Origin of the sequence: Actinomadura sp. J1-007 (assembly GCF_009793335.1) — a bacterium.
GTDB classification, from domain to species: domain Bacteria; phylum Actinomycetota; class Actinomycetes; order Streptosporangiales; family Streptosporangiaceae; genus Spirillospora; species Spirillospora yumaensis.
The window spans coordinates 5,003,707-5,116,752 of record NZ_WING01000001.1 but is presented as its reverse complement, the minus strand read 5'-3'; the positions used below and the strand labels follow the sequence as shown (position 1 = coordinate 5,116,752).

The 113,046-nt window shown below is 73.9% G+C and carries 101 protein-coding genes and 8 pseudogenes (2 of these 109 cut by a window edge); 39 read left to right on the top strand and 70 right to left on the bottom strand.

Annotated features, from left to right (window positions below; genetic code table 11):
• A protein-coding gene (locus tag GEV43_RS23295) for a beta-ketoacyl synthase (protein ID WP_160822503.1) crosses the window boundary here: on the bottom strand, positions 1-1,039 show its 5' portion. It extends 266 nt beyond the left edge of the window; 1,039 of the gene's 1,305 nt are visible here — the first part of the coding sequence; the start codon lies at positions 1,037-1,039; its stop codon lies off the left edge, out of view.
• A gap of 198 nt (positions 1,040-1,237) precedes the next feature.
• Positions 1,238-1,342, bottom strand: a pseudogene (locus GEV43_RS50820) (cupin domain-containing protein); the annotation flags it as partial.
• Positions 1,343-1,668: 326 nt separating this feature from the next.
• Here GEV43_RS50820 and GEV43_RS23285 point away from each other — a divergent pair.
• Genes GEV43_RS23285 through GEV43_RS23270 form a run of 4 tightly spaced genes read left to right on the top strand, consistent with a single transcriptional unit; the run spans position 1,669 to position 3,382 of the window.
• The gene (locus GEV43_RS23285; protein ID WP_160822502.1) at positions 1,669-2,211 is read left to right on the top strand and encodes a flavin reductase family protein; all 543 of its coding nucleotides are present in this window, start codon (positions 1,669-1,671) and stop codon (positions 2,209-2,211) included.
• A 42-nt stretch (positions 2,212-2,253) separates the two neighbouring features.
• Positions 2,254-2,421 carry a hypothetical protein gene (locus GEV43_RS23280; RefSeq protein ID WP_160822501.1) on the top strand — a complete coding sequence of 56 codons (168 nt, stop codon included), beginning with the start codon at positions 2,254-2,256 and terminating at the stop codon, positions 2,419-2,421.
• Complete coding sequence (locus tag GEV43_RS23275; RefSeq protein WP_160822500.1) at positions 2,358-2,822, top strand: methyltransferase dimerization domain-containing protein; 465 nt, start codon at positions 2,358-2,360, stop codon at positions 2,820-2,822. The genes GEV43_RS23280 and GEV43_RS23275 overlap by 64 nt, the downstream gene beginning before the upstream one ends.
• Complete coding sequence (locus GEV43_RS23270) at positions 2,735-3,382, top strand: methyltransferase (protein ID WP_160822499.1); 648 nt, start codon at positions 2,735-2,737, stop codon at positions 3,380-3,382. Before GEV43_RS23275 ends, GEV43_RS23270 begins: the two co-directional genes overlap by 88 nt.
• A gap of 140 nt (positions 3,383-3,522) precedes the next feature.
• On the opposite strand, the gene GEV43_RS55045 is transcribed toward GEV43_RS23270, so the two are convergent.
• From GEV43_RS55045 to GEV43_RS56215, 3 genes and pseudogenes are all read right to left on the bottom strand, one after another.
• Positions 3,523-3,996 (bottom strand): ester cyclase, encoded by a 474-nt coding sequence (locus GEV43_RS55045; RefSeq protein ID WP_160822498.1) that lies wholly within the window; start codon positions 3,994-3,996, stop codon positions 3,523-3,525.
• Positions 3,993-4,220, bottom strand: coding sequence for a hypothetical protein (locus GEV43_RS55040; RefSeq protein WP_206681541.1), 228 nt, complete (start codon positions 4,218-4,220; stop codon positions 3,993-3,995). Before GEV43_RS55040 ends, GEV43_RS55045 begins: the two co-directional genes overlap by 4 nt.
• Before the next feature lie 20 nt (positions 4,221-4,240).
• Positions 4,241-4,420, bottom strand: a pseudogene (locus tag GEV43_RS56215) (hypothetical protein); the annotation flags it as partial.
• 221 nt (positions 4,421-4,641) lie between these two features.
• Between GEV43_RS56215 and GEV43_RS23255 the strand changes: the two are divergent.
• Positions 4,642-5,079, top strand: a complete 438-nt coding sequence (locus tag GEV43_RS23255) for an SRPBCC domain-containing protein (RefSeq protein WP_160822496.1) — start codon at positions 4,642-4,644, stop codon at positions 5,077-5,079.
• Between the two features lie 100 nt (positions 5,080-5,179).
• On the opposite strand, the gene GEV43_RS23250 is transcribed toward GEV43_RS23255, so the two are convergent.
• From GEV43_RS23250 to GEV43_RS23240, 3 genes are all read right to left on the bottom strand, one after another.
• On the bottom strand, positions 5,180-6,835 hold the full coding sequence (locus GEV43_RS23250; protein WP_160822495.1) for an NAD(P)/FAD-dependent oxidoreductase: 1,656 nt from the start codon (positions 6,833-6,835) through the stop codon (positions 5,180-5,182).
• Between the two features lie 131 nt (positions 6,836-6,966).
• Positions 6,967-7,752: an SDR family NAD(P)-dependent oxidoreductase gene (locus GEV43_RS23245; RefSeq protein ID WP_160822494.1), complete on the bottom strand. Its 786-nt coding sequence runs from the start codon at positions 7,750-7,752 to the stop codon at positions 6,967-6,969.
• Between the two features lie 11 nt (positions 7,753-7,763).
• Positions 7,764-8,708 carry an oxidoreductase gene (locus tag GEV43_RS23240; protein WP_160822493.1) on the bottom strand — a complete coding sequence of 315 codons (945 nt, stop codon included), beginning with the start codon at positions 8,706-8,708 and terminating at the stop codon, positions 7,764-7,766.
• Positions 8,709-8,889: 181 nt separating this feature from the next.
• Between GEV43_RS23240 and GEV43_RS23235 the strand changes: the two genes are divergently transcribed.
• Entirely contained in the window at positions 8,890-9,366 is a 477-nt protein-coding gene (locus GEV43_RS23235; protein WP_160822492.1) for an ester cyclase, read from the top strand.
• Positions 9,367-9,424: 58 nt separating this feature from the next.
• On the opposite strand, the gene GEV43_RS23230 is transcribed toward GEV43_RS23235, so the two are convergent.
• From GEV43_RS23230 to GEV43_RS23120, 25 genes and pseudogenes are all read right to left on the bottom strand, one after another.
• Positions 9,425-10,060: a hemerythrin domain-containing protein gene (locus tag GEV43_RS23230; RefSeq protein ID WP_160822491.1), complete on the bottom strand. Its 636-nt coding sequence runs from the start codon at positions 10,058-10,060 to the stop codon at positions 9,425-9,427.
• Positions 10,061-10,069: 9 nt separating this feature from the next.
• Positions 10,070-11,023 (bottom strand): questin oxidase family protein, encoded by a 954-nt coding sequence (locus GEV43_RS23225; protein ID WP_160822490.1) that lies wholly within the window; start codon positions 11,021-11,023, stop codon positions 10,070-10,072.
• Positions 11,020-11,856 carry a methyltransferase domain-containing protein gene (locus tag GEV43_RS23220; RefSeq protein ID WP_160822489.1) on the bottom strand — a complete coding sequence of 279 codons (837 nt, stop codon included), beginning with the start codon at positions 11,854-11,856 and terminating at the stop codon, positions 11,020-11,022. Before GEV43_RS23220 ends, GEV43_RS23225 begins: the two co-directional genes overlap by 4 nt.
• A gap of 6 nt (positions 11,857-11,862) precedes the next feature.
• Positions 11,863-13,917, bottom strand: coding sequence for an MMPL family transporter (locus GEV43_RS23215; protein ID WP_160822488.1), 2,055 nt, complete (start codon positions 13,915-13,917; stop codon positions 11,863-11,865).
• 165 nt (positions 13,918-14,082) lie between these two features.
• Positions 14,083-14,556, bottom strand: a complete 474-nt coding sequence (locus tag GEV43_RS23210; protein WP_160822487.1) for an anthrone oxygenase family protein — start codon at positions 14,554-14,556, stop codon at positions 14,083-14,085.
• Positions 14,556-15,737 carry an FAD-dependent monooxygenase gene (locus GEV43_RS23205; protein ID WP_160822486.1) on the bottom strand — a complete coding sequence of 394 codons (1,182 nt, stop codon included), beginning with the start codon at positions 15,735-15,737 and terminating at the stop codon, positions 14,556-14,558. The genes GEV43_RS23210 and GEV43_RS23205 overlap by 1 nt, the downstream gene beginning before the upstream one ends.
• A gap of 78 nt (positions 15,738-15,815) precedes the next feature.
• On the bottom strand, positions 15,816-16,115 hold the full coding sequence (locus GEV43_RS23200; RefSeq protein ID WP_160822485.1) for an antibiotic biosynthesis monooxygenase: 300 nt from the start codon (positions 16,113-16,115) through the stop codon (positions 15,816-15,818).
• A 57-nt stretch (positions 16,116-16,172) separates the two neighbouring features.
• Positions 16,173-16,457: an antibiotic biosynthesis monooxygenase family protein gene (locus GEV43_RS23195; protein ID WP_160822484.1), complete on the bottom strand. Its 285-nt coding sequence runs from the start codon at positions 16,455-16,457 to the stop codon at positions 16,173-16,175.
• Positions 16,458-16,468: 11 nt separating this feature from the next.
• Entirely contained in the window at positions 16,469-17,209 is a 741-nt protein-coding gene (locus GEV43_RS23190; RefSeq protein WP_160822483.1) for an SDR family NAD(P)-dependent oxidoreductase, read from the bottom strand.
• 101 nt (positions 17,210-17,310) lie between these two features.
• Positions 17,311-17,769, bottom strand: coding sequence for an AfsR/SARP family transcriptional regulator (locus GEV43_RS23185; protein ID WP_309239794.1), 459 nt, complete (start codon positions 17,767-17,769; stop codon positions 17,311-17,313).
• Positions 17,676-18,053 (bottom strand): annotated as a pseudogene (locus GEV43_RS56210) (BTAD domain-containing putative transcriptional regulator); the annotation flags it as partial. The pseudogene GEV43_RS56210 and the gene GEV43_RS23185, both read right to left, overlap by 94 nt.
• Positions 17,972-18,265, bottom strand: a pseudogene (locus tag GEV43_RS23180) (winged helix-turn-helix domain-containing protein); the annotation flags it as partial. The pseudogenes GEV43_RS56210 and GEV43_RS23180, both read right to left, overlap by 82 nt.
• Positions 18,266-18,410: 145 nt before the next feature.
• Entirely contained in the window at positions 18,411-18,680 is a 270-nt protein-coding gene (locus GEV43_RS23175) for a SchA/CurD-like domain-containing protein (protein ID WP_241683015.1), read from the bottom strand.
• Positions 18,681-18,903: 223 nt separating this feature from the next.
• A complete protein-coding gene (locus GEV43_RS23170; RefSeq protein ID WP_160822480.1) occupies positions 18,904-19,827 on the bottom strand; it encodes an NAD(P)-dependent oxidoreductase in 924 nt (307 codons plus the stop codon).
• A 14-nt stretch (positions 19,828-19,841) separates the two neighbouring features.
• Complete coding sequence (locus GEV43_RS23165) at positions 19,842-20,297, bottom strand: DUF1772 domain-containing protein (RefSeq protein ID WP_309239793.1); 456 nt, start codon at positions 20,295-20,297, stop codon at positions 19,842-19,844.
• A 121-nt stretch (positions 20,298-20,418) separates the two neighbouring features.
• The gene (locus GEV43_RS23160; RefSeq protein WP_160822479.1) at positions 20,419-20,928 is read right to left on the bottom strand and encodes a hypothetical protein; all 510 of its coding nucleotides are present in this window, start codon (positions 20,926-20,928) and stop codon (positions 20,419-20,421) included.
• Positions 20,929-20,948: 20 nt separating this feature from the next.
• Positions 20,949-21,383 (bottom strand): antibiotic biosynthesis monooxygenase, encoded by a 435-nt coding sequence (locus GEV43_RS23155; RefSeq protein WP_160822478.1) that lies wholly within the window; start codon positions 21,381-21,383, stop codon positions 20,949-20,951.
• A gap of 2 nt (positions 21,384-21,385) precedes the next feature.
• Positions 21,386-22,207: an SDR family oxidoreductase gene (locus GEV43_RS47640; RefSeq protein ID WP_309239792.1), complete on the bottom strand. Its 822-nt coding sequence runs from the start codon at positions 22,205-22,207 to the stop codon at positions 21,386-21,388.
• Entirely contained in the window at positions 22,204-22,578 is a 375-nt protein-coding gene (locus GEV43_RS46935) for an SRPBCC family protein (protein ID WP_164717145.1), read from the bottom strand. Before GEV43_RS46935 ends, GEV43_RS47640 begins: the two co-directional genes overlap by 4 nt.
• Before the next feature lie 146 nt (positions 22,579-22,724).
• Positions 22,725-24,155: a multicopper oxidase family protein gene (locus GEV43_RS23145; protein WP_160822477.1), complete on the bottom strand. Its 1,431-nt coding sequence runs from the start codon at positions 24,153-24,155 to the stop codon at positions 22,725-22,727.
• Positions 24,156-24,314: 159 nt separating this feature from the next.
• Positions 24,315-24,617: an antibiotic biosynthesis monooxygenase family protein gene (locus GEV43_RS50810; RefSeq protein ID WP_309239791.1), complete on the bottom strand. Its 303-nt coding sequence runs from the start codon at positions 24,615-24,617 to the stop codon at positions 24,315-24,317.
• Positions 24,618-24,753: 136 nt separating this feature from the next.
• Positions 24,754-25,008 carry an acyl carrier protein gene (locus tag GEV43_RS23135; protein ID WP_160822475.1) on the bottom strand — a complete coding sequence of 85 codons (255 nt, stop codon included), beginning with the start codon at positions 25,006-25,008 and terminating at the stop codon, positions 24,754-24,756.
• 121 nt (positions 25,009-25,129) lie between these two features.
• Positions 25,130-27,181, bottom strand: coding sequence for an AfsR/SARP family transcriptional regulator (locus GEV43_RS23130; RefSeq protein ID WP_160822474.1), 2,052 nt, complete (start codon positions 27,179-27,181; stop codon positions 25,130-25,132).
• 826 nt (positions 27,182-28,007) lie between these two features.
• A complete protein-coding gene (locus GEV43_RS23125; protein WP_160822473.1) occupies positions 28,008-28,586 on the bottom strand; it encodes a biotin/lipoyl-containing protein in 579 nt (192 codons plus the stop codon).
• A 120-nt stretch (positions 28,587-28,706) separates the two neighbouring features.
• Positions 28,707-29,129 (bottom strand): MarR family winged helix-turn-helix transcriptional regulator, encoded by a 423-nt coding sequence (locus GEV43_RS23120; protein WP_160822472.1) that lies wholly within the window; start codon positions 29,127-29,129, stop codon positions 28,707-28,709.
• Positions 29,130-29,336: 207 nt separating this feature from the next.
• On the opposite strand from GEV43_RS23120, the gene GEV43_RS23115 reads away from it, so the two are divergent.
• Together GEV43_RS23115 and GEV43_RS23110 are read left to right on the top strand one after the other, a co-directional pair.
• The gene (locus GEV43_RS23115) at positions 29,337-29,615 is read left to right on the top strand and encodes a hypothetical protein (protein WP_160822471.1); all 279 of its coding nucleotides are present in this window, start codon (positions 29,337-29,339) and stop codon (positions 29,613-29,615) included.
• Positions 29,615-30,067: a MarR family transcriptional regulator gene (locus GEV43_RS23110; RefSeq protein WP_160822470.1), complete on the top strand. Its 453-nt coding sequence runs from the start codon at positions 29,615-29,617 to the stop codon at positions 30,065-30,067. Before GEV43_RS23115 ends, GEV43_RS23110 begins: the two co-directional genes overlap by 1 nt.
• Here the strand turns inward: GEV43_RS23110 and GEV43_RS23105 are convergent.
• Positions 30,000-30,611: a DUF1707 domain-containing protein gene (locus GEV43_RS23105; protein WP_160822469.1), complete on the bottom strand. Its 612-nt coding sequence runs from the start codon at positions 30,609-30,611 to the stop codon at positions 30,000-30,002. The two genes, GEV43_RS23110 and GEV43_RS23105, sit on opposite strands and share 68 nt — an antisense overlap.
• Positions 30,612-30,696: 85 nt before the next feature.
• On the opposite strand from GEV43_RS23105, the gene GEV43_RS23100 reads away from it, so the two are divergent.
• A complete protein-coding gene (locus GEV43_RS23100; RefSeq protein ID WP_160822468.1) occupies positions 30,697-31,593 on the top strand; it encodes a TIGR03619 family F420-dependent LLM class oxidoreductase in 897 nt (298 codons plus the stop codon).
• A gap of 43 nt (positions 31,594-31,636) precedes the next feature.
• Here the strand turns inward: GEV43_RS23100 and GEV43_RS23095 are convergent, their stop codons facing one another.
• Positions 31,637-32,392, bottom strand: a complete 756-nt coding sequence (locus GEV43_RS23095) for a hypothetical protein (protein WP_309239790.1) — start codon at positions 32,390-32,392, stop codon at positions 31,637-31,639.
• A complete protein-coding gene (locus tag GEV43_RS55035) occupies positions 32,383-32,727 on the bottom strand; it encodes a helix-turn-helix domain-containing protein (protein ID WP_309239789.1) in 345 nt (114 codons plus the stop codon). The genes GEV43_RS23095 and GEV43_RS55035 overlap by 10 nt, the downstream gene beginning before the upstream one ends.
• Before the next feature lie 99 nt (positions 32,728-32,826).
• Here GEV43_RS55035 and GEV43_RS53285 point away from each other — a divergent pair.
• From GEV43_RS53285 to GEV43_RS53280, 3 genes and pseudogenes are all read left to right on the top strand, one after another.
• Positions 32,827-33,816 (top strand): annotated as a pseudogene (locus GEV43_RS53285) (cytochrome P450); the annotation flags it as partial.
• Positions 33,771-33,941: pseudogene (locus tag GEV43_RS56205) on the top strand (hypothetical protein); the annotation flags it as partial. The pseudogenes GEV43_RS53285 and GEV43_RS56205, both read left to right, overlap by 46 nt.
• A gap of 6 nt (positions 33,942-33,947) precedes the next feature.
• The gene (locus GEV43_RS53280; protein ID WP_254715869.1) at positions 33,948-34,079 is read left to right on the top strand and encodes a cytochrome P450; all 132 of its coding nucleotides are present in this window, start codon (positions 33,948-33,950) and stop codon (positions 34,077-34,079) included.
• A gap of 32 nt (positions 34,080-34,111) precedes the next feature.
• Here the strand turns inward: GEV43_RS53280 and GEV43_RS23085 are convergent, their stop codons facing one another.
• Positions 34,112-34,933, bottom strand: a complete 822-nt coding sequence (locus tag GEV43_RS23085) for a helix-turn-helix transcriptional regulator (protein WP_160822467.1) — start codon at positions 34,931-34,933, stop codon at positions 34,112-34,114.
• Between the two features lie 121 nt (positions 34,934-35,054).
• Here GEV43_RS23085 and GEV43_RS23080 point away from each other — a divergent pair, with 121 nt between their 5' ends.
• From GEV43_RS23080 to GEV43_RS23055, 6 genes are all read left to right on the top strand, one after another.
• Positions 35,055-36,044 carry an aldo/keto reductase gene (locus tag GEV43_RS23080; protein WP_309239788.1) on the top strand — a complete coding sequence of 330 codons (990 nt, stop codon included), beginning with the start codon at positions 35,055-35,057 and terminating at the stop codon, positions 36,042-36,044.
• 79 nt (positions 36,045-36,123) lie between these two features.
• Entirely contained in the window at positions 36,124-36,636 is a 513-nt protein-coding gene (locus GEV43_RS23075) for a hypothetical protein (RefSeq protein ID WP_160822466.1), read from the top strand.
• A gap of 211 nt (positions 36,637-36,847) precedes the next feature.
• The gene (locus GEV43_RS23070) at positions 36,848-38,008 is read left to right on the top strand and encodes a hypothetical protein (RefSeq protein ID WP_241683014.1); all 1,161 of its coding nucleotides are present in this window, start codon (positions 36,848-36,850) and stop codon (positions 38,006-38,008) included.
• Positions 38,005-39,339, top strand: coding sequence for a VWA domain-containing protein (locus tag GEV43_RS23065; protein WP_160822465.1), 1,335 nt, complete (start codon positions 38,005-38,007; stop codon positions 39,337-39,339). The genes GEV43_RS23070 and GEV43_RS23065 overlap by 4 nt, the downstream gene beginning before the upstream one ends.
• Before the next feature lie 12 nt (positions 39,340-39,351).
• Positions 39,352-40,470: an AAA family ATPase gene (locus GEV43_RS23060; RefSeq protein ID WP_160822464.1), complete on the top strand. Its 1,119-nt coding sequence runs from the start codon at positions 39,352-39,354 to the stop codon at positions 40,468-40,470.
• Positions 40,467-43,310, top strand: coding sequence for a DUF5682 family protein (locus tag GEV43_RS23055; RefSeq protein ID WP_160822463.1), 2,844 nt, complete (start codon positions 40,467-40,469; stop codon positions 43,308-43,310). Before GEV43_RS23060 ends, GEV43_RS23055 begins: the two co-directional genes overlap by 4 nt.
• Positions 43,311-43,351: 41 nt before the next feature.
• Here the strand turns inward: GEV43_RS23055 and GEV43_RS23050 are convergent, their stop codons facing one another.
• Positions 43,352-44,542 carry an NAD(P)/FAD-dependent oxidoreductase gene (locus tag GEV43_RS23050; protein WP_160822462.1) on the bottom strand — a complete coding sequence of 397 codons (1,191 nt, stop codon included), beginning with the start codon at positions 44,540-44,542 and terminating at the stop codon, positions 43,352-43,354.
• Positions 44,543-44,609: 67 nt separating this feature from the next.
• The gene (gene sigJ / locus GEV43_RS23045) at positions 44,610-45,473 is read right to left on the bottom strand and encodes an RNA polymerase sigma factor SigJ (RefSeq protein WP_160822461.1); all 864 of its coding nucleotides are present in this window, start codon (positions 45,471-45,473) and stop codon (positions 44,610-44,612) included.
• A gap of 366 nt (positions 45,474-45,839) precedes the next feature.
• Here sigJ and GEV43_RS23040 point away from each other — a divergent pair, with 366 nt between their 5' ends.
• The 5 genes from GEV43_RS23040 to GEV43_RS23020 all read left to right on the top strand — a co-directional run bounded on the left by GEV43_RS23040 (position 45,840) and on the right by GEV43_RS23020 (position 50,239).
• Positions 45,840-46,367: an ATP-binding protein gene (locus GEV43_RS23040; RefSeq protein ID WP_160822460.1), complete on the top strand. Its 528-nt coding sequence runs from the start codon at positions 45,840-45,842 to the stop codon at positions 46,365-46,367.
• A complete protein-coding gene (locus tag GEV43_RS23035) occupies positions 46,364-47,197 on the top strand; it encodes an SAM-dependent methyltransferase (RefSeq protein WP_160822459.1) in 834 nt (277 codons plus the stop codon). The genes GEV43_RS23040 and GEV43_RS23035 overlap by 4 nt, the downstream gene beginning before the upstream one ends.
• Positions 47,198-47,296: 99 nt before the next feature.
• Positions 47,297-48,316 (top strand): hypothetical protein, encoded by a 1,020-nt coding sequence (locus tag GEV43_RS23030; RefSeq protein WP_160822458.1) that lies wholly within the window; start codon positions 47,297-47,299, stop codon positions 48,314-48,316.
• Positions 48,317-48,346: 30 nt separating this feature from the next.
• On the top strand, positions 48,347-49,165 hold the full coding sequence (locus GEV43_RS23025) for a class I SAM-dependent methyltransferase (RefSeq protein WP_160822457.1): 819 nt from the start codon (positions 48,347-48,349) through the stop codon (positions 49,163-49,165).
• A 96-nt stretch (positions 49,166-49,261) separates the two neighbouring features.
• On the top strand, positions 49,262-50,239 hold the full coding sequence (locus tag GEV43_RS23020; protein ID WP_160822456.1) for a serine hydrolase: 978 nt from the start codon (positions 49,262-49,264) through the stop codon (positions 50,237-50,239).
• Between the two features lie 39 nt (positions 50,240-50,278).
• Here GEV43_RS23020 and GEV43_RS23015 read toward each other — a convergent pair whose 3' ends face one another.
• The 7 genes from GEV43_RS23015 to GEV43_RS22985 form a co-directional block, all read right to left on the bottom strand.
• Positions 50,279-51,262 (bottom strand): hypothetical protein, encoded by a 984-nt coding sequence (locus GEV43_RS23015; RefSeq protein ID WP_160822455.1) that lies wholly within the window; start codon positions 51,260-51,262, stop codon positions 50,279-50,281.
• A gap of 45 nt (positions 51,263-51,307) precedes the next feature.
• On the bottom strand, positions 51,308-55,516 hold the full coding sequence (gene fxsT, locus GEV43_RS23010) for an FxSxx-COOH system tetratricopeptide repeat protein (protein ID WP_160822454.1): 4,209 nt from the start codon (positions 55,514-55,516) through the stop codon (positions 51,308-51,310).
• A complete protein-coding gene (locus tag GEV43_RS23005) occupies positions 55,513-56,553 on the bottom strand; it encodes a MoxR family ATPase (protein ID WP_160822453.1) in 1,041 nt (346 codons plus the stop codon). The genes fxsT (GEV43_RS23010) and GEV43_RS23005 overlap by 4 nt, the downstream gene beginning before the upstream one ends.
• A 28-nt stretch (positions 56,554-56,581) precedes the next feature.
• Positions 56,582-58,072, bottom strand: a complete 1,491-nt coding sequence (locus GEV43_RS23000; RefSeq protein WP_160822452.1) for a hypothetical protein — start codon at positions 58,070-58,072, stop codon at positions 56,582-56,584.
• Positions 58,073-58,357: 285 nt separating this feature from the next.
• Positions 58,358-59,812 carry an MFS transporter gene (locus GEV43_RS22995; RefSeq protein WP_160822451.1) on the bottom strand — a complete coding sequence of 485 codons (1,455 nt, stop codon included), beginning with the start codon at positions 59,810-59,812 and terminating at the stop codon, positions 58,358-58,360.
• A gap of 284 nt (positions 59,813-60,096) precedes the next feature.
• Positions 60,097-62,505 carry a tetratricopeptide repeat protein gene (locus tag GEV43_RS22990; RefSeq protein ID WP_160822450.1) on the bottom strand — a complete coding sequence of 803 codons (2,409 nt, stop codon included), beginning with the start codon at positions 62,503-62,505 and terminating at the stop codon, positions 60,097-60,099.
• A gap of 138 nt (positions 62,506-62,643) precedes the next feature.
• The gene (locus tag GEV43_RS22985) at positions 62,644-62,856 is read right to left on the bottom strand and encodes a hypothetical protein (protein ID WP_160822449.1); all 213 of its coding nucleotides are present in this window, start codon (positions 62,854-62,856) and stop codon (positions 62,644-62,646) included.
• Between the two features lie 409 nt (positions 62,857-63,265).
• Between GEV43_RS22985 and fxsT (GEV43_RS22980) the strand changes: the two genes are divergently transcribed.
• Entirely contained in the window at positions 63,266-65,743 is a 2,478-nt protein-coding gene (fxsT, locus tag GEV43_RS22980) for an FxSxx-COOH system tetratricopeptide repeat protein (RefSeq protein WP_160822448.1), read from the top strand.
• 10 nt (positions 65,744-65,753) lie between these two features.
• Here the strand turns inward: fxsT (GEV43_RS22980) and GEV43_RS22975 are convergent, their stop codons facing one another.
• The 6 genes from GEV43_RS22975 to GEV43_RS22950 form a co-directional block, all read right to left on the bottom strand.
• Positions 65,754-66,995 (bottom strand): FxsB family cyclophane-forming radical SAM/SPASM peptide maturase, encoded by a 1,242-nt coding sequence (locus tag GEV43_RS22975; RefSeq protein ID WP_309239787.1) that lies wholly within the window; start codon positions 66,993-66,995, stop codon positions 65,754-65,756.
• A gap of 68 nt (positions 66,996-67,063) precedes the next feature.
• Positions 67,064-67,600 carry a GNAT family N-acetyltransferase gene (locus GEV43_RS22970; RefSeq protein ID WP_309239786.1) on the bottom strand — a complete coding sequence of 179 codons (537 nt, stop codon included), beginning with the start codon at positions 67,598-67,600 and terminating at the stop codon, positions 67,064-67,066.
• 113 nt (positions 67,601-67,713) lie between these two features.
• Positions 67,714-68,322 carry a snapalysin family zinc-dependent metalloprotease gene (locus GEV43_RS22965; RefSeq protein WP_241683012.1) on the bottom strand — a complete coding sequence of 203 codons (609 nt, stop codon included), beginning with the start codon at positions 68,320-68,322 and terminating at the stop codon, positions 67,714-67,716.
• A 9-nt stretch (positions 68,323-68,331) separates the two neighbouring features.
• A complete protein-coding gene (locus GEV43_RS22960; protein ID WP_160822447.1) occupies positions 68,332-69,087 on the bottom strand; it encodes a trypsin-like serine protease in 756 nt (251 codons plus the stop codon).
• Between the two features lie 243 nt (positions 69,088-69,330).
• Entirely contained in the window at positions 69,331-70,164 is an 834-nt protein-coding gene (locus GEV43_RS22955; protein WP_309239785.1) for an NAD-dependent protein deacetylase, read from the bottom strand.
• Positions 70,165-70,398: 234 nt separating this feature from the next.
• Positions 70,399-71,505 (bottom strand): alpha/beta hydrolase family protein, encoded by a 1,107-nt coding sequence (locus GEV43_RS22950; protein WP_160822445.1) that lies wholly within the window; start codon positions 71,503-71,505, stop codon positions 70,399-70,401.
• Between the two features lie 328 nt (positions 71,506-71,833).
• Between GEV43_RS22950 and GEV43_RS22945 the strand changes: the two genes are divergently transcribed.
• The 3 genes from GEV43_RS22945 (at position 71,834) to GEV43_RS22935 (ending at position 74,128) form a co-directional block, all read left to right on the top strand.
• Positions 71,834-72,385 carry a hypothetical protein gene (locus GEV43_RS22945; protein WP_160822444.1) on the top strand — a complete coding sequence of 184 codons (552 nt, stop codon included), beginning with the start codon at positions 71,834-71,836 and terminating at the stop codon, positions 72,383-72,385.
• 162 nt (positions 72,386-72,547) lie between these two features.
• Entirely contained in the window at positions 72,548-73,669 is a 1,122-nt protein-coding gene (locus GEV43_RS22940) for a DUF6745 domain-containing protein (protein WP_206681241.1), read from the top strand.
• Between the two features lie 9 nt (positions 73,670-73,678).
• Positions 73,679-74,128 carry a hypothetical protein gene (locus GEV43_RS22935; protein ID WP_160822443.1) on the top strand — a complete coding sequence of 150 codons (450 nt, stop codon included), beginning with the start codon at positions 73,679-73,681 and terminating at the stop codon, positions 74,126-74,128.
• A 135-nt stretch (positions 74,129-74,263) separates the two neighbouring features.
• On the opposite strand, the gene GEV43_RS22930 is transcribed toward GEV43_RS22935, so the two are convergent.
• The 6 genes from GEV43_RS22930 to GEV43_RS22905 form a co-directional block, all read right to left on the bottom strand.
• Positions 74,264-74,887, bottom strand: a complete 624-nt coding sequence (locus GEV43_RS22930; RefSeq protein ID WP_160822442.1) for an RloB family protein — start codon at positions 74,885-74,887, stop codon at positions 74,264-74,266.
• Positions 74,868-76,088, bottom strand: coding sequence for an ATP/GTP-binding protein (locus GEV43_RS22925; protein WP_241683011.1), 1,221 nt, complete (start codon positions 76,086-76,088; stop codon positions 74,868-74,870). The genes GEV43_RS22930 and GEV43_RS22925 overlap by 20 nt, the downstream gene beginning before the upstream one ends.
• A gap of 301 nt (positions 76,089-76,389) precedes the next feature.
• Positions 76,390-78,015, bottom strand: coding sequence for a TlrC/CarA/OleB/SrmB family ABC-F type ribosomal protection protein (locus tag GEV43_RS22920; RefSeq protein WP_160822440.1), 1,626 nt, complete (start codon positions 78,013-78,015; stop codon positions 76,390-76,392).
• Positions 78,016-78,284: 269 nt separating this feature from the next.
• Positions 78,285-79,067: a crotonase/enoyl-CoA hydratase family protein gene (locus tag GEV43_RS22915; protein ID WP_160822439.1), complete on the bottom strand. Its 783-nt coding sequence runs from the start codon at positions 79,065-79,067 to the stop codon at positions 78,285-78,287.
• Complete coding sequence (locus GEV43_RS22910) at positions 79,064-79,675, bottom strand: TetR/AcrR family transcriptional regulator (protein ID WP_160822438.1); 612 nt, start codon at positions 79,673-79,675, stop codon at positions 79,064-79,066. The genes GEV43_RS22915 and GEV43_RS22910 overlap by 4 nt, the downstream gene beginning before the upstream one ends.
• Positions 79,672-81,144, bottom strand: coding sequence for a cytochrome P450 (locus GEV43_RS22905; RefSeq protein ID WP_309239783.1), 1,473 nt, complete (start codon positions 81,142-81,144; stop codon positions 79,672-79,674). The genes GEV43_RS22910 and GEV43_RS22905 overlap by 4 nt, the downstream gene beginning before the upstream one ends.
• A 396-nt stretch (positions 81,145-81,540) precedes the next feature.
• Between GEV43_RS22905 and GEV43_RS22900 the strand changes: the two genes are divergently transcribed.
• From GEV43_RS22900 to GEV43_RS22880, 5 genes are read left to right on the top strand one after another with little or no spacing between them, the layout of a single operon-like run.
• A complete protein-coding gene (locus tag GEV43_RS22900; RefSeq protein WP_160822437.1) occupies positions 81,541-83,139 on the top strand; it encodes an AMP-binding protein in 1,599 nt (532 codons plus the stop codon).
• The gene (locus tag GEV43_RS22895) at positions 83,136-84,395 is read left to right on the top strand and encodes an acyl-CoA dehydrogenase family protein (RefSeq protein WP_160822436.1); all 1,260 of its coding nucleotides are present in this window, start codon (positions 83,136-83,138) and stop codon (positions 84,393-84,395) included. Before GEV43_RS22900 ends, GEV43_RS22895 begins: the two co-directional genes overlap by 4 nt.
• A gap of 23 nt (positions 84,396-84,418) precedes the next feature.
• Positions 84,419-85,186, top strand: a complete 768-nt coding sequence (locus tag GEV43_RS22890; protein ID WP_160822435.1) for an enoyl-CoA hydratase/isomerase family protein — start codon at positions 84,419-84,421, stop codon at positions 85,184-85,186.
• A gap of 44 nt (positions 85,187-85,230) precedes the next feature.
• On the top strand, positions 85,231-86,169 hold the full coding sequence (locus GEV43_RS22885) for a VOC family protein (protein ID WP_160822434.1): 939 nt from the start codon (positions 85,231-85,233) through the stop codon (positions 86,167-86,169).
• Positions 86,160-87,308: an acyl-CoA dehydrogenase family protein gene (locus GEV43_RS22880; RefSeq protein WP_160822433.1), complete on the top strand. Its 1,149-nt coding sequence runs from the start codon at positions 86,160-86,162 to the stop codon at positions 87,306-87,308. The genes GEV43_RS22885 and GEV43_RS22880 overlap by 10 nt, the downstream gene beginning before the upstream one ends.
• On the opposite strand, the gene GEV43_RS22875 is transcribed toward GEV43_RS22880, so the two are convergent.
• Positions 87,257-88,066, bottom strand: coding sequence for an SDR family oxidoreductase (locus GEV43_RS22875; RefSeq protein WP_309239782.1), 810 nt, complete (start codon positions 88,064-88,066; stop codon positions 87,257-87,259). The genes GEV43_RS22880 and GEV43_RS22875 overlap by 52 nt on opposite strands.
• A gap of 104 nt (positions 88,067-88,170) precedes the next feature.
• Between GEV43_RS22875 and GEV43_RS22870 the strand changes: the two genes are divergently transcribed.
• The 3 genes from GEV43_RS22870 to GEV43_RS22860 all read left to right on the top strand — a co-directional run bounded on the left by GEV43_RS22870 (position 88,171) and on the right by GEV43_RS22860 (position 93,444).
• The gene (locus GEV43_RS22870) at positions 88,171-88,689 is read left to right on the top strand and encodes a cupin domain-containing protein (RefSeq protein WP_160822432.1); all 519 of its coding nucleotides are present in this window, start codon (positions 88,171-88,173) and stop codon (positions 88,687-88,689) included.
• 204 nt (positions 88,690-88,893) lie between these two features.
• Positions 88,894-91,485 (top strand): M14 family zinc carboxypeptidase, encoded by a 2,592-nt coding sequence (locus tag GEV43_RS22865; protein WP_160822431.1) that lies wholly within the window; start codon positions 88,894-88,896, stop codon positions 91,483-91,485.
• Between the two features lie 195 nt (positions 91,486-91,680).
• Positions 91,681-93,444: an alpha/beta hydrolase gene (locus tag GEV43_RS22860; RefSeq protein ID WP_160822430.1), complete on the top strand. Its 1,764-nt coding sequence runs from the start codon at positions 91,681-91,683 to the stop codon at positions 93,442-93,444.
• Position 93,445: 1 nt separating this feature from the next.
• Here the strand turns inward: GEV43_RS22860 and GEV43_RS22855 are convergent, their stop codons facing one another.
• The 3 genes from GEV43_RS22855 to GEV43_RS22850 all read right to left on the bottom strand — a co-directional run bounded on the left by GEV43_RS22855 (position 93,446) and on the right by GEV43_RS22850 (position 97,871).
• Positions 93,446-93,637 carry a hypothetical protein gene (locus GEV43_RS22855; RefSeq protein ID WP_160822429.1) on the bottom strand — a complete coding sequence of 64 codons (192 nt, stop codon included), beginning with the start codon at positions 93,635-93,637 and terminating at the stop codon, positions 93,446-93,448.
• Positions 93,638-94,389: 752 nt separating this feature from the next.
• The gene (locus GEV43_RS53895) at positions 94,390-94,524 is read right to left on the bottom strand and encodes a hypothetical protein (RefSeq protein ID WP_302930939.1); all 135 of its coding nucleotides are present in this window, start codon (positions 94,522-94,524) and stop codon (positions 94,390-94,392) included.
• Positions 94,525-94,673: 149 nt separating this feature from the next.
• Positions 94,674-97,871: a tetratricopeptide repeat protein gene (locus tag GEV43_RS22850; protein WP_160822428.1), complete on the bottom strand. Its 3,198-nt coding sequence runs from the start codon at positions 97,869-97,871 to the stop codon at positions 94,674-94,676.
• Between the two features lie 315 nt (positions 97,872-98,186).
• On the opposite strand from GEV43_RS22850, the gene GEV43_RS22845 reads away from it, so the two are divergent.
• Entirely contained in the window at positions 98,187-99,368 is a 1,182-nt protein-coding gene (locus GEV43_RS22845) for a hypothetical protein (RefSeq protein WP_160822427.1), read from the top strand.
• On the top strand, positions 99,368-99,961 hold the full coding sequence (locus GEV43_RS22840; protein ID WP_160822426.1) for a hypothetical protein: 594 nt from the start codon (positions 99,368-99,370) through the stop codon (positions 99,959-99,961). Before GEV43_RS22845 ends, GEV43_RS22840 begins: the two co-directional genes overlap by 1 nt.
• Here GEV43_RS22840 and GEV43_RS22835 read toward each other — a convergent pair.
• The 8 genes and pseudogenes from GEV43_RS22835 to GEV43_RS22800 form a co-directional block, all read right to left on the bottom strand.
• Positions 99,951-102,140 (bottom strand): tetratricopeptide repeat protein, encoded by a 2,190-nt coding sequence (locus GEV43_RS22835; protein WP_160822425.1) that lies wholly within the window; start codon positions 102,138-102,140, stop codon positions 99,951-99,953. The two genes, GEV43_RS22840 and GEV43_RS22835, sit on opposite strands and share 11 nt — an antisense overlap.
• Positions 102,141-102,369: 229 nt before the next feature.
• Positions 102,370-103,533 (bottom strand): annotated as a pseudogene (locus GEV43_RS22830) (Nramp family divalent metal transporter); the annotation flags it as partial.
• A gap of 55 nt (positions 103,534-103,588) precedes the next feature.
• Positions 103,589-104,569, bottom strand: a complete 981-nt coding sequence (locus tag GEV43_RS22825; protein WP_206681239.1) for an amidohydrolase family protein — start codon at positions 104,567-104,569, stop codon at positions 103,589-103,591.
• A 13-nt stretch (positions 104,570-104,582) separates the two neighbouring features.
• Positions 104,583-105,860 (bottom strand): amidohydrolase family protein, encoded by a 1,278-nt coding sequence (locus tag GEV43_RS22820; RefSeq protein ID WP_160822424.1) that lies wholly within the window; start codon positions 105,858-105,860, stop codon positions 104,583-104,585.
• Positions 105,857-106,258, bottom strand: a complete 402-nt coding sequence (locus tag GEV43_RS22815; protein ID WP_160822423.1) for a hypothetical protein — start codon at positions 106,256-106,258, stop codon at positions 105,857-105,859. Before GEV43_RS22815 ends, GEV43_RS22820 begins: the two co-directional genes overlap by 4 nt.
• Positions 106,248-106,649 (bottom strand): Rieske (2Fe-2S) protein, encoded by a 402-nt coding sequence (locus GEV43_RS22810; protein WP_160822422.1) that lies wholly within the window; start codon positions 106,647-106,649, stop codon positions 106,248-106,250. Before GEV43_RS22810 ends, GEV43_RS22815 begins: the two co-directional genes overlap by 11 nt.
• Positions 106,650-106,878: 229 nt before the next feature.
• Positions 106,879-108,326: pseudogene (locus tag GEV43_RS22805) on the bottom strand (aldehyde dehydrogenase family protein).
• A 3-nt stretch (positions 108,327-108,329) separates the two neighbouring features.
• On the bottom strand, positions 108,330-109,964 hold the full coding sequence (locus GEV43_RS22800; protein WP_206681238.1) for a thiamine pyrophosphate-dependent enzyme: 1,635 nt from the start codon (positions 109,962-109,964) through the stop codon (positions 108,330-108,332).
• A gap of 402 nt (positions 109,965-110,366) precedes the next feature.
• Between GEV43_RS22800 and GEV43_RS22795 the strand changes: the two genes are divergently transcribed.
• Both GEV43_RS22795 and GEV43_RS22790 read left to right on the top strand, forming a co-directional pair.
• Positions 110,367-112,211: an iron ABC transporter permease gene (locus GEV43_RS22795; RefSeq protein ID WP_160822420.1), complete on the top strand. Its 1,845-nt coding sequence runs from the start codon at positions 110,367-110,369 to the stop codon at positions 112,209-112,211.
• A gap of 162 nt (positions 112,212-112,373) precedes the next feature.
• Positions 112,374-113,046: the 5' portion of an ABC transporter substrate-binding protein gene (locus GEV43_RS22790; RefSeq protein ID WP_160822419.1), read on the top strand. Its footprint extends 440 nt past the window's final position; 673 of the gene's 1,113 nt are visible here — the first part of the coding sequence; it begins with the start codon at positions 112,374-112,376; the stop codon falls past the right edge of the window.

Here is a 113,046-nt window from a genome sequence, read left to right as displayed (position 1 = left end):
CGTAGGCGCGCCCGCCGAGGCTGCGCTTGAACGCGGCGGTCTCGTGCCGGTCGTTCTGCTTGGTGCCCGAGCCGTGCGCGTTGATGTAGTCGATGTCGGACGGGTCCAGCCGCGCCTGCCGCATCGCGACGGTGATGGCCTCGGCCATCTCCCGGCCGTCCGGCTTGAGGCCGGTCATGTGGAAGGCGTTGCTGCGGCTGGCGAACCCGGCGACCTCGGCGTACACGTGCGCGTCGCGGGCGCGGGCCGCCGCCAGGTCCTCCAGGACGAACACCGCCGACCCCTCGCCGAGCACGAACCCGTCCCGGTCCCGGTCGAACGGCCGCGAGGCGTGCCCGGGGTCGGCGTTGTTCGGCGTGGTCGCCTTGATCGCGTCGAAGCAGCCCGAGGTGATCGGGGAGATCGGCGCGTCGGTGGCGCCCGCGACGACGACGTCGGCGCTGCCCTCGCGGACGAGCTGCGCGCCGTGCGCGACGGCGTCGAGCCCGGACGTGCAGCCCGTCGAGATCAGCGAGACCGGGCCCTCGGCGGCGGCCCGCCAGGCGACCTCGACCGCGAGCGTGCTCGGGGCCATGTAGCCGTAGAGCTGCGGGACGCCGTACGCGTGGTCGACCTCCCACTGCCGGCCGCCGTCGCTGAGGACGATGTACTCCTGCTCCAGCCCCATCGTGCAGCCGACCGCGCTGCCGAGGCTGACGCCGATCCGCTCGGGCGCGAGCGCGTCCCAGTCGAGGCCGCTGTCGGCGATCGCCTCGTCCGCCGCGACCGAGCCGAGCTGGGCGGCCCGGTCCATCCGGCGGACCTCCTGCGGCGTCAGGCCGTGCGCGGCCGGGTCGAAGTCGCATTCGGCGGCGACCCGGGACCGGAAGCCGGACGCGTCGAACAGCGAGATCGTGCGCGTCGCCGTCCGTCCGGCCGTCATCATCTCCCAGAACGCCTTGGCGCCGATCCCGCCGGGCGCGACGACGCCGAGCCCGGTGATCGCCACGCGGCGCGCGCCGTCCGCGCGCGCACCGCCGTTCCCGCGTTCGCGTCCCATGTCAGCCGACCTTCGGGGCGACTTCGCCGGGATGCGGCAGCGGCTCGGTGTCGACGTGCCCGAGGTCGGGCCGCGGGGCGAGCGGGCTGAGGTGGAACACGGCGAACGCCTGCTCGGCGCCGTCGTTCTCCAGCCGGTGCCGGTCGTTGATGGGACCATGAGCGAGTCGCCGGGGCCGAGCCGGACGCTCTCCCCCTCGATCCGCATGAGCACCGATCCGCGCACCACGTACAGGAACTCCTCGGAGTACGGGTGCCGGTGCTCGGAGACGAACTCGCCGGGTTCGAGCGTCAGCTCGCCCATGAACCCGGAGGTGGACTTGACGGTCTTGGGGCTCAGCAGAACGCGGATGTCCCCGCCCCGGCGGCGGTTGGGGGTGACATCCGCTGCCGTCACCTTCTGAGCACGCGATGTGGACACGTAAACGGCTCCTTCACCAGACAGCCCCGTGGCGGGCATCACCGCCCCAGGCTGCGCGCCCCCGCTTGACCGGCGATGCAGAAGCGCTGGAAGCCCCGTCCCGTCCCGGCGGGGCCCGATCGCGCCTACCGGCGTTCTCCGAGCGTTCTTCGAGCCCGCGGCGGAACCCTGGCCGGGACGGACCCCAACCGCCCGGAAACGGGAGGCCCATGCGAACCCCTGAATCGCGGACGTTGGACGCCCTCCACCCGCGCGCCCTCCGCGCGGCGCTCGGCCGCTTCGCCACCGGCGTGGCCGTCGTGACCGCCGCCGCGCCCGACGGGACGCCGATCGGGATGACGGTGAACTCGCTCACCTCCGTCTCGCTCGACCCGCCGCTCGTGCTGTTCTGCGTCGACCGCCGCTCGCGCCTGCACCCGGTGTTCACCGGGGCGGACGGCTTCGCGGTCAACATCCTGCGCGAGGGCCAGCTCTCGCTGAGCTGGCGCTTCGCCAGCCCCGGCTTCGACCGCTTCGACGCGATCGAGCCCCGGTACGGGGAGACCGGCGTGCCGCTGCTGCCGAGCGCGCTGGCCGTCCTGGAATGCGTCGAACCGCGCCCGATCCCCGCCGGCGACCACGACATCGTGCTCGGCAGGGTCGTCGCGCTGGAGACCGCGCCGGACGACCACGCCGAGCCGCTGGTGTTCTTCGGCGGCGGCTACCGCTCTCTCAACACCGACCTCCAATGGTGGTCCGCCTGGCACGAGTAGCGGACCCCCCGCCCCGTTCCGACCGGACAAGGAGTCCTCCCGATGACGACCCCCACGACGGCCCCGCCCTTCGCGCCCGCGAAGGTCTACGAGCTGAGCACCGCCTTCTGGCAGACCAAGCTGATCATGACGGCGTCCGAGCTGGGGTGTTCGCGCGGCTCGCGGACGGCCCGGCGACGCGCGCCGAGCTGGGCGAGGGCCTCGGCCTGAAGCCCCCGGCCCTGCACGACTTCCTGGACGCCCTGGTGGCCCTCGGGCTGCTGGAGCGGCGCGACGGCGGCCGGTACGCCAACACCGCCGAGTCCGACTTCTACCTCGTCCCCGGCAAGCGCTACTACATGGGCCACTACCTCACCTTCGTCGACAACTTCATGCGCCCCACCTGGGACGGGCTCGCCGAGATGCTGCGCACCGGCAAGCCGCCCGCGCCGCAGGCCCGCCGCCCGGCCCGCCCGCGCCGAACGGCGCCGGGCCGGACGCCGGGCAGAGCGCCGGGCAGGGCGCGCGGAACGGCGCGGAGGCCGTGCAGAAGGAGGGCTCGGAGTTCTTCGAGCACACCTACGCCAACGTGGACCTCCAGCGCATGTTCATGGAGGCGCAGGACTCGCTGAGCAGCGAGATCGCCTGGGAGATCAGCCGCCGCGTCGACTGGTCGCAGTGGCGGACGCTGGTCGACCTCGGCGGCGCGCGCGGCAACACCGCGGGCATCCTGCTGGAGGCGCACCCGCACCTCACCGCCACCGTGTTCGACATGCCGCCGATCGAGCCGCTGTTCCACGAGCACATGGAACGGCTCGGCGTCGCCGGCCGGGCCCGCTACCAGGGCGGCGACTGGTTCGAGAACCCGCTGCCCGAGGGCGACGTGCTGCTGTGCGGGCACGCGCTGCACAACTGGACGACCGATCAGCGCAGGACCGTCATCGCCAAGGCGTACGACGCGGTGCTGCCCGGCGGCGCGTTCCTGGTGCACGACCTGATGATCGACGCGGGCCGCGAGCGGCTGAACCCGCTGATGCTGAGCCTCGCGATGACGCTCAGCGTCGGCGGCTCCGGGTACACCGCCGAGGAGTGCACGGGCTGGCTGGCCGAGGCGGGCTTCGAGGACGTCGAGGCGATCCCGCTCCAGGACCACGACGGCCACACGGTCGTCCTGGGCCGCAAGCCGAGGTGACCGCCGGCCGGTCCCGCCGGACCGGCCCGGGACGCGGCCCGGAAGGGCCCGCAACACACCGATCCCGTTCCGCCGCAGGGGGCGGAACGGGATCGGGCATGTCGGGCGCAGGCCGGGGGCGCGGTCGCCGGCGGGCGCGGTCAGGGCGCGCGGAGCTGCTCGACCATCCCCCACTCGTCGAAGACGTTGAGGTCGGCGACGGCCCGGCCGCCGCGCACCGTCCAGATCTGCACGCCCGACGCGGTGACCGAACGGCCCGTCGGGGCGATGCCGCGGTACTCGCCGACGTGCTCGCCGCACGCGGTGAAGTGGGTCGCGACCAGGTCGCCCTCGGCGACCTGGAGGTCGATCGCGATCGTGAGCCCGGCGAACGCCGACCGGATCCGCCGCACGCTGCGCCGCGGCCCCTCCGGCCCCACCCGCTGCCCGCGCAGCGTGAAGTCGGGCGCGAACACGTCGTACGCCAGGTCGAGGTCGCCGCGGCACCAGCCGTCCGTCAGCCACCTGCGGGCGAGCGCCTTGGCCGCCTCCTCCGGGCCCGGCACCACGCCGAGGCCCGCGCCGACCGCGCCGGCCGCGCCCGCGGCGCCTCCCGCGGGCCCGCCGCCGCTCACCGGTGGACGCCGGGCGGCGGGCCGACCGGCTCCAGGCCGTGCACGTCGTGCCGCGTGGCCAGCTCGATCATCTCGGCCGGGTCCGGCGGCAGGCCCTTGGCCATGATGTCGCTCAGCCCCTCGAAGAAGCCCTCGACGCCGCCCGGCGTGGCGATGACGAGCAGCTTGCTGGGCCCGTCGGAGACGTTGCGGAACTTGTGCGGCACGCCGCGCGGCCCGTACACGAGCCGTCCGGCGGGGCCTGGTAGGTCTCGTCGCCGAGGACGATGGCGTACTCGCCCTGCACGACGTAGAACGCCTCGTCCTCGCCCTCGTGGATGTGCAGCGGGGGCCGCCGCCGGGCGAGGTGGTCACCTCGAAGAAGCTGTAGAGGCCGCCGGTGTCCTCGCTGCGCAGCAGGAACCGGCCCTCCTCTCCCATCCACTTCACCGGGTCCACGTCGTCGAGCGCCACGACTTTTCCTGGGGTGTGCGTCATGACCCCGTCCTCCATTCGGAGATTACTTATTGAAAATAATCCGATGTGCCCTGGTAAGTGTCAATGACCCAGCTTCTTCCAGTTTGTTTCCAGCCGTTCTCAAGGACGCCGGGAGACCATGAGAGCGCCCACCGCCGGAGCGGAAATCCGGACCGGAAAGAGGGAACCATGACGACCCGAGAAGTCTCCGCGGCCATCGACATCGACGCCGCACCGGAACGGGTGTGGGAGGTGCTCACCGACTTCGCCGGCTACCCCGGCTGGAACCCGTTCATCGTGCGCGCGACCGGCGCGCCGGTGCCCGGCACGAGCGTCCGGCTGCGGATCCGCTCGTCGGCGGGCTGGAGCGCCACCAACAAGGCCAAGGTGCTCGCCGCCGTGCCCGGCATCGTGCTGCGCTGGTCGGCCCGCCTGATCCCGATCCCCGGCCTCGCCGCGGGCCGCCACGAGTTCGCGCTGACGCCGACCGAGAACGGCACCCGCGTCGTCCAGTCGGAGGTCTTCTCCGGCGCGCTCGTACCGGTCATGGCGAAAATGCTCCTCAAGACCGAGCACGATTTCTACATGCTGAACGAGGCGCTCCGCAAGCAGTGCGAGAACAACTGATCCCGGCCGAGCGGAAAGCTCGCTGAAAAAGGAGAACCGGCCGTCCTCGAAAAGGACGGCCGGTTCTTTCACGCCCAGGCCCGAGCCCGAGAGGGAACGGCTAGGAGATCTTCTTGCGGCGCAGGGCGGCGCGGCCCATGGCCTCCAGCGTGCCGGACGCGAGCGCCTTCGCCGGGGGCGGACCGGAGCGGATCGCCCACGTCATGAAGCGGGCGAGGTCCAGCGTGGTCGGGTGCAGGTTGTGGTTGTCGGGGTCCTTGTAGCCGAACGCGGCGGGCGGCAGCTCGGAGTCGAGCACGTCCTTGAGGATCTTGGCGCCGGCGTCGTCCGCCGAGATCTCACCGACCTCGAACTTCTCGACGGTCTCGACCATCGCGTCCCACATCTGCTTCATCTCGGGCTCGTCCGGCCACCAGAACCCGACGTTCGGCCCGCTCTCCAGCTCCTTGTAGTGCCGCTCGTCGCCGGTGAGGTTGTAGCGGAGCTGGGCGCGGGTCAGCCGCATCGCCCCGTAGTTGGAGGAGAACGCCCAGATCCGGAACACCGGGTCCCAGAGCTGGAAGTGCGGGAACGCGATCATCGAGGAGTTGACCAGCTCGTCGTTGTAGGTGAGCAGGCCCTGCTGGAGCCGCTCGACGTACTCGTAGCGCTCCTCGGAGAAGTCGTCGTCCTTGAGCGACTGGAGCAGCCGCCACGCGACGGCGTCGATGACCTCGACGGTGTTGGACATGCCGCGCGAGAACAGCGGGTCGATGAACCCGGCCGCGTGCGACATCAGCACCCAGCGGTGCCCGACCGTCTTCTTGGACGAGTACTGCACCCGTCCCGTGGACACCCACTCGCGGACGCGCCGCGCGCCGCGGAACTGCCGCTTGACCGCCGGGAACTTGTCGACCCAGTGCTGCCACTCCTCCTCGGGCGTCATGTCGTCCGGCTTCGGGTGCCGGCGGGAGTCGAGCACGAGGCCGACGCTGCACAGCGGGTTCGTGGACGCCTTGTGGTTGTTGAACGGGATGACCCAGAACCACCCCCCGTCGAAGGTGTGGTGCACCGTGCCCTTGTACCAGGGCAGCGGCGGGCGCTGCTCCTTCGGCCAGTCCACCATGTGGTCGAACGGCGGGACGTCCACCATGTGCGTGAACAGCGAGCGGGTGTGGGTCTTGAAGCGGCACGGGTCGTCGCGCAGGTCGAGCTTGTCGGCGACCGGCGAGCGGAACCCGCTGCCGTCCACCAGGTAGCGCGCGCGGATGACCTCGCCGTTCTGGCCGGTGACGGTGACGGCGTCCTCGGCGAAGTCGATGTCGGCCACGCGCCAGTTCTGCCGCGGCTCGGCCCCGTACTTGATCGCCACGTGGAACAGGTAGGCGTCGCTGTCCTGGCGGAAGATGTGCGTCGCCTTGTAGAGCGCCTTCGGCACGCCGGCGAGGATCGTCTCGTTCGGGTCGGGCTCCTGGCCCTCGCGGTGCGAGACGAACGCGAAGTGCCGCTTCACGCCGAACGTGGTGCCGATCCGCTCCCCGACCCGCTCGATGCTCTCCAGCGTCGTGATCTCCGGGACGCGGTAGCGCGCCGCGAGGATCTGGAGCCAGACGAGGAAGTGCGGGATCGTGGACTCCCCGACGGCGAACCTCGGGTGCGTCACCCCGTCCACCAGGACGACCTTCGCGCCGTTGCGGGCCAGGATGGCGCCGAGCATGGAGCCCGCCATCCCCGACCCGACGATCAGCACATCGCAGTTGGTTTGCTTGCTCTCCATCAGCCCTCGCTTCTCTACGGATGGGCCGCCGGGTCAGGCGGCCTTGGGCGGGCGGCCCTCGGGCGGCCCTGGGCGGGCGGCCCGGCGGGGGCTGCCCGGGGCGGACGGCCCGGGGGCGGCGGGCCGTCCTCTCACGACGACGCGGTGCCGCCGTCCACGAGCAGGTAGGCGCCGGTCAGGTAGCCGGAGGTGTCGGCGGCCAGGAACGCGATCACCTCGGCGACGTCCTCGGGGACGCCGTTGCGGCGGATCGCGGCGCGCTGCGCGTTGGCCTGGAGCGCGGGCTCGGGCAGGCCGTCGGCGACGCGGGTGAGGATCAGGCCGGGTGCGACGCCGTTGACGCGCACGCCGTACTGGCCGACCTCGTGCGCCAGCGCCTTGACCGCCGCCTCCACGCCGGCCTTGGCCATCGACAGGGCCAGGAAGCCGGGCGCGGGCGTGCGCGACAGCGCGGCGCCGACCGCGACGATCGAGCCGCGCCCCCGGTCCACCATCTGCGGCAGCACGGCGTCGACCGGGTGGAGCAGCCCGCGGAGCTGGCGCTGCACGGTCCGCTCGACGGTCTCGATCGGGGTCGTGGTGAACGGGGCGAACTTGACGTCCTCGGCGTACAGCCCGGTCGCGTTCGCGACGAGCACGTCGATCGGCCCGAGTTCGGCCGCGGTCCGTTCGGCCATGGTCCGGACCTGGTCGGCGTCGGTGACGTCGGCCTGGATCGCGACGGCCCGGCCGCCGGCCGCGCGGACCGACTCGGCCAGCTCCTTGGCCGCGGCCTCGCCCCGGTGGTAGTTGACCGCGATCGCGGCGCCGCGCGAGGCGAGCGTCCACGCGGTCGCGGCGCCGATGCCGCTGCTCGCGCCGGTCACGAGCGCGACGCGGCCGTGGAACGCCTGGTAGCGCGGGAGCACCGGCAGCATGTCCACCATCGTCAGCTTCCCTTCGTCGCGGCGGCCTGCTCGTACGAGACGCCGGTGAGCTTCTCCGAGACCTCCCAGAGGCGCCGTCCGAGCTCGGGGTCCTCGGCGCTCGCGGGGGTCTTCACCTTCCCGACGGGGCCGCGGATCTGGACGCGGCCCTGCGGGGCGTAGCTCTCGCCGGGCTCGACGCCGTCGGCGCAGGCGGCGTAGAGCGACGGCCACGCGCCCTGCTCGGTCGGCTTGGCGACCAGGCGGGTGGTCAGCCGGTACCAGAGCTCCTGGGCGCGGTTGTTCTGCATGCGCGGCCCGACGTAGAGCACGTCGGTCGCCGCGTAGCCGGGGTGCGCCGCGACCCCGTGCACGCCCCGGCCGGAATAGCGCCGCGACAGTTCCTTCGCGAACACCAGGTTGGCCATCTTCGCCTGCGTGTACGCGGCGGACTTGTTGTACTTCCGCTCGCCCTGGAGGTTGTCGAACTCGATCTTGCCCCAGTAGTTCACGCCGAACGTGGTGATGCTGACGACCCGCGATCCCGGGCGTTCCAGGAGCGCGGGCATCAGCAGCCCGGTCAGCGCGAAATGGCCGAGGTAGTTGGTGGCGAACTGCGTTTCGAAACCGTCCGGGGTGAGGGTGAACGGGATGGCCATCACCCCGGCGTTGTTGATCAGCACGTCCAGCCCGCCGCGGTCGGCCGCGTAGCCGTCGGCGAACGCGCGCACGGACGCCAGGTCCGCCACGTCCAGCCGCCGCACCTCGGCGGAGGCGTCCGGCGCCCGCCGCCGGATCGCGGCGAGCGCGCGCTCCCCGCGCCCGGTGTCGCGGCAGGCCAGGGTCACCCGGGCGCCGCGGCGGGCCAGCTCCAGCGCGGTGTGGAAGCCGAGGCCGGCGTTCGCGCCGGTCACCACGGCCGTCCGGCCGGACAGATCGGGTAGGTCGTCGGGGGTCCACTTCGGCATCGTGAGGTCCTCTCCGGTCCCGCCCTGCGCCCGACGGGCCACGCGCCCAGCATGGCCGACCGGGATAAAACCGGGATTAAGCATTGGAAAGACGCTTCGAATACCGTCTTGACACCCTATTTGGACCGGATTAGCCTCACCTTGAAAGACAATTCCTTCCAGCGTGTGGAGGCAAGGGCGCATGGCCGAGAAAAGCCAGCAGGAAAGGAACAAGGAAATCCTTGTCAAATCCCTCGACGTACTGCGGGGGAAGGCCGATCCGGAAGTCGCGAACGACATTTACACGCCCGACTACGACGACCACAGCGGCGCTCCGCAGCGCGGCCCCGCCCGGGTGCTCGCGGTCCGCGAGCAGGCCCGCACGGCGTTCCCCGACCTCGACTACGACATCGAGGAGGTCATCGCCGAGGGCGACATCGTGGCGTTCCGGATGGTGATGAAGGGGACGCACAAGGGGCCGCTCCCCGGCTCCGGGCTCCCCGGCACCGGCAAGACCGTCGCGGTGCGGCAGCTCCACATGGTCCGGTTCGAGGGCGAGCGGATCGCCGAGCACTGGGCCGTGCGGGACGACCTCGGGATGATGCAGCAGCTCGGCGTCATCCCCGGGCCCGGCGGACCCGGCGGGCCCGGCGGCCCGCCGAAGCCCCCCAACGGCTGACCCGCGAAGCGGCGGCCCCGCCCGGTGGGCGGGGCCGCCGCCGCGTGCGCGGCCCGCCTCACATCCAGCGCGGCTGCTTGGCGTAGCGGGGCAGCCAGACCTTGGAGTAGAGCAGGCGGACCGGCGGCGGGACGCGGCCGAGGACCGCGGCGCGCTCGCGCGGCTCCGCCCCGCCGAGCAGCCACGGGAAGAACTCCGGCGCCGAGCGCAGCGCGGCCAGGCCGTTGCCGCGCATCTCGGCGAGGGTCTTCTCCCACTCGGCGGCGGGCATCGCGGCCCGCACCAGCGGCAGCGCGTCGCGCTCCTCGTGGGCGAGGTGGCCGCCGACCTCGTCGGAGAACGCGGCGGCGGCGCTCGCGAGGGCGTCGCCGCCGGACCGCTTGGCCAGCGCGGCGTCCACGTCCCGCACCAGCGGGTCGATCCGGTCGTGCTCCTCCTCCATCGCGTCCAGGACGAGCAGGTCGTCCGGCCGGTCCCGCAGCCCGGCGCGCATCCGGGGCCACATGTGGCGGTCCTCGCCGTCGTGGTGGCTGGTCAGCATCGTCTTCAGCGTCGACCAGCCGGCCCGGACGGCGGCGCGCCCGCGCGCGTCGTCCGGGTCGAGCTTCTCGGCGGCGTCGGCGAGGTGGCGCAGGTCGCGCCGGAGCGCGTTGTGCGTCACCTCCATCATCGTCATGTCGTAGTCGGCGGGCATGGCTCCCCCTCAGTACCTGCACTTGGTGATCAGCGTGTGCGCCGCGGCGAGGTAGCGCTCGTCGGGCCGTTCGGCGTTCTCGCGCAGGCATGCCTCCGCGAGCTTGATGCAGTGCTCCTCGCCCAGCTCGACCGCCTCGGCGGCGAGCTCCTCGCCGCTCGGCGGCCGGTAGCCCTCCTCCGCCGCCGGGCCGCGGCCGGACAGCGTCGGGACGGCCTTCCAGATCCCGGCCGCGACCTGGGAGACCGCCTCGTACGACCGGACCTTCAGCTCGTCCGGCAGCACCGGCAGCACCAGCCGCAGCGCGGACGGCGCGGTGACCGAGTGCACCTGCGGGACGGCCGGGTCGGGCGCCTGCTCGGCGTACCGCGCCGCCTGCCGGACGGTCAGCTCGCTCAGCGCGGCGGGGACCTCGTCCGGGCCCGACACGGCGGGCGCGTCGTTGGCCAGCTTCCACGGCACCGGCGTGTAGCGGGCCGCCCAGTACGCCATGCCGCGCGACAGCTCGTTCAGCTGGAGGGCGCTCGGCTCGGGGACGGTGCGCAGCGTCCGCACGGCGTGCGCGGTGCGGATCAGCCCGTGGGTGAACGCGGCGAACGCGCCCTCCAGCAGCGTCGGCCACCACTCGACCAGCACGTCGCGCCACGGCCGCTCGTCCAGCCGCCGGTCGAAGAAGCCGACCCAGTCGGAGACGCGGCGGTAGTCGCCGAGCGCGACCGCGCGCGCCTCCGCCGGGGCGTCCGGGAGCGGGTCGCCCGCCGCAGGCGGCGCGTAGTAGCGCCGCCTGCGCCGGTTGACCTCGATCCAGGACGGGACGTCGCCGGTGTAGCCCAGCGTCGCGAGGGTCTCGGCGACCATCGGCGCGTGCACGGCGAAGTCGGGGCCGAACTCGAACCCGGTCTCCCACAGGCGGTCCAAAGCGTCGTCGACGCAGTCGGTGTAGCGCCGGACGTCGGTCGTCACTCGGGCCTCCTCCCCTCGGCGAGGGCGATCGCCCCGTACATCACGAACCCGCCGTCGGCGTCCCGCCGCGCGGCCTCCTCCCGGAGGGCCCGCGCGCGCTCGGCGGGGACCACCCCGGCGTCGCCCGCGTGGCGCAGCGCGTCCATCAGGCCGGTGAGCCCGTCGGCCGCCGCGACGCCGCGCAGCACGACCGGCATGACGGTCACGTGCACGTCCCGCGCGCCCGCGGCGCGCAGCACGCCGGGCAGCCGCCGCCCGATCCACGGGTTGCGGACGTTGTCGAACCACCACGCGAGGACGGCGCGCGTCGTCTCCCTGTCGGCCAGGTCGGGCGCCCACATCCCGTGGTCGGGGTCGGCGACGAGGATCCGCCCGCCGGGCTTGGTGACGCGGAGCATCTCGCGGACGCCCGCCACCGGGTCCTCCAGGTGCTGGACCATCCGCTCGGAACGGCACGCGTCGAACGAGGCGTCCGGGAACGGCAGCGCGTAGACGCTCGCGACCTGGAACGAGACGCCGGCCCCGGCGGCGAGGCCGCGGCCGATCGCGCCGGCGACGGCCTCCTCGCTCACGTCCACGCCGACGACCTCGCCGGCGTCGCCGACGTGCCGGGCGAGCTCCAGCGCGTCGGTGCCGTTGCCGCAGCCGACGTCGAGCACCCGGTGGCCGGGCCGGACCCGCAGCCGGCGCAGGATCTCGTCCTTCACGGCGGCGAGGTGGTCCGCCGCCTCGTCGAGGTACCGGTCGGCCGGGCGGCCGATCAGCGTGGTGGTGTCCCCGGTCTCACCGGCCGGCGGGGCGCCGGCCGTTCCGTCCGAACCTGGCGTTGCCACAGTCGCTCACCTGCTCTTGTCCGGCGCGAGCTCGCGCCCGCGCTCCGCCCGCTGCCGCGTTCCGCGCGCGAGGCCGCTCGGCCACCAGACCCGGTCGCCGATGTCGTGCACGAGCGCCGGGACCAGCAGGGAGCGGACGATGAAGGTGTCGATCAGCACGCCGAGCCCGATCACGAAGCCCTGCTCGGCGAAGCTGACCACGGGCAGGGCCACCAGCACCGCGAACGTGGCGGCGAGCACGACGCCCGCCGAGGTGATCACGCCGCCGGTGGTCACCAGGCCCTTGATGACGCCCTCGCGGGTGCCGTGCCGCCTGCTCTCCTCGCGGACGCGGCTCATGAGGAAGATGTTGTAGTCGACCCCGAGCGCGACGAGGAACACGAACGCGAGCTGCGGGAGCTGCGAGTCCTGCCCGGACCAGCCGAAGCCGTACTCGAAGACGAGCGTGGACACGCCGAGCGCGGCGCCGAACGACAGCGCCACCGTCGCGATCAGCAGGACCGACAGGGTGACCGCGCGCAGCAGCAGCAACAGCACGATGAAGATGACGACCAGGACGAGCGGGATGGTGATCCACGAGTCCCGCACGTTGGTGTCGCGCTGGTCGAGCTGGATCGCCGCGGGCCCGCCGACCTTCGCCTCCGCGCCGTTCACCGCGTGCACGTCCTCGCGCAGCCTGTGGACGGCCGAGCGCTCGGCCGCGGTGACCGGTTCGGCGTTCAGCGTCGCGGCGTACTGGACCTTGCCCGCGGCCCGGCCCACCTCGGCGACCGCGCCGACCACCCCGGACCCCGTCGCCGCGGTCTTGACCTGGTCGGCCTGCGCCGCGTTCGCGACGATCGTCGCGGGGTTGCCGTTGCCGGCGGGGAAGTGCGCGGAGATCAGCGTCTGGCCGCGCTCGGAGTCGGGCGTGGTGGTGAACTGCGTCTGCTGCGGCACGTTGAACGCCAGCAGGCCGAGGACGCCGACGGCGAGGCCGAGCGAGGTCAGCGCCCACACGCGGCGCGGGCGGGCCTGGACGGTCTCGCCCATCCGGGTCCAGAAGCCGTGCGCGCGCTTGGAGTCGCCGACGTGCGGCGCGCGCGGCCAGAACAGCCAGCGGCCGAAGACGACCAGCAGCGCCGGCAGCAGCGTGAGCATCGCCAGCATGGCGGAGCCGACGGCGAGGACGCCGATCGGCGCGAGCGCGCGGGTGGCGTTGAGGTCGGCGGCGAACAGGCACAGCAGGCCGAGCGCGACCGTGCCGCCGGACGCGAGGACGGCCCCGCTGGAGCGGCGCAGCGCCTCGGCCATCGCCTCGTGCCGGTCCTCGTGTCTGGCCAGTTCCTCCCGGTAGCGGGATATCAGCAGCAGCGCGTAGTCGGTCCCGGCGCCGTAGATCAGGATGCTGAGCACGCCGGTCGACATCGAGTTGATGACCAGGTCGGTGTTCTTGATCAGCCCGTACACGAACGCGCTGCCGAGCTGGTTGGCGACCGCGACGGTGAACAGCGGCACCAGGAACAGCACGGCGCTGCGGTAGATGACCAGCAGCAGGATCGCGACCACGATGACCGGGATCAGCACGAGCTGGTACTGCATGTCGCGGAAGATCAGGAACTGGTCGGAGTCGCGCCCGGCCGGGCCCGAGACCTTGACCTCCAGACCGCCGCCGGGATCGCCGATGTGCTTGCGCATCGCGTCCACCGCGTCGAGGACGTAGTTGCCCTCCTGCTTGTCCGGCGGCGCCACGAGCGCGATCTGGTAGATCAGCGCCTTGCCGTCCTTGGAGACGGTCGGCGGAGGCGGCGGCGTCTTCGGCATGTACTTGCCCGCCATCCACCGCTGGTCGTCCGCCGCGCGCGCCCGGTCCGCGGCGGTCAGCCCGCCGTCGCGCTGGTAGACGATGATGGCGGGGTTGACCCGGCCCTGCGGGAACGCCTCCTGCTGCTCCAGCACGGCGGTCGACTCCGCGCTCTTCGGCAGGTAGCCGAGCCGGTCGTTCTCCACGGCGCCGAACAGCTTGCCGGCGAACGGCGCGGCCGCCCCAAGATGATCAGCCAGGCCACCAGCACGAGCCATTTGGCCCGCCGTCCCGCCGGGAACGCCAGCACTCTGGACATCCCTGCCTCCCAGGCTACGAAGACCGCACGATCATTGACAACATAGTTATTATCACCATGGCTACTATCCGGGGCGCAAGGGCCGCGGACCCCGCCGGGGGGGCTCCGGCGACCCGTGCGCCGCTCAGTCCCAGATCAGGGCCGTGCCGGCGATGGCGGCGGCGAAGCCGGCGACGGCGAAGAGCGTCCGCACCCGGTTCGCCGCCGCCCACCGGGTGCGGACGCCGGTCCAGCCGTCCGGTGGCGCGTCCGGCTCCCACCGGTCGATGACCCGGTTGATCCGGACGTTCCAGCCCTCGGAGACCACGGCGACCGCGACGACGCACGCCCCGGCGCACGCGATCGCGACCCGCGGCCACACCCCGCCGGCGAGCACCACCAGCAGGACGCAGATCGCGAGCGCGACCTTGTTGACGCGCGGCATCAGCGGGTCGAAGCGCCGGTCCAGCAGCCGGTGCACCTGGACGTAGCGCTCTCCCGGCAGCGCCGCGACCACCGGGACGATCGCGACCTCCACGGTGAACAGCACGCCCGCGAGCGCCCCCGACAGCAGCAGGAACACCGCGAGCAGGACGTCGCGCAGCAGGTCGGGCCCCATCAGAACCGCACGTCCATCATCTGCTGGTAGCTCTGTTTGCGGCCGACCCGGTCGAAGAACGCGCGCATGAACAGGTCGCGCCCCGCGCAGCGGAGCCGCCCGCGCCAGCGCCCCATCGCGCCGATCGTCCAGGCCGTCCCGACCATGCCCGCGACCCGCTCCAGACGCAGGTCCTCGTACGCCCGGATCGCGGCGGGCACCCGCTCGTGCTCCGACAGCAGCCGCACCAGCGCGACCGCGTCCTCGATGGCCTGCCCGGCGCCCTGGCTGAGGTTGAGGGTCATCGGATGCGCCGCGTCGCCGAGCAGCACGACCCGGCCGTGCCCCCAGCCGCCGCACCGGTCCGGCGGGCGGTCGAAGATCCCGATCGGCAGGATGGCGTCCTCGGCGGTGGACGCCAGGATGCGCGGCACCGGCTCGGGCCAGTCGCGGTACGCGTCGAGCAGCACGTCGCGCCGGCCGTTCGCCAGCATGTCGAACGACGCGCCCGCGCCGTCGGCGGTGATCGCGTCCCAGTACACCTCGTCCTCGTTGAGGCGCATGTAGAGGAAGCGCAGCCCGCCCCGGCCCCACAGGTTGAAGAACGTCCCGGTCGGCACGGTCTCCTCGCCCGGCAGGCGGGTGATCGCCTGCCAGGCGGTGTAGCCGGCGTACCGCAGCGGGAGGTCGTGGCCCTTGCGCATCCCGTCGCGGACGGTGGAGCGGATGCCGTCCGCCCCGACCAGCACGTCGGCGCGCAGCGTCTCACCGCCGTCCAGGGTGACCGTGACCCCGTCCTCGTCCTGGTCGAACGAGGCGCAGCGGGCCCCGAGGCGGACGTCCCCGGCCGCCTCCATCAGCACGGCGTTGAGCGCGGACCGGCGCAGCCCGAGGGCCGGCGCGCCGTGCCGTTCGGCCTCGGGCGCGACGTCCCAGCGGGCGAGGCGCCGGTCCCGGTCGGAGCGGAACTCGTGGTAGACGATCTCGACCCCGGCGTCCGCGACGGCCTGGTCGAGCTTCAGCTCCCGCAGGGCCAGCACGGCGTTGTGCCAGAGCATGAACCCCCCTCCGGTGAGCAGCCGGTCGGGGGTCGAGCGGCGTTCGAGCACGGTCGTCTCGACGCCGGCCCGGCGCAGCCCGATGGCGGCGGTCAGCCCGCCGATCCCGGCCCCGACGACGATCGCGTTCCGCACGGCGGGCATGGCCGCCTCCCTTCTGGTCGGGCGTGCACTCCAGCGCGCGGTCCCGCCGCGCGGCTCCGCCGGATCCGGCCGGACGCCTCAGACGCTGTCGAGCCTGGCGCGCACCTCGTAGATCCGCCGCTCGACGCCCTTCTCGCCCCAGTACGGCAGCATCGGCGCCGCCATCCGCAGGTGCGCCGGGTCGTCCTCCCAGGCGAGGAACACGCGCTCGCTCTCCCACTCGGCGAGCAGGATGTAGTCGTCGCCGTCGCGCAGCAGCTCGTCGCGCAGGTGGCCGGGCGTGCCGCGCACGGTCTCGGTCACCTGCCGGTAGGCCGCCTCGAACTTCTCCTGGTCTTCCTTCCGCGGGGTGGCCCGCACAAGGACGCGTACCGTCATGTCTCCTCCGGTCTCCCGGGCCCGCCCGCGCGGGCCCGGCTGCTCGGGTCCGGGTCTCTAGGCGCGGGCGATGATCTCCAGCACCTGCTTGCTGGCCGACTCGCGGAGCGGCTCGAACGCGGCGGACATCGCGCGCCGCCCCGGGCTCTGCTCGAACGCCTTCAGGGCGTCGCGGCTCTCCCAGTCGCCGGTGATCACGTACAGCCGCCGCTCCTTCGGGTCGCACATCATGGCCTGGCCGAGGCTGCCCGGGAGCGGCTCCTCCATGGCCGAGCGCCAGACGTCCTCGAAGCTGTTCTCACATCCCTCGCGAACGCGCATCGTGAGCACTGCGCGGAACATGGCCTTACCTCCTAGATCCCGCCGTCGACGTCGAGCACGGCCCCGGTCACGTAGCGGGCCGCGTCGCTCGCCAGGAACAGCACCACGTCGGCGATCTCGGCGGGGACGCCGAGCCGGCCGAGCGAGGTCATCTCCGCGTAGCGCCGCTCGCCGGCCTCGCCCTGCGGGCTCTTCTGCCCGGTGGCGCCGACGATCCCGCAGGTGATGGCGTTGACGCGGATCGCGTCGCGGCCGAGTTCCTTGCACAGCGCCCGGGTCAGGCCGATGACGCCCGCCTTGGACGAGACGTAGTGCGCGGCGTTCGGCATGCCGTGCTTGGCGACGGCGGACGTCACGTTGACGATGGAGGCGGGCCGGGCGAGATGGTCCAGGGAGGCGCGGGTGACCTGGTAGATCCCGGTGAGGTTGGTGCCGACGACGCGGTCCCACTCGGCGGCGGGCATCTCGCGCAGCGGCATGTGGCTGATCACCCCGGCGTTGTTGACCAGGACGTCCACCGGCCCGAACGCGTCGTGCGCGGTCTCCAGCAGCCGCCGCGCGTCGCCCTCGTCGGCGACGTCGGCGCGCAGCACGCGCGCGGCGGCCCGCCGCGCGTCGAGCTCCTCCTGGAGGCTCTCGGACTCCGGGGTCGGCGTGCGGTGGCAGGCCGTCACCGAGACCCCCTGCTCGATCAGCGCCAGGACGATGGCGCGGCCGATGCCGCGGGCACCGCCCGTGACCACGGCGTGCTTTCCCTTGAGGTCGAAATCCATGGTGCCGCCCTTTCTGTTCGGCTCCATTCTCAGGGCCCAATCATCGCCAATTCGGATAAAGGATCGACTAGTCAACGGAAAATCGCGGAACGATCATTAGGTCACCGTTCCCAGAACTCCGGGGAAGGGACCGCGGACCGGTCGGCGGACAGCAGCGACTGGTGCAGGCGCTGGAGGTCCGGGCTGGGCTCGACGCCGAGCTCGGAGACGAACGTGCCGCGCAGCTCGCGGAACGTCTGGAGCGCGTCGCCGCGCCGGCCGGCGAGGCTGAGCGCGACCATGAGCTGGTAGTGGATGCGCTCGCGCAGCGGGTACTCGGCGGCGAGCTGGCGCAGTTCGGAGATGACCTCGGAGTGGCCGCCGAGCCGGATCTCCAGCTCCAGCCGCCGCTCCAGGGCCGTGACGCGCGACTCCTCCAGCCGCAGCGCCACGCCGTCCAGCAGGAGCGAGGAGCGGACGTCGCCGAGCGCGGGCCCTTCCAGAGCGCGGTGGCCTCGCGGTAGCGGCCGAGCGCGCCGGCCAGGTCGCCCGCGTCGCGGGCGGCGCGGCCGAGCGAGCACAGCCGCTCGAACTGCCGCAGGTCGAGGGAGTCGGGCGGCAGGTCCAGCCGGTAGCCCGGATCGCGGGTCACGATGACCGGACGGAGCGCGGCGCCCGCCCCGTCGCCGCCCGCGCGGTGGGAGCCGTGGCCGCCGCCGTGGAGGGGCCGGTCCCGGCCCCGGCGGAGGAGCCGGGGCCGGTCGCGGTGACGGGAGCGCCGGGCAGCGCCGCGAGGACGCGGCGCAGCTGCGAGACGTACACCCGGAGCGCCTTCAGCGCGGTCCTCGGAGGGCGGTCGCCCCACAGCTCGGAGATCAGCGTGTCGGTCGACACCACCGTCCCCGCCCGGACCAGCAGGATCGCCAGCAGCACGCGCGGCTTGTGCGCGCGCGGCGTGCGGACGCGGTGGCCGTCCTGGATCTCCAGCGGCCCGAGCAGGACGAACCTCGCCCCGGCGGCGGGCCGCGGCTCCGGCGGCGCGGCCAGGCCGCCGGTCGTCGCAGCAGAGATTTCCATCGTTCACGGCTCCAATTCGCGGGAGCCCCTCGGACTCAGCTCCCGGCCGGATGGGTCTCGACGGTCAGTTCCGATACGCAGCGCATCAGCGCGTCGCGGAAGTTGTCGCGGAACTCCTCGGGGGTCGCGGCCGGCTTCCGGTGGGTCAGGAAGGGGCCAGCTTCTCCTCGGTGTTGTGCACGCCCTGCTGGCGCGCCATGTGCTGGGCGATCGCGACGAAGTCCCCTTCGTAGTGGATGACGCGGACCATGAACTCGTCCTTGACGAACACCGCGGTGCCGAGCAGCCGCCCGGCGCTCTCCCCGTTCTCGTCGCGCATCTCCGGCGTGTCCACGCGCTGGAAACCGGCGAAGAGCTCGGCGAGCGCGTCCTCGCTCCCCGGCTTCACCCGGTAGGTGATCGCTGCGTACGGCATCGGCCCTCCAGAGTTCGAGATGACTTCGTCCCGATATCGCACACTCGCCCGCTTGAGTATCGCTGGACTACCGGGCAGCGACCGGCCTTCGGAGCCGTTTTCCGCGCCATTATCTGTGATCAGCTATTCGCCCGCGCACATGCGCGCCGGAGCCGTTTTCCGGCGCGCGAAAGGGCGGCGGTACGGCGCGTCGCCGTACCGCCGCCCCTGCGGCTCCGCCCGGCTACGCGGCGGGCACGCCGCCGGCGTGCTCGGCGAGGACCGCGAGGTCCTTGTCGCCGTCGCCGCGCTCGACCGCCCGCGCCACGATCTCCAGGACGCGCTCGGCGAGCGGCAGCCCGGTGGCCGCCGCCTCCGCCAGCCCGAGCGCGTACCGCAGGTCCTTGGCCATCAGGCTGCTGCGGAAGGCCGCGGGCTCGTACCGGCGCTGCCGCATGATCGCCGCGCGGAAGCTCATCACCATCGAGCTGACGCCGCTCGCGCCGACGCACTCCAGCACCGCGTCGCGGTCCAGGCCGCCGCTCTCGCCGAGCGCGACCGCCTCGGCCAGCGCGGCGATCTCCGCGCCGATCAGCACGTTCAGCACGAGCTTCATCGTCGCCGCGGCGCCCGCCGGGCCGAAGTGCCGCACCTCCTGCCCGAGCGCCTCCAGCACGTCCCGCACCGCCTCGGCGTCCGCCGGGTCCCCGGCGGTCATCACGCGCAGCTCGCCCGAACGGGCCTGGAGCGGGTTGCCGAGCACGCACGCCTCGACGCGCCGCACGCCGAGGTCGGCGAGCCTGCGCGCCGCGTCCCGCGCGAACGCCGGCGTCACCGTGGAGGTGTCGATCACCGGCGTCCCGGCGGCGAGGCCGCGCACCGCGTCGCCGAACACGACCGCCTCGACCGCCGCCTCGTCGGCGAGGCTGACCACGACCGCGTCCGCGCCCTCGGCGGCCTCGGCCGCCGTCGCCGCCGCGCGCGCCCCGGCGGCCAGCAGCGGCGCCGCCTTCTCCGCCGTCCGGTTGTAGACCCGCACCCGGTGGCCGGCCTCCAGCAGCCGCGCCGCCATCCCGGCGCCCATCACCCCGAGCCCGACGAAGCCGAGCTCGCGTCCCCGCGCCGCACTCGTGTCCCGCGTCGCATTCGTGTCCTGCGTCGCACTCATCGTTCGTCCACCTTTCAGGCCACGACGGCCAGGGCGTTCACCAGCAGCGCGGAGATCGCGAGCGCGGTGCGCAGCAGATGCCAGCGGCGCCACTCCGCCCGCGGGTCGCGCCAGTCCGCGGGCAGCGGCGCGTCCGGGTCCAGGCCCTTGACCTGGCGGTTCAGCGGAACGTTCAACAGGTGGGACACGCCGGACACCGCGACCAGCAGCCCGGCGCCGAGACCGAACAGCACCCGCGCCGGCGTGCCGTCCCCGACCGCCGCGAGCACGGCGCTGGTCAGCGCGGACGTCAGCACGATCGCGGGCATCGTCGGATCCCAGTTGCGGCCGAGCAGCTGGTGGAAGCGCACGTACAGCGGCGGCGACACCGCCGCCATCGCCGGGACGACGCTGATGGCCACCGCCAGCAGCACGCCCGCGGTGAGCCCGCTCCCGGCCAGCGCCACGATCGTCAACGCGTTCCCGATCACGCTCTGTCTCCTTAGCTCGGCGTCCGGCACCGGGCCGCGGCGCGCCGCCGCCCGGGGGCGGCCCCGGTCGCGCGGGGGGCGACCCGCGCGGGCGGCACGCCGCGGACCGGCGTGCGGAGGGTCAGGCCCGGCCGATCCTCGGCGGGGCGAAGCCGAACCTGGTCCCGACCGACTTGGCCTTGTGGGTGAGGATCACGGTCCCGTCCGGGGCGACCAGCTTGGCCTCGCCGCTCTCGGTGAACGAGGTCGCCGAGGTGACGGTCCCGGTCATGGTCACGACGACCGTGCCGCCGATCGCGTCGTTCTGGACCACGTAGTGCCGGTACTCCACGGCGAACGAGGCGGGTCCCGTCGCCTTCCAGGTGCCGAAGCCGGTGACCCTGGACGCGTCCGTGCCGCTGAGGATCCCGTCCGCGTTGTAGGCGAACATCCCCTCCTCCGGCGGGCGCGTCGAGCCCTCGATCGTCGTCACCGTCGTCCACGTGCCGACCAGGGGGTGCAGCCGCAGCCCCGTACCGGCCTCCTCGGCGCTCGCCCGGCCCGGGGCCAGCGCGGTGCCCAGCAGGGCCACCGCCCCGGCCGCGGGCAGGCCCTTGCCGATCAGGTTCCGGCGGCCGATGTCACTTGTCATGGCGTCTCCTCTCGGCGTTCTCACCTGTCCGGAACAGTGATCAGCCGGACTTGAGGAACGCTCGCGCCCCGCTGGACGCCCGCCGTGCGACTACGGGCGCGCGGCGGGCTCGGGGGACGGGCCGCCGCGCCGGCCGCGCGGGCCTGGCCGTCCATCTCGACCACCACGTGCATCGTCGCCATCGTGCCCGTCTTGCGGAACGGGTGCAGCTTGGTGCGGTGCGCGAGGTGCTGGTCGCTGCGCTCGAACTCGCGGAACCCGGGCTCGTCCACCCAGTCGCTGATCACGTGGTAGACGCTGGCGTCGTCGGCGTCGCGGGCGAGCCACTGGCAGATGTTCGCCCGGTGCTCGGTGATCGCGTGCCCGACCTTGTACCAGGTCTCCTCGAAGTCCGACTCCATGCCCGGATGGATGTTCATCCGGAGCATGACCCGGAAGATGCTCTCGTCCGCCATCTTCAGATCCCTCCGTCGACGTTGATGGTCTCGCCGGTCATGAAGGCGGCGAGGTCGCTGGCCAGGAACAGCACCGGGCCGGCGATGTCCCCGGGGACGCCGAGCCGGCCGACCGCGGTGAGCCGCTCGTACCGCTCCCGCACCTCCGGCGTCACCTCCTCCTCGGTCTCCACCGGGCCCGGCGCGACGATGTTGACCCGGTAGCCCTTCGGGCCGAGCTCCTTGCAGAGCGAGCGGGTGAGGCCGACCAGCCCGGCCTTGGACGCGGTGTAGTGCGAGCGCAGCGGGATGCCGACGCTCGCGACCTTGGAGCCGATGTTGATGATCGACGCGCCGGGGGTGAGGATCGGCAGCGCCTTCTGCACGACGAGGAACGTTCCCGTCAGGTTGACGTCCAGCACCCGCCGCCACTCGTCCGCGTCCAGCTTGTCGAACGGCACGTGGCTGATGCTGCCGGCGTTGTTGACCACGACGTCGATGCCGCCGAGGTGCGCCCGGCACTCCCCGATCAGCCGCTCGATGTCGGCCTCGTTCCCGATGTCGGCCTTGACGACCTTGTGGTCGCCCGGTGTCTCGGACAGCTCCTTGACCAGGCTGTCCACGGCGGGGCCGTCGGAGCGGTGGCAGGTCACCACGTTCGCGCCCGCGCGGGCGAACGCGAGCACGATGCCGCGGCCGATGCCGCGCGTCCCGCCGGTGACCAGCACGCGGCGGCCCTGGTGGTCGAAGCGGACCCCGCCCGCGGCGCGCTCGGCGGCCTCCTCGACGATCCGCTTGATCCGCGCCATCTGGATCCCGGTGTTGCGGTTGAGCCGCGCGGTCATGCCCTCGTCGTCGATCGGGCGCTCTGCTTCATCGTGAAGTCCTGCGTCCAGCGCATCCGGACGCCGCCGTCGACCTGCTCGTACTCCCAGAACAGGTTCATGTACTCGAACACGCCGGTCTCGACGCGGCGCGACCGCACGGTGCGCGTCTCGGGGTCGGGCGTGCGCTCCGACACCCAGCTCCACACGGTGCCGGTCTCGTCCGGGTGCAGCGAGAGCCGGAACCGGACGGTCGCGCCGTCGCGCTCCAGGATCTCGGCGGCGCCGTACTCGCTGAACAGCGTGGGCCACGACTCGACGTCGTTGGTCATGTCCCAGACCAGGCCCATCGGCGCGTTGATGACGATCTCGTTCTCGGTGTGTCCCGCCATGCTGGTATCCCTCCGTGGACGTGGCCCGGTTCCGGCCGGGGCGGCCCGCTCGCGGCGGAGGCGGCGCGCTTCCGGCCGGGCGGCCCGGGTACGGCTCGAACGGTGCCGCGCCCGGCTAGAACTCCCCTGGAGCCGCGGTGGTGGCCCTACGCGACGATCTCGGCCTGCGCCATCATCCCCATCGCGGAGTGATCGAGCAGGTGGCAGTGGTAGAGGTAGCGGCCGAGGTACCGGTCGTACCTGACCTTGATCCGCACGGTGCTGCCCGCCATCACCGCGACGGTGTCCTTCGGGCCCGTCTCGTGCGGCGCGGGCGGCCGCCCGTCGCGGTCGAGCACCTCGAAGTGGGTGCCGTGCAGGTGGATGTTGTGCGGCACCGGCAGGTGCGTGCTGTCGCTCTTCACCCGCCAGATCTCGGTCTGCCCGCGCTTGATCTTGATGTCCACGCGGTTCATGTCGAACGCCCGGCCGTCCATCGTCCACTCGTTCGTCGCCGGGTTGAAGTCCATGACGACGTCGCGGGTGACGTCCGCGTCCGGCAGGGCGAGGGTGCGGCCGAGCCGGTCCGGGACGCGGCTGCGGTCCCGGACCGGGCTCCCGACGTCGAACCGCATGATCTCCCGCGTCGCGGCGTCGGTCCCGAACGCGTTGGTCAGGACGATCCGCGTGCCCGGCTCGTAGGCGCCGAAGTCGACGACCACGTCCGCGCGCTCGCCCGCCGAGAGCTGCACGCTCTTGACGGTCTGCGGCGCGGGCAGCAGCCCGCCGTCGCCGCCGATGACGGTCAGGTCGCCGCCGTTGGACAGGCTCAGGTTGAAGAACCGCATGTTGGACCCGTTCACCAGCCGCAGCCGGTACTTGCGGGCGGCGACCTCGAAGTACGGCTGCGTGCGGCCGTTCACCAGGATCGTGTTGCGGTTCTGGAAGTCGCCCATCTCCCAGACGATCTGGCCCGCGTCGTCCAGGTGGATGTCGCGCATCACGATCGGCACGTCGTACGCGCCGTTCGGCAGGCCGAGCGCCCACTCCATCGGGTCGTCGATGACGTACAGCCCCGACAGCCCGCGGAAGACCATCTCGGCCTCCATGTGGTGCACGTGGTCGTGGTACCAGAGCGTCGCCGCGGGCTGCGCGTTCGGGTAGGTGTAGTCGCGGGCGTCGCCGGGCGCGACCGGGAACGCGGGGTGCCCGTCGTCGCCGGGCGAGACGTGCCCGCCGTGCAGGTGCGTCGAGACGTCCATGTCCAGGTCGTTCGACTGCCGGACGACCACGCGGCGGCCCTTGAGCGCCCGGATCGTCGGCCCCGGGAAGCTTCCGTCGTAGGCGACGACCCGCGTCTTCACGCCCGGCAGGATCTCGGTCTCGGCCTCCCGGACCGCCATCTCGTAGTAGTCGGTCGTCATCGTCCGCCGCACCGGCCGCAGCACGCGCGGCAGCGCGAGCGGCCTGGTGAACGCCGGCGCCGCCGGCCCCGCGGCGAACGCGCGCCGCAGCGAGCGCGCGCCCAGCACGCCCGGGACCGCGATCCCCGCCGCCCCCGCCGCGCTCAGTTTGAGCGCGTCCCGTCTCCCCAGCATCCGGTCCATGTGCGCGGCCCTCCCGCAGATTCGTGATCGGAACCCGCACACAGTGCCGCCCGCCGCTCGAATCCGGCTCGACCGCCGGACGGGTCGCGGTCCGCCCGCAAACAGGGAGAGCGGAGGCGCCGGGGCGCCTCCGCTCTCTGGTCCGGGCCGTCAGTAGGCGGCGGTGATCTCGTAGACGCCGAAGGCCGAGCCCTGGCCCGCGGCGCTGTCCTGGAGGGGGCGGAGGGGCGCGGTGACGTCGCGGTGCCCGGCGCCCTCCTCCCAGGTCCGGAACGACGCGATGTCGCGCCACTCGCTCATGACCACGAACGCGGCCGGGTCGAGCAGCGAGCGCATCAGCACGTTGCCGAGCAGTCCGGGCGTCCCGTCGAGCGCCCGGCTGATCGTGTGGTAGGCCGCCTCGACCGCCGACGCGTCCGCCCCGGGCGCGCTCGCGTACACCAGCACGCGCACGCGCCCGACCGGGTCCGGTGCGGTCCCGGCCGGGGCGCCCGCACGCGCCGGATCGTCCGTCGGGGCCTGGCCGTCCGCCTGGCCGTCCGCTTGGGCGTCCGCCGGGGCGTCCGCGGCGGGCGGGGCGGGCCGCCGGCTACGCGGCGGCGATGCGGGAGTTGACATAGCCCACGACGGCATCGGGGGTGGGGAGCTCGGCCGCCATCTCGTCCGAGATCGCCACCAGGAACTCCTGCTGGATCCGGGCCGCCAGCTCCAGGACGGCCAGCGAGTCGTACCCCATCTCCTCGAAGCTGACGGCGCTGATGTCGTCGTCCAGCCTGATGGTGTCGGGCTCGCCCGCGCAGTCCCGCAGAATCCGTCTGACGTCGTCCACCGTGAATCTCGACATCTTCTCTCCCTAGCTACCGGTGGCACCACTGTCGCGGGCCGGTCTCGACCCCCGCTGGACGCGGGATGGAAACCGGACGGGACCCGGCTGGGGCCCGGGCCGCCCCCGGCCCGGGCCGTGCTCAGCCCTCCAGCGCCCTGACGAGCCCGTTCGAGTGGTGCGGACGGGCCTGCCGGTGCTCGGGATCGATGGCCCGGCACACCCGCCGGTCCACCGGTTCGAGCTCGTGGCCGTGGTCGCCCGCGTCCAGCTCGACCACCTCGGGCCCGTGCGCGCGCGCCTCGTCGGCGCGCACGTCGAGCAGCGTCCGCTCGTCGGGCATCGCCACGCTGCGGGCCTGCGCCCGCATGGGTTCCAGGAACTCCTGGTCGAGGCACTCGCGCGCGAACAGCCGCACCAGCTCGTGCATCCGGTAGCGGATCTCGCCGCCGCTCGCGTCGGCGACCGCCAGCATGTGGCAGCCCGCCAGCCGGATGAGCTGCGCCTCCACCAGGTCGGTGCCAGCGCCCACCAGGCGGGCGGCGGTGTCGGCGGTGAAGTCCGGCGGGGGCAGCAGGCTGATCAGCCGGAACATGCTGCGGTCCTGCGGGTCCAGCCGCCGGTAGCCGGCCGCGCACCGGGCCCGTACGTCCAGGTCGGCGAACGCGAGCACGTCGAGCCGGCCCGCCGGGTCGTCGAGCTGCGCGACGAGCTTGCCGATCGGCCAGTTGCGCATCGCGGCCATCCGGGACCCGAGGCTGCGCAGCGCGATCGGCAGGCGCCCGCACAGCTCGGCCGCCCGTTCCGCGGCGCGCCGCTCGGACCCGTGGTAGGGCCGCCCGCTCGCCGACTCCAGCAGTTCGACGGCCTCGTCGTCCGTCATCTCCTCCAGTTCGACGTGGCGGACCCCGGGCAGGCTGTAGAGCCCCCACCGGGTCGTGATGATCACCGAGCTGCCGGGGGACGCGGGGAGCAGCGGGGCGATCTGCGACACCGAGAGGGCGTCGTCCAGGACGACGAGCAGCCGAGCGCCCATGCTCCACGTGCGGAACAGCTTGCTGCGCTCCTGGAGGCTCTCGGGGACCTCGTGCGCGGGCACCCCGATCGCGCGGATGAAACCTTCCAGGATCTGGTGGGGGTCGGCCGGGTTCTCCGACGTCCCGCGCAGATCGGCGTAGAGCTGGCCGTCCGGGAACTCGGCGCGGTTGGCGTGGCCGGCGCGCAGCGCCAGGGTGGTCTTGCCGACGGCGGGCATCCCGGAGATGCAGACCGCGCGGCCCGCCGTCCCGTCCCCGCCCGAGTCGAGCAGCCCCCCGTGGATCCGTTCCAGCACGTCCTCCCTGCCGACGAAGTCTGGGATGTCGGGGGGGAGCTGCGCCGGCACCAGGAGGAGATCGGAGGACACGGGGGCGGAGACGGGGACGAGCGGCGCGCCGGCGCCGTTCCCGGCCGTGGTGTCGGAGTTGAGGAGGGTGAGGTGCAGGCGCTGCACCGAGGCGGACGGCTCCATGCCGAGCTCGTCCACGAGCATCCGGCGCAGCCCCTGGTAGACCTCCAGGGCCTCGTAGCGGCGGCCGGAACGGTTGAGGGCGACCATGAGGTGGGCGTAGAAGCGCTCGTTCAGAGGGTGCTCGGACACCAGCATCTTCAGCTCGCTCACGAGCTGCTGGTGGCGGCCGAGTTCGAGGTCGGCGGTGATCCGCTGCTCGAGGACGCGCAGCCGCTCCTCCTCCAGCCGGGTCACGTGGGCGGACAGGATGTCGCCGACCGCGACGTCGGCGAGCGCCGGCCCGCGCCACAGGGCGAGGGCCTCGGAGAGCCGGTCGGCGGCGAGCATCGCGTCGCCGTCGTCCAGGGCGGCGCGGCCCTCCTGGGCCAGGGAGTCGAAGCGGCGCAGGTCGCCGAGGTCGGCGGAGACGTCGAGCAGGTATCCGGAGACCCTCGTGTGGAGCTCGGCCGAGCCGCAGTGCTCCAGCACGTCCTTACGTAGTTTGTAGATGTAGGTCTGCAGTGTGGTCATCGCGCTGTTGGGCGGGCTCTCCCCCCAGAGCTCGTCGATGAGTTCTCCGACCTGAACGAGCTTTCCGCACCGCACGAGCAGGAACGCGAGCACCTGCCGCACCTTTGGGGCGGTCGGAGTTATCTCCACACCCCCGTTGGCGACCCACAGCGGGCCGAGAATCCGAAAATGCATGCTCCGTCCGTCTCCCCTGATCCTGTTCACCTTGGTGAGCGACGTTCTCCCGCGGGAACGATCAACACGCAGATTGTTAACCCGATCCTGCAAAGAGGCAACAACTCCCCCCGTCGAGGTCTGGCCACGCATAAAACCAACGGCCCCTTGAGCCCGCGTCCGGTGATCTATATAATCGCGACCCCGGCATTCCGGCGCGCCGAGCGGGGGCGCCTCCGGCCGGACCTGTTTCCCCGAGGTCACGACCTTGGCGGCCACCGGCTCGATCACCGCCACACCATGCACACCGGCGGCTCGGAGCACACTCGAAGACCGCTCGCGCCCGGACCTGCGGTCATCTCCCCGTTACCCGGCCCCGAATAGCTGGAGCCAGCTATTCATTAATGCCCCGCGAACTCCCCGAGTGCGCGGCATGACGATTAGTGACATCGTCCGGCACGCTCCCCCATGGTCATACCCCCGTCATCCCCGCATTACACGGTGGACATAATTGCTTAACGCAGCCTAAGCCAGAGCCGCGATAAGTGACAACCGAATATCGTTCGGAGTGGCGATCGACTTTTGCAGGGCCGATCTTTCCCATCCCGGTGCGGTCATCATTCGGATCACGGCTTTGTCGAATCGACTGTCAGATGAACTCTAGAATCATACGCGCAGGCACCCCGGAAACCCGATGGCCGGAACCGGCCTGTGACCGTGCAACTCTCAACGTCCGCGAGTTTTTCTTGATCTTCGCGTGATCGGAACTCCGGTCCCCGGCGCGCACAAAGCGGGGCGCCGGCGATCCGCCGGCGCCCCGCCCTCCGCGCGCGTGCCCGCACCGCGGTCAGTCGTCGGACGGGGGCGCGAGCCGCAGGATCGGCTGCCCGTACTCGACCGTGCCCGCGTCGTCCACGAGGACCTCCACGACGCGGCCGGGCCGTTCGGCCGTCACCGGGTTCATGAGCTTCATCGCCTCCACGATCGCCACCTGCTGCCCCTCCTCGACGTCGTCGCCGACCTCGACGAAGGGCCGCGCGCCGGGCGACGGCGCGCGGTACAGGGTGCCGACGAGCGGCGCGGTCACCTCGAACGTCCCCGGGTCCGCGGCGACCACCGCCGCCGCGGCCCCGTCCCCCGCGGTCGCGACCGCCGCGGCCGCGATCGCGCCGCTCTCGGCGATCGCGCCGCCGCCGGGAACGCCCGGCGGCGCCACGCCGGGAAAGGCCGCCATCGCGCCGTTCGCCACCGGAACGCCGGCGGGCGCGCTCGGCGCGGCGTCGGGCCACTCGACCTCGACGCTCATGTCCCCCGACCGGAGGCGCACGCTCTTCAACGGGCCCGCGGTCGCGCCGATCAGCTCGGCCGCCCGCCGGCACAGGTCGTCGAGGGTGCTCTCCGCACCCGTGGTCTGGTCGTCGTTCATGGGCACCTCGCGTCCTCCGAGCCTCTGTGCGCCGCACACTGGCCCGCCGGGCTCAACGGCGGCTGGAGGACCCCTGAACCTCGGGCCCGCGGCGTCCCCGCGCCGGCCCGGGACGAGGGGTCACGCCATGCCGCTGAACGCGGTGGGCGCGGGCGTGCCGCCCATCGCGTCGGCGTGCCGGAGCAGGGTCTGCAAGGCCCGCCTCAGCTCGACGTTCGCCGCGCCGCCGCTGCCGCCGAGCGGCTCCAGGTAGCGCTCCTCCAGCTCGCGCACCTCGACGACGGCGGCCTCGACGACCCGCACGCCCTCCTCGGTGAGCGACATCTGGACGGCCCGCGGGTCGGCCGGGTTGTCGGTGCGCACGATCAGCCCCGCCTTCTCCAGGACGCGCGCGAGCCTCGACACGTACATCGGCTCCAGCCCGCTGTAGTCGGCGAGCTGCCGCTGGCTCGGCCGCGCGCCGCCCCGCTCCATCGCGTAGAGGGAGGCGACCACGGCGTACTGCGCGTGGGTGAGGCCGAGAGGGGCGAGAGCGCGGTCCATCGCCACGCGCCAGCGCAGCGAGACGTGCCAGAGGAGATAGCCGGTCGGCGGGGGGCGTCAGCCTGGTTCGCCATGAAAACAGAGTACATGTTTATTAGCTGGAGGCAGATAGTCCAGGGCCAGCCGACCGGAGGTCCAGCGACTCTCGACCGGCCGGAGACCCGGCGCCGCGAGGCTCGGGCGCAGGATCCACGACCGGAGGCCCGGATGCGAGAGAACGAACCGAGGAGCGGGGCTCTGTGGCGGATGCTGCGCGGCCTCCAGCGCGGGCTGATGTACGTCGGCGCGAACGCCTGGCCGACCGCCGAGGTCTACGCCGCCCTGCGCGCGGCGTCCGCCGAGTCGGCCGCGGCGGCGGCGCGGCGGCGCGACCACCGCAGGCTCCCGCCGCCCGACGTGATCACCGCCTACGCCGACCTCGCCCCCGACGAGCGGGACCTGCTGCTGCACCTGGAGGAGCAGTTCAAGCGGGAGAACGAGAAGTAGTGCGCCCGTCCGAGGAGCTGGCCCGGCACCGCGCCCGGTGGAGCCTGCTGCTCTACCGGGCGATCGCCGCGCGGCTCGGCCTGACGCTGAACGAGGCGCTGTGCGCCACCGCGCTGGCGCTGGACGGCGCGCAGACGCCCGGCGCCCTCGCGCGCCGCCTCGGCCTCACGACGGGCGGCGCGATCACCGCGGTGATCGACCGCCTGGAGGCCGCGGGCCTCGCCCGCCGCGTCCGCGACGCGCGCGACCGGCGGCGGACCCTCGTCGAGCCGCTGCGCGGCGCGCCGTTCCCCGACTGCACCGGCCTGGCGGACCTGCCCGACGAGCGCCTGCGCGTGCTGCTCGACTGGCTGCGCGCGGAGAACGCCGCGCTCGCGGCCCTGCTCAGCGAGACCCGGCCGGACGGCGGAGCAGCCACTCCAGGAACGTCCGCCGGGGCCCCCGCACGATGACGTTGCCGTGCCGGACGGTGCCCGAGACGTTGACGCGGAGCCGGACGGTGCCGTCGCCGCCCTTCGAACGCCTCCGCTTGACGTTGCCGGCGTGCACCGAGACCTCGTCGACCTCGACGGCGACCTCGGGCGGGACGATCAGCCGGAGGTTGCCGTGGCTGACCTCGACCTCCATGTCGAGCACCGGGTGCGCGACGACGGCCTCGGTGAGGTCGATGACCGCGTTGCCCATCCGGACCTCGGCCTCCAGCCGGCGCGGGACGGCCCAGGCGCCGGTGCGCTCGACGTTGCCCATGTTGGCGTGCAGCCGGACGAGGTCCTTGGCGGCGGGCCTGTCCGTCCGGACGGCGGCGGGCAGGTCCTGGACCAGCACCTCCAGCTCGCCCTGGGTGCGGGCGGTGAGCGCGAGCTCCAGCCGCTGGTCGAGCTCCTCGGGGGCGAGCCGGCCGTCGCCCGCCGCGTCCCTGAGCCGCTCGACGACCTCGTCCCGGTCCTCGTGGGAGGCGCGCATCTTGCCGGCGTCCGGCTCCAGGCTTCCCGTCATGGCCGGAACTTTACCCCCGGACTCTCCATCCGCGAGATGGCCGCCGCCGCCAGTACTCGACCAAGCGCACGGTAGGTTGATCGGCATGCTCTCGATCACGCTGCCGAACTACGCCGCCGCGCCGGCCGGCGGATGGCGCGGTCTGGTGGACCTGGCGAAGGCCGCCGAGGACGCGGGCGTCGAACGGGTCGTCGTCGTGGACCACGTCGTGATGGGCCGCGACACCTCCGCCTACCCCACCGGGCCGTTCCCCGGGACGCCGGAGATGCCCTGGCTGGAGCCGCTGACCGTGCTCGGCGCGATCGCCGGCGCGACGTCCCGGATCCGGCTCGCCACCGGCATCGTCATCCCCGCGCTGCGCGGCGCGGCGGTGTTCGCGAAGACGGCGGCGACGCTGGACCAGATGTCGGGCGGACGGCTGGAGCTCGGCGTCGGGACGGGCTGGCAGCGCGCGGAGTACGACGCGGCGGGCCTGCCCTGGGAGGCCAGGGGCCGCATGCTGACCGACCTCATGGGCGCGTGCCGGACGCTGTGGCGGGCCTCGCCCGCGACGTACGAGTCCGAGACGGTCTCGTTCGGGGAGGTGTGGTGCGAGCCCCGGCCGGTGCGGCCCGAGGGGGTCCCGCTGCTCGTCAGCGGAACGACGCACGCGCGGAACGTGGACCGGATCGTCCGGTTCGGCGACGGCTGGATCCCGATCATGGGCGAGACGGTCGAGGGCGTCGCGCGCGGCGCCGAACTGCTGCGCGGCGCGCTCGCGGACGCCGGGCGCGACCCCGCGACGCTGCGCGTGCAGGGCTCGCTGCCGATCGTCCGGGACGCGTCGGGCCGCCCCGACCTCGCGGGCAGCCTCGCGGCGGTGCCCGCCCTGCGCGCGGCGGGCGCGACCACCGTGAACGTCAACTTCTCCGCGTTCTGCCCCGACCCGGCCGACGCGCCCGCAGTGCTGGAGCAGCTCGTAGCGGGCTACGCCGCGACCTGACCGACTGACCGACCGGCCGCGCGGGGCGGCGTCTCCCGGGTGATCAGCCGGATGCGCGGGAGGGGTCGAAGGACGCGGCGGCGTGGGCCGCGCCTCGTCCGTCCGCGCGGGCGACGACGCGTCCGCCCTCGATCCGTACGGCGGTCTCGGTGGCGTCGCCGACCGCCGGGACGCCGGCCGCCGCGGCGACCGCCCCGGTCTCGTCGTGGACGACCCGCAGCCGCGGCCGGGCCGCCGGGGCGAACGCCTCGCGCAGGCAGCCGCACAGGCCGGCGACGGCCAGCCGGGCGAGCGGCGCCAGCTCGGCGGGGTCGCCGGTGACGAGGACGGCGGTGACGGCGGCTCCGGGCGGCGCCGCGCGGACGGCCTCCTCGGCGGCCTCCAGCCGGTGCAGCCCGAGGACGGCCACGACGCCCTCGGGCGCGGGCTCCAGCGGTTCGCCGCTCACCGCGTCGGTCGCGGGCGGCGGCGTCCAGTCCGGACCGTCCACCGCGCGGGCGGGCGAGACGTGCGAGAGGTGGGGCAGCGGCCAACCGCCGCCGAGGTCGAGGCCCGCGAGCCGTTCGCAGACGGCGACGACGTCGAACGGGTCGGTGAAGCCGGGCGCGGCGGCGGCCATCTGGTCCACGCCGTGCAGGGTCGTGAGGACGGCCTCGGCGGTCCGGACCCGGCGCGCCCCTCGCCGCGAGCCCGCGGCGCCCTCCAGGGCCAGCCCGAGCAGGAGCGCGTTCAGCTTCATGAGCTGGGCGAACGCCTGCCGGGTCCGTTCGTCGGCGAGGACCTCGGGCATCAGGTCCATGGCGAGCCGTTCCGCGCCGTCCCGCTCGGTGGTGAGCGGGAGCCGCGCGATCCAGGCGCGGGCGAACGCGGCGAGCGCCTCGCCCGCCGTCGCCCCCGGCCCGGCGGGCGCGGGCGGCCGGGGGCGCTCTCCGCGAGGTCGGCCAGGACGGCGAAGTAGAGCGCGCGCTTGCCCGGGAAGTTGGAGTAGACGGCGCCGCGGGTCAGCCCGGCGCGCTCGGCGATGCCGTCGATCTTGGCGTCGCGGAAGCCCAGCTCGGCGAACTCCTCGCGGGCCGCGGCCAGCACCTTGGCGCGGTTGAGCTCCTGCGCCCGTGCCCTGGTCAGCCGCGCCATGGTCGTCCCGCCCTCCCGGTCCCGGGGCTCTCCCCCGGGCGTCCCGCACGCCGTCCCGCTTTGCCCTCCGGCCGCCGCCAAGATACCGTCGCCATTCAGATGATGAGATCATGTGTTTTTATCATCCGAATCCCCCAAGGAGAGCCCATGCGCGCCGACGGCGACCGCCCCTCGATCCCCGAGCTCGACCTCACCGACCCGACCGTGGTCCGCGCCCCGTTCACCGCGTACGGGGAGGCCAGGGAGCGCTCGCCGCTCGCCAGGCTGAACGTCCCCGGCATGCCGATGTGGGCGCTGACGCGCCACGACGCCGCGAAGGCGATGCTCGGCGACGCGCGGTTCGAGATGAACTCCGGCAGCTTCATGCCGCCCGAGGTCCCCGAGCACTGCAAGCCGTACATGCGGACGATGAGCGAGCGCGAGGCGCCCGAGCACGCCCGGCTGCGCGGGCTCGTGTCGCCCGCGTTCTCCGCGCGCCGCGCCGCCGGCTTCCGTCCCCGCGTCGAGCCCCTGGTGGACGCCCTGCTCGACCGGCTCCCCGACCATGCCGAGAACGGCACGGTCGACCTGCTCCCCCACTTCGCCCGGCCGCTGCCGATGGACGTGATCTGCGAGATGGTCGGCATCCCCGAGGCGGACCGCGAGCGGTGGCGCGCGTACGGCGCGACCGTCGCGTCCGGCGCGGGCCAGGGCTTCGCCGAGGCGATCCCCGGGATCATGGACGGCGCGCGGGCCGCGATCGCGCACCGGCGCGCCGACCCCGACGGCGGCCTGCTGTCCACGCTCATCCGCGTCCGCGCCGAGGACGGCGACCGGCTGGACGACGCCGAGCTCGTCACGCTCGTCTGGCACCTCGTCCTCGCGGGCCAGACGCCGACGAACCTCATCGCGAACGCCGTCGGCGCGCTGCTGGAGCATCCGGCCCAGCTCGCCGCGCTGCGCGCCGACCCGGGGCTGATGCCGCGCGCCGTCGAGGAGCTGATCCGCTACTGCGGGCCGGTGCTGCTGACGATCCCCCGCTACGCGCGCGAGGACGTCGAGCTGTGCGGCGTCCCCGTCGCGAAGGGCGAGGCGGTCACCGCCGCGGTCGCCGCGACCAACCGCGACCCGCGCGTCTTCGACGATCCCGAACGGCTCGACGTGACCCGCGCGCGGGCGAGGCGGCGCACCTCGGCTTCTCGTACGGGCCGCACTTCTGCCTCGGCGCGTCGTTCGCCCGCGTGCAGACCGAGGTCGCGCTGACCGCGCTGCTGGCGCGCTTCCCCGGCCTCGCGCCGACCGTTCCGCTGGAGGACCTGCGCGCCCCCGACCCGGGCACCTGGCGCCTGACCGCCCTGCCGGTCACCCTCTGACGGTCGCGGGGTCCCGACACCGGGCGCCGCGGTCAGCCGAGGCCGTCGGCGAGCTTGTCGAGGGCGTCCTGGGACGGGCTGCCCTCCGGCGCGGTCAGCGTGACGAACTGGAGGTCGCCGCCGCCCGGCAGGACCATGCCGACGTAGTCGAGCGTGACCGTTCCGACGACCGGGTGCCGGTACGTCTTGCTGCCGGAGCCGGGGCCCTTGACGTCCTGCCGCTCCCAGCACGCGCGGAACTCCGGGGACTCCGCGTCCAGCTCGGCGATCAGCGCCTCGGTGGCCGGGTCGCCCGGCTGCTGCCCGGTCGCGGTGCGGAGCTGCGCGACGCCGTGCAGGGCGATGGTCTCCCAGTCGGCGTAGAACGCGCGGGAGCGCGGGTCGAGGAAGGCGTACCGGAGCATGTTGCGGCTCGGCTCGGGCTGCTCGGCGAGGTCGCACAGCAGGGCCGCCGCCATCGCGTTCCAGGCGAGCACGTCGAGCCGCCCGTTGACCACGTACGCCGGGACGGGGGCGATGACGTCGAGCAGCCGCCGCACCCGCGCCTCGACGCGCCCGTCCTCCCCGCCCCGGTGCGCGGGCGACGGCTCGGCGAGCCGGTACAGGTGGTCGCGCTCGTCGTCGTCCAGCCCGAGGACGCGGGCGAGCGCGTCCAGCACCGACGGCGACGGGCGGCCCGCCCGGCCCTGCTCCAGCCGCATGTAGTAGTCCGGGCTGATGCCCGCGAGCAGGGCGACCTCGGCGCGCCGCAGCCCCGGCGCGCGCCTGCGCTCCCCTTCGGGCAGGCCCACCGCCCCCGGCCGCACGCGGTCGCGCCGGGAGCGCAGGAAGGCCGCCATCTCACGCGTTGCCATGCCTCCAAGTGTGCCCTCCCGTGCCTAGTCCTCCCGGGGCTAGTCAGCGGCGGGCACTGTGCGGGCGCGGCGGCGCTTGGCAGGCTCGACGGCGTAACCGAACGGCGAAGGAGAACCACCAGTGCGCTACCGCACCCTTGGCAAGCACGGCCCCCGCTCGTCCGTCGTCGGCTTCGGCGCGATGACGCTGGCGCCGGGCACGTACGGGTCCGTCACCGAGTCCGAGGCCGAGGAGACGTTCCTCGCCGCGCTCGACGCGGGGTACACGCTGATCGACACGGCCGACATCTACGGCGGCGACGGCGCGAGCGAGCGCCTCATCGGACGCGTCCTCGGCGCCCGCCGCGACGACGTCGTCCTCGCGACCAAGTTCGGCGGGAACCAGGACGAGCGGGGCGTCCTGATCCCCGGCCTCGGCCGTCCCGACCACGTCCGGCGGGCCCTCGACGCCAGCCTGAGCCGCCTGCGCACGGACCGCGTGGACCTGTACTACCTGCACCGCCTCGACCCGACGACGCCCGTCGAGGACACCGTCGGCGCGCTGGCCGAGCTGGTCGGCGCGGGCAAGATCCGCCACATCGGGCTCTCGGAGGTCTCGACGCGGACGCTCCGCCGCGCCCACGCCGTCCACCCGGTCACCGCGCTCCAGACGGAGTACTCCCCGTTCAACCGCGGCCCCGAGAAGGAGATCATCCCGGTCTGCGAGGAGCTCGGCGTCGCGTTCGTCGCCTACAGCCCGCTCGGCCGCGGCATCCTCGGCGGGACGGTCCGCGGCGACGCCGACCTCGAAGGGTCCGACTGGAGGCGCGGCAACCCGCGCTTCCAGGGCGACAACCTCGCCCGCAACGTCTCGCTGGCCGACTCCGTCGCGACGCTGGCCGCCGGGCACGGCGTCACCACGGCGCAGCTCGCCCTCGCCTGGCTGCTGCACCGCGGCACGTTCCCCATCCCCGGCACCCGGCGGGCCGCCAACGCCCGCGCGAACGCCACCGCCGCGGACCTCGACCTCGACGCCTCGGCGTTCGAGCGGCTGGAGGAGCTGGTGCCGCCCGGCGCCGCCGCCGGCGAGCAGGGCAACGCGTCGTACATGGCCAACATCGACACCGCCTGAACCCCTTCCCACCAGGGGGTTTTCGCGGGGACGCGCGTTCGCGGGCCCGTTGTCGGTGGGCTGTTGTAGCTTCCCGGACATGATCGACGGAGCGGACGACGGGGACGTTGACGGGGACGCGCTGGAGCGGCGGAGCGCGGTGCGGGTGGTGCCGCCGGCGCGGCCCCGCAAGCTGGCCAAGGTGCCGTTCGTCGAGCTGGCCGACGGGCGGTTGCAGGGCGTGGTGTCCAGCGGTTCGGACCTGCGGCGGGTGTACGTCTCGTCGTTCACCGCCGGGACGCACGACTTCAGTTGCAGCACCAACAACAACCGGCCGTGCGGCGGGCTCTACGGGCGGCCCTGCAAGCACCTGGTGGCGCTCGCCAACGAGGCCGTCGTCCAGTACGGGCTGGAGCGCGTCGCCCGCTACCTGCGGGTCGAGGTCGGCGAGGGCGACACGCTCGTGAGCAGGCTCCAGGGGCAGGCCGAGCAGGCGACGGCGGCGGCGGTGTTCAGCCGCTTCCTGCGGCACCTGGCCTACCTGGAGGTGCCCGACGCGGTCGCGCCGGTGCCCGAGATGCACTGGTTCCCGGCGTCCGGGGCGGCGGTCTGATGGCGGGCCTCGCGGAGCTGGCCACCGGAGCCCCTGCGGGCGTGGACGAGGCGCTCGGGCTGGTGGCGGAGTTCGACGACGCCCTGACGTACGGGCTCGGTCGGCTCACCGAGGGCCGCGCGGCGGCGCTCGCCTCGTTCGCCGGCGCCCTGGCGGGCACCCCGCTCGGGCGGCGGCGGGCGAGGCCGCCGCGAAGATCGCGAGCGGCGCGGTGGCCGAGGAGCACCTCGCCGCGCTGGCGGGCGGGCGCGCGGCGCTGTTCGGCGCGGTGCACGACGCGCTGCTCGCCCGGCTGGACGGCTGCGCCGGACGCGAGCGCGCCGAGTGGCGGGAGCCCGGACGCGGCGAGGACACGGCCGCCAACCTGCTCGCCGGGTGCCGGTCCTGGCTCACCGAGCTGGCCATCACCGGGTGGCGCGGCGTCGACCACGACCTGGTGTCGTCGGCCGACCCGACGCTGGAGGCGCTGCTCGCGCGGCCCGCGCTGCGGCGGCAGGCGGTCCTGCTCGACGGGCTCGCGGCGGAGCTGCGGGCGTCCTGCCCGGTCGCGACGCTGGAACGGGTCCCGGCCCGCCGCTGGGCCGACCTGTGGACGCGGGCCGTGCTGCTCGCCCGCGGCGCGGGCGAGGAGGAGCCGGCCGAGACCGTGTCCGGACGGCTGCTCGTGCTCGGCGTCGACGTCCACGAGCACGGCACGGCCGTCCAGGCGCAGGTGCACGGGGTCCTTGAGACCAGGGACGCGGCCCGGCTCGTCCGGACGAGCGTCACGGCGGCCAAGGTCGACACGATCGTCGGGCCCGCCGTGTGGCGGCTGCTCACGGGGCACCCGGTGCTGATGGGCGCGCTCGCCGGGCGGCTGACCCTGAACCTCAAGGACATGCCGCTGCTGGCGGGCGGCGACCTGCTGTGGCACGACGACCGGGCGTCGGCGGGTGAGCCCGCCGACCCGTTCGCCACCGCGCGGGTCGTGCTGCCGCGGGCGGTGGCGCCGCCCGTACCGCCGCTCGACCGGCATCCGGTCCGCATCGCCGAGCCCGTTCTGCTGGAGGGCTACAAGGCGCGCCGCGAGACGCTGGAGCTGGACGGCACGACGCTCGCGATCGACACCGGCCGGCTGCCCGCCTGCGGGCCGCTGACCCCGGCGCTGGTGGCGGCGTCCACCGAATGCGTCGGGCTGATGCGGTGGGACGGCGGCCGGTGGGCCGTCCAGCCGCTCGCCGTACGGGCCACCGTGAAGAAGAAGCCCGTCGAGGCGCACACCGGCGACTGGGCGCTCGGCCCGGCCGACCCGAAGATCGCCAAGGCCGAGGCGCGCACCGGCGACGCGGTCGCCGTGCTGCGGGAGCGGGCGGGACGGTTGCTGCGCGCATGAGCGATCCCGATGAGAACCGCCGCCAGGTCCTCTACTGGCGCCTGCTCGCACGGCTCTTCGACCCCGAGGAGCAGCCCGCGCTGGAGTCCGCGAGCGTCGCCGTGGTGGAGGACCTCGGCCTGCCGCCCGCCCTGCTCGACCCGGCCGAGTCGATCGACTCGCTCGTCCAGCGCTTCCCCGAGCTCGCCGCCGAGTTCGACGCCCTCCTCGCGACTTCCGAGCCCGAGCCCGAGGAAGCGCCCGAGGAGACGGCCCGGGACGCGGCCGACGGCACCGGGCAGGACACGGCCGAGGACCCGGGCGAGCAGGTGCGGAAGGCGGCGCTGGTGTCCAAGCTGCTGCTCAACGTCTTCGCCACCGGCACCGGCGACGTGTCCGCCACGCAGCTCGCGAGGTGGCAGCAGGACGCGGGCTGGTTCTGGCGGGCGGCCGGCGAGGAGGGCGCGGGCGAGCTGTCGGGTATCCTCGGCGAGCTCGAAGGCGACCTGGTCAAGCGGATGCGGCTGCGCGAGGTGCTCGCGGACCGCAAGCTCGCCGGCCGGCTCAGCCCGAGCATGTCGCTGATCGAGCAGCTCCTGCGCGACAAGGACAACCTCTCGGGCGTCGCGCTCGCCAACGCCAAGGCGCTGATCCGCAGGTTCGTCGACGAGGTCGCCGAGGTGCTGCGCACGCAGGTGCGGCAGACCAGCGCCGGGAAGGTCGACCGGTCGGTGCCGCCCAAGCGGGTGTTCCGCAACCTCGACGTCGAGCGGACGATCTGGAAGAACCTCACCAACTGGAGCCCGGAGGACGAGCGGCTCTACGTGGACCGGCTGTTCTACCGGCGGACCGCCAGGCGCACCACGCCCGCCCGGATGATCGTGGTCGTCGACCAGTCCGGCTCGATGGTCGACGCGATGGTCAACTGCACCATCCTGGCGTCCGTCTTCGCGGGACTGCCGAAGGTGGACGTGCACCTGATCGCGTACGACACGCGCGCGCTCGACCTGACGCCGTGGGTGCACGACCCGTTCGAGGTGCTGCTGCGCACGACGCTCGGCGGCGGCACCGACGGGACCGCCGCGATGGAGCTGGCCCGGCCCAAGATCAGCGACCCGCGCGACACGGTGCTGGTCTGGATCTCCGACTTCTACGACAACCCGTCGCTGCTCGGCGACTTCGAGGGGCTGCGGCGGTCCGGGGTGCGGTTCCTGCCCGTCGGGTCCGTCGACAGCTCCGGCCACGCGAGCGTGAACCCCTGGTTCCGCGAGCGCCTGAAGGCCCTCGGCACGCCCGTGATCTCGGGCCACATCCGCAAGCTCGTGTTCGAGCTGAAGAACTTCCTCGCTTAGGAGACCCCCAGAATGACCGACGAGATGCTGCGCGCCCCGGCCGAGGTGAAGTACGCCGAGGAGCTGGACTGGCTGGAGTCGATCGACGACGGCCCGAAGCCGTTCTCCTGGCGGCTGAGCCCGAGGATGGTCCGGCTGTTCGTGCTCGGCTCCGAGCGTTCGGACGGCCTGGACAGGGAGGTGGCGCAGAAGTGGTTCGGTGACCGCAGCTTCGTCGAGCGGAGCATCGTGACGCTCGCGTCCGACCGCGGGCTGCTGCTGATCGGCGACCCCGGCACCGGCAAGAGCTGGCTCGCCGAGCTGCTGTCGGCCGCGATCTCCCGCAACTCCACGCTCGTCGTGCAGGGCACCGCGGGCACCACCGAGGACCACGTCAAGTACTCGTGGAACGTCTCGATGGTGATCGCCCAGGGCCAGTCCCGCGCGTCGATGATCCCCTCGCCGATCATGACGGCGATGGAGCGGGGCGTGATCGGCCGGTTCGAGGAGCTGACCCGTTCGACCAGCGACGTGCAGGACGCGCTGATCTCGATCCTCTCGGAGAAGTACGTCTCGATCCCCGAGCTGGACGAGGACGGCATCGTGTTCGCCCAGCCCGGATTCTCGATCATCGCGACCGCCAACAGCCGCGACCGGGGCGTCAACGACCTGTCGTCCGCGCTGAAGCGGCGGTTCAACTTCGTGCGCGTCCCGGTCGTGACCAGCAAGCGCAGCGAGGCCGAGATCGTCCGGTTCCGCACGACCGAGCTGATGCGCCGGCACCGGATCGAGCTGGACCTCCCGCCGACGCTGCTGGACATCCTGCTCCAGAGCTTCGCCGACCTGCGCGCCGCCGCCGCGTCCGCGACCAGCGACGACGAGAGGCTGGAGTCGGCGCTGTCCACGGCCGAGCAGATCGGCGTGCTGGAGGACGCGGTCCTGCACAGCCAGTTCTTCGGCGACCGGACGCTGCGCGCGCGGACCCTCGCGAGCTCGCTGGTCGGGTCGCTCGCCCGCCGCAGCCCCGAGGACCTCGCGATCCTCAACAAGTTCTGGCACGGGGTGGTCGAGCCGCGCGGCAGGAAGGACGAGGACGGGCCGTGGCGGGAGTTCCTGGACGGCGGTCGCGAGGCGATCGCCGCGCTGTCGTGAGCGAGCCGTTCGGCGCGCTGCGCGACCAGCTCCTCGGCGCCGCCGCCGCGTTCGGGGACGGCCCGGACGCCGTCCCGGAGATCCTCGCGGGGATGGTCGAGGACGTCGACCGGGCGCTGCGCGAGGAGCTGGAGATCTTCCCGGTCTGCCACCACTCCCCCGCCTCCGCGCTGGCGATGGCGCGGCGGCTGCGCGACAAGCGGCCGAAGGTCGTCTACCTGGAGCTGTGCGAGGACCTCGCGCCGCTGCTGCCCGAGCTGCGCAACTGCTCCCTGCCGGTCGCGCTCCAGGCGTTCGCGACCGAGACCGAGGGCCTGCCCGCCGAGTGGGCGCCGCTCAGCGTCGTCGCGCCGATCACCGAGGCGTCCGCCGAGTACCAGGCCATCGCCTACGCGCTCGACACGCCGGACGTGGAGCTGGTCCTGGTCGACCGCTCGGCCGACCACGTCTTCCAGTGGACGCCCCGCGCCCCCGAGAGCGGAACGGACGGCGCGCCGGGCGCCGACGCGGACGCGGACGCGGACGCGGCGGACGCCGACGAGGCGGCGCTGCACGGCGACGCGGTCGGCATCGAGATCGGCGACCTGCGGCCCCGCTTCGCCGAGCTGGAGGCGCACCTGCTGCACCACGGCAAGGTGCGGCACTGGTCGGAGTGGTGGGACCAGTACGTCGAGCAGCCCCTCACCGGCGCCGACCACGCCACGTACCGCCAGGTCATGGTGATGATCGGCAGCCTGTTCCGGCGGCTGCGCCCGGCTCGCGGGACGGCCGGCGACCGCGACGAGGACCGCGAGCGCTACATGTGGACGCGGATGCGCGAGCACCTCGCCGCGTCCGGCGCCGACCCGGCCGACTGCCTGTACGTGTGCGGCGCGTTCCACGCCGCGAGCCGCGTCGAGCAGTTCGGGCTGCACCCGGAGCCGGGCGCCGAGCCGTTCGAGATCACTCCGCGCACGGAGACCGAGTGGCTGTACGGGCTCATCCCGTCCAGCCACTCGGCGATCGAGGCGCAGTTCGGGCTGGCGTCCGGCTCGGTGTCGATCGCCGCCGCGACGTGGGAGAAGGCCGTGCGGCGCGGCGGCGTCACGCCGTTCCGGCTGAACGGCCAGAAAGGCGCGAAGGGCGCCAAGGGCGCGAAGTCCGCCAAGCCCCGCACGACCGCGAGGAAGGCGGTCGAGGACACCGGCGGCGCGGCCGAGGTCGCCGACCGGCTCACCGGGTTCCTGTCGCGGCCTCCGGCGCTGGACGAGCTGGACGAGGCCGAGCTGCTCGGCTGGTGCGTCGACATCGTCCGGCTCGCGCGCCGCAACGGCTACCCGGCCAGCACCGCCGACGCGATCGCGGTGTTCGAGACGTCCGTCCTGCTCGCCGGGATGCGCAACCGCGCCCGCCCGACACCGTACGACTTCCAGGACGCGGCGGTCACCTGCATCGAGAAGGACACCGTGCCGGGCCGCCGCGACGTGCGGCGGCTGTGCGAGATCCTGCTCGGCGGCGACCGGATCGGGCAGGTCGGGTACGAGTCGCTGCCGCCGCTCGCCCGCGACGTCATCGACCGGCTGGAGCCGCTCGGCCTCGACCTCGGCAAGCGGACGATCCAGCGGGCGCTGCTCGACCTGGACGCGCGGCCGGAGCTCGTCCCCTGCTCGCACCTGCTGTGGATCCTGCGGCGGCTGCTGCCGGGCGGCGCGGCGCGGCCGATCATGGGGTCGCGGCGGCTCGGCGAGCGGTCCGTCCAGGAGAGCTGGGACCTGGCGATCGGCCGCGAGCAGCGGGCTCTCGTCGAGCTCGGCTACGAGGGCGTCACCGTCGAGCAGGTCCTCGAACAGCGGCTGCGCCGCGCCGTCGCCGACCCGGAGGGGACCGCCGCGACCGCGCTCGACGCCGTCGAGGACTCGATCCTCTACCTCGGCGGACGCCGGTTCACCGGCGAGCTCGGACGGCGGGCGGTCGAGCTGCTCGCCGCCGAACGGACCGTTGACGAGGCCCCCGAGGTGCTGCGCCGGATGCGGCGGCTGCTCACCCACTACCGGGCCACCGAGCCGGAGCTGCCGGAGTGGTGCGCGGCGTTCGTCACGGCGGGCTACGCGCACTACTGCACGCTGCTGCCGACGGCGTTCGTGGACGAGGGCACGGGCGTCCGGCAGGTCGCGGCCATGCTGGGCTTCCTGTTCAGCATGGAGAGCCTCGCGCTGTCGCTCGGCTGCGACCGCGCGCAACTGGAGATCGCCGTCGCGCAGTCGCATCCCGAGGAGCCCGCGAAGTCGGCGCTGCTGTGGGCGGCCCGCTTCCAGCTCGGCGCGCTGTCACTGGCCGACCTGCGCGAGCGCTGCGACGGGCTGCTCGCCAACCCGCTCGTGCTGCCCGCGTTCCCGCGCTACCTGAACGGGTTCGTCCAGGCGCTGGAGCCGGCGCCGGGGCTGACGCCGCTGGTGGTCGAGGTCATGTCCAAGGCGTTCGGACGGCTGCCCGACGCGGTCCTGCTGCCGTGGCTGCCGAAGCTGATCACGACGCTGCGCGCGCAGGCCCCCGACCTGGTGCCGCCGCTGATCCGGGAGGCGGGCCGCACGTTCCCGGCCACCCTGGCGGGGGTGGACGCGTGGGACCCGCCGTGGTCGGGACGCCCCGCGCCGGCGGAGGCGGCCGCGCCCGCCGTGAACGCGCCGGTCGCGGCCCTGCTGTCCAGCCATCCGGCCGCGTGCGACGCGGTGGCCGTCCTGCTGGGCCACGAACCGGTCTGGCAGGCCCCGGACGCGCTCGGGCCCGCCGCGTCCCCGGCGGTGGCCGCCCTCCTCGCGGCCCACCCCGCCACCGCCGAAGCGTTGGCCGCTCTCCCCTGACCCGCGCCGCAGGGCCCGCGCCGCCTGACCCGCGCCGCGCCTCAGCGGTGCGTGAGGGCGCGGCGCGGGCCCTTCGGCCACCAGTACGTTCCGGGGCGGCGGCGTTCGAGGAAGAGGGAGACGAACGCGAACCGGCACACCAGCTCCTTCACCAGCGCGGCGGGACGGCCCGAGAGGATCAGCTCGCGGGGCGCGTCGTCGAAGCGCACCGACTGGATCACCCCGTCGCGGCGGCCGAGGCTGACGCACTGGATGAAGTACCGGAACCGGAACGGCTTCGGCTCGCGCCCGTCCAGCCGCGCGTTGAGGGCGTCGGCGGCGTGCGCGGCGACCGGCATCCCGGCCGCGCACGACATCCGCGCGGTGCCCGCGCCCGGCACCTCGGCCGCCGCCGCGTCGCCGACGACGTACACCTCGGGGTGCGAGGTCGAACGGAGCGTCGCGTCCACGAGGGCGCGACCCCTCCCGTCCACGGCGAGGCCCGCCTCGGCGGCCAGCGGCGCGGGGACGAACGAGCCCGCCCACACGATCACGTCGGCGTCGATGTCGCCCTCGGCGGCGCGCAGCCGTCCCGGCTCGACGGCCTTCACGCGGGTGCCGCTGTGGACGCGGACGCCCATCCTCGCCAGCACGGCCGCGACGTGGGCGCGGCCCTTGGCCGACAGCCCCGCCCCGGGCTCGGAGCCGCTGACCAGCGACACGCGCCACGCGGGGTGCGTCTCGGCCAGCTCGGTCGCCAGCTCGATCCCGGTCAGCCCGCCGCCGACCACGGCGACCTCGCCGCCGGGGCCGTCCAGGCGGGCGCGCAGCCCGGCGATCCGCTCGGCGGTGAGCGCGTGCTCGGCGACGCCGGGGACGCGCGTGTCGGTGCCGCTGCCGAGCGCGTAGACGAGGTGGTCGTAGTGGAACGCCCGGCCGTCGCCGGTGAGCACGCGCCGCCCGTCCAGGTCCAGGCCCGTGACGCGCGCGGTGACCGCGGTGATGCCCGTCCCGCGGACCAGCTCGGCGACCGGGGTGGACACGCTCGCGCGGTCGCCGAGCAGCTCGTGCGTCCGGACCCGCTGGGTGAACGCGTCCTCCGCGTCGATCAGCGTGATCCGGTGCCGCCGGTCGAGCCGCAGCGCCGCCGTCATGCCCGCGTACCCGGCGCCGATGACCACGATGTCCGCGACGCGCCTCGCGCCGCCGCCCGCGCTCCGCGCGCCGCCCTTGTTCCCGTCCGCTCTCCGCATGACCGCCTCCTTGGTACGTCTCGCAGGGAAGACCGGACGGCGCGGCGGAATGTCTGAGTGACCCGCCTCACACCGCGACGCGGGCGAGCTTGCGCGGGTTGCGGACCACGTCCACCTCGGTGATCCGGCCGTCCGCGACGGTGAAGGCGAGCACCGAGTCGACCGCGCCGGAGGCGTCCAGCAGCACGATGCCGGGGGCGCCGTTGACGTCGGTGAACACGGCGGTCATGCCGTCGTACCAGCGCGCGACGAGCCCGGCCACGACCCGCGCGACGCGGTCCGCGCCGGTGACCGGCACCAGGGCCGCGCTCGCCTCGCCGCCGCCGTCCGCCCGCCACACCACGCCGGGGTCGAGCACGGCGACCAGCCCGGGCAGGTCGCCGCCGGTCGCCGCCGCCGCGAACGCCTTGAGGACCTCGGCGTGCGCGGCGCGGTCGGGCGTGCGGCGCGGCGCGTAGTCCTGGACGCGGCGGCGGGCGCGGGAGGCGAGCTGGCGGACGGCGCCCGGGGTGCGCCCGACGATCCCGGCGATCTCCTCGAACGGCATCGCGAACACGTCGTGCAGCACCAGCGACGTCCGCTCGGCCGGGCTGAGCCGCTCCATGACGGCGAGCAGCGCCATGCCGACCGACTCGTCCAGGACCGTGGCGTCCTCCGGGCCCGGGAGCGGGCCGCCGTCCCCGACGAGGGGCTCGGGCAGCCACTCCCCGACGTACGACTCGCGGCGCGCGCGCACGGAGGCGAGCGCGTCGTAGCAGACGCGGCTGACCGCGGTGGTCAGGTAGGCGCGGGCGTCGGCCACGTTCGCGCGGTCGGCGCGCCGCCAGCGCAGCCACGTCTCCTGCACCGCGTCGTCGGCGTCGGCGGCCGTGCCGAGGATCCGGTACGCGACGCCCCACAGGTGCCCGCGGTGCTCCTCGAACTCGTCCACCCTCCGACTGTACGGCCCGGTTCCCGCACCCCTTCGGCCGTCCGGGCGGAGGAACCCGGCCGGACCCGGACGCCGCCCGCCGCCGGTGCGTCGGCGGGGTCCGGCCGTTCGGTCGGCACGGTACCGGTCCAGAGGCCCCGCACGTCGGCGCCGGTGCGGCGGACGGCCGGTACGACGGCGTTCGCGCTGCGTGGCGGAGGGGCATTGCACGCGCGCAAGCGACGGTGACTCGGCCCCCGTCCCGGCGTCAGTGTGGGTGTCGTGCGGCCCGGGACCCGCTCCCGCGCCGCCGGTCCGATCCCCGACCAGACCACCAAGCGAATGTTCGGTTACAGCCCGACACGAATGCGTGATGCCGTCGTTGCCATGGACGTACGAGACGCGTGGTCAGGAGCGCCGGTCCTCTCTCCGGCGCCGTCGTTCGAACCGTCACTGGAGCTCGGCGAGCCCGCCGGGTGGAACGCGAGCGGCGCGCCCGACCGGCTGCTCGGAGAGATCGAGCTCGCCGCGACGCCCGCGGCGGTACGGCCCGCCCGCACCTATGTCAGGGAGCTGGTCGGCGCCTGCTTCATCGCCGTCCCGGCGGTGGTCGGCGACCTGGAGCTGCTGACGAGCGAGGCCGTGACGCGCGCCGTCTTGCACGCGGGGGCCCGCGAGAACGGCCGGATCCGGCTGTGCGCGCGGTACGCCGGGCGGTGCGTCCGGGTGGAGGTCACCGGGGGCGGCCTCCCTCGGAGCGCGCCGCCGAGGCCGGACGACCCGCTCGCCGTCGCCGAGTGGGGGCCGTACCTGATCGAGGCGCTCGCCACCGAGACCGGCACCCGCCGCCACCCCGGCGGCGGCTGGACGTTCTGGTTCGCGCTCGCCGTCGGCGACGGATGGAAGGTGCTGTGACCGTGGGAACCGTGCTGAGCATACGGCGGCGGGCCACGCTCGGCCGGCCGCCCGAGGGGTGCGCCCCCGGGCTGGAGGACACCCCGCCCAACATCGCCCGGATGCACGACTACTTCCTCGGCGGCAAGGACAACTACGCGGCCGACCGCAACCTCGCCGAGCAGGTCCTGCGGGAGGCGCCGGCCGTCGCGGGGATGGTCGCCGCGAACCGGGCGTTCCTGCGCCGCTCGGTCCGGCTGCTCGCCGAACGGGCCGGGATCCGGCAGTTCGTCGACGTCGGCTGCGGCCTGCCCGCGGGCGAGAGCGTGGACGCGCTCGCCCGCCGCCACGCCCCCGACTGCCGGGTCGCCTACGTCGACAACGACCCGCTGGTGCTCAGCCACGCGCGGGCGCTGCTCGCCGTGGACGGCGGCACCGGCGCGTTCGGGGCCGACCTGCGCGCGCCCGGCGGCGTCCTCGCGCACCCCGAGCTCGGCCGGCTGATCGACCTCGGCCGGCCCGTCGCGGTGCTGCTGATGTGCGTGCTGCACCACGTCACCGACGCCGAGGACCCGCGCGGCATCCTGGAGACGCTCGTGCGGAGCCTGCCGCCCGGCAGCCGCGTCGTGCTGTCGCACGCCGAGCGGACCCCGCAGCTCGACACGATGGCCGCGCTGTACGGGGAGGCGGGCGTGCCGTTCGTGCCGCGGACGCGGGAGGCCATCGGGGCGCTCGTCCGCGGCCTCGGCGCGGTCCGCCCGCGCCAGGCCAACCTCGCCCACTCCGTTCGCGACCCGGCGACCGGCGACCCGACGCCGCTGGTCGGCTGGGTCGGCCGCACGCCCGGCTGACCGGCCGACCGAACGGACTGATCCGACTGACCACACTTGCCCGGCTCCACCCCGCCGTTACGATCGAAGAGTCAGCGAATGCCACTCTTGGGGCGGGCCATGACAGCGGACAGCGAGCCGAAGTCCCTTTCCGAGATCACCCAGGACATGGGGCTGAACATGTCCGACGTGGCGATTTTCTCAGGGCTCGACGAGAGCACCGTGTTCCGCCTCTGGGACAACCCCGCGTGGCTCGACCGGATCAGCGGCCGGTCCCTCCAGAGCCTGATGTCGTCCGTTCCGGGAATCGCCGAGTACTCGATGGCGCACTCCCTGCTGAAACGGCGCAACGTGCTCGTCTCCGACCTCCAGTCGGAGGGCCTGACGGTCGATCTGGGGGCGCTCGAAGCGTCCTCGGTCGCGCAGCAGCACCTGCTGAACGCGCTGGAGGCGGCGCTGTGCATCGTGCGCGGCGACTCGGTCCCGAAAGTGTCGTCCTATCTGGCCCGGTTCTGGGGACGGGAACAGGACCGCGCGCTGGAGACGCTTTTCTCGACCACGCCGGGCGAGGGGCTTCTCGCCAATCCCGGCAAACTGTTCGAGTCGTCGGTCGAACTGGCCCCGCGGCTGAACCGCAAGACCTACTCGTTCCATTCGATCCTGGCGTTGAACGTGCTGACGCATCAGGTCAGCAAGGTGACCGGGTCGATGGAGGCGGACCTGTCGTTCGAGGTCCCCGGACGGCGCACCGCGTTCATGATGCGGGGCGTGGTGATGGGCTCGCTCATCAGCAACGACGACCTCGAACTCGCCGAGCGGTACCGCCGCGAGCTGGAGGCGACGCCGGTGTACGCGGCGCTGGAGGAGTGGTCGTTCCCCACCTACAGCCGCGACGGGCGGATCAGCTCCGACTTCACGCTCCCCGGCTCCCTGCTGCTGCGCAACACCGCGCGCGAGGTGCTCCGGGAGATCGGGAGCTACAACGACGCCTACCTGTACTACCTGGCGTCCACCTACATCCCGTTGGCGCTGCGCCGCGACCCCACGTTCGGGGGCGCCGGGCCGACCTCGTGCGGGCCCTGGAAGGGCGGGCGGCCGACTGCCGCGACCGGAGGGTCCGCGCGACCTGCATCGCACTGATCGGAAAACTGAAGGGCATGGCATGAGCCCATGCGGGAGAGCGGGGAGCCGGTGAACGACGCGAGCCGAGCGGTCGTGAACCTCACGCGCGAGCGGTGGGAGGCCAACGCGGAGTACTGGGTGAAGGTCATCCGCGAGCGGCGCGACCGGTACCGGACCGACCTCACCGACCGCGCCCTGCTCGACGCGATCGGGCCGGTCGAGGGCCTGCGGGTGCTGGACGCGGGCTGCGGCGAGGGCTACCTCGCCCGGACGCTCGCCTCGGCCGGCGCGGACGTGGTCGGCGTCGACTCCTGCGAGGGCCTGATCGACGCGGCCAAGAACTACGGCCCGCACGCCCCCGGCGGCCCCGGCGGCCCGGACGGCCCCGACGCGGGAACGGCCTCGTTCACCTGCGCGAGCGTGGACGCGATGCCGCTGGAGGACGCCTCGTTCGACCTGGTGGTCTGCAACCACCTGTTCAGCCACCTGCCCGACCCGACGGGGGCGATCCACGAGTTCGGCCGGGTGCTGCGCGGCGGCGGGCGGCTGGTCATCCTGACCCTGCACCCCTGCTTCTACACCGTGGACGCCGAGCACGGCGCGGCGGGCAGCGTGCCCGCCGCCCGCTACTTCGCGCCGCGCGGCGTGGACCAGCGCTTCCGGGTCGACGGCCTGGAGTCGCCCTCGATGATCACTTCGTGGCTGCGGCCTCTGGAGTACTACTCTGGAACGCTCCGAGACGCGGGTTTCGTCATCGCCGACCTGCGCGAGCCGCACCCGACGCCCGAGCAGATCCGCGACGACCCGTGGTGGCGCGAGGGCTTCCCGACCGCCCTGTTCATCCTGCTGACCGCCGAGCGCCGCTGACGCCGCGTCCGCCCCGCCGCTCCCGCCCCTCGCCACACAGGTAACGCCCGTGCACGGTAAACGCCGAGGAAACATCCGTCTCGTGAGACTCGCGCCATGGGTCTCACACGACTGCGGGCCGCGCTCGGGTCGGCCCTCTTCGCGGGCGGCTGCGCCGTCCTGGCCGCCCTCTCCTCCACCACGCTCATGCCGTGGGACGAGGCCGTCCTCGCGCCCGCGACGGCCGGGACGGCGCGCATGACCGCGCCCGCGCCCGCGCCGTCGCCGTCCGCGCCCGTCCCGCCGTCGTTCTCCAAGGCGCGGCGGGACGCGCTGACGCGCGCGCTGGACCGCTACCTGGACGGCCGCGACGGCCGCCTGTCGGTGTCGGTCCGCGAGCCGTCCAGCGGCCTCGGCTACACCTACGGCCCCGGCGTCCGGACCGCGACGGCCAGCATCGTGAAGGTCGACATCGTCGTCGCGCTGCTGCTCCAGGCGCGCGCCCGGCACCGCGACCTCACCGCCAACGAACGCCGCCTCGCCGAACGCGCCATCACGGTCAGCGACAACGACGCCGCGACGGAGCTGTGGCGCGCGATCGGCGGCGCGCACGGCCTCGCCGCCGCCAACCGGAGGCTCGGGCTGCACGACACCCATCCGGGCCTCGGCGAGGCGTGGGGCTCGACCAGGACGAGCGCCGCCGACCAGGTCCGCCTCCTCGGCGCGCTCACCCGCCGGGACGGGCCGCTCGACGCCGCCGCGCGCCGCTACGTCCTCGGCCTGATGGGGGACGTGACGGCCGAGCAGGCGTGGGGCGTCAGCGCGGCGGCCGGGCGCGACGCGTCCGTGGCGCTGAAGAACGGCTGGCTGCCCCGCGAGGCGCAGGGCGGGCGCTGGACGGTCAACAGCATCGGGCTCGTCCGCGACGGGCACGGCCGCTCGTTCCTCGTCGCCGTCATCTCCGAGCGCCACCCGACGATGGCCGCCGGTGTCGCGGCGGTCGAGCACGCGAGCGAGGCGGTCGTGGACGCGCTGTCCGGCGCGGCCGAACGCGACGGCGACCGCGGCGGAGACGGGCCCGGCGGCCAGCGCTGACCGCCAGGTGTCCGGCGGCGCGCCGGCCGCGCGGGGGCGTCAGGGCTGGAGGAGCAGGCGGGCGATGGCCTGCTCCAGCCGGTTCAGGGCCATCGAGTCGCCGACGAACCCGCGCAGCGCCGCCACGAACCCCTGGAGCCCGCCCGGGTAGTCCAGGCACGTCCGGATGATCGCGTAGGTGTCGGAGCGGGCGTCCGGCGAGCGCGGGATCACCGTCATGATCTCCAGGGGCAGCGCGCCGACGACCTGCTGGCGGCCCCGCTCGGTCGCCATCAGCGGGATCTCCAGCGTGCGGTCGACCAGCTCGAACAAGTTCGCCGTGCCGCCGGGCGGAGGCGGGGCCCAGCTCGCCTCGGGCGCCGCGCCCGCCGGCCGCACCGCCGGGGGCCGCGCCGACACCGCGACGGCGCGGGCCGCGTGCGGACGGCCCGGCAGCGTGAACCACGCGGTCGTCCTCGTCTCCTTCACCTCGACGTCGATCGGCGCGTAGTCCTCGGGGTCGACGAGGTCGAGCTCGTGCCTGACCACGTCCTCGTACACACGGTCGGACACGATCAGCGCGACGTCCGTGCCGGCCTCCTCGAACACCGCCTTGAACGACGGGGCGTCGAGCAGGCGGAACGCGCGGTTCACGGCCGTGCCGACGAGCCCGTTGCCGTCCCAGCGCACCTCCCCGACGTGCACCGCGAGCCGCAGCCGCATCCGCGCCGCCTCGCTCGACAGCCGGTTGTGCCGCCGCACCCGCGCGCGCAGCCGCTCCACCACCGAGGCGAGCAGCCGCGCGGTCGCGACGTCGGGCGGCACGACGATCATCGCCCCGTCGCCCCGGTCCTCGCCGTAGCAGCCGGCCGGCGCGATCGAGGAGTCCTCGAACGCGGTCCGCAGCGACTCGTAGAGCGCGGACCGCACGTGCGCGCGGGCGTCGTCGGTGCGTGTCTCGCTGCCGAACGAGGCGATGTCGCAGAGGAACAGCGAGCAGCTCCCCTGCGGATGCCATCCACCGCCGAACGCGGAGTCAGCCATGAGCGTCACCTTCGGGTCGGTCGTTCCATTGTGCGCTCGCGCGCCCTAGAGCGAGGTCGGTTCGATGTCGCAGTCGAGCAGGTCGTCGCGCCCGTCCGTCCGTTCGAGCTCGTGGTGGATGACGGCGTGGTTGTGGACGCAGGCGAGGGTGTACGGGTGCGCCGGCCCGTGCCGGGCGACGAACAGCTCCCGCGTACGTGACGATAGATCGTGGGCCGCTCCGGTTTCCCCCAAGAGGAAGAAGTCGTTCGCGAGCCCCGCCGCGCAGCACAGCGCGTAGTAGTGGTCGGGTCCGAGAGCGCCCTGGGAGAGGGCGTTCAGGGTGGTCTGGTCGGTCTCCAGCGCGGCCTGCGCGTCGCCCGTGGCGCGCTGGAGGACGCCGAGGTTGACGGCCGTGGCGTGCACGAACGGGTGGTCGGCGCCGAGCGCGCCCCGGTACTGCGGGATGGTCTCCTCCAGCAGCGCCCGGCCGCCCCGCGCGTCCCCCGCCGAGGCGCGCGCCATCGCCAGGCTCACCTTCGCGGCCAGGGTGTTCGGGTGCTGCTCGCCGAACCGCCGCACGTGCGCGCGCAGCGTCTCGGCGGCGAGCCGTTCCGCCTCGCCGTGCTCGCCGGCCTTGCGCAGCGTCCCGGCGTGGGACGTCCGCGCCTCCAGGACGAGCGCGTGGTCCGGGCCGAGCGCGGGGTGCGGCGCGTCGAGGGCGGCGCGCTGCCGTTCGAGCGCCTCGCCGTACCGGCCGAGGCAGTGCAGGTCGCGCGCCAGGTGGTTGGTCGCGCGGAACAGTTCGAGGTAGCCGCGCCCGGGACGGCCGCGCAGCTCCTGGAACGCGTCGTGGTCCACCTCGTAGGCGTCGTGGAACTTGCCGAGCAGCCGCATGTCGGCGCCGACGCCGTTCGCGGCGAGCAGCGTGGCGGGGTGGTCGCTGCCGAACCGCTGCCGCGCCCGCCGCCACAGGTCCACGTCCACCTCGTACGCGCGCCGGAAGTCGCCGCGCAGCCGCAGGTCGGCGCCGAACCCGTGCGCGGCCGGAAGGGCGCCGAGGTGGTCCTCGCCGAACGAGCGCCGCATCCGCGCCAGGACGTCCTCGCCCAGGCTCACGGCCGACTTGACGTCGCCGAGCTCGCGCAGCGCGTCGGCGAGGGCGCGGGTGGCGTCGAGCACGGCCGCGTCGTCCTCGCCGAACGCCTCGCGCCACCGCTCCACGGCGAGGTCGGCGAGCAGGCGGGCGCCCTCGAAGTCGCCGGCCAGCCGCAGGAAGCGCGCCTGGTCGAGCACCACCGCGCGGGCGTCCGCGCGGTCCGCGGCGACGATCCCGGACGGGACGACGTGCGGGGTGATCTCGGCGCGCGCCGGCCACGTGGCCTCGTCGTCCGGCCACCGCTCCGGCGTCGCCGCCGCGAGCATCGCGTGCACGGTCCCGCGCGGGCGCGCGGCCGCGCCGGCGGGCCCGTCCAGCAGCATCGCGCGCACGGCCGGATGCACCTGGAGGCCGCCCGTGCCGGGGTCGAACCGGCCGAGGCCGAAGCGGTCGATGTCGCGCATGGCCGCCGACCGCAGCCGCGCGTCCGCCATCAGGCCCGCGAGGTCGGCGGGCAGCCCGGCCGCGCCCCCGGCGGCGCTTCTGGCGGCGCTCCCGGCCGCGAGGAGGCGGCCGGGGACCGGCTCGGGCCCGAGGTGGGCCCAGAGCTCCAGCAGCCTGGCGGGCAGCGGCCGTTCCCGCTGGAGCCGGTCGAAGACCAGCCCGTACGCCGCGAGGAGCGTCGGCGGCGCGGCGTCCGCCGTCCCGTCCCGCGCGCCGCCCGGCTCGTTCGCGCCGGCCGAGCGGGCGGCGAGGTCACGCGTCCGCAGGTCGAGCAGCCGCAGGTACTCGGCCGCGCCGCCGCCCGCGGACCCGAGCCACACCCCGGCCTGGTCGACGGCGGGCGGCGCGTCGCCCAGCCGGTCCGCGACCCGCGCCGCGTCGGACGCCGCGAGAGCGGGCGCGCGCAGCCGCAGCAGCTCCGTGCTCTCGGCCCTCTCGAACGGCCCGACGCCGACGCCGGACGACGCGTCCGCCCACGCCCGGTCGCGCGAGGTCACGAGCACGTCGCACCGCGACCCCGGACGGGGCGGCGGCAGCAGCGGCGCGGTCTCGTCCGGGCCGCCCGCGCTGTCGTAGACGAGCAGGCAGCGCGCGTAGGGGCGGCCGGACGCGAGGGCGGCGAGCGCGGTCGCGGCGGTCACCCGGACGTCGTCGCTGAGCGGCGTGCCGAGCCGCCGCGCCAGCTCGGCGAGCGCGGCCCGCGCCGAGACCGGGTCCCCCGCCGGGACCCACCACACCGCGTCGTACTCCCCCGCGTGCCGGTGCGCATACTCCGCGGCGATCTGCGTCTTCCCCTCGCTGCCGCCCGGCTCGGCACCCGGTCCCGGAATCAGGGCGGCCGGGCCGTTCCGGAGCGCGTCGCGGACGGCGGCCAGGTGCGCGGCACGCCCGGTGAAGTACGGGTTGCGGGGTGGGACGTTCCCCCACAGCGACGACTCGGCCGTCCCGAGGCCGCCCGCGCCGCCCGTCCCCGCCGCCGCGGCGGGCCCGGCCGGGACGGCGCCGCGGGCCGTTCCCTCCAGCTCGCCGTGCTTCTCCATGATCCGCCGGGCGACCTCGCTGTACCGGCCGCCGAGCCGGACGAGCACCTGCGCCGCGACGTGCGCGAACGGCCGGTCCGGCGGCAGGTAGTCGTCGTCGCTCTGGATCGCGCCGAGCAGCGCGGGGAAGTCGAGCGAGGAGCCGAGCCGGCCGCGCACGATCGTCCACACCTCGCGGAGCACGCGCAGCGCCTCGCCCCGGAGCAGCCGCCCGAGCAGCACGTCGCGGACCCCGTCGCGGAACTCGTACGCCACCTCGTACGGGTCGCGGGAGCCGCCAGGCCCCGGCCCGGCGATCCGCATCAGGTCGCCGAGGAACACCTCGGCCAGGTGCGCGGGCGTCGACTCGGGCAGCATCGCCTGCTGGACCAGGCGCATCACCGGCAGCCGCAGCGGCGCGGCGGCGAGGTACCCCGCCAGGTCGAACGCCATCGGGGACGACGCGGCGCGGAACCGCTTGACCCGTTCGAGCGGGGACAGCTCGTCGGTCGGGCCGTCGAGGTGCGCGTCCTCGTCCACCGGGCGCCCGGTGAACAGCGCCGACCCCGCGACGTCCCGGCCGCCGTTCGCGACCATCGCCGCCCAGGTCCGCATCCAGCGCGGATCCAGCTCCATGACGGGGACGGCGACGCCGGGGGCGAACTCCGCGCCGTCCGCGCCGCTCGCGCCGCTCGCGCCGCCGAAACCGCTACCGCCGCCGAAACCGCTCGCGCCGTCCGGGGCGTCCTCGCGGGGACGGGTGACGAGGCGGGCGTTCGGGATCGCGGGCGCGGACGCGGTGAACAGCACCGGCTCCACCGCGGCGCCGCAGCGCCGCCAGAGCCGCTGCGGCAGCGGCTGAGCGACGGCGACCGGGCCGACGCGCCCCCAGCGTTCGAGCAGCGCCGCGGCCCGGCCGTCCTGCCAGGCGGCGCCGACGCAGTCGCTCACGACGAGGACGACGCGCCGGTGCGCGGGCACCACGCGGTCGACCCGGTCGCCCGCGGCCCTGCCCGTGCGCGGCAGCAGGTCGCCGTCGGTGTCCAGGTACCAGACCCGGACGCGGCGGAACGCGCCGAGCCGTTCCACCAGCGTCCGCAGCTCGGCGGCGGTGCGCCGCCACACGACCATGGACGGCGCGGTGTCCACGACGAGCGCGAGGTCGAGCCGGCGTTCCGGGCACGGGCGCGTGACCGGCTGCCAGATCCCGGTCTCGGCGACGCTCCGCGCGGTCGCCGCCTCGTCCAGCTCCATCCGGTGCGGGGACGGCACGGTGAGGCGCAGCGGGCGCAGGGCCCGCGCGAGGCCGAGCGCGTCGGGGATCGCGGGCAGCGCCGGAGCGCGCACGTGGAACGAGGGGCCGGCCGTCCCGCTCCCCGGGAGGTACAGCCCTGCCTGCGCGGCGGACGGCGCGCCCGGTCCCGCCGTGCCGCCGCCCGGCCCCGGCGCGCCGGGCGCGGCGCTCGCGCCGGGCACGTCCGGAGCGGGCGCGGGGCCGGGCGCGTCCGCCGGGACGTCCGTTTCGCGCCCGGGGGCGGGCTCGGCCGCCGGCTCGTACCGGAGCCGCCGCGCGAGCCAGAGGGTGTCCGCCAGCTCCTCCGCCGTCGGCGGCGGGTCCAGGCCGCGCAGCGCCTCGACCAGCTTGTCGATCATGCCGGGCGGGTGACGTCCAGCGGGCGCAGGATCGCCTCGACCAGCTCGGCCAGCGTGGTCTCCGGCGGACGGGAGCCCGAGGTGGCCAGGAAGATCGCGTTGAGGAGCTGGTCGGTGGCCAGGTCGCCCTGCGCGCGGCGGTCCAGGAACTCGCGGATGATCTCCTCCCCGGCGGCGCGCGCGCCCGCGCCGAGGTGCGCCTCCACGATGTCGGCGAGGCGCTCGCGGCTGGGCGGCTCGATCGCCGCCCGCACGCAGCGCCGCAGGAACGCCAGCGGGAACTCCCGCTCGCCGTTGCTGGTGATGACCACGATCGGGAACGTCGAGCAGCGCACCAGCCCGCGCCGGATCACCGCCCGGCCGTCGCCCGCCGTCATCACCTCCACCTCGTCCTGGTCGGCCGGGAGCCGGGCCAGCTCGGGGATCGCGAACCGGCCCTCCTCCAGCACGTTGAGCAGGTCGTTCGGCAGGTCGATGTCGCTCTTGTCCAGCTCGTCGATCAGCAGCACGCGGGGCCGCTCGGCGGGCAGCAGCGCGGTGCCGAGCGGACCGAGCCGGACGTAGCGCCCGATGTCCGGCACGCCGGCCGGCTCGGCGCCCCCGCCCGCCCCGGGCGCGGAGCGGCGCAGGCTGGTCTCGTGCACGCGCCCGATCGCGTCGTAGTCGTACAGACCCTGCTCCAGGGTCGTACGGCTGGACACCGGCCAGTACAGGACGGGCCCGAGGCGCAGCTCGTAGGCGATGTTGTACGCCAGCGTCGACTTGCCCGACCCCGGCTTGCCCGTCACCAGCAGCGGGCGGCGGAGCTGGAGCGCCGCGTTGACCTTGTCGACGACCTGCTCGTCCGCCCGGTACGACGCGGCGCGCTCCAGGTCGCCGAGCCGCCGCGCCCGCGCGGGGTCGCCGGGCTCGGCCGGGTCGAACCGCCGCCACGGCGGCGGGGGCGGGAGGTCCGCGATCCCGTCGTGCGGGGTGCCGTCGCCCCGGTAGACGCGCCAGTCACGGCCCTGGCCGTCGGGGGCGGATCCAGGTGTCATGCGGTCCTCCAGCGGAGCGCGGTCGTGGTCAGGAATGCGCGGGCGGTCTCAGCCTGCCGTCCGGCTCGGGCAGGCGGTCGGGGTCGTCGAACAGCAGCGCGAGCCGGAGCCCGAGGTGGTCGCCGAGCGCCGCGGGCGCGACATGGCCCTCGCCGCCGGGCTCGATGCCCGTCCCGGTGCCCGCGCCGTCCAGGACGGCCTTGCGGCGCAGGTCGCGGACGCGGCGCGGGAGCGACAGCAGGCCGTCGCCCAGCAGGTCGCGGACCTCCTCGGCGAACCGCTCGGGGTCGCGGCCGTCCCGGCACCACAGCACGATCGGCGCGCCGGCGTGCACGGCGACCCACAGCTCGTCGACCGTCTCGGGCCCGTCGCCCCAGGGCGGGAACGGCATCGCGAGCCCGACCGACGGATGCTCCGACACCATCGTGTAGAGCCGCTCGCTGTCGTACTCGCGCGGCCTCGCGACCCAGCACACGGTGGCGCTCGCGGGGTCCTGGCGGAGCCGGTCCCAGGCGCGCCGCCAGTTGTGCCGCAGCGCGCGGTGCCGCAGCCGCTCCAGGCTGCGCAGCACGACGGCGTACTCGATGCCGAGCCGCCGCTCCAGCCCGGCGATCGTGATCCGGAACTGGTCGAACGGCAGGTTGAGCAGGCTGCGCGGCAGGATCAGCTCGATCGTCAGCTCGGGGGTGTCGCGGGTGACGACGCGGCTGTCGCGGGCGAGCAGCTCCTCGATGAGGTCGGGCAGCAGCGCGATCGGCCTCGGCTCGTCCTCGCGGCGCAGCGGGATGGCCCGCTCCCCGGCGATCTGGAGCCACGCGGTGACCAGGAACCGGTCGGCCTCGGCGCCGTCCGGCCGGCACTCGATGACGAGGAACGCCTCCGGGTCCGCGCCGGGCAGCGCGGGCGGCGCGGGCTGGAGGAGCTGCTCGATCCGTTCGGGCGGCAGGCCGAGGCGCTCGCCGAAGCGGATCGCCCACTCGCGCAGCGCGGTCGCGGTCGGGCCCCGCGTCTGCCCGGCGAGGTCGGCGGCGAACGCCAGCAGCGGCGGCACGCCGTCGGAGCCGGACGCCACGTCCTCAAGCTGGTTGACCAGGTCCTGCACGCCGCGCACGTCGCGGCCCGGCGCCGGGCCGACGGGCCCGACCGCGCGGCGGTAGAGGGCGAGGTGCTCGGCGAGGTGCTCGGCGCCGAGGCCCTGGCTCTCCAGGGACGCGACGAGCTGGCGCAGCTCGCGGCGCTCGCCCGCCCCGAGCAGCGGCTCGGGCACCAGCTCCGCCACGATCGCGCGGACGGCCGCCACCGAGCGGCTGCCCTTGTGGAACCCTTCGAGGACGCGGACCAGCGCGTGCAGCGCGCCGGCGTGCGTGAGGCAGCAGTCGACCAGGTCCCAGACGTCGTGCTGGTCCTGGGCGTACTCCTTGCGGCCCAGCCGGTGCCCGAGCTCCCGCTCCAGGACCGACACGTAGAGCGCGCGGGTACGCCGTTCGCGCATGCTGTCGATGCGGAGCAGGGCTGACACGAGCCGGTCCTGATCCGCGACGTCCAGTGACCTGCTCGCCATGCAAGGGCCCCGCGGCTCCGTCTGCGCCCGTCCCGAATGAACCACCGCCACACCCGTCCCGTTATGGTAACCCCCGCCCGAATGCGGCATAGGAGCGCGAAGCCCGGCGCCGGCGGCGAGAACGCGCGCCCCCCCGCGACCCCCCGCACCCGCGCCACACCGCACCCGCGAATCGCCGCACCACCCCTGCGCACCGCCGCACCGCCGCCGCACACCGCCGAGCCGCCGCCGCGCAGCGCCGCATCACCCCGCGCACCACCGCACCACCGCCGCGCAGCGTCGGGCGCGGGCCGCGAGCGGCATCGACACGCCCAGCACGACGAGCGCCATGACCGCGACGGCCAGCCACGCGGTGAGCGCCGGGTCGAGCCCCGCGATGACGTAGCCGCCGCACAGCGCGCCGAGGGGGATCGCGCCGCCCGTCGCGAACCGCGTCAGCCCCATCACCTGCCCCTGGAGCCGCTTCGGCACGGCGGACGCCTGGTGCGCGGCGAGCGCGACGTTCACGTGCGCGCCCATGAAGCTGCAACTGCCCCACGCGACGAGCCCCACGACCGGGTCGTGCGCGACCGCCACCACCGCCAGCAGGACGAGCCAGCTCCACACGCAGGCCCGCACGATCGCCGGGGGCGAGAGCCGTTGCAGCACGCGCGGGGCGACCAGCGCGCCGAGCACGCCGCCGACCCCCGACGTCGCCAGCAGGAACCCGATCGCCGCGCTGCTCGTCCCGTGCTCCTTGGCCAGCACGACCATGAGCAGCAGCGTCGTCTGGAGCAGGAAGTTGGCGATGCCGCAGACCACGAGCACCGTGCGCAGGAACGGATCGCGCGCCACCAGCGAGACCCCGCTCCGGAACGTCGCCCCCCGCAGCCCCTCCCCTTCCCCCTCCCAGCCGTCGTCCCAGCCGTCGTCCTCCGCGCCCGGCGAGCCCATGGCGTGCGCGGCCTTGCACTGAGCGGTCTCGATCTGCGCGGTCACGGAGTGCGGGGGCGTGGCGGGCGCAGAGGAGGCGGCGGGTACGGGTTTCGCGTGCGGGACGTCCGCGCCGGGGAGCGGGGCGGGAGCGGCGAGGGCGGTGGGGGCCGCTTCGGGGACGGTTCGGCGCATCCGGAAGGGATGGAAGTCACCGGTGCGCATGCGCGCGATGGCGCGGAAAGAGACGAACGAGGAGAGCGCGTCGAAGATGTACGGGATGAGATGTCCGACGCCGAAGAGAAAGCCGCCGAGCGGGCGGCCGATGAACTGGGCGATATGCAGCCGCGCCTCGTTCTTGGCGATCGCGGACCGGCGGCTGCCGGGCGGGACGATATGCCGGACGGCCGCGCTTTCGGCGATGCTGTAGAACGTGGCGCACGCGCCGTCGGCGAGCACGGCCACGAGCAGTAACCAGGGATTTCCTAAAAGGGTGAACCCGAGCACGAACAGGGCCGTGGACAGGCACCGGGCGGCCTGGCTCGCCTGCATGATCCGGCGCCGGTCGGCGCGGTCGGCGAGCCACCCGGCGGGCACGTGGAGCAGCAGGCCCGGCACGGCGCTCGCGGCCGTCACCCACCCCGCGAAGACGGGCGATCCGGTCAGCGACAGGGCCAGCAGCGGGCTCGCGGTCGCGGCGCTGACGGTGCCGAGGTGGGAGAACGCCGAGCCGCCCCACAGCAGCCTGAAGTCACGTCGCCACCCTTGCGCATCGTCGGTAGACACGGTCACCTGTCGGAGTTTTGGGCGGGCGCGACCGGGCCCGGCGATCCGACATGCCAGCGGCGGCCCAAAAGACTTCCAGGTGAGGCCAAAATGCCCGGCAGCCGGATATTGCACCGATCGAGACAATTACGGTGCGATGTTGCCACGGTGGGCTAATGCCTCGCTGGTGGCGTTCTCGACCCGATCGGCGGATGATCCCGGCGCATCCCTTGCGAGGTCCGCACTTTACCGGAATGGGGACGGACCGGAGCGGAAGATCGTCGAACTCCCGGACGGCCGCGCGGTCACGCGCGGTCGGTGCCGAACGGCCGGTGCTCCAGCCCGCGCGCCTCGTCCCGCATCTGCGGCGGCAGCGGCGGATGCCGCGCGGCGACCGCGCGGGCCGCGATCTCGGCGGCGAACTCGGCGTCGCCGTGCAGCCGGTGGGCGCGGGCGATGCGCAGCAGCACGGGCCCGCTCTCGGCGTCGGGGACGGCGGGCAGTTCGGGCGCCCGGCGGTCGGCGGGAAGGGCGTCCGGCGTCGGCCGTCCGCGCCGCGCGCCGCTGCCCGGGTCCGGGCCGCCGTCCCCCGCGCCGCCCCCCGTGCCGTCCCCTGTGCTGTCCACCGCGTCGTGGCCCGCGTCGTGGCCCGCGCCGTCGAGCGCCGCGCGGGCCTCGCCCGCCTCGCCCGTCTGACCCGCCTGGCCGGTCGCGCCTGAACGGCCTGCCGCGCCCGCCTGCTCCGTCCGCCCCGTACCGCCGGTACCGCCAGCACCGCCCGCCGGGCTCGCCGCGCCCGCCTCACCCGCCGCACCCGTCACGTCCGCCGTGCCGGGTCCGTCGGTCTCGGCGTCCGCGGTGGAGGCGCCGCGCGCGTGCATGGTCACCGCGAGCAGCCAGGCCGCCTCGGTGGAGGAGCGCCCGCCGCGGTCGACGCGGCTGAGGTCGCGGAGCGCGGGCCCGGCCTGCCCGAGGTCGGCGAGGATCTCCCCGCGCGTGCGCAGCGCCTCCGACGCGTCGCCGTCCCGCGCGAGCACCCCGTCGAGGACGGCGAGCGCCGCGCGGATCTGCCCGGCCTGCCACAGCGCCTGCCCGAGCGCGATGTGCACGGTCAGGTCGTTCGGCAGCCGGTTGGCGGCGGTGCGCAGCTCCGAGACGGCCTCGGCCGCGTTGACGTCCATGACGAGCCGGCCGACCGCGGCGAGCAGCAGCCCGACCGCGCGGGTGTCCTGGAGCACCTCGAAGATCTGCGCCGCGCTGCGGTAGTGCCGGACCGCGGGCGCCGGGCGCCCCTGCTCGTGCGCGATGTTGCCGAGCAGCAGCTCGGCCCGTCCGAGAACGCGCAGGTCGTCCTTGCCGCAGGCGCGGATCACGCCCTCGGTGTGGTGCCGGGCGAGGTCGGCGGCGCCCTCGCACAGCGCGACCTCGGCGGCCCTCAGCCGCGCGGCGGGGCCGGGCCTGCGGACGGGGACGGGCCGTTCGCCGAGGCCGTGCAGCGTGCGCGCGAGCCGCGGGTGCATCAGCTCGTAGCGGCGCCCGCCCGCGTCACGGCGCGCCTTGATCAGGTGCAGGTCCTCCAGCGCCCGGACGACCGGCCCGCTCATCGCGCGCGGCAGCTCGTCCTCGGCGACTCCCCCGCTCCCCTGCCGTTCCGCGAACGCCTCGCGGAACCAGGCCGCCAGCTCGCCGGGGGCGACCCGGTGGTCGGCCGCGACCATGGCGAGCGACCGCGCGCAGAACCCGGCGAGCACCCGGTCGACCTCGGCGCCGAGCCGTTCGGCCGGGACGCCCGCCTCGCCGGGGAAGTCGGACCACAGCCGGGAGCACACCGTCTGGAGCAGCGCGGGCTCGACCGTGTCGACGGCCTGCGCGTGCGGCGTCCAGGGCGTGCGGAACGTGTGCAGCTCGTCGACGAGCCGCGCGACGGCGGGCGCGGGGGCGGTGTGGCCGCGCGCCTCCAGCGGCCCGCGCACCGCCTCGGCCGAGGCGTCCCGGTCGAACGGCCCGAGCCGGAACGCGGCGCGGTCGCCGTCGGCCAGGCCCGAGCGCCCCGCCGCACCGTCCACGCCGTCCGCGCCTTCCACGCCGTCCGGCCCGAAAGCGCCCTCGGCGTCGCCCAGCCCGCGGGCGAACGCGAGCGCCTCGTCGAGGTGGTCGTCGCGCACGCAGAGCAGCAGCCGCAGGCTCGGCTCGCCGAGCAGCGCCCGGCCGAGCTGGCCGAGGAACGCGCGCCGCTGCCGCTCGTGCGGGATCGAGCCGCGGAACAGCAGCTCGGCCTGGTCGATCGCGGCGAGCGTCGGGACGGGCCTGCCGAACCTGTCCTTGCGCCCGTGCTTGCGCAGGAAGCCGAGCACGGACGTCCCGGCGACGTCGGCCGGGGACTCGCTCGGGTACCACGACGACAGCAGCCCGAGGGTGAACGGGTTCTGCTCGGGGAACGCCGCCGTCGGGAACGCGTTGTGCCGCCAGACGTGGCCGAGGCCGAGCACGTGCTCGCCGCCCGCTTCGAGCCGGGGCACGACCCCGGCGGCCAGCAGCGAGGTCTTGCCCGCGCCGGCGTGCCCGTGCAGGAGGGTGAGCCGGTGGGTCCGCCAGAGCCGCGCCAGCTCGGCGGACTCGTCCGCCCGGCCGAAGAAGACCTCCTCGTCTCCGCTGCCGAAGGGCCGCCCCCCGACGTAGGGAGGCGGACCGTCGACGTGGGAACTGGTGATCATCGGACGACCTCCGCAGGCGGCCTCCGCGGACGGTGAGCCGACTTTCAAGGAGACTCTGGTCCACCCAGGGTAATACGCGCCCGACCCGTCCACAGCGGAGCCGGGAAGAGCGCGCGCAAGAGAGGAATTCTCATTCCCTCACGCCCGGGCGGCCCCGTTGCGGCGGGGCGGCCTGCCCCCGCTGTTGTCGAAGCCGGCCTGCGGGTCGCGCTCGGCGCACAACGGGTCGACGACCTCGATCAGCGCGCGTTTCAACGCCGATTCCGAAAGCGGCGCCAGGGCGAGCCCGGTCAGTCCGGTGGTGTCGATGAAGCCGAGGTCAGGGGCCTTGTCGGTGGTCTGCCGTGACATGGTCTCTCCCGTGCGTCAGGGTTGCCGTGCAGGTGGGAGCCGGCGTTCACGATCCCGGTCGGCGCTGACCGGATCGCCGCGCGATCCCCACTGTGGCGGGTACCGGCGGGCCGCGCGCCGCCGTGATTCTTTCACCGGTGACCACTTTCGTCCATCCCGGTTATGACCCGCCCGGCCCGCGATTTTGGCCCGGCCGATTTTCCCGAGCTGGGCGCCCCTTGTGTCACTCGACACATTACCGGCTTCCTTTCGAGAGATTTTCCAACCGCGCCGGATCACGGGGTTGTCCCCTTGGTAAGGAGACCCGAAAATTGCATGGGTAGCCGGGAACGGGAGACAACTCGGAGGTGGATCGCATGACCAGTCCACACTCAGGCGCACCGCGTTCCGCGGGCCGCGTCCCTGAGGTGTGGGGAAGGATCCCCCACGGAACAAGAACTTCACGGGCCGCGAGGAGCTGCTGTCCCGGCTGCGCGCGGGCATCGCCGGCCAGGTGACCGCGGTCGTGCCGCACGCGCTGCACGGGCTCGGCGGCGTCGGCAAGACGCAGATGGCCGTCGAGTACGCCTACCGCTTCCGCGCCGAGTACGAGGTCGTCTGGTGGATCCCCGCCGACCAGCCGGTGCTGGTGCGCTCCTCGCTCGCCAGCCTCGCCCCGCACCTCGGCCTCCCGCCGAGCACCGCGAGCGGCATCGAGGACGCGGCGAAGGCGGTGCTCGACGCGCTGCGCCGCGGCGAGCCGTTCTCCAGGTGGCTGCTCATCTTCGACAACGCCGACCAGCCCGAGGACCTCAACGACGTCATCCCGCAGGGCCCCGGCCACGTGCTGATCACCTCCCGCAACCACCGCTGGGACGGCGTGGTCGACACCGTCCCGGTGGACGTGTTCAGCCGCGCCGAGAGCGTGGAGTTCCTCAGCAAGCGGGTCTCCAAGGCGATCAGCGAGCAGGACGCCGACCGGCTGGCCGACGAGCTCGGCGACCTGCCGCTCGCGCTGGAGCAGGCCGGGGCGCTCCAGGCCGAGACGGGCATGTCGGTGCCGGAGTACCTCGGGCTGCTGAAGGAGCGCACCAGCCAGCTCCTCGGCGAGGGCAAGCCGACCGAGTACCCGGTGTCGATGACCGCCGCGTGGGGCCTGTCGGTGACGAGCCTGAAGGAGCGCCTGCCCGAGGCGGTCGAGCTGCTGCGCTGCTGCGCGTTCTTCGGGCCCGAGCCGATCCCCCGCGACGCGTTCAGCCAGCCCCGCGCCGGGATCGGCGCCGAGCTGTCCGGGCTGATCGCCGACCCGATCGGGCTGAGCCGGGCGATCGGCGAGCTCGGCCGGTACGCCCTCGCGCGGCTCGACATCCCCGGCCGGACGATCCAGGTCCACCGGCTGATCCAGGCGCTGCTGCGCGACGAGCTGCTCCCGGCCGAGCAGGCGCGGATGCGGCACGCGGTGCACCTGCTGCTCGCCGGGTACGCGCCGTCCGACCCCCGCGACCCGGCCAACTGGCCGCGCTACGCCAACCTGCTCGGGCACATCGCGCCCGCCGCGGTCGGCGAGAGCGGCGCCCCGGAGGCGCGGACGCTGTCGCTCAACATCGTCCGGTACCTGTTCGCCCGGGGCGACTACGCGTCGGCGCGCGGCCTGGTGGACGGCTTCCTCAAGAACTGGATCGCGGACTCGGGCGAGGACCACATCGACGTGCTGTCGCTGCGCCTGGAGCAGGTCAACATCCTGCGCGAGCTCGGCGCGTACGAGGAGGCGTCCCGGCTCAACCGCAAGTCGCTGGAGGTCGCGGAGAAGACGTTCGGCCCCGACGACGAGCTGACCCTGCGGTACCGCCGCGGCGACTGCGCGGACCTGCGCGCGAAGGGCGACTTCCAGCAGGCGCGCGAGCGCGACGAGGAGCTGCTGCGGCGCTACGAGGGCAAGTACGGCCCGACCGACCTGGACACCCTGCGCACGGTCAACAACCTCGCGCTCGACTACGGGCTGAGCAGCGACTACATCGGCTCCAAGGAGCTGCTCCAGCGCGCGTTCCGCGGCTGGCAGGCCGCCGAGGGCGCCGGCGCCGACAAGGTCAGCCTGCTCATCGCGTGGAGCGGCCTCGCGCGCGCCGTACGGCTGTGCGGCGACTACGCCGAGGCGTGCGACCTCGGCGAGGACGCCTACGCGTACGCCAAGGACGAGCTCGGCGTCGAGCACAACGCGACGCTGCGCACCGGCAAGGACCTGTCGATCGCCTGGCGGCGCGCGGGCGACTTCGACCGGGCCCTCGAACTCGCCCAGGAGGTGCACGCCAAGTACGTGCGGCTGTTCGGGCTCGACCACCCCGACACGCTCGCGACCGCGATGTGCCTGGCGAACGTCCAGCGCGGCCTCGGCGAGTCCGACGCGGCGATGCAGCTCGCCGAGGACACCGCCCGCCGGTACCCGCGGGTGTACGGCACGGCGCACCCGTACAACTACGGCTGCCGCGGCAACCTGGCGATCATGCACCGGGAGCGGGGCGACGCGCCCACCGCGCGGGAGCTGAACGAGGAGGCGCTGACGGGCCTGGAGGCCAAGCTCGGCCGCGACCACCACTACTCCCTCACGGTCGCCACCAACCTCGCGAGCGACCTGTCGGCGCTCGGGGAGGTCGACGCGGCCTGCCGGCTCGGCCAGGGCACGCTGCGCCGGCTGCGCGCGATCGTGGGCGACGACCACCCGATGGCGCTGTCGTGCGCGGCCAACCTCGCCGCCGACCTGAAGGAGGCCGGCGCGGAGGAGGAGGCCGCGGCCCTGCACGAGCGGGTCAAGGACGGCTACGCCCGCACCCTCGGCCTGGAGCACCCCGACGCGCAGGTCTTCCTGTCCGGCCGCCACCTCGACGCCGACTTCGACCCGCCGCCCATCTAGGGCCCGTCCGCTAGGGGGACGGCCGCAGGCCCGCCACGTCGGCGGCGACGACGTCGTGCACGTGGGTGATCAGGCGCGTCAGGTCGGCGCAGTAGACCGACGGGTTGAGGAAGCCGCTGCCGGACCGGTAGCGGTGCACGTAGTGGCCTCCGCCGCACACGCGGCGGAGGTGGCACGACGAGCAGCGCGGCGACAGCGCCCGGGGGCCGATCTGCCGCGCGGCGATCGGCGGCAGCATCAGCGCGGTGTCGAACGGGTCGCGCGCGACGTGCAGCACGGTGCCCGCCGCGCCCTGGAACGCCGACTTGAGCGTGTCGACCTGCTCGATCCGCCCGTTCGTCTCGACCACCACGAGCGAGACGGGGGCGAGCCCGAGCGCCTCGCCGTACGAGGGGCGGCCGAGCAGCAGCCGGATGGCCTCGCCGAACAGCCGGACGCGGGTCTCGCGCACCGGCTCGCCGTACCAGCGGTCGAACGCCTTGATCAGCCAGTCGCCGTACGGGGTGGTGCCGTCCGGCGGGCGGCCCGGGGGCGGCGCGTCCCAGTTGCCGTGCGGCAGCAGGAAGTCGATCGTCGGCGGGCCGAACGCCACCAGCGACTCGTACGTGCGGACGGGGTCGTTGTCGAGGTCGACGGTCGCGAGCAGGCCGCCGAACAGGTGCCGGTAGCGCGGGGAGGCCAGCCGCTCGATCCCCGCGGCGACCTCGCCGTAGCTGCCCTTGCCGTTCGCCCTGAGCCGGTGCCGGTCGTGGCCCTCCTCGTCGCCGTCCACGCTGACGCCGACGGTGATGTCGAGCTCGTCGAACAGGTCGAGGAAGCGCGGGTCGAGCAGCACGCCGTTGGTCTGGACCTGGAGGGTGACCGCGATGTCCGGCGGCATCGCCTCGCGGACGGCGGTCGCGACGTAGCGCAGGTGCTCGACGCCCGCGAGCAGCGGCTCGCCGCCGTGCAGCACGACGTCGACCTCGCGCAGCAGGTTGTCGCGGGCGTGCTCGGCGATCCGGCGGGCGGCGAGGTCGACGACCTGGCGGCTCATCCGGCGCGGCTGGGCGCGCCAGCCCTGGTCGGCCATCTCGTACATGTAGCAGTAGTCGCAGGCGAGGTTGCAGCGGCTGTGCACCTTCAGCACGAACTCGCGGAACGGCGTCGGACGCCAGCCCTCCTCCAGGAGGGACCGCACGTCCAGCGTGTCCGGCCACTCGGGACGGCCGCCCGCGTCGGGCCCGTGCTCGTCGTGCTGGTTGCTGGCCACGCCGACCGACCTCCACAGGGGCGAGATCTGAGCGCGGCGGTGCGCGTCATGACCTGTTTGTCGCCTTATCACTCATAGTCAAGATCACTAAACGTCGGGAGTGAAGATCCGATCATGCCGGTCGTGATCGCCCAGCGTTCGGCGTCCCGCCAGACGCCGTCGATCTCGATGAGCTCGGCGGCGAACCCCTCGCGCCGGAACCCCAGCCGCTTCAGCAGGTTCAGCGACGCCGCGTTCCCCGGCTCCACGTCGGCCTCCAGCCGGTGCAGGCCGAGCTCCCCGAACCCGCGCCGCACCGCCAGCGCGAGCCCCTCCGCCATCAGGCCCCTCCCGGCGTACGGCGCGAACGCCCCGTACCCGAGCACGCCCCGCCGGTACGACTCGCGGTGGATCTGGCGGACGTTCACGAACCCCGCGATGGCCCCGCTCTCCCGCAGGCACACGACGTAGCCGACCGCCGTCACGCCGTCGAAGCCCGCCACGTACGCGGCGAACCGTCCGGGCGTGGTCGGGCACGAGATCCACGGGCGGTGCAGCTCCAGGCTCGCGCGTGCGCGCGCGGTGAACTCGGTTCCGTCCTCCGCCGCGACCCGGCGCAGGAGCACGCGCGGGGGCGGTGCCCCGTATGACCGCTCACGCCCCAGAACATACGGAACCGCGGCGCCCCTTCATAGGCGAGGGGCGCCGCGGTTCTGGGGAGGGGAGGGATGGTCCTGGGTCAGCGGCCGGCGGGCACCGGCGCCTCGGTGAGGGTGACGCCGGGCGCGAGCGGCATGCGGCCGTTGCGGAAGTTGCGCTCCACCTCGGCGATCTCGGCGGCGTTCGGGTCGGGGTTGCGGCAGCCCGTCCCGGCGCTCGCGCCCGACATCAGGTCGGTGCACAGGCCGGTGCGGCGGTCGGGGAGCCCGAGGATGTGACCGAGCTCATGGGAGGCGATCCGGTGCGGGTAGTGGCCCTGCTGGACGGCCTGGCGGCCCATCCACACCGTGCCCCGGCCGAGTCCGGCCGGCTGCGCGCGCGGCCAGCCGTTGTCGGCGAGGACGACGACGTCGGCGGGAGAGCCGGCGACGAACTTGACGTTCTGGACGCTCTGGTTCCAGGTCTGCGCGCCCTGGTCGACGACCGCCTTGAACTCGGCGGCGCGCGACGCGTCGTACCGGATCGTGCGGACGGCGACGGGCGCCGCCTGCGCCGCCGCGTGCGCCGCGGCCGGGCCGGACGAGGCGTTCGCGGGAACGGAGGCCGCCCCGGTGACGAGCGCGAGGCCGAACAGCGTCGCGGCGAGCGCCCTCAGAAGCCTGCGGGCGCGCGTTCTCATGGCCGGCATGCCCGCCCCCTACCGGGCCGCGCCCGCGCCGCCGCCGATGATCCGCAGGATCTGGGAGCGGTACGCGGTCACGTCGGTGTAGATGGCGGGGGTGATGGCGCAGCTGCTGGCGGTGCCGCGGCTCGTCGCGCCGACGACCTGCCAGGAGCCCGGCCCGCCGGTCAGCGCGGGGCCGCCGGAGTCGCCGTAGCAGGCGCCGCGCCCGCCGCCGCCGTTGATGCACAGCTCGGTCGAGGCGCTGATGCCCGAGCAGCGCGAGTCGGCCAGGATCGTCGTGTCGAGCTGGCGCAGGCCGACGGGCGCGCCGCCGCAGCCCTGCGTCGGGCAGGTCTGGCCCCAGCCGAGCAGCCGGGTGGCCGAGCCGACCGGCGCGCTGGTCGCGATGGGAGCGGGAGCGGACGTCGCGGGGCTGGCGAGCCGCAGCAGGGCGATGTCGCCGCCGAGCGCCTGGCGGGACGCGACCCGGCGGACCTCGCCGCCGGAGGTGCGGTTGGTGGTGCCGATCCGGACCTGGTACGGCTGGCCGCAGTGCCCGGCGGTGACCACCCAGCTCGCGCCGACGAGCGTGCCGCCGCAGTTGTGGCTGCCGGCCGAGTTCTGGAGGGAGGCCATGAACGAGTAGGTCTGCGACGCGGGCACGCCGCCCACGAGTTTCGGGGAGGGGGGCGGCGTCGGATCCGCCTGGGCCACCGACGTGCCCGTGAGCGTCAGGAGCGCGACGGGCAGGGCGGCGGGCACGGCGACCAGGAGACGACGTTTGTTCATCAGCGGGTATCCCTTTCACGGGAATGCGGGGGACGCTACCGACCGCAGGGCCCTGCCGGTCAGCACCGACTATCGACCAGCCCCGCCGACGACGGCAAACGCCGAATGGCGGCAAGGGGAACCCGCGGTCACCCGCTAGAAACGCGCCGGTCCCCGACCTGCGCCGACGCCTTCGGCATTACGCCGTTCTGAACGGTCGGCCTGTTTTTTGACATGCGCGCGGGCGCCGTTGAAATAACTGAATCAGGCAGGCTGCCCGGCGGCGTCCAGCGTCGAAAGCAGATCGGTGAGCGCGGCGCCGAGAGGGGCGTCGAGCCGCAGCAGCGCGTGCCCGTCGCCGCGCGTCGCGCCGCGGTTGACGATCGCCACCGGGATCCCCGCCTCGGCGGCCCGCCGCACGAACCGCAGCCCCGACATCACCGTGAGGGACGACCCGAGGACCAGCAGCAGGTTCGCGGCCCCGGTCAGCGCGTAGCAGTGGCGGACGCGGGCGGGCGGCACGTTCTCCCCGAAGAAGACCACGTCGGGCTTGAGGACGCCGCCGCAGTCCTCGCAGCCGACGATCGCGAACGCCTCGACCCGTTCGTCCGGCAGCACCGCGTCGCCGTCGGGGTTGATCGCGTCGGTCGCGGCGTCCCAGCCGGGGTTGGCGGCGCGCAGCCGCCGGTCGAGCGCCTCGCGGGACGTGCGCCGCCCGCAGCCGAGGCACACGACGCGGTCCAGCCCGCCGTGCAGCTCCACGACGTCGCGCGCCCCGGCGGCCTGGTGCAGTCCGTCCACGTTCTGGGTGATGATCCCGGAGACCAGCCCGCGCCGCTGGAGCTCGGCCACCGCGCGGTGCCCGTCGTTCGGCGCGGCGCCCGTCACGTGCCGCCACCCGACGTGGCTGCGCGCCCAGTAGCGGCGGCGCGCCGCCTCGCTCCCGACGAACGCCTGGTAGGTCATCGGCTCGCCCCGGCGCCGGCGCCCCGTCTCGCCCCGGTAGTCGGGGATGCCCGACTCGGTGGACAGCCCGGCGCCGCTGAGCACGACCGCGCCGCCCTCGGCGACGAGGTCCGCCAGCAGCTCCTGAGTCACCACTCCATATTGCCCGTTGCGAACCCGACCGGAATCCCCCGCCTCGCGGAGCGGCGGCTCGGCGGCGGCTCGGCGGTGGGTCAGCGCCTGCGGGCTCCGATGGCGGCGGTGATCTTGGGCCAGCTCTTGGCCAGCTCGGGATCCAGTACGCCCACCGGTGGGTGCCCGCGCCGTAGAGGCTGGCGGTGATGGGGACGCCCGCCTTCTTGGCGGCGCTCACGAAGTTGCGGTTCATCATGCCCGCGAGCTGCTCTCCGACGCGCCCCGCGTCGTAGGGCGGCTTGTTGGGGTCGTCGTAGCGGCCCGGACGCCCGTCGCCGGACGAGACGTACACCCCGACGCCGCGGAGCTTGCCGACGTTGACGGTCGCGTCGTGCGCGGCCCAGTTGGCGCGGTCGGTCGCGGGGTTGCCCCAGATGTCGTTGGGGTTGATGCCGGGGAGTTGTTCATCATCATCAGCGCGGTCGGCATCCCGGGCGCGGTGATGTTGAGCGCCCCGCTGTAGGACGCGGCGTACCTGAACAGCCCCGGGTGCCGTTCGGCGTAGGTGATGGAGCCCTGGCCGCCGGACGAGAGCCCGATCGCGGCCCGGGACGTGCCGGCGTGGAAGTTGCGCTCCATGAGCTGGACGACCTCGCTGGTGTGGAACGTCTCCCACGCCGGGATGCCGCCTCTGCCGCCGTTCCACCAGTTGGTGTACGAGCCGCGCCAGCCGCCCTCGGGCATCACGACCATCACGTCGTAGGGGGCGGCGACCGACTCGATGTTGGAGTCCTTGGTCCACGAGGTGTAGGTGTTCTCGCCGCCGTGGTAGGCGTACACGACGGGCCAGCTCCGCTTGGAGCCCGCCTTCCAGCTCTTCGGGACCAGCACGCGCGTCTTCACCGTCTTGCCGAGCGCGGGCGTCGCGATCGAGACGTCGTACTGCCGCGTCCCGGTCTTCTTCACCGCCGTGATCTTGGCGCCGTCGTCGGCCTTGCGGTAGCTGTTGCGCACCGACTTCGAGCCCTTGGGCATGTGCGGCTTCTTGCCGTGCGAGCCCGGGTCGCGGTCGGGGTCGGACGGGGCGGGGGTGGCCGGCCCGCTGCCGAACGGGTAACTGCCGCCGGTCTTCGGCTTCTTCGTCGAGGACGGGTACGGCGTGTAGGGGATCGACGGCTGCGCGACGGGGTCGCCCCCGGACAGCTCCGCGCCGGCGGGCGACTCCGTCGCGCCGGGCTTGCGGTGGTGCGAGGAGGTGCCGATCCCGGTCTGCGCCAGGACGACCATGATCCCCGGCAGCAGGACCGCGCTGGCGGCCACGCCTCCAACGGCGATCATCCTGTCGGTGCGCTTCTTCATCGGTACTCCCAGCCAACGCGGCGGCCGGGCGCCCCCGGCCTGGCACTCCCCATGGTGCTCCCCATGTAAGCAAAGGACGCTACTGTCCCACCCGTCCCGTCCACAAGTATTGTCACCCAATGCAATAAGACCGGTATCGACCGGTTCTCCAGGGCCGCGTCCGCGGGTCCGGCGCACCGCCCCGACGCCCGTCGCGCGCCGCCGCCTCGTTCCGTCCCGCCGCCGGACCTCCCTGCTGAGCTGCGCGTCCATTTGTCCGGCGAAACCTGGACGTCCGCTGGACAAAGATCGCTTGGGTTCCGGGCCCGGCCGTTGCCATCGTGGCGCCATGCCGAACCACACCGACTTCACCGCGTCCATGAAGAGGCTCGCCCCCGCCGTCGCCGGCGCCGGAGCGGCGGCCATGCTCCTCACCGTCCCGGCCGCGAACGCCGCGGAGAGCGCGCCGGCGGCGCCCGCCGCGAAGGCCGCGCCCGCCTCCCCGGCGGGCACGGAGTCGTACCACTACAAGTCGTTCAAGTGCTCCAGCCCGAAGGGCCGCAACCTCAACGTCTCCTGGGACCCGGGCCTGGACTCCACGACCATCTACTTCAACAACCACTGCAAGCAGAAGCGCAAGATCAAGGCGTACCTCGCCGACCAGTTCGCCTCCAACGGGGTCCGCGCGGGCGAGTACAAGTGCCTGACGGTCAACCCCCGCACCAAGGGCAAGAAGAAGATCTGGAACTGGGTCATCAAGGTCACCTCCCCAAGAGCTGCTGACCGCCGTCCCCGCCCGGCCCGCGCCTCCGCCAGCCCGATGACGGGCTTGCGCGCGGGCCGGGACCGCCGGAAAAGGGGTTGCGGGGGGCCGCCCGTGCTGCCACGATCGGCGCCATGATCGTTGGAAAGGGTGACCCCGCCGTCCTCCGGTGAGCGGGTCGAGCGCGCTAAGCGCGCACTCCGCCAAGCGCCGTCCCCCCGGACGGCGGACCATCGAAGACCCCCGCGTCCTCCTGGACCGGGCGATCGAACTCCGCGGTGAATGGCTGGGCAAGGCCCTGTGCACGCTGCCCGCCGACCGTCCCACCGCCGAATCCGCCATCAGCGCCCTGTACGAGATGGCGGGCCAGAGCCCGCCCGTTTCGTCTGGGTCGAGTCACCGCACGCGGCGACCCTGCCGGGCCGTTCCCGCGAGCCGCTCCGGCTCAGGGCGGCGACGGCGCCCGTCCTCGGCTCCGACTGGCCGTTCGCCGCCCGGCTGGCGTCGCTCACGTCCTCGCTCCGCAGCGGCCTGGACGCCCGCACGCGCCGCCGCGGGCTCATGGCGCGGTGGCCGTTCCATCCGGCGACGCGCACGATCGGGTCGTTCCCGCCGCAGGAGTCCCTGCGCGAAGGGCTCAGCCTCGAAGAGGTGCTGCGCGCAACGGTCGAGGACTCGCTGAACGGCTCCGTTCACGAGGCGCTCGGGGGCCCGCTGCGCGCCGCGCTCGCCTCCGAGCACACGCCCGGACTCACCTGGTACGGCCAGCACGACGCGCACTGGATCGGCAACCACCAGATCCGCCGCGCGCTCGGCCGCGCCTACACCTCCCTCCAGAACGAGCAGCTCGACGTCTGGGCGGCGATCGCCGGGGCGTGCGGCTGGTGGTGGCCGCGCGAGGACGTCTGCGTCGTCTCCGAGCGCCCCGTCGCCGTCCACACCGAGCCCGTCCTCGGGAGCGTGCACGGCGAGATCCGCCCGCACTCGGGCAAGGGGCACGCGATCCGTTACGCGGACGGCTGGGGCGTGCACTCCTGGCACGGCACCCGCGTGCCCGAGTGGGTCGTCGCCGAGCCGACCGTGGACCGGATCGTCGCCGAGCCCAACGCCGAGGTCCGCCGCTGCGCGATCGAGCGCATCGGCTGGGACGTCTACATCGAACGCGCCGGGCTGGACCTGGTCTCGACCGCGCCCGACCCCGGCAACCCCGGCTGCGAGCTCCGCCTCTACGACATGCCCGCCCGCCTGTGGGGCGGCGCGACGCGCGTCCTGCTGGCCGTCAACGGCTCCGTCGAACGCGACGGGACCCGCCGCCGCTACGGCCTCAGCGTCCCCGCCGCCATCGCCGACCCCGTCTCCGCCGCCGGCTGGTCGTACGGCCTGACCGGCGCCCAGTACTCCGCACTCCAGCGACGCACCTAGGTGAAGCCCATGACGATGACCCTCGCCGAACTGACCGAACGCACCGGACTCGACGTCCTCGACCACCTCGAACGCCAGGTGGCCGTCCCGGTCGTCGACGGCCTCCAGGCCCAGGGCGACCTGATCGTCGTCCCCCTGGACCTGCTGGACGACGTCCGCGAGGCGGCCGCGGCCCGCCGCCGCCCCGTCCCGCCGGGCGGCGTCGAACTGCTCCGCGGCGCCGCGGGCGGCAACCCCCACACCCTGGTCGCCGACCCCGGCACCTGCACCTGGACCACCGACGTCATCGACGCCGAACGCCTCGCCCTCGGCATCCTGACCACCACCGCCCCCGCCTACCTCATCCACCCCGAACACGGCGGCACCGGCATCGCCCCCGGCACCTACACCATCCGCCGCCAACGCGAACGCACCCCCAACCGCCGAGGCACCCCAACCACCCACCTCATAGCCGACTGACCCACGCCCCGGCGCGGGTGCCCCACCCCGTCGACCGCGGGCGGAACGACGGCCGCGGCCGACAGGGCAGGCCCACCACTGCCCTGCTCTCACCGCGCCGCCACCAGGGGCGGAACCCCGTAGCGCCTTGACCCGCTATCTGGACGGGCGCGCGAGGATCCGTTCGACGAGGCGCCAGACGCCGGTCGAGGGGTTGCGCATGTGGTCGTCAGTGCCCGCATCCAGGCGGCGCGCTCTGTCGCACGCCTGGGAGACGCCCTTCTTGAAGTCGGAGTACCTCGTCTCCGACTCGTTCCAGTCGGGAAGCATACGGCTCAGCTTCTTCTTGGCCTCGTCCGCCGTCTGGAAGGGCCTCGCGCACCCGTCCAGGTGCAGGATCAGCCAGACCTCGAAACACGGCGTGGACAGCGCGAGCTCGACCCCGCCTTTCTCCGCATCGGCGATCAGATCGTCCGCCAGCGCCGCGTCGAGTTCGGTGTCGAGCACGCACCAGACCTCGTCGTACTCGGCGGTGCGACGGCCGATGGCCTCCTGGACGATCCCGCGGTGGTCCCGCTCGGGTACGTCGACGGCGAGCTGGGGCCCGCGCCGCGACCGCATCCCGGTGAAGTAGAGCTTCTCCGTCTTCCCCTCGCAGAGGATCAGGAAGCTCCCCCGTTCCGAACGCGAGCCGCTCGGCCTGCGGCGCAGGTCGGTCTGGGTGTCGAACGCCGGCGGCCGGGTCGGGCGCCCGCTCGGCTTAGGAGTTCTCGGCGACATCGCCGGAGTCCTCGCGGGAGGCGAGCGCGGCCACGAACAGTTCGTCGTTGACCACCGGGACGGCCCCGTACCTGCCCGCGAGGTACCGGCGTTCACGGTTCTCGTCCCGACGCGGCTTGAACTCCGACACGGGGAACAGTTCGGTGGCCCCGCAGTCGTCCTTCTCCGTGAACCAGATGTGGTCGCGCCGCAGGATCTCCTCACCCTGGATCCGGCCCAGCAGCGACACGTCGTGGCTGGTGAAGACCAGTTGCGCGCCCCGCGGGTTGGTGGCCGGGTCCCGGAAGAGCCTGATGAGCTGCGCCGTCAGGAACGGGTGCAGGCTGGAATCGATCTCGTCGACCACGAAGGGAGTGCCCCTGTCGAGCGCCACGAACGCGGGACGGGCCAGCCGGTACAGCGACTGCGTCCCCGTCGACTGCTCCTTGAGGCTCAACGCCGCCGTCCCGTCCGCGCCCCGGTGCTGGAAGTAGAGCCGCTTGCGGCGCGGCGGGTCCGCTCCCTCCATCGTTCTGCGGCGTTGGGAGCCCACGCGCGCGGAGTACTCCGCCTCGGACTCGTCGACCAGCACCGCGCCCTCGATTCCGGTGTCCGCGGCGCGCAGCAGGTCGGTGAGGCGGTCCAGGCTGATCTCCGGAGACCAGCGTTCCCTCGAAAGGAACCGGAATTCGATGTCTCTCGAAGTGCGCCACTCGATGTCTTGGAACCATGAGTACACGGGGAGCAGCACACGCTGTTTGGACCTGACCCCCACCGACAGGAACAGCACGTTGGGCTCGGTGAGTTGCTCCGCCTGGCGCATCGCCTCTGGTGAATGGTCACCGTAGGTGTATTCGTCCCCGCGCCGCTGGAAGATGATCCGGCGCCTCTTCTTCGGATAGCTGAACATCCACTCTTCGAGGATCCGGACGTCGTCCAGGGCGAACCCGTACGTGTAGCGAACGTTGTCGATCAGCACGTCCACGACGAAGGACGACGGCTCGTCCGCCATCGCGGGATCCAAGGCGAACGGGTAGCGCTCGATGCCGCCGCCGGGCTCGCTCTCACGGAACGACCTGCGGACCATGCTGGTCATGTACTCCAGCGCGTCGATCACGTTGGACTTGCCCGAGGCGTTGGCGCCGAAGATGCCCGCGACCGTCAAACCCTCCCAGGGCGGGTCGGGCGGAGCGTCCGCGGCGTAGGCGGGAGTGAGTAGCAACTGTTGCTCGGTCCGTAGCGATCGATGGTTGGCCGCCCGGAAACTCAGCAACATCGGGTCTCAGACCTCCGCTCAGATACAGCCTCACCCGCCAGTGTGCAGGAAACTCGCACAGGAGGGCACTAGTAACTTTATGTAATCACACTGAACGCAGAACGCGCGGCCATGTTCGCAAGGCATGACGCGTTTATGTGTCTTTGTGTGGCCTGTGAGACGAACGCGCGGCGACGCGCGTCCTCCCGTCCCTCAACGAGCCGGGTCCCGGCGCGCGCGTGGGAGGCGGGGACGCGCGCGCCGGGCTTCAGGCGGGTTGGAGGGCGGTCACGTGGCCCTCGCGCAGGCTCAGGTGGGCGCCGGTGAAGCGGGAGCGCGTGCGGCGGTCGTGCGTGACGATCACCACCGCGCCCTCGTACGCGGCGAGCGCCTCCTCCAGTTCCTCCACGAGCGCGGGCGACAGGTGGTTGGTGGGCTCGTCCAGCAGGAGCAGGTCCACCGGGTCGGTCACCAGGCGCGCCAGCTCGATCCGGCGGCGCTGCCCGTAGGACAGCTCGCCCACGCGCAGCCGCAGGTCGGGCGGGGAGAACAGGCCGAGCGACAGCAGCGTCTCGACATGCTCGTCCGGATGGCCCTCCCGCCCCTGCGCGAACGCCTGCGGAACGGTCAGGCCGGGTGGCCACGGCGCCTCCTCCTGCCGCAGGTGCCCGACCCGTCCGCGCACGTCCACCGAGCCCGCGTCGGGCCGCAGCTCTCCGGCGAGGACGCGCATGAGCGTGCTCTTGCCCGCCCCGTTCGGGCCGGTCACGAGCAGCCGTTCGCCCGAACGGACGCGGAGGGACGGCACGTCGAGGCGGCCCGCGACGACCACGCCCGCCAGCTCCGCGACCGCGTCCTCGACCGTGCCCGCGGTGACGGGGCGGGCGGTGAAGACCAGCGGCTCCGGCGGCGGCGGGACGGGGTCGGCGCGCAGCCGCTCGACGCGTTCCTTCGCGTTGCGGATGCGGACCATCGCCCCGTGCCCGCGCCCGCGCGACCGGAACCCGCCGTGCCCGAAGACCGCGAACGGCAGCTTGCGCGGGATCGCCTCCAGCCGCACCGCGTTGCTCTCGGCGAGGCGGCGGTTGCGGGCGAGTTCGGCGCGCCACTCCTCGTACTCGCGCAGCCGGCGTCTCCGCTCGGCGTCCTTCGCCGCGAGGTAGCCGTCGTAGCCGTCGCCGTACCGGGACGTCCTCCCTCCTTCCACCTCCAGGACCGTGCTGGTCAGCCGTTCGAGGAACACCCGGTCGTGGGTGACCGCGACGACCGTGCCGCGGTGCGCCCGCAGCCGTTCCTCCAGCCAGCCCACGGCCCGGTCGTCCAGGTCGTTGGTCGGCTCGTCCAGGAGCAGCAGTTCCGGGTCGGCCGCGAGCGTGGCGGCGAGCGCGAGCCGGGACCGCTCGCCCCCGGACAGCGTCGCGAGGGGCCGGCCGCGTTCGAGGCCCGGCAGGCCGAGCCCGTGCAGCGCGACGTCGACCCGGGCGTCGGCCCCGTAGCCCCCTCGGGCCTCGTAGCGTTCGACCAGGGCCGCGTACGCGTCGAGCCCGTCCTCGGTCAGGCGGGACTCGGCCTCCCGCATCCGGGCCTCCAGCTCGCGCAGGTCGGCGAGGGCGAGGTCGACCGCGTCCTGGACGGTCGCGCCGGGGGCCGCCTCCAGGGCCTGGGCGAGGTAGCCGACGCCGCCGGGCGCGACGACGGTGACCTCGCCGTTGTCGGGCCGTTCGCGCCCGGCGAGCAGCTTGAGCAGCGTTGACTTCCCCGAGCCGTTGTCGCCGACCACGCCGACCTTCTCGCCGGGCCTGACGGTGAACGAGACCTGGTCGAGCACGACCCGCTCGTCATAGCGCTTGGTGACGTCGTGCAGTGAGAGTTGTGACAGATGTGCGGCACGCATGGGGCGCCCCCTGTTCCGGCCGGAGCCGTGAGGAACGGATCGTTGACGCATCCGCGCACGCGACGCCCGAAGGCGAATCAGCGGAGAGAAAGAGCGCGCGGATGAACGGGACGACCGCGGAGCCAAGCTCAGACGCGGCCGCTCATCCGGCGATCACAGCGAACCCATGCCCCCACCCTAACCGCCCCGCCCGTCCGGTCAATGTGATCTCCGCCGCGCCGGACGGGCTCGACCTGGCGGCTCGTCGGCCGGTTCGTACGGCCCTCCGGTCAGCGGCTGTCGGGGGCCTGGCCGCGCCAGGCTCCGGACTCGTAGCGTTCGAGGCCGCCGACCAGTTCGCCGGCCCGGAGCGCGCTCATGCCGTGCCGGTACTCCCCCGACAGCGCGTCGGGGAGGCCCAGCGACCACTGCTCGTACGAGGAGAGCCGGTCCTCGCGCAGGGCGGCCTGGGGACGGGCGGCGATCTCGCGGGCCAGCGCGGTCGCCTCCGGCAACGCCGTGCCGGGCGGCACCAGGCGATTGGCCAGGCCCATCCGCAGGGCCTCCGCGCCGGAGACCCCGCGGCCGGTGAGGATCAGGTCCAGGGCGTGGCTGTGACCGAGCAGGCGGGCGAGCCGGATCGTGCCGCCGTCCATGAGCGGGATGCCCCAGCGGCGGCAGAAGACGCCGAGGACCGCGTCCTCGGCGACGACGCGCAGATCGCACCAGGCGGCGAGTTCCAGGCCGCCGGCGACCGCGTGGCCCTCCACGGCGGCGATCACGGGCTTGGCCGTCAGCATCCTGGACGGGCCCATCGGCCCGTCGCCGTCCGGCTCGACCCGGCTGACCCGGTGGGCGGCGGAGCGGTCGCTCATCGCCTTCAGGTCGGCGCCCGCGCAGAACTTACCGCCCGCGCCGGTCAGGACCGCGACGGCGAGATCGTCGTCGGCCTCGAACCGGCGGAAGGCTCCGGCCAGCGCCTCGGCGGTCGGCCGGTCCACCGCGTTCGCCACGTCCACCCGGTCGATGGTCACGACGACGATCGCCCCATCGGGTTCGTAACGCACCGTCACGACGTGCTCTCCTTCCCTCGGCTGCCGGCGGTGAGGCCGATGGCTCCGCGACAGAAACCGACGATCGCGGCGACGATCGCCGGTTCCGACTGCGCCCCGCCGGGCAGCGGTGACAGGGGTCCGACCAGCGCCTCGGCGATCGCGCCGACCACGGCCGCCGCGGCGACCTCGACGTCCTGCTCCGGGATCGCCCCGGTACGGACGCCCTCGCGGAGCAGATCGGCCATCCCGGCGCAGTAGCGGCGCCGGTAGGCCAGCCGCTCGGCGTCCACGAGCGGGTCGACGGGCTCGTAGACCAGCGCCCAGGCGAGGCGGCGATTGCGGAGCGCGCTCGTCGCGTACGTGCGGATGACCGCCGCGAGCCGCTCCTCGAAGCCGGAGGAGCGTTCGGCCGCTGACTCCATCGCGACCAGTTCCGCCTCCGCGACGTTCCTGAACACCTCGACGAACAGCTCGGCCTTGGACGGGAAATGCCGGTAGAGCGCGCCCGTCGCCAACCCGGCGCGCTCGGCGATGGCCGCGACCGAGGCCGTCGCGTATCCGGCTTCCTCAAGCAGTTCCGACGCGGCGCGCACCAGCCGTCCGCGCGTGGTGGCGGGCGCGGTCATCCCGGCATCCAGGTGCGGGGTGCGGACCTCGGGGTACGGGCACGGCGGCTCTTCATGACGACCCGTGCCCCCCGGGAGGGCGCGACGGTGATGAACCGCGAGCGCGGGGGCTCGGGTTCGGTCTCGGCGGGGACGAGTTCGGCACGGGTGATCACGGTTTGCAGGACGCGCCTCATCTCGAGTTGGGCGAAGCTCGCGCCCAGGCATCTGCGGACGCCTCCTCCGAACGGCAGCCATGTGGAGCCGCCCGCGGGCCGTCCGACGAAGCGCTCGGGTAGGAAGCGCAGCGGTTCCGGGTAGAGGTCCTCGCGGCGGTGGATCAGGTAGGCGCACGGGGCCAGCCACGTACCGGCGGGGAGCGGGTGACCGCCGATCTCCATCGGCCGGCCGAGGCTGCGCAGGACGAACGGGAGCACGGGACGCAGCCGGAGCGTCTCCTTGACCACGGCGTCGGCGTACTCGTCCCGGTCGGCGTCGGCCTCGTCGGCGAGCCTCGCCGGCCCGTCCGGGTGGCGCAGCAGCAGCTCGAAGGCCCAGGCCAGGGCCGTGGCGGTGGACTCGTGACCGGCGATCAGCAGCGTCATCAGCTCGTCGCGCAGCTCCCCGTCGCCCATCGCCGTGCCGTCCTCGTACTCGGCCTGGACGAGCAGGGACAGCAGGTCGCCGTGCCGGTCCAGGTCCGGGGCGGCGCGGCGGCGCGCTATCTCGGCGAGGACGACCCGGTCCACCGGCCCCACCAGGCGGCGCGCCGCCCCGGACAGCGCGCCGGTCCGGTCGTGCGCCGCGGTGGCCAGCAGGGCCTGCGCCGCGAGCCAGCGCGGGCTGGTCATCCGGTCGAGCATGGTGCGCAGCAGCCCCGTCACGTAGGCGAGCCGCCGCGGCTCCCCGATCCCGAAGACGGCGCGGACGACGACCTCCAGCGTGATCGCCTGCATGCGGGGCCAGAGGGCGAACGGCTCGCCGATCGGCCAGCGCGCCAGCTCCGCCTCGGCGACGTCCGACATCAGCTCGCCGTAGCCCATGAGGCGTTCGCCGTGCAGCGGCGGGAGCAGCAGCCTGCGCTGCTTCGCATGCTGCGGCTCGTCCGTCAGGAGGATCGAGCTCGCACCGACGAGCGGCGCCAGGAACCGGTTGGTGTCCCCTGTACGCACGGTCGCGGGGTCCGCGGTGAAGACCTGCCTGACGTGGGCCGGGTCGGCGAGGAAGACCCATCGTCCCCGGCCCCGGTCGGCCGCGGGCCCGGCGGCCGCCTTCGCGACCAGGTTCAGGGTGAACATGTCGCCGTACCGCGCACGGCACCGGTCCATGTACGAGGTGGAGCTCCGCAGCCAGCGAACGGTCTGCAAGGTGGCCCACAGCCGCGGGCCGGGCGGTAGAGGCGCCCCGGCGGGCGTGCCGCCCGAACGTGGGGGCCCGAGGTCGCTGTCCTCATCCTGCCTCCAGCGGAAGGGAGGTGAATCGGGATTCACAGGCTAGTGAATCGGGATTCACAGATCAAGGGCGGCCGAGGAGAACGCGCGAGTACCGGACGCGCGAGAACCGCACAGGCGGGCCCGGATGCGCGGCGGAGCCGGTCCACGCGTCACTGAGGCCCAGGAAGCCCCATGCATCCCTTTAGTACCTCTTTGCTCACTTTGTCGCTATTGATCCTGTTTCGGATCCGTGTTCGGATATGGACGTTAGTGTCCAGATCACTTCAGGTCGCTCCAGATCGTTCCGCGGCGGCCGCGGGCGTTCGCCCGGAGGTTCCCGATCGGCGGCCGGGAGCGGCCGCACGGCCCAGGCCGGCCGCACTCCTCGGACCCCTCACACCCCCCTTGGACCCCTTGAGACGCGTCGCCGTGCGGGCGGCAGCGGAGGTTCGGATGCGCAAGGAGACACTGGAGAGCTTCGTCCTCGGGGACGTCCTCCGGACGCAGGCACGGATCCACCGGGCGGAGCCCTTCCTGAAGTTCCGGGACGGGGAGGTCACCTACGGCGAGGTGGACTCGACGGCGGACCGGATGGCCCGCGGCCTCGCCGCCCTCGGCGTCGGCCGGGGCGACCACGTCGGGCTGATGCTGCCGAACGGCGCCGACATCGTCCACCTGGTGTTCGCGATCGCGCGGCTCGGCGCGGTCGCGGTGCCGATCAACACCGGGTACAAGGGCGAGCTGCTGCGGCACGTGCTGACCAGCTCGGACGCGCGGTGGCTGGTGGTGGACGGACCGTACGCCGAGCGGATCCCGCCGATCGCCGACCGGCTGCCGGGGCTCGGGCTGGTGATCGTGCGGGACGGCGACGGGCTGGACGCGCTCGGCAAGCCGGCGCGGCCGATGGGCGACCTGCTCGGCCGGGAGAACGGCGAGGTCTCGGTGGACGTGGGGTTCGCCGACCTCCAGGCGATCATGTACACGAGCGGGACGACGGGGCCGTCGAAGGGCGCGATGGTGCCGCACGCGCTGGCGCTGACCTGCGCGTGGGACTCGCTGGACTTCCTGGACCGGTGGGGGAAGACGATCTACTGCCCGCTGCCGCTGTTCCACGCGGCGGCGCTGTGGGACGGGATGATGTCGGCGCTGCTCGGCGGCGGGTCGATCGCGATCGTGGAGCGGTTCAGCGCGTCGCGGTTCTGGGACGACGTGCGGCGGTTCGACGCGCGGGTGACGATGAGCGTCTTCTCGATGATCCCGATCCTGCTGAACCAGCCGCCGTCGGCGCGCGACAAGGACCATCCGCTGGAGACGTTCTACATGGGCAAGTCCAATCTGGACGAGCCGCTGCGCGAGCGGTTCGGGGTGCGGTCGGTGGAGACCTACACCAGCACCGAGGCGGGCATCGCCACCGGCAGCCCGTACGGCGAGTGGCGGGAGGGCTCGTGCGGCCAGGCCCACGACGAGCGGTTCGAGGTCGCGGTGGTGGACGAGCACGACCGCGAGGTCGGCTCCGGCGAGCCCGGCGAGCTGGTGCTGCGGCCGCGGCAGCCGTTCGTGATCACGACCGGCTACTACGGCGACTGGGAGGCGACCACGCGGTGCTTCCGCAACATGTGGTTCCACACCGGGGACCGCGTGTGGCGGGACGACGACGGCTACTTCTACTTCCTGGACCGGATGAAGGACGCGATCCGGCGGCGCGGCGAGAACATCTCCGCGTTCGACCTCGAATGCGAGATCAACCTGCATCCGGCGGTGCTGGAGAGCGCGGCGATCGGCGTCCCGTCCGAGCTGGAGGACGAGGACATCAAGGTCAGCGTGGTCGTCCAGCCGGACACCGCGCTCGCGCCCGAGGAGCTGGTCGCCTACTGCGAGGAGCGGCTCCCGAGGTCGATGGTCCCCCGCTACGTCGAGTTCGTGGACGCGCTGCCGCGCACGCCGACCGACAAGGTCGCCAAGTACCGGCTGCGCGCGCAGGGCGAGGGCGGGCTGACCCCGGCGACCTGGGACCGCGAACGGCCGGACGGCGGGGCGGAGGCGGGCCGGTGAACTGGGACGACACACCTGAGCAGGCCGCGTTCCGGGACGAGGTGCGGGCGTTCGTGCGGGAGCGGTTCCCCGCGTCGTACCGGCCGGACGGCGAGGCGGAGCAGAGCCTTGAGCCGGAGGACGTCCGCGGTTACAACTGGCCCGTGGACCGGATGAGCGACGACCCCGTCCGCCGGGACGGCGCGCGGGCGTGGGCGGCGGCGCTCGCCGAGCGCGGGTGGATCGCGCCGCACTGGCCGCGCGAGTACGGCGGCGCGGGCCTGTCCGCGATGGAGGAGTTCGTCCTCCAGGAGGAGATGATGCGGGCGCGCGTGCCGACGGTGAACGGGATCGGCGCGTTCCTCCTCGGGCCGACGCTGCTCGTGCACGGCACCGAGCGGCAGAAGGCCGCGCACCTGCCGGGGATCGCGCGCGGCGAGGTCACGTGGGCGCAGGGGTTCTCCGAGCCGGGCTCGGGCTCGGACCTGGCGTCGCTGCGCACGCGCGCGGTGCGCGACGGCGACGCGTACGTGCTGAACGGGCAGAAGGTGTGGACGTCGCTCGGGCAGTACGCCGACTGGCTGTTCGTCCTCGCGCGCACGGACGCCGAGGCCGTGCCGAAGCACCGCGGCATCACGTTCCTGCTCGTCGACGCGCGCGCCCCCGGCGTGACCGTCCGGCCGATCACCGACCTGCGGGGCGCGGCGCCGTTCTGCGAGATCTTCTTCGAGGACGTGCGGGTGCCGGCCGCCGACCGCGTCGGCGAGGAGAACCGCGGCTGGTACGTGGCGATGACCGCGCTCGGCTTCGAGCGGGCCGGGATCGGCGCGACCGTCAAGTACGAGCACGCGCTCGCCGACCTGGTCTCCTACCTGCGCACGGACGAGGGGCGCGCGTTCGCCCGCACCGACCCGGGCGCCGCCGCGTCGCTGCGCCGCGAGATCGCCCTGCGGTACGCCGAGGTCAGGGTGCTCTACAACCTCGCCCGCTACACCGTCTCGCGGCAGGCCGCCGGAGAGGAGCCCGGCTACGAGGCGTCGGTCAACCAGCTCTTCGGCGCCGAACTGCACCAGCGGCTCGCCCGCACGGGCGCCAGGGCGTTCGGCGGGTCGGCCGCGCGGTGGCGGCGGGACGGCGCGCCGCTCGCCGCGGCCTTCACGCACATGCGCCTGGACGCGGTCGCCTCGACGTTCCTCGGCGGGACGACCGAGATCCAGCGGAACGTCATCGCCACGCGCGGCCTGAACCTGCCCCGGCCGCGACCGCGTACCCCCTGACCGATCACACCAGGAGGACTTTCATGCCCCCGAACGCTTCCGGCCCCGCCTACGAGACCGTCGATCTGAAGATCGAGGAGCGGGTGGCCTGGCTGACCCTGAACCGCCCCGGGAAGCTGAACGCGCTCACGCCCACCACGATGCGGGAGCTGCGCGCGATCTTCACCGCGGTGGACGACGACGAGGACGTGTGCGTGGTCGTGCTGCGCGGCGCGGGTGAGCGCGCGTTCTGCGCGGGCATGGACCTCGGCTGGTCGGAGACGCTGACCAAGAGGGAGCGGATCGAGCAGGGCCGGCTGGGCGAGAAGACGTTCGCGATGATGGAGCGCCTGTCGGTGCCCGTGATCGCCGCCGTGCACGGGTACGCCGTCGGGGGCGGCCTGGAGCTGGCCCTCGCCGCGGACTTCATCGTCGCGTCCGACGACGCCAAGATGGGCCTGGTCGAGATCACCCTGTCGGCGCGGCCCCCGTACCGGCCGAAGATGACCGAGGACGGCGACCCGGACCAGCCGGAGTTCGGCGGGTCCGCGCCCGGCTGGGGCGGGGTGAAGCGGCTGCCCGCGCGGATCGGCAAGGCGCTCGCCAAGGAGCTGCTGTTCACCGGCGCCCGCATCGACGCCGAGCGCGCCATGCGCCTCGGCCTGGTCAACGACGTGTACCCGGCGGACGAGTTCGACAAGCGGGTCGGCGAGCTGGCCGAACGGATCGCCGCGATGAACCGCTACAACCTCCGGCTCGTCAAGGAGCTGGTCACGTACGGCTACGACTGGATCGAGCCGCACCCGAGCTGAACCTCCGCGCGCACGGAACACAGACGACGGAACGAGGAGGCACTGTGCGGATCTACCGGATCGACCACGTCGGCCAGGTGGCGCCCGATCCCGAACCGCAGGTCGGACTGCTGGAGCGGCTGTTCGGGTTCGAGCGCGTGCGGAGCTGGGAGAGCGAGGCGGACGGCACGCGCGGCGTACGGCTGGAGGTGCCCGGGAGCTGGGGGCAGGCGTGGGAGGTGGTCGCGCCGTACGGCGACGGGTCCCCGCTCCAGGCGTACCTGGACGACCACGGCGGGCGCGCGGGCCTGCACCACGTCGGCGCGGAGGTGACCGACCTCGCCGCGGTGCGGACCGAGCTGGAGGCGCGCGGGATCAAGGCGGTGGACGGCGCGTCCGGCCGCTGGCTGGAGGCGTCGCTGTCACCGCCCGAGCACGGGCCCGGCGTGCTGTTCCGGATGCGCGGGCCGGGCGGCCTCGGCCTGTGCGGCGACGACGCCGCCGTGCCCGCCGAGTCCGGGCCGCGGGACGGGCCCGCGCTCGGCATCGTGGGCCTCGACCACGTGTGCCAGGCGTTCCCCGACCGCGACGAGCTGGCCCGCTGGTACGAGGGCCTCGCCGGGTTCGTACCGGTCTGGCGGACGCCGCTGGACGAGCACCCCGACATGGCGGACCTGGTGATGAACGTCCCCGGCAGCGCGATCTGCTGGGAGATCATCATGCCGCGCGGCGAGGACTCGTTCATCGAGCGGTTCTGGGACCGCAACGGCGCCGCCGCGCACCACGTCACGTTCGAGGTGGCCGACTGGGACCGGGCGATGGCGGCGTGCGCGCACCACGGCACCCCGACGTTCGGCGAGAACGAGGGCGCCACCGACGGCGCGGCGTGGCGCGACGCGTTCATCCACCCCAAGCACACCGGCGGCGTGCTCGTGCAGCTCTTCTGGGAGGAGCGGCCGGGCGTGTGGGTGCGCTCCGACAAGATCCCGGCGTCATGGACCTGACCCTCACCGCGGACCAGGAGCTGATCGCGTCCACTGCCCGCGAGCTGCTGGAGGCGCGGGCCGGGGCGGCGGGCGCGCGGGCGGTGCTGGACGAGCCGTCCGGCCACTCCGCCGCGCTGTGGAAGGAGATGGCCGAGCTCGGCTGGACCGGCCTGGCGTTCCCCGAGGAGCACGGCGGCGCGGGCGCGGGGTTCCTGGAGGCGTGCCTGCTGTTCGAACGGCTCGGTCACGCGCTCGTCCCGAGCCCGCTGCTGTCCACGGTCGCGTGCTGCGGGATGCCGATCGCCCGGCACGGCACCGCCGCCCAGAAGGGCGAGTGGCTGGGCGCGATCGCGCGCGGGCGCGTCATGGCCTGCGCGCCCGCGCCCTGGGACCGTCCGGGCGAGTTCCCGCTGCGGGCTGCCGTGGCGGGCGACGGCTTCGTCCTCGACGGGACGGCCGCGTCCGTCCCGTTCGGCGGCGCGGCCGAGGCCCTCCTCGCGGTCGCCGCGCTGGACGGCGCTCCCCGCGCGTTCCTGGTGGACGCCGCGTCCCCCGGCCTGGCCCTCGAACCCGCGGGGACGATCGGCCTGGACGGCGCGCACGACGCGACGTTCACCGGCGTCCGCGTCCCGGCGGACCGCGCGCTCGGCGACGGGGCCGTCCCGGCGGTCTCGGCGTTCGGCGCGGCGGCGACGTGCGCGGAGATGGCGGGCGCGGCCCAGCGCGTCCTCGACCTGACCGTGGCGTACGCGGCGGAGCGCGAGCAGTTCGGCGCGCCGATCGGGTCGTTCCAGGCCGTCCAGCACCACTGCGCCGACATGGCCATCGACGTGCTCGGCGCGCGCTTCACCGCCTACGAGGCGATCTGGCGGCTGTCGGCCGGGCTGGACGCGGCGCGCGAGGTCGCGACGGCCAAGGCGTGGGTGAGCGCGGCGTACGAGCGGGTCTGCGCGCTCGGCCACCAGGTGCACGGCGCGATCGGGTTCACCCGCGAGCACGACCTGCACCTGTTCGCGCGGCACGCGACGGCGTCGGCCCTCGCGTTCGGCGACGAGGACCACCACCTCGCCGCCCTCGCCGACGGCCTCGGCCTGCCCGCGGCCGGTCAGGAGATGACGAGCCCGCCGTCCACCGTCAACGTGGCGCCGGTCGTGTAGGAGGACGCCTCGGACGCCAGGAACACCACCGCCGCGGCGAGCTCCTCCGCGTCGCCGGGGCGCGGGATCGGCACGCCCGCGAGGCGGCTCTCCAGGTAGCCCTCCTGGTACTCGTCCGTCATCTCGGTCTCGAAGAAGCCGGGCGCGATGGCGTTGACGCGGATGCCCTTGCGGGTGCTCCACTGCGCCGCGAGGTCGCGGGTGAGGCCCAGCATCCCGGCCTTGGACGCCGCGTACGCGGCCTGCGGCAGCCCGGCGGTCACGAGGCCGAGGACGCTGGCGATGTTGACGATCGACCCGCCGTCGCGCATCACGGCCGCCGCGGCCTGCGCCATCCAGTACGCGCCGGAGAGGTTGACGTCGAGCACGCCGCGGAACTGCTCGGGCGTCTCCCGGCTGGCGGGCACCGCCCCGCCCACGCCCGCGTTGTTGACCAGCACGCCGACCGTCCCGAACCCGTCGGCGGCCTCGGCCAGCGCGCGGCACGCCTCCGGCGACGCGACGTCCGTCGGCACGCACAGCGCCCGCCGCCCGGCCTTCTCGACCAGCTCGGCCGTCCCGGCGAGCCGGTCGGCCCGCCGCGCCGCGAGCACGACGTCCGCGCCCGCCTCCGCCAGGGCCCGCGCGGCGGCGACCCCGAGCCCCGAGGACGCGCCGGTGACGATCGCGACCCTGCCGTCCAGCCTGAACCTGTCGAGGATGCCCATGAACGCTCCGCTCGGCGTGTAGATGTCGAAAGCAGGCCGATTCTCGTCCACGCCGCCTCCGGGACCCGCACCCGCCCCCGCGAAACCCGAGGTCCATGGCAATGTCGATCTCGCGACCGGGAACGGTCGAGACGAACCGACGAAGGAGAACCGAGATGTCGTTCCTGTCCTACCCTCCAGCGCGCTACGGCGGCACCACCGGCCTGGTCAACGCGTCGTTCCGGCCCGCGGACACCCCGCCCGACCTGGTCTCCGAAGGCCACGACGGCGGACGGACCGGCGCCAGCGAGCGCCAGGAGACGCACTACCTGGCGACGGGCGCCTCCACCGGCGGCGAGTTCGGCCTGTACCGGATCGACATGCCGCCGAACGGCAAGGGCCCGACCGAGCATTTCCACAAGACCATGTCGGAGTCGTTCTTCGTGCTCTCCGGCTCGGTCGCGCTCTACAACGGCGAGAAGTGGATCGACGGGATGCCGGGCGACTTCCTGTACGTCCCGATCGGCGGCCTCCACGCGTTCCACAACGCGACCGACGAGCCCGCCTCCCTCCTGCTCCTGTTCACGCCGGGCGCCCCGCGCGAAGGGTATTTCGAGGGATTCCGCGACCTGCCGGGAATGACGGAAGAGGAGAAGCACGAGTTCTTCCTCAGGCACGACAACCACTTCGTCTGACCGCGTTCCCCAGGCCGTTGCGCGAGGGGCCGAGGGCCGAGGGCCCGGGGGAGCCGGTCGGACGGCGGGCGGTAGCAGGAGGGGCGGGGGCGATCAAGGGGTTGATTGATCGTCGGAGGGGATTCACGCTGGGCACAACCGACCGGCCGGTCGTCCCGTCCCTCCTCTTCCTCGCCCACTCCCCCCGCACCACCAGGAGAACGGATGCCACCGCGGCGGACCGCCCGCGTCCTGGCCGCCGTGCTGACCGCCGCCGCGCTCGTCGGAGTGACCTCGTCCTCCGACGCGCTCGGCACCGGTGACACGGCCGCCCGCACCGGCAGGAACATTCCAGCGCCCAAGGACTACTTCGGCTTCGCGATGGGAACGACCGGCAGGCTCGCCGGCTTCGACAAGATCAAGAACTACCTCAAGCTGATCGACGGCCGTTCGGACCGGGTGCGGTACCAGGTCGCGGACAGGACCACGATGGGCAACGACTACCCGGTCGTGTTCGTCAGCTCGCCCCGCAACCTGCGCGACCTCGACCGGATCGTCCGCGACAACCGGCGGCTCGCCGAGCCGGGCGTCTCCGAGTCCGAGGCGCGCCGCCTCGCCGCCCGCAGCAAGCCCGTCTACCTCATGGAGGGGACGCTGCACTCCACCGAGGTCGGCAACACGCAGGCGCTCGTGGACATCGTGCACCGCTTCGCGACCGAGGACTCCGGCTACACCCGCGGCGTCCTCGACAACGCGGTCCTGATGGTCATCCCGTCCGGCAACCCCGACGGCCAGCACCTGGTCGTGGACCACTTCAACCGGACCGCGAACACCCCGTACGACCGGGTCTACCCCGACCTCTACCACCGGTACATCGGGCACGACGACAACCGCGACTGGTTCATGTTCACCCAGCGCGAGACGCGCACGCGCGTCCGCCTGGAGCAGACGTACCGGCCGGTCGCCGGGCACTACATGCACCAGGCCGGGACGGGCGGGCCGCGGCTGTGGACGCCGCCGTACGACGAGCCGCTCGGCACCGGCGTGGACCCGATCACGATCCAGTCCGCCAACACCCAGGGGCAGGTCGCCGCGCGCGCCCTCACCGCCGAGGGCAAGCGCGGCGTCTCCTCCGACGACGCGTACGGCATCTTCTGGAACGCCGACGTGATGGGCTTCTCGACGTTCCTCGGGACGTCGCTGTTCCTCACCGAGATCGCCGGGGCGAAGGACCTCGCGTACCCGTACAGGAGCCCGGACGGCAAGCCGCTCGGCTCGCAGAACCTCACGATGCGCACGCTCCAGCCGTACGACAGCGACACCTGGACGCTGGAGCAGATCGTCGCGTACGCCGAGACCGCCGCGTACGCGGGCATCGACAACGTCGCCAAGAACGGCGCGTCCTGGCTCTACAACAACCTCTACCAGGTGTCGCACAAGGCGCAGACGCAGACGGACCTGCCGTACGCGTACGTCGTCCCGGCGAACCAGCGCGACCCGTACGCCGTGCTCGAAATGATGCGCGTCTTCGAGTTCGGCCGCGCAGAGATCGAGCAGGCAAGGGCCCCGTTCAGCGCCAACGGCAAGTCGTACCCGGCCGGCTCGTACGTCCTGCGCACGCGGCAGCCGATGGGCCGCTGGATCGACCAGTTGCTCAAGAAGGACGTGTATCCGGAGAAGGCCGCGCGCAAGTGCCCTGAGTGCCCGGTCATCATGCCGTACAGCGAGACCACGGATAACGTGGCGCTTCTCATGGGGGTCGACGCCGTTCCGGTGTCGAAGCCGTTCAACGCGCAACTCCAGCGCGTGCAACGGGTGATGCCCGCACCGACCCGGATGCCGTCCACTCCACGCGGCGCGTACCTCGTGGCCCCCGATTCCTACGGCGTGGGCCACGCACTGGCGCAGTTGCAGAAGGCGAACGTTCCCGTTCTGCGTTCGTCCGAGGAATTCAAGGCGGGCCGCACGTTCGCCCCAGGGACCCTCGTCGTCCCGCCTACCGAGGCCGCCCGCCAGGTGCTGCAACGGGTCTCGTCCTCAACGGGCCTCCAGGTCCACGGCAGCGACGCCCTCCCCAAGGTGGATGGCTTCAAGCTCAAGCCCGGAACCCGCGTCGGCCTCATCCGCGGCGCCAACAACATGCCGGGCGGCTGGATGATGTGGATGCTCGACCAGTACGGCGTCAACTACAAGGTCGTCGGCGCCGACGACTACGCCGACCTGAAATCGCACTACGACACCATCGTCGTCTCCGACGGCGTCTCCAAGAACAGCATCGTCAAGGGCCTCGACCCCGCGAAGAACCCCAAGGAGTTCGCGTGGGCGCGCGGCGTCGGCGACAAGGGCTGGCAGGCCCTGTCCGACTGGGTGTCCGGCGGCGGCAACCTCGTCGCCATCGGCAGCGGCTCGGAGACGGCCCGCGAACTCCTCGACCTGCCCATGCGGAACGCCGCGCCGACCGGCGGCGGGTTCACCGTGCCCGGGGCGCTCATCCGCGCCTCGTACAAGCCCGACGTGCCCGCCGCCTGGGGCATGCCCGAGGAGTGGCCCGTCTGGTTCAACCGCGACGCCGCCTACCGGATCACCGGCAAGGCCGACGTCGCGTCCGCCTACCCGTCCGGCGACCTGCTGGTCAGCGGCTACGCCAAGGGCACCGACGCCCTCGGCGGCCTCGCCAACGTCGCGTCGTTCGACGTCGGCGAGGGCCACGCGACCATCGCCGCCAGCGAGATCACCTTCCGGAGCTGGCCCCGGGCGACCTGGCCCATCGTCGTCAACGCGATGTACCAGGGCCCCTCGACGCCCGTCCATCCCTGACCGTCCGCCCCGTCCCGCCCCGTCCCGGCGCTCCGCCGGGGCGGGGCTTCGGTCTTTCTTCGTGCCTGGAACGGTCCTCTCCGATATCCCGTCCGGGACGGTAAACCGTGCCCTTTGCCGGGGCGTCAAGGAAGCGGTTGCAACTCTCGTGCCTCCCGCCACTCCGTGACTTCCGGACACCCAGGGACCCATCTGATGCGCAAGAGCCTGCTGTCGCTCCTCGCCGCCTGCGCTGTGGCGGCGACGGTGCTGACTTCGGCGAACGGTTCGCATGCCGCGGCCGTCAACCAGCGGACGTACGCCTACGGCTCGCACGCCCGGCAGGCCCTCGACGCGTACTGGCGGCCGTCGGGCACGCCGCGCGCGGGCCTCGTCCTGGTCCACGGCGGCACCTGGGACAACGGCGGCCGGGGCGGCGGCTGGGCGAGCGCCGCGCGGTGGTACGCCGACCGCGGGCTCGCCGTGTTCTCCGTCGACCACCGCTACAACACCGACGCGGCGTGGCCCGGCCCGCGCGACGACGTCCTGTCGGCGATCGCCTGGATCAAGGCCCACGCCTCCCGGTTCGGCGTGGCGCCCGACAAGCTCGTGGTGATGGGCGCGCAGGCGGGCGGCCACCTCGCCGCGTCCGCCGGGACCTACGGGACGGGCGGCACGCTCGTGCGGGGAGTGATCGGGCTGTCGGCGATCACGTCGCCGTACCGGTCGTGGGGCGGCGCGCCGACCTACGCCTCGTCCGCGGCGCGCAGGGCCGTGCGGGACAACGCGACCATCCTCGCCCGCTGCTACCCGGCGCGGAGCGACGCGCCCTGCTGGTCCCGCTGGAACGACATGGTCGCCAAGGCGCACGCGTCGGCGGGCGACGCGCCCGCGTACCTGCTGACGGCCCAGCGGGACACGACGGTCACGTCCGGCCACGCGTCCGACCTGGCGGCGGCGCTGCGGGCCGAGGGCGTCCAGGCGACGACGGAGACCGTGCCGGGGAGCGCGAGCGGCGCGTACCTGCTCACGTCCGCGGTCAAGAGCAAGACGCTCGCCTGGATCAGGGCCCGCACCGCCACCGCGGCCCCGGCCGCGGCCCGCGCCCGGCCCGCGCCGGCGGCGGCGCCCGACCCGGTCACGCGGAACGCGACCGTGGACGGCAGCCGCGCCGCCGCCCGCGCGATGTCCGCGAGCGGCGCGGCCGTCACCGAGGGGACCCACGCGTACGGGAGCCATCCGCGGCAGCGGCTCGACGCGTACCACCGGCCGGGCGGCGCGCCGAAGCCCGCGCTGGTCATCGTGCACGGCGGCTACTGGTACGGCGGCGACAAGGGCGACTGGGCGGCGACCGCGCGCTGGTTCGTCGACCGCGGCTACGCCGTCTTCTCCGTCAACTACCGCTACGACAGCCAGGCCGGGTGGAAGGCGCAGCGCGACGACGTGCGGTCGGCGGTCCTGTGGGTCCGTTCGCACGCGTCGCGGTTCGGGGTGGCGCCCGGCCGGATCGTCGCGCTCGGGTCGTCGGCGGGCGGCCACCTGGTCGCCACGCTCGGCACGTACGGCAAGGGCACCGGCCTGCTGCGCGGCGCCGTCGCCCTCTCGCCCCCCGCCGACCCGTACCGCGCCTACAACGACGGCCAGGCGAACGGCGCGTCCGGCGCCAGGGTGAAGCTGCGCGACAACGCCGTCCTGCTGACGCGCTGCCACCCCGACCCGGGGAACGCCGCGTGCTGGAACCGCTGGAAGGACGCCGCGGCCAAGTACCGCGCGGGCGCGGGCGACACCCCCATGTACCTGCTCCACTCGCGGGACGAGTTCGTCGGGCCCGCGCACTCGGCGCAGCTCTGCTCCGCCCTCACCGCCGCCCGCGTGCCCTGCACGGCCGAGGTCGTCGAGGGCACCAGGCACGCGGGCTCGATCTTCAGCGTCTCCGGCACGCGGGAGAAGGTCCTGAAGTGGCTCCGGGCGCACGACTGAACTAGCAGGGCGCCCCGTTGACCCGGCAGTTCGTGGGCGTCGGCGGGCGGCCGAGGTAGGTGAAGCGCACCGTCGCGCTCTCCCCCGGCGCGAGCGGGCCGCCGCTCGCCTCGTACGTCCTGCCGTCGCGGCCCGGCCCGAGCGGCCCGAAGGGGAGCAGCCCCCGCGCGGCAGCGTGAAGCTGAGCCGCCACCTGGGCAGCGTCGCGCCGCCCCGGTTCGTGATCGTGTACGTGCCGCCGCCGGGCCTGGCCGCGTAGGCGACCGCCGCCCGCCCGCGCGCCTTGGGCGAGGGCGTCCGCGACCGCGGCAGGGACCGTTCAACGCCGGGCGTGCGCGTGACCGGTGCGGCCCGTTCCGCCCCGCGCTTCCCGCCCGGCGCGCCGGAACGCGCCGGTCCAGGCGAAGGGCGCGGTACGAGCGTCTGCTCGGCCGCGGTGGCCCCGGCCGGCGCGACGGGCGTCGTGCAGCCCGCGCACCCGCCCCCGCGACCGGCGTTCGCCGTCCGTGCCCGTCGAGCAGCGCGGTCAGCCCCGCGAGCGTCCCGGCGAACGCGACGGTGCCGAGGACGGCGGCGGCGACCGCCATCGCGGGCGACCGCCGCCGGGGCGGCACGGGCCGCCGCCGCGTGCCCGGCGCCCGGCCCCGCCGGGCCGCACGCCGGTCCCCGCGTCGCGGCGGGGCTGAGCGAGAGGGTTCGTTCATGCCTCAGTCGTCCGTTCGTGGGCGGGCACTGCCCCGCCCTCGGACTGCTCAGCGCAACACGCGCCCCCGTGTCACACCAGCCCGCCCCGCAACAGGCGAGCCTGCGCCGAACCCCCCGATTCCCCCACCCCCGCGCACCTCGATGCGAGCGGTTACCCTGGCTCCCACGCTTCCCAACGGCGAACGCCCCGGCCCGCGTCGAGCGCGGGTCCGGGGCGCGGTGAATCGGCCGGGCGATCGTTCAGGTCATGTGGACCTGCTGCCGGCACTGGCCGGCCATCGTCATGTGGACGGAGGGCGCAGCCTGCGCCTCGATCGCGAACCCGGCGACGAAGGCCGTCACCAGGGCGGCCGCGATGACGCAACGTCGAGTCACCAGGTCACCTTTCTCGAAATCGTCGAAAAATCAGGTCCTCGCATCCCGTGCGCGCCCGGGACGCGAGGACTCTATCTGGAATAAGCACGCCGCACGAGGAAATACTGGATCTCATCCGACATGCCGGTAATGTGCGGCACTCGTCGGGGTCAGGCTCCGGCGGCGGGGTCCGCGCCCAGGAGGCGGGAGCGGACGTGGTCGGCTTCGGGCAGGCCGCCCAGCCGCTCGAAGATCGCGAGGCTCTCCCGCCAGCGAGCGCGGGCCGCGTCGCGGCCGCGCAGGTGCAGCAGCGCGGAGCCCATCCCCTCCAGCGCCTTCGCCGTCTCGTACGGCACGCCCGTGCGGACGGCCAGCTCGTGTGCCTGCCGGAAGTGGTCCAGCGCGACCGCGTGCCGTCCGGACCCCGCGTGGGCCTCGCCGAGCTTGCGCAGCGCGAGCGTCTCCTCGTAGAGCTCCGCGATCGTCCGCGCGAGGTCGAGCGCCTTCTGATAGTGGATGATGGCCTCGCCGAACCGCCCGCCGCGCGCGAAGACCGTTCCGATGCCGACGAGGATCTCGGCCTCCGTGCGCCGGTCGCCGAGCGCGGAGATGATGGCGAGCGCCTTCCGGTACCTCTGGAGCGCCTCGTCCGTGCGGCCGTGGATCTGGTCGATGTTGGCCATGTTGATGAGCCAGATGGCCTCGTGCTGGCGGCCGAGCTCCGCCGCCGCCTCGGCCGTGCGCTCGTAGTGACGCAGGGCCTCGTCCACCCGCCCGAGCCTCAGCGCGAGGTCGCCGGAGTTGTTGAGCACCATCGTCCGGCCGCGCGCGTCGTTCAGCTCCTCGAAGATGAGCAGCGCCTCGTTCCGCAGCTCCGCCGCCTCCTCGTAACGGCCGAGGTACTCCAGGAAGATGGCGGAGTGGTCGAGGCTCAGCGCCTCGCCGTGGCGGTCGCCGAGGGCCCGCCGCAGCTCCAGGGACCGGCGGCTGCGGGCCAGCGCCTCGGCGAACCGCGACCGGTGCCAAAGGATCAGGCTCTGGTGGTCGAGGAGGTCCGCCTCCGCCCGCCGCGCCTCCAGCGCCCGCGGTCCGGCGGGCCCGTCCTCGGCGAGGGAACGGTAGATGCTCAACGCCTCCTCGGCGCTCTCCATCGCCGACGCGTACTCGCCGCCGCGGAAGCGGATGTGGCTGAGGTCGGAGAGCGCCTGCGCCGTTCCCCTCGGATCGCCCGCGTCGTCCCAGACCGCGATCGCCTGCTCATGGAGGCGCGCCGACATGTCCCAGTGCCCCCGGGCCTCCAGATGCCCCGCCAAGACGTGCGCGAAGCGGGCGACATGGCCCGCCCACCCGTGCCCGTCCGCGTACCGGACGGCGTTCAGCAGGCATTCGTGCTCGTCCGCCAACCATTGCTGGGCGTGCTTCTCGGTGGCGAGCGGGGGCAGGTCGCGCGGCCGGTGGGAGATCCGCACGGCGATCCGGCGTCGGTGCGGCATGAGGGTGCGGTCCGCGCGGTCGGCGGCGGCCAGGTAGTAGTCGAGCAGCCGGTGCCCGGCCTCGCGCCGTGCGCCGGGCCCGTCCTCCTCGTGGGCGAGCCGCCGGGCGTACTCGCGGACGAGGTCGTGGAAGCGGTAGCGTCCCCGCTCGGGTTCGGCGATCAGGTGCCGGTCGAGCAGCTCGTCGAGGATCCGCTCGCTCTCGCGGACGGGGACGCTCAGCACGGCCGCCGCGGCGTGCGCGTTGACATGCGGGCCAGGGTGCAGGCCGAGGAGCCGGAACGCCCGCCGCAGGTGCGAGGGCAAGGCCCGGTACGACGCCTCGAACACGCCGGTGATCTCGCTGCCCTCGACACGCAGCTCCTCCAGGCGCCGGTCGTCGGGAGTGAGCCTGCCGAGCAGGTCGGCGACGCTCCAGCTGCGGCGGTGCCGGAGCCTGCTGGCCGCGATCCGGACGGCGAGCGGCAGGAAGCCGCAGCGTTCGACCACCGCCGCGACGTCGGACGGGTCGAGGGCTCGGCCGGACCCCGCCACGCTGGTGAACAGGTCGGCCGCGTCGTCCGGCGGGAGGACCTCGAGCGACAGCGGATGCGCGTCGTGCAGGCCCGACAGGCGGCGCCGGCTCGTCACGATCACCAGGCACCCCGCGGCGGCGGGCAGCAGCGGGCGCACCTGGTCGTGGCCCGCGGCGTCGTCCAGGACGAGGATCGCGTTGCCGCCCGCGAGCCTGGACCGCCACAGCGCCGCGCGCTCGTCCGCGTCGCGCGGGATGCGGGCGGCCGGGACGCCCGCCACCCGCAGCAGCGTGTCCAGCGCGCTCGCGGGGTCGAGCGGCTCGCGCCCGGCGTCGCTCGCGCGCAGGCTCACGAAGATCTGCCCGTCGGCGAACCGGCCGCTCAGCAGGTGCGCGAGGCGGACGGCGAACGCGGTCTTCCCGACGCCCGGCATGCCGTCCACGGTGATCACGGTGGCGGCCGACCCGGACCTCGGCGGCCCGCCCTCCCCCGCGGGCGACGGCACCGCGCGCAGCGCCTCCCGCAGCTCCTCGACCCGTCCGGTGAACGCGTGCACGTCGTACGGCAGGTTGTTCGGCGGCCCGTCGCCCGCGGCGAGCCGCGCGCCGGGCGCGCGGAGGAGGTCGGGGTCGTTGCGGAGGATGCGCTGGTGCAGGTCCTGGAGGCCGTGGCCGAGGTCGGTGCCCAGTTCGTCCGCGAGCAGGCCGCGGGTGCGGCGGTACGTCTCCAGGGCCTCGGCCTGGCGGCCCGAGCGGAACAGCGCGACCATCAGCCGCTCGACGGCCCGCTCGTCGAACGGGTACCGGTCGGCGAGGTCGGCCAGCTCCCCCACCGCGTCGGCGTGGTTGCCGCGGCGCAGCTCGATGTCGAGGCGTTCGAACGCGGCGGCGAGGAGCTCCTCCTCCAGGCCCTTGCGGGTACGGTCCACCCAGTCGCCGGACAGGTCGGCGAGGGGCGGGCCGCGCCAGAGGGCGGCGGCCTCGCGGTAGTGCTCCAGGGCGTACTCGTCGTCGCCGCTCCCGGCGATGGCGCGGGCCTGGTCGCGCAGCAGGCGGAAGCGGTGCAGGTCGACCGCCTCGTCCTCCACCTCCAGCGCGTAGTTGCCCTGCCGCGAGGCGAGCGCGACGCCCTCCAGCCCCTCCAGGCGGTGCCGCAGGCGCGTGATGTAGGAGTAGAGGCTCTGCCGCGCCTTGGGCGGAGGGTCGTCGTCCCAGACGCGGCGGACGAGCGACTCGGCGGGTACGGCCCGGCGCGGGCTGAGGAGCAGGGCCGCCAGCACGCGGCGTTCCTTGGCCGTTCCGAGATCGCGCCGCCGGCCGTCGATCCACAGCTCCACGGGGCCCATGACGCGGAACTCCACCTGCGCCCCTTACGATTCATTCCTCTTGAAGCGATTTTCGCATCAAGGGCCCCGTTCTGACCACGAACGAACCGCTTTTCCCATGGCCGGTGTGGGACGCCGTGACCCGATCCGTCAGGACAGCTGCAAGATTTCGTCAAGCAATCCGGGCGATGCTCGAACCGACAGGGGATCACCCGGCCCGCGTCGCGGGGAGGCGGGCCGGACGGCGTTCACGCGGAGGGGACGCCGGTCGAGGAGGTTCGGAGAAATGCACTGCTCGGCTGACACGTGGCTGCGGGGCCGTTCGGCCTCGACGCGCGGAAGGGATCGACCGTGCCGGTCAGGAGGACGGTTCTCGCGGTCGCCCATCACATCACCGCCGCGACGCGGCTGGCGGACATCGTGCCCATGCTGGAGAGCGACCGCCGGCTCGTCGTCGCCTACACCGCGCCGCCGGCGTCGGCGTTCACCGGCGGGCTGGACGAGCTGCTGCGGGGGCTCGGCGGGCTGGTCCTGCCGTGGGCGCAGGCCGTCCACTCGCGCTTCGACCTCGCGATCGCGGCGAGCCACGGGGCGCTCGACCAACTGCACGCGCCGGTGCTGACCGTCCCGCACGGCGCGGGGCCGGGCAAGCTGCTGCACCGCGGCGGCGGGCTCGGGCCGCCGGCGGCGCGGCCGGTCACCGGCCTGATCCGGGAGCGGATGGTCGTCGCCGGACGGGTCGTGCCGTCGGCGATCGCGCTGCCGCACGAGCGGCACCTGCGGGGCCTCGAACGGGAGTGCCCGGAGGCGCTGCCCGTCGCGTTCGTCGGAGGGGACCCGTGCCTGGACCGGCTCGCGGCGAGCCTCCCGCACCGGGACGCGTACCGGAGGGCGCTCGGCGTCCGGGACGGGCAGCGCCTGGTCTTCGTCAGCTCCACCTGGGACGAGGACTCGCTCCTCGGCCGGCGCCCCGACGTGCTGTCCCGGATCGCGGCGGCGCTCCCGTCCGGCCGGTACCGGATCGTCGCGGCGCTGCACCCGCACATCTGGAGCTGGTACGGCAGGCGGCAGGTCCTCGCCTGGCAGACCGACGCGATGCGCCAGGGCGTACGGCTGCTGCCGCCCGAGGAGGGCTGGCGGGCGGCCCTCGTGGCGTCCGACCGCGTCGTGGGAGACCACGGGTCGGTGACCTACTACGCCGCGGCCGTGGGCGTCCCGGTGCTGCTCGGCACGTTCCCGCGGGACAGCGTCGCACCCGGCTCGCACCCGTGCGGGCTCGCGGCGGTCGCGCCGCACGTGTCCTGGCGCCGCCCGCTCGCGCCGCAGCTCGACGACGCCGACCGCGCGTACGACGCGGAGGCGCACGCGACGCTGAGGGACGCGATCAGCTCCAGGCCGGGCGAGGCGGCCGGCCTCCTGCGCCGCGAGATGTACCGGCTGCTGCGCCTCCCCGAACCCGAAGCCCCTCCGGACGTCGCCCCCGTCCCCCTCCCGCGCCCGATCCGCTACAACGGCGGAATCCGAGCCGCCTGATGGACATCTCCCTGGTGCGCGTGTGGACGCGCGAGGACGTACACGGCGGCGGCGAACGGGTCGTGGCCACGTGGTGGAACGGCCGCGGCGCGTCGTTCACGCTGCGCCGTACGGACGCCGCCGAGACCGAAGCCGCCGGAGGCGACGCCGACGCCGTTCGCCCGGCTGACGAGCATCTCGCCGCCGGCCCCGGCGAACGGTCGCCCGCGTGGCTGGCCTGCGCGGACGTGATCGTCCGGCTGGACGGCGGCGGCACGGCACGGCTGGACGGCTACGGCGCGGTGACGCTGGACGGCGTGTTCGCCCGCCATCCGGGCTGCCTCGTCGCGGTGGTGGTCCGCCCCGGCGGCGAATGCGTCGTGGGCACCCGCGCGGGCGCGCGTGCGCGGCTCGTCCCGCTGGACGGCCGGACGCGGATCGAGGCGGACGCCGCGTCGTACGCGTCGGTCGTGCACGCCTGGATCGCGTCCGGTCACCCGCTGGACGGCCTGGACGGTGCGCGCCTGACGGTCGTGCGGCACGGCGGCGCAGCGCGGCGGGACGGGGTGCGGGTCGTCGTGGAGGACGGGCGGGACGGGCGGCTCACGGCGTGAGGCCGGCGAGCCGTTCCCTGACCGCGTCCGCTCCGGGCGCCCTGAGCCTGTCGTAGATCGCGAGGGCCGCTTCGAGGTGGCGGCGTTCGGCGGGGACGTCGCGCCGGTGCGCCGCCACGCGGGCGAGCTGCACGAGGGCGTTCGCCTCCTCGTGCGCCGCCCCGTTCTCGCGGGTGATCTCCAGGCCGCGGCCGAGCGCCGCCGCGGCCTCGGCGGGCCGCCCGGCCGCGAGGTGCGCGGCGCCGAGGAAGGTGAGGGTGCGCGCCTCGTGGTACGGCTCGTCGCTGCGCGCGAAGTAGGCGAGGGCGTCGGCGAGGTGCCGGACGGCCTCCTCGGGGCGGCCCATCGCGGCGTGCGCGCGGCCGATGTGCCGGGTCATCAGCGCCACGCCGCGCGGGCGTCCGAGGCGTTCGTGGACGTCGCGGGCCCGCGCGAACAGCCCGGCGGCGGCGGCCGGGTCGCCGGCGTCGAGTTCGGCGATGCCGAGGCCCTCCAGCGCGGACGCCTCGCCGAGCGCGTGCCCGGCCCGCCGTTCGAGGGCGAGCGCCTCGGCGTAGTGCTCGCGGGCGCCGTCGATGTCGCGGGCGTTCAGGCGGGCGGTCCCGGCGCTGTAGAGCATCCGGGCCTCGGCTCGGGCGTCGCCGCAGGCCCGCGCGGCCCGCGTCCCGAGCCGGAAGACGTCGGTCCAGAACGGGGAGTGCTTGCGTTGCAGGAACAGCGGCCACATCGCCTGGGCGAGCTGCCACACGGCGTCGTGCAGGCCGTCCTCGCCGGCCTGCCGGACGACCGCGACCAGGTTGTCCTGCTCCTGCTCCAGCCAGGCGCGGGCGGCGGGACGGTCCGCGAACAGGTGGCGGCCCTCCGCCTGGCGGCGGCGTTCGGCGGGGTGGCGGTCGCCGAGGTGGGCGCGGCCCGGCATCAGGGTGACGTCGGCGGCGACCGCGAGCGCCAGGTAGTGGTCGGCGAGCCGCGCGAGGGCGGCGCGCGGATCGTCGTTGTCTCGTTCCATCATGGCGCGCGCGTGCAGGCGCACGAGGTCGTGGAAGCGGTGGCGGTCGTCGCGCTCCTCGACGAGCAGGCTCGCGTCGGCGAGGTCGTTCAGCAGGTCGGCGGCCTCGGCCCGGTCCGTGCCGAGGAGTGCCGCCGCCGCCGCGACGTCGAACTCGCCGCCGGGATGGACGCCGAGGCGCCGGTACGCCGACGCCTGGGCGGGTTCGAGCGCCCCGTAGGAGGCGTTGAACGCGGCCTGCACCGACATGTCGCCCTCGCGGGTCCGCAGCGCCGACAGCCTGCGCTTCTCGTCGTCCAGCTCGCGCACCGCGCGGTCGAGGGTCCAGCGGCGGCGGGCGGCGAGGCGCGCGCCCGTCGCGCAGACCGCGAGCGGCAGCAGCCCGCACAGCGCGACCAGCGAACGGGCCCGCTCGCGTTCGGCGTCCGTCCCGATCCGGTGCGGGCCGATCATGTGGGCGAGCAGCTCGACGGCGCCCGACTCGGCCATCGGGCCGAGGTCGAGGAAGCGCGCGCCGTCGGCCCCGAGCCCGGTGAGGCGCCGCCGGGTGGTGACCACGACCAGCGCGGGCCCGGCGCCCGGCAGCAGCGGGCGGACCTGCGCGGCCGACACCGCGTTGTCGAGCAGGATGATCACGCGCCGTCCGGCGACCATCGAGCGGAACAGCGCCGCCCGTTCCTCCACGTGCGCGGGCAGGCCCTCCTCCGCCGCGCCGAGCGCCCGCAGGAACCGCTCCAGCGGCTCGGCCGAGTCGAGGGGGCGCTCGCCGGAGAAGCCCCGCAGGTCGACGAAGAGCTGGCCGTCGTAGCCGGGGGCGATCTGGTGCAGCCAGTGCAGGGCGAGGGTGGTCTTGCCGACGCCGCCCGGACCGCAGATCACCACCAGCGCCGGAGCGCCCGGCGCGTCCCCGTCCGGGCCGTCCGCGGCGCGTTCCGCGCCGGCCGCGAGCCGCCTCAGCTCGCGCAGCTCCTCGCTGCGGTTGGCGACGAACCCGGGCGACGGCAGTTGCGCGGGCGCGGGCGGGCGCGGCGGCCCGCCCAGATGGAACTGGATGCCGCCCTCGACGTCCCGGACCTGGACCGCGGGACCGGCGACGAACCCCCGCAGCTCGTTCGCCCACGGGACGCCCGCTTCGCGTCCCTCGGCCGCCCCGTCAGCCAAACCGTCCATCCCGCAGATATCTAGAGAAACAAGCACGTTCCGTAAGCACCGGCTAGGGTACCCGGAGGCGATAATGCGTCCATTTATAACGGCCCTGGCCGCGGCCCGTTCCCTGGACCGACATTAAGCAATTCTCAATAACCGGGAGTGTGGGACTTGACCGATATTGACAACAGTTCCCAGATTTCCACCTCGCCATACCGTCCGATTTCGGCCATGCTGCGGGTGCCCGGTCCGGTCAGAGCATGCCGGTCAGGAGATAGGCGTTGAGGCAGATGATCAGGGCGGCGATGGCCGCGACGGCGGCGGTCGTGGCGCGGCGGTTGACGTAGGGGCCCATCAGGGCCGGGTCGCGGGTCGCCAGCACCAGCGGGACCACCGCGAACGGGATGCCGAACGCCAGCAGCACCTGGCTCAGCACGAGCGCGTGCCCCGGGTCGGCGCCGAGCACGAGCAGGACGATCGCGGGCAGCATGGTGAGCAGGCGGCGCAAGGTCAGCGGGATGCGCAGGCTGACGAAGCCGTTCATCACGACCTGCCCCGCGTACGTGCCGACGCTCGACGACGACAGGCCCGACGCGAGCAGAACGACGGCGAACGTCAGCGCCGCGCCGCCGCCGACGAGCGTCCCGAACGCGGCGTGCGCCTCCTCGACGCCCGAGATGTTCTGGTAGCCGGGGTTGTGGAACAGCTTCGCGGCGATCACCAGCATGGCGGCGTTGACCAGCCCGGCGAGGCCGAGGGCGAGGACGATGTCGTACCGCTCCAGGCGCAGCGTGCGGGGCGAGCGCGGGCGGCCCGCGGTGAGCGCCGAGTGCAGGTAGACCACGTGCGGCATGACGGTCGCGCCGACGATGCCGACGGCGAGCAGCGGGCCGTCGCCGCCGGGCAGCGTCGGGACGAGCCCGAGCGCGGCGCCGCGCGCGTCCGGGCCGACCCGCAGCGTCTGGTACAGGAACCCGGCGACGATCAGGCCGAGCATCGCGGCGATGGCCAGCTCGTACGGGCGCGCGCCGCGGGACTGGAGCGACAGCAGGGCGAACGCGACGGCGGCGGTGATCAGCGCCGACACCGGCAGCGGCACGCCGAACAGCAGGTTCAGGCCGATCGCCGCGCCGACGAACTCGGCGAGGTCGGTCGCGGCGGCGACGAGCTCGGCCTGCGCCCACAGCAGCCAGCGGGCGCGCGGGTAGCGCTCGCCGCAGATCTGCGCGAGGTCGCGGCCGGTGACGACGCCGAGCTTCGCCGACAGGTACTGCACCGGCATCGCGACCACGCTCGCCGCCACCACCACCCAGAGCAGGCTGTAGCCGTGGCGGGCACCGCCCTGGAGGTTGGTGACGAAGTTGCCCGGGTCCACGTACGCGATGGCGGCGACGAACGCCGGGCCGAACGCGGCGAGACGGCCCCGGACGGGCGCCCCGAGACCGGCGGAGGCGCCCCGAGGCCGGTCGCGCTCATGCGAGGTCGAAGATCCGGGCCGCGTTGCCGCTCCTGACCAGGTCCGCCTGCGCGGCGGGGAGCGTGTCCACCAGGTCCACGCACTCGTCCATGCGCCCGCACTTGTGCGGGTAGTCGCTGCCGAACAGCACGTTGCGCTCGCCGAGCACCTCGACGGTGAGGGCCAGGGAGGCGGGCGAGTACGCGATCGAGTCGGCGTAGACGCGCCCGGCGTACGTGCTCGGGATCTCCGCGATCGCCTCGCGGGCCGCGGCGAACGAGCGGTGCCCGGTGTCGAGCCGGCCCATCAGGAACGGCAGCGTCCCGGCCGCGTGGCTCCCGATGATCTTCAGGTTCGGGTACCGCTCCAGGAAGCCGTCCAGGACCATCCGGGCGAGCGCGAGCGTGGTGTCGAACGTGAAGCCGACGCTCCACACCAGGTGGTAGCGCTCGATGTCCATGTCCTCGACGCCGGGCGGGGTCGTCGGGTGCACGAGGACGGGCAGCGCCCGCTCGTCGATCGCGCGCCAGACGTCGGCGAACGCCGGGTCGGTGAGGGAGCGGCCGTCGATGTTGGCCAGCACCATCACGCCGGCCGCGCCGAGCTCGCAGGCCCGCTCCAGCTCGGCGACGGCCGCCGCCGGGTACTGCCAGGGCAGCGTGGCGAGGAACCCGATCCGGTCCGGCCTGCGGCGCCGTTCCGCGGCCATGTGGTCGTTGATCATGCGGGCGCCGCGGACGCTGACCTCCTCGCCGCCCCAGTAGACGCTCGGGCAGGTCAGCGACACGATGGCGAGGTCGACCCCGGCCTTGTCCATCTCCGCGATCCGCAGGTCGTAGTCGAACATGCCGGGCGTGAGCGTCATGAACGCCGTGCCGCCGCGGTAGACGGCGCGGGCGCCGCCGGGCGCGTCCCGCAGGGTGTAGGTGCCGGAGCGCTCGACGAGCAGGTCGAGCCAGTCCTGGCTGAGCATGTGCGTGTGCACGTCGATGATCACGATCGGCTCCGCGCTAGGAGAGGGTGGACGCGACGGGGACGGCCTCGCCGACCATCGGGGCGAGCCCGGCCTCGGCGGCGGACGCGGGGGCGCGCTTGTCGGTGGGCAGGCCGAACAGCTCGCAGGCGTTCCCGCCGAGGATCTTGTGCCGGGCCCGGTCGGTGAGGAACGGCAGGTCGTAGATCACCGAGGGGACGTCGAAGTCCCAGTGCGGGTAGTCCGAGGAGTACAGCAGCGTGTTCTCGGCGTTCATCATCTCGAACGACTCGCGCATCATCCCGGTCGGCGCGGTGCGCTCCATCGGCTGGGTGGAGAAGTACATGTCGCGCATGTAGTCGCTCGGCAGCCTCTTCAGCAGCGGCGCCTCGGACGTCCGCATCAGGTACTCGTTGTCGAGCCGCTGCATCAGGAACGGGATCCACGCCAGGCCGCTCTCGACCCAGGCCAGCTTCAGGCCGGGGAACCGCTCGGGGATGCCGTTCACGATCATGTTGGTCATGTGGATGATGTTGCAGAACGAGAACCCGAGCGCGTGCGCCGAGATGAACTTGTTGAGCTGCGTCATCGACTGCTCGTGCCAGTTGTACGCGGCGTGGAACGCGAGCGGCAGCCCGCGCTCCTGGAGGGCGGCGTAGACGGGCGCGTACTCGTTGGCGTGCACCGGCCGGTACCGGATGCTCGTCACCATGAACCCGACGACGCCGGGGGTGTCGCCGAACTCCTCGATCATCCGCAGGCTCGCCTCGGGATCGTTGAACGGCAGGTAGGCGAGGGTGCGGATCCGGTCGTCCTGCGGCAGCAGCTCCTCGGTCAGCCACCGGGTGTACGCGCGGGCGAGCGCGACCTCCACCTCGGCCGCCGGGTGCAGGCTGAGGTGCAGCATCGGGGTGGGGAACATGATCGTGTAGTCGATCCCCATCATGTCCATCGCCCACAGCATCCGCGCGACGTCGTCGTGCTTGCGCTGCTCGGCCGACAGGTCGCGCAGGTCCGCGAGCTGGTTGCGGCCGGCCCGCAGGATGCGCCCGGAGACCTCCTGGTTGCCGACCTGCGCGGTGGTGATCGTGGTCGCCGCCGCCTTGCCGCTGCGCTCGGTCATCGCGCGGGCCCAGTCGCGGATCCCGTCGTCCTCGATGTAGGGGATGATCTCGTCCCAGCGGCGGTCCTCGTAGTGGTGGGAGTCCACGTCCACGATCGGGAACCGGTCGAAGCCGCGCTGGTCGGCCTGGGCGCGCGCGTTGCGCAGCAGGTTCTCGATCTGGATCTTGCCCCGGTCGTACAGCTCGCTCACCGCGTCCTCCAAGGGGTGCCGCCCCAGGTCTCCCAGAGGGCGAGTTCGAACGTTTCGAGGTTGACCGCCTTCAGCACGGCGCTCGCGGCCCGCACCGCGTCGGTCGCGTTGACCTTCGTCGCGTCGGCGGGCTCGGGCACCGGCGTGCCCGCGTCCACGTGCCGGCCGAACGCGGTGATCGCGGCGGTCATGAGCGTGCGGACGGCGTCGGGCGACAGGGCGTCCGGGCCGAGCTCGCCGATCCGCGCCGCGAGCCGTTCGGCCTCGGCGACCGCCTCGGCGGACGCGGCGGACGCGGCGGGCGTCTCGGCGGACGCGGCGGGCGTCTCGGGGGCGCCGGCGACCGCCTCGGCGGAACGGTCCATCGTGACGGACGGCGTTTGCGGCTCAGGCGACATAGACCTCGTCCCCCTCGGTCTCGACGGTGTAGGAGCGCAGCTTCTTGGAACGGTCCCCGCAGAACTCCCCGGTGCGCAGGTCGAACTCCCAGCCGTGCCAGGGGCAGACCAGGTGGGGCTCGGACTCGTCGTACTTCTCGCCGAGCACCCGCCCGTCGCCCGTGACGACCGCGGTCATCTTCGGGAAGTAGCGGCCCTCGCAGACGGGGCCGCCCTGGTGCAGGCAGGTGTTCTCGTACGCGTAGAAGCGGCCCTCCACCCGGAAGACCCCGACCGTGCGGCCGGCCACCTGCACGAGCTTGCGGTCGCCCTCGCGGAAGTCGCTCGCGCTGCCGACGAGCACGCGCGCGGCCGCGACCTCCTGGGCCGTGCCGTTCTCGGACACGGGCACCCCCTCTCTCCTCAGTGGGCTCCCACTGCGGCTAGGAACGCACTAACCATATAAAGGTCATATCTTTAGGTCAATGGTCGTGATCAAGGAAAAGCCCCCGGTGCCGGGGTCGTGGCACCGGGGGCTCGCGCGCACGCTCCGCCCGCCGCGCCGCGTCCCGCCAGGTCGTGGCGGGGCGCGCGGCGCGGCGGCGGGCGCGCGGGTCGGGAAGGGCGGTCGGGAAGGGCGGTCAGGACGGGCGGACGCCGCCCTGGAGCGCCTTGGTCTCGAAGTACTCCTCCAGCCCGTACCGGCCGTACTCGCGCCCGAGGCCCGACTGCTTGTAGCCGCCGAACGGGGCGCGCAGGTTGAGCGGCTCGCCGTTGACGACGACCTGGCCGGTGCGCAGCCGCCGCGCGAACGCGACGGCCCGGTCGTGGTCGGCCGACCAGACGCCGCCCGACAGCCCGTAGTCGGTGCCGTTGGCGATCCGCGCGGCCTCGTCCTCCGAGTCGTACGCCATGATCGCCAGAACGGGCCCGAAGACCTCCTCGCGCGCGATCTGCATCTCCGGCGTGACGTCGCTGAACACGGTGGGCCGGACGTACGCGCCGCCGTCCAGCCCGTCCGGCGGCTCCGCGCCGCCGAGCAGCAGCCGCGCGCCCTCCTCGACGGCCGAGGCCACGAACCCGCGCACGCGCTCCTGCTGCGCCCGCGACGCGACCGGCCCGAGTTTGCTCGCGTCGTCGCGGGGGTCGCCGACCGTCCACTCCCGCGCCGCCGCGACGGCCTTGCGCTCGGCGTCCGCGAGCAGCGCGCGCGGGACGAGCAGGCGCGACAGCGACGCGCACGCCTGCCCCGAGTTGGCGTAGCACTGCTTGACCGCCGTCGGGACCACCGCGTCCAGGTCGGCGTCGTCGAGGACGACGTTGGCCGACTTGCCCCGAGCTCCAGCGCGACCTTCTTCAGCGTCGGCGCGGCCAGCGCGGCGACGCGGCGGCCCGCGCGGGTCGAGCCGGTGAAGCTCACCATGTCGATGCCCGGGTGCCCGGCGATGGCCTCGCCGACCGGCTCGCCGTACCCGGTGACCAGGTTGAACACGCCGGGCGGCGCGCCCGCCGCGTGGAACAGCTCCGCCAGGACGAACGCGTTCAGCGGCGCGACCTCGCTCGGCTTGAGCACGACCGTGCAGCCCGCCGCGAGCGCCGGGGCGACCTTCGCCGCGATCTGGTGGAGCGGGAAGTTCCACGGGGTGATGCAGCCGACGACGCCGACCGGCTCGCGGACGACGAGCGTCGGGCCGATCTCCTCCTCCCCCGCCGCCGCGATCTCCTCCATCGAGCGGGCCGCGAAGTCGAAGTCCTTGAGCGGCATCGACACCTGCGACACCCGCGCGAACCAGCGCGGCGCGCCCATCTCCGCGCTGATCAGGTCGGCCACCTCGGTGGAACGGTCCGACAGCGCGGCGCGCACCCGGTCGAGCAGCGCGACGCGGTCGGCGGCGGGCGTCGCGGCCCAGCCCTCGAACGCCTCGCGCGCCGCCGCCACCGCGCGGTCCACATCGGCGGCCGTGCCCTCGGGGACGACGCCGACGACCCGGTCGTTCGACGGGTCCAGGACCTCGATCACGCCGCTTCCGGCGGGCGCGCTCCAGGCGCCGCCGACGTAGATCTCCTTGTGCTCGATCACCGCTGCCATCGGTCAGCTCTCCACTCGGGGACGGGCGAGGAAGTCGTGGATGAGGTGCCAGGCGGACGGCATCTCGCCGACCGGCACGTGGATCAGTGCGGGCTCGTCGCCCGACAGCGCGTCGGCGAGCACGCCGCCGAGCTCGTCCGGCGTGGTCGCGCGCTCGCCGCGGACGCCGAACGCGGAGGCGAGCGCGACGAAGTCGGGGTTGGCGAGGGTCGTGCCGAGCACCCGGCCCTCGAAGCGGGTCTTCTGCGTGCGGCGCACGTTGCCGAACGCGCCGTCGTCGAACACGACCGTGACCAGCCCGATGCCGTGGGCGCGGGCGGTGGACAGCTCCTGGAGGTTCCAGCCGAACCCGCCGTCGCCGGTGATCGACACCACGGCCTTGCCGGGGTTGGCGGCCTTCGCGCCGAGCGCGGTCGCGAACCCGTACCCGAGCGTGCCCTGGTAGCCGGGGGTGAGGTAGGTGCGCGGCCCGTACACCGGGTACGCGAGCTGGGAGAGGTAGCCGACCTGCGTCAGCTCGTTCACCAGGATGCCGTCGTCGGGGATCGCGCCGCGCAGGGCGCGCACCCACGACAGCTGCGGCTCGATCTCGGCGATCTGCTTGGCGCACAGGGCGCGGACCTCGTCCAGCTCGGCGTCGCGGCGCGGCCGGGCGGGGAGCCCGGAGAGGCTCTCGGCGAGCGCGTCCAGGCCGAGCGCGGCGTCGCCGTGCACCGCGACCTCGGCGGTACGGGGCGCGCCGAGGTCGTGCGCGTCGGCGTTCAGCAGGACGACCTTGGCGGAGGCGGGGACGGCGACCTGCCGGCCCTGGCCGTTCAGGAAGCGGCTGCCGACGACGAGGACGGCGTCGGCGCCGGGCAGCACCTCGCGGCCCCCGAGCTGGGTGAGCGCGAGGCGGTGCCGGTCGGACAGGGAGCCGCGGCCGTGCTCGCTCATCACGACGGGCGCTTCGAGCAGTTCGGCGAGGCGGCGCAGCGGCTCGCCCGCGTCGCCGGCCGGGACGCCGCCGCCGACGTAGATCACGGGACGGGACGCGCCGCGCAGCACGGCGGCGGCGCGCTCGATCGCGTCCGCGTCGGGAACGACCGGGTCGCGGTCGTCGCCGGGCTCGACCAGCGAGACGTCGGCGCTCGCCTGGAGGACGTCCGGCGGGATCTCGACGCCCACCGGCTGCGGGCGCCCGGAGCGCAGCCGCCGGAACGCCTCGCGGATCACCTGCGGCACCTCGGCGGGCGTGCGCGCCATGCCGGTCCACTTGGTCACGGTGCCGAGCGTGCGGGTCTGGTCGTTGACCTCGTGCAGCATCCCGAGGCCCTTGCCGATCGCGGCCGAGGGGATCTGCCCGCTGACGCACAGGACCGGCGACGAGCACGAGTACGCGGTGGCGAGGCCCGCCATGGCGTTCAGCAGGCCGGGACCGGGCACCACCAGGCACACGCCGACGTCGCCCGTCGAGCGGGCGTAGCCGTCGGCCATGTACGACGCGGCCTGCTCGTGCCGGGTGTTGCGGAACCGGATGCCCGCGCCCGCGGAGGCCAGGCCGTCGACCGCGTGGTCGAGCTGGACGCCCGGCACCCCGAAGATCTGGTCGACCCCCTCGCGCACGAGCTGTCCGGCCAGCGCCTGTCCGCCGGTCATCTCCATCTGGACCTCCAGGGCTAGAGTTAAAACTGTATGACAGTTTTACTTCAGCCCCGGTCCTTGGCGCAAGACAGCCCCATACGCCACATTCAGTGATGTCAAGGGACGAGGGTGATGATGTGGGACACAGGTGACGGCTTCGGATCGAGTTCCGGCCGACCCATTGACACCCCTCTGGACTAAACATTATATCTTAAATTGTTTTTCGGCAGACCCTCTGCCGGGCCCGCACCCCGCGCTCCGCGTGAACGCGCCGCACGGCGGACGCCGGATCCCGGAGGCCGGACGCCGCACGCCCCGTACGGGGCGCCGCCCCGTCCGCTCCGCGTCCCGTCCCCGTGCCCCGCGTCCCTGCGCCGCGCCCCGCCGGGTCCCGCCCACACCCCCAGAGGAGGCGTCATGGCCGCGACCGCACCCCCGGTCGACCTCGGTCCGGCGCGCGGTCCGGGCCGGGCAGGCCCCGTCCGGCTCGCCCGCCGGTTCGGCCCGGTCCGCATCCTGATCGCCCTGACCTGTGCCTTCTTCTTCCTGTGGCCCGTCGTCATGGTCGCGGTCGGCGCGTTCCGCACCGCCCTGCCCGGACAGGCCGGCAACACCTGGACCGCCGGGCGGATCGCGAAGGTCTACACCGACGGCTCCACGTACTCGGTGCTCTGGCAGACCGTCGTGCTCGCCGTCTCGGTCACCGTCCTGTCGACGCTGATCGCCCTGTTCTTCGCCTGGGTCGTCGCCCGCACCGACACCCCGCTGCGGCAGGTCGTCACGCCCGTGATGGTGCTCGTGCTCGCGATGCCGCCGATGTTCTTCGCGATCGCCTGGGACATGCTCGGCAACAAGCGCGTCGGCATGCTCAACCAGGGGCTCGCGTGGATCACCGGCTCCGACGCGGGCTCGTCCGGCGGGCCGTTCAACGTCGAGTCCTGGTACGGGCTGATCCTGGTCTGCTCGCTCAAGGCCGCGTCGTTCAGCTACTTCATGGTCCTCGGGCCGTTCCTGACCATGGACCGCTCCGTCGAGGAGGCGTCGCTGATCTCCGGCGCGGGCCGGATCCGCACGTTCTTCCGCATCCACATCCCGATGCTGACGCCCGCGATCAGCTCGGCGTCGCTGCTCACCCTCATCGCGTTCCTGGAGGGCTTCGACATCCCCGCGATCATCGGCCTGCCCGCCGGGATCCGGGTGCTGCCGACGCAGATCTACAACTACATCAACGCCACCTTCGGCGGTCAGTACGCCCAGGCCAGCTCGCTCGCGCTGATGCTGATCGCGCTGGTCACCGCGCTGATCGTCGTCCAGGCCAAGCTGCTCGGGCGGCGCCGCTTCACCACGATCAGCGGCAAGACCTACCGGACGGGCCGGTGGCGGCTCGGCCCGGCGCGCTGGGCGTGCACCCTCGCGATCGTCGTGTTCACCCTGCTCGCGCTCGTGCTGCCCCTCGTCCAGCTCTACCTGGGCTCGCTCCAGCCGTTCTTCGGGCTGTTCCAGTCCTGGACGCTGGACAACTACCATGCGATCTTCGAGGACCCGGAGGTCGTGTCGGCGCTGGAGAACACCGCCTACCTCGCGGTGTTCGGCGGCCTCGCGGCGATCGCCGCCGCGCTCGTGCTGACCAAGGTGGTGAACACGACGGGCGGCGCGGTCACCCGGTTCATCTCGTTCTCGACGTGGATGCCGATGGCGCTGCCGGGCGTCGTGCTGGGCCTCGGCATGATGTGGTCGTACCTGACCGTGCCGGGCCTCGCCAAGCTGTACGCGACGGTGTGGATCCTGCTGATCGGGCTGTTCGTCAGCGCGATCCCGGTGGCGATGCGCTCGGCGGAGGGCGCGCTCGTCCAGGTCCCGGGCGACCTGGAGGAGGCGGCCCGGATGAGCGGCGCCGGACGGGTCCGCGCGTTCTGCCGGATGGTGATCCCGCTGATCACCCCGAGCCTGCTGTCGGGCTGGCTGCTCGCCGGGATCCTCATCGCCGGCAACCTCGCGGTGCCCGTGCTCCTCGCCTCGCCCGACAGCAGCACCGTGTCCGTCGTCGTGCTGGAGCTCTACAAGCAGGGCGACGTCACCAAGTCGGCCGCCGTCTTCTGCGTCATCCTCACCGTCCTGCTCGCGGCCGGCATCCTGGCGGGCGCCGTCCGCGGGGCGTTCGCGCTGCGCCGCCGGGCGCGCCACCGCTCGGCCGCGCGCGCCGCCGGGCCGTCCGGGACCTCGGGGGCCACCGGGCCGTCCGGCGGGGCCGCCGTCCTCTGACCCGCCGCCGACCCGCCGCCCTCGCGGCCGTCCCGCCTCCGGGCCCGCCTCCCCCTCCGACCCGCCGCCACCTGACCCGCCCCCCGCCACCGCCCTCCCTGTCGTCGGGGCGACAGGTGTCCCCTCCCCTGCCTTTTTCGGCACTCTCTAGGAGAACCGCGCATGAGAACAGCGAAGCGCACCGGCGTCGCGATCATCGCCCTGGCCCTGGTCGCCACCGGGTCGGCCGCCTGCTCGTCGTCCGGGTCCAAGCCCGTCGACGCGGGGAAGCTCGACCTCGCCCCGCTCGGGCTCGACAAGACCGCCGAGCAGCAGATGCGCGACCTCTACAAGAAGGCCGTGGACGGCAAGCAGACCAAGCTGGTCGTGTACGGCCCGAACCAGGCCAACAACAAGGCGATCAACGAGTCGTTCGCCGACCGCTTCCCGGGGATCAAGGTCACCGCGCAGCCCTACACCGGCGCGCAGCTCGAATCGCGGCTGGCCACCGAGTTCTCCACCAACAAGCACATCGTGGACATCGTGGAGAACACCACGTACGCCTACCTGGAGAAGGGCTACTACGCCAAGAGCACGCCCTTCACCGCCGTGAAGCTGCCGCAGGAGTTCCGCGAGAAGACCGGGATGCTCTGGGGCGTGTCCGGCACCGTCTTCGGCTTCACCTACAACAACACCAAGGTCAAGGCCGCCGAGGCGCCCGCGACCTGGGCCGACCTCGCCGACCCGAAGTGGAAGGGGCAGATCGCCTCCGGCGACCCGAGCCAGCCGAGCGCGACGTCCGACCTCCTGCTCAAGCTCCGCGCCGGCGGGACGATCAACGACGACTGGCTGCGCC

What these genes read in the sequence shown, in the direction of transcription:
- GEV43_RS23285 (WP_160822502.1), top strand. Translation starts at nt 1,669, where the DNA reads ATGCGAACCCCTGAATCGCGGACGTTGGACGCCCTCCACCCGCGCGCC.
- GEV43_RS23280 (WP_160822501.1), top strand. Translation starts at nt 2,254, where the DNA reads ATGACGACCCCCACGACGGCCCCGCCCTTCGCGCCCGCGAAGGTCTAC.
- GEV43_RS23255 (WP_160822496.1), top strand. Translation starts at nt 4,642, where the DNA reads ATGACGACCCGAGAAGTCTCCGCGGCCATCGACATCGACGCCGCACCG.
- GEV43_RS23250 (WP_160822495.1), bottom strand. Translation starts at nt 6,835, where the DNA reads ATGGAGAGCAAGCAAACCAACTGCGATGTGCTGATCGTCGGGTCGGGG.
- GEV43_RS23245 (WP_160822494.1), bottom strand. Translation starts at nt 7,752, where the DNA reads ATGCTGCCGGTGCTCCCGCGCTACCAGGCGTTCCACGGCCGCGTCGCG.
- GEV43_RS23240 (WP_160822493.1), bottom strand. Translation starts at nt 8,708, where the DNA reads ATGCCGAAGTGGACCCCCGACGACCTACCCGATCTGTCCGGCCGGACG.
- GEV43_RS23235 (WP_160822492.1), top strand. Translation starts at nt 8,890, where the DNA reads ATGGCCGAGAAAAGCCAGCAGGAAAGGAACAAGGAAATCCTTGTCAAA.
- GEV43_RS23230 (WP_160822491.1), bottom strand. Translation starts at nt 10,060, where the DNA reads ATGCCCGCCGACTACGACATGACGATGATGGAGGTGACGCACAACGCG.
- GEV43_RS23215 (WP_160822488.1), bottom strand. Translation starts at nt 13,917, where the DNA reads ATGGCTCGTGCTGGTGGCCTGGCTGATCATCTTGGGGCGGCCGCGCCG.
- GEV43_RS23210 (WP_160822487.1), bottom strand. Translation starts at nt 14,556, where the DNA reads ATGGGGCCCGACCTGCTGCGCGACGTCCTGCTCGCGGTGTTCCTGCTG.
- GEV43_RS23205 (WP_160822486.1), bottom strand. Translation starts at nt 15,737, where the DNA reads ATGCCCGCCGTGCGGAACGCGATCGTCGTCGGGGCCGGGATCGGCGGG.
- GEV43_RS23200 (WP_160822485.1), bottom strand. Translation starts at nt 16,115, where the DNA reads ATGACGGTACGCGTCCTTGTGCGGGCCACCCCGCGGAAGGAAGACCAG.
- GEV43_RS23195 (WP_160822484.1), bottom strand. Translation starts at nt 16,457, where the DNA reads ATGTTCCGCGCAGTGCTCACGATGCGCGTTCGCGAGGGATGTGAGAAC.
- GEV43_RS23190 (WP_160822483.1), bottom strand. Translation starts at nt 17,209, where the DNA reads ATGGATTTCGACCTCAAGGGAAAGCACGCCGTGGTCACGGGCGGTGCC.
- GEV43_RS23175 (WP_241683015.1), bottom strand. Translation starts at nt 18,680, where the DNA reads ATGCCGTACGCAGCGATCACCTACCGGGTGAAGCCGGGGAGCGAGGAC.
- GEV43_RS23170 (WP_160822480.1), bottom strand. Translation starts at nt 19,827, where the DNA reads ATGAGTGCGACGCAGGACACGAATGCGACGCGGGACACGAGTGCGGCG.
- GEV43_RS23160 (WP_160822479.1), bottom strand. Translation starts at nt 20,928, where the DNA reads ATGACAAGTGACATCGGCCGCCGGAACCTGATCGGCAAGGGCCTGCCC.
- GEV43_RS23155 (WP_160822478.1), bottom strand. Translation starts at nt 21,383, where the DNA reads ATGGCGGACGAGAGCATCTTCCGGGTCATGCTCCGGATGAACATCCAT.
- GEV43_RS47640 (WP_309239792.1), bottom strand. Translation starts at nt 22,207, where the DNA reads ATGACCGCGCGGCTCAACCGCAACACCGGGATCCAGATGGCGCGGATC.
- GEV43_RS46935 (WP_164717145.1), bottom strand. Translation starts at nt 22,578, where the DNA reads ATGGCGGGACACACCGAGAACGAGATCGTCATCAACGCGCCGATGGGC.
- GEV43_RS23145 (WP_160822477.1), bottom strand. Translation starts at nt 24,155, where the DNA reads ATGCTGGGGAGACGGGACGCGCTCAAACTGAGCGCGGCGGGGGCGGCG.
- GEV43_RS23135 (WP_160822475.1), bottom strand. Translation starts at nt 25,008, where the DNA reads ATGTCGAGATTCACGGTGGACGACGTCAGACGGATTCTGCGGGACTGC.
- GEV43_RS23130 (WP_160822474.1), bottom strand. Translation starts at nt 27,181, where the DNA reads ATGCATTTTCGGATTCTCGGCCCGCTGTGGGTCGCCAACGGGGGTGTG.
- GEV43_RS23125 (WP_160822473.1), bottom strand. Translation starts at nt 28,586, where the DNA reads ATGAACGACGACCAGACCACGGGTGCGGAGAGCACCCTCGACGACCTG.
- GEV43_RS23120 (WP_160822472.1), bottom strand. Translation starts at nt 29,129, where the DNA reads ATGGACCGCGCTCTCGCCCCTCTCGGCCTCACCCACGCGCAGTACGCC.
- GEV43_RS23115 (WP_160822471.1), top strand. Translation starts at nt 29,337, where the DNA reads ATGCGAGAGAACGAACCGAGGAGCGGGGCTCTGTGGCGGATGCTGCGC.
- GEV43_RS23105 (WP_160822469.1), bottom strand. Translation starts at nt 30,611, where the DNA reads ATGACGGGAAGCCTGGAGCCGGACGCCGGCAAGATGCGCGCCTCCCAC.
- GEV43_RS23100 (WP_160822468.1), top strand. Translation starts at nt 30,697, where the DNA reads ATGCTCTCGATCACGCTGCCGAACTACGCCGCCGCGCCGGCCGGCGGA.
- GEV43_RS23095 (WP_309239790.1), bottom strand. Translation starts at nt 32,392, where the DNA reads ATGGACCTGATGCCCGAGGTCCTCGCCGACGAACGGACCCGGCAGGCG.
- GEV43_RS55035 (WP_309239789.1), bottom strand. Translation starts at nt 32,727, where the DNA reads ATGGCGCGGCTGACCAGGGCACGGGCGCAGGAGCTCAACCGCGCCAAG.
- GEV43_RS23085 (WP_160822467.1), bottom strand. Translation starts at nt 34,933, where the DNA reads ATGGCAACGCGTGAGATGGCGGCCTTCCTGCGCTCCCGGCGCGACCGC.
- GEV43_RS23075 (WP_160822466.1), top strand. Translation starts at nt 36,124, where the DNA reads ATGATCGACGGAGCGGACGACGGGGACGTTGACGGGGACGCGCTGGAG.
- GEV43_RS23065 (WP_160822465.1), top strand. Translation starts at nt 38,005, where the DNA reads ATGAGCGATCCCGATGAGAACCGCCGCCAGGTCCTCTACTGGCGCCTG.
- GEV43_RS23060 (WP_160822464.1), top strand. Translation starts at nt 39,352, where the DNA reads ATGACCGACGAGATGCTGCGCGCCCCGGCCGAGGTGAAGTACGCCGAG.
- GEV43_RS23050 (WP_160822462.1), bottom strand. Translation starts at nt 44,542, where the DNA reads ATGCGGAGAGCGGACGGGAACAAGGGCGGCGCGCGGAGCGCGGGCGGC.
- GEV43_RS23040 (WP_160822460.1), top strand. Translation starts at nt 45,840, where the DNA reads ATGGACGTACGAGACGCGTGGTCAGGAGCGCCGGTCCTCTCTCCGGCG.
- GEV43_RS23030 (WP_160822458.1), top strand. Translation starts at nt 47,297, where the DNA reads ATGACAGCGGACAGCGAGCCGAAGTCCCTTTCCGAGATCACCCAGGAC.
- GEV43_RS23025 (WP_160822457.1), top strand. Translation starts at nt 48,347, where the DNA reads ATGCGGGAGAGCGGGGAGCCGGTGAACGACGCGAGCCGAGCGGTCGTG.
- GEV43_RS23020 (WP_160822456.1), top strand. Translation starts at nt 49,262, where the DNA reads ATGGGTCTCACACGACTGCGGGCCGCGCTCGGGTCGGCCCTCTTCGCG.
- GEV43_RS23015 (WP_160822455.1), bottom strand. Translation starts at nt 51,262, where the DNA reads ATGGCTGACTCCGCGTTCGGCGGTGGATGGCATCCGCAGGGGAGCTGC.
- fxsT (WP_160822454.1), bottom strand. Translation starts at nt 55,516, where the DNA reads ATGATCGACAAGCTGGTCGAGGCGCTGCGCGGCCTGGACCCGCCGCCG.
- GEV43_RS23005 (WP_160822453.1), bottom strand. Translation starts at nt 56,553, where the DNA reads ATGACACCTGGATCCGCCCCCGACGGCCAGGGCCGTGACTGGCGCGTC.
- GEV43_RS22990 (WP_160822450.1), bottom strand. Translation starts at nt 62,505, where the DNA reads ATGATCACCAGTTCCCACGTCGACGGTCCGCCTCCCTACGTCGGGGGG.
- GEV43_RS22985 (WP_160822449.1), bottom strand. Translation starts at nt 62,856, where the DNA reads ATGTCACGGCAGACCACCGACAAGGCCCCTGACCTCGGCTTCATCGAC.
- GEV43_RS22965 (WP_241683012.1), bottom strand. Translation starts at nt 68,322, where the DNA reads ATGCCGGCCATGAGAACGCGCGCCCGCAGGCTTCTGAGGGCGCTCGCC.
- GEV43_RS22960 (WP_160822447.1), bottom strand. Translation starts at nt 69,087, where the DNA reads ATGAACAAACGTCGTCTCCTGGTCGCCGTGCCCGCCGCCCTGCCCGTC.
- GEV43_RS22950 (WP_160822445.1), bottom strand. Translation starts at nt 71,505, where the DNA reads ATGAAGAAGCGCACCGACAGGATGATCGCCGTTGGAGGCGTGGCCGCC.
- GEV43_RS22945 (WP_160822444.1), top strand. Translation starts at nt 71,834, where the DNA reads ATGCCGAACCACACCGACTTCACCGCGTCCATGAAGAGGCTCGCCCCC.
- GEV43_RS22935 (WP_160822443.1), top strand. Translation starts at nt 73,679, where the DNA reads ATGACGATGACCCTCGCCGAACTGACCGAACGCACCGGACTCGACGTC.
- GEV43_RS22930 (WP_160822442.1), bottom strand. Translation starts at nt 74,887, where the DNA reads ATGTCGCCGAGAACTCCTAAGCCGAGCGGGCGCCCGACCCGGCCGCCG.
- GEV43_RS22920 (WP_160822440.1), bottom strand. Translation starts at nt 78,015, where the DNA reads ATGCGTGCCGCACATCTGTCACAACTCTCACTGCACGACGTCACCAAG.
- GEV43_RS22910 (WP_160822438.1), bottom strand. Translation starts at nt 79,675, where the DNA reads ATGACCGCGCCCGCCACCACGCGCGGACGGCTGGTGCGCGCCGCGTCG.
- GEV43_RS22900 (WP_160822437.1), top strand. Translation starts at nt 81,541, where the DNA reads ATGCGCAAGGAGACACTGGAGAGCTTCGTCCTCGGGGACGTCCTCCGG.
- GEV43_RS22890 (WP_160822435.1), top strand. Translation starts at nt 84,419, where the DNA reads ATGCCCCCGAACGCTTCCGGCCCCGCCTACGAGACCGTCGATCTGAAG.
- GEV43_RS22880 (WP_160822433.1), top strand. Translation starts at nt 86,160, where the DNA reads ATGGACCTGACCCTCACCGCGGACCAGGAGCTGATCGCGTCCACTGCC.
- GEV43_RS22870 (WP_160822432.1), top strand. Translation starts at nt 88,171, where the DNA reads ATGTCGTTCCTGTCCTACCCTCCAGCGCGCTACGGCGGCACCACCGGC.
- GEV43_RS22865 (WP_160822431.1), top strand. Translation starts at nt 88,894, where the DNA reads ATGCCACCGCGGCGGACCGCCCGCGTCCTGGCCGCCGTGCTGACCGCC.
- GEV43_RS22860 (WP_160822430.1), top strand. Translation starts at nt 91,681, where the DNA reads ATGCGCAAGAGCCTGCTGTCGCTCCTCGCCGCCTGCGCTGTGGCGGCG.
- GEV43_RS22840 (WP_160822426.1), top strand. Translation starts at nt 99,368, where the DNA reads ATGGACATCTCCCTGGTGCGCGTGTGGACGCGCGAGGACGTACACGGC.
- GEV43_RS22835 (WP_160822425.1), bottom strand. Translation starts at nt 102,140, where the DNA reads ATGGACGGTTTGGCTGACGGGGCGGCCGAGGGACGCGAAGCGGGCGTC.
- GEV43_RS22815 (WP_160822423.1), bottom strand. Translation starts at nt 106,258, where the DNA reads ATGTCGCCTGAGCCGCAAACGCCGTCCGTCACGATGGACCGTTCCGCC.
- GEV43_RS22800 (WP_206681238.1), bottom strand. Translation starts at nt 109,964, where the DNA reads ATGACCGGCGGACAGGCGCTGGCCGGACAGCTCGTGCGCGAGGGGGTC.
- GEV43_RS22795 (WP_160822420.1), top strand. Translation starts at nt 110,367, where the DNA reads ATGGCCGCGACCGCACCCCCGGTCGACCTCGGTCCGGCGCGCGGTCCG.